Origin of the sequence: Actinoallomurus liliacearum, assembly GCF_039542035.1 — a bacterium.
GTDB classification, from domain to species: domain Bacteria; phylum Actinomycetota; class Actinomycetes; order Streptosporangiales; family Streptosporangiaceae; genus Actinoallomurus; species Actinoallomurus liliacearum.
Map to the genome: position 1 here is coordinate 57,148 of NZ_BAABHJ010000008.1, position 112,644 is coordinate 169,791.

Annotated in this window: 115 protein-coding genes (1 of these 115 only partly in view); 55 read left to right on the forward strand and 60 right to left on the reverse strand. The window is 71.6% G+C overall.

What is annotated here, in order from left to right; all coding sequences use genetic code 11:
• Positions 1–63: 63 nt before the first annotated feature.
• A complete protein-coding gene (locus ABD978_RS14955; RefSeq protein ID WP_345353955.1) occupies positions 64–1,065 on the reverse strand; it encodes a quinone oxidoreductase family protein in 1,002 nt (333 codons plus the stop codon).
• 190 nt (positions 1,066–1,255) lie between these two features.
• On the opposite strand from ABD978_RS14955, the gene ABD978_RS14960 reads away from it, so the two are divergent.
• Positions 1,256–1,768: a hypothetical protein gene (locus ABD978_RS14960; protein ID WP_345353956.1), complete on the forward strand. Its 513-nt coding sequence runs from the start codon at positions 1,256–1,258 to the stop codon at positions 1,766–1,768.
• A gap of 176 nt (positions 1,769–1,944) precedes the next feature.
• Here the strand turns inward: ABD978_RS14960 and ABD978_RS14965 are convergent, their stop codons facing one another.
• From ABD978_RS14965 to ABD978_RS14975, 3 genes are all read right to left on the reverse strand, one after another.
• Positions 1,945–3,216 carry a ricin-type beta-trefoil lectin domain protein gene (locus ABD978_RS14965; RefSeq protein ID WP_345353957.1) on the reverse strand — a complete coding sequence of 424 codons (1,272 nt, stop codon included), beginning with the start codon at positions 3,214–3,216 and terminating at the stop codon, positions 1,945–1,947.
• Positions 3,217–3,246: 30 nt separating this feature from the next.
• Complete coding sequence (locus ABD978_RS14970; RefSeq protein WP_345353958.1) at positions 3,247–5,133, reverse strand: RICIN domain-containing protein; 1,887 nt, start codon at positions 5,131–5,133, stop codon at positions 3,247–3,249.
• Between the two features lie 186 nt (positions 5,134–5,319).
• A complete protein-coding gene (locus ABD978_RS14975; RefSeq protein WP_345353959.1) occupies positions 5,320–6,672 on the reverse strand; it encodes a DUF2079 domain-containing protein in 1,353 nt (450 codons plus the stop codon).
• 94 nt (positions 6,673–6,766) lie between these two features.
• Here ABD978_RS14975 and ABD978_RS14980 point away from each other — a divergent pair, with 94 nt between their 5' ends.
• The 4 genes from ABD978_RS14980 (at position 6,767) to ABD978_RS14995 (ending at position 10,508) form a co-directional block, all read left to right on the forward strand.
• Entirely contained in the window at positions 6,767–7,438 is a 672-nt protein-coding gene (locus ABD978_RS14980; RefSeq protein WP_345353960.1) for a response regulator transcription factor, read from the forward strand.
• On the forward strand, positions 7,431–8,783 hold the full coding sequence (locus ABD978_RS14985) for a sensor histidine kinase (RefSeq protein WP_345353961.1): 1,353 nt from the start codon (positions 7,431–7,433) through the stop codon (positions 8,781–8,783). Before ABD978_RS14980 ends, ABD978_RS14985 begins: the two co-directional genes overlap by 8 nt.
• A 78-nt stretch (positions 8,784–8,861) precedes the next feature.
• On the forward strand, positions 8,862–9,623 hold the full coding sequence (locus ABD978_RS14990; protein WP_345355883.1) for a DeoR/GlpR family DNA-binding transcription regulator: 762 nt from the start codon (positions 8,862–8,864) through the stop codon (positions 9,621–9,623).
• Between the two features lie 174 nt (positions 9,624–9,797).
• On the forward strand, positions 9,798–10,508 hold the full coding sequence (locus tag ABD978_RS14995; RefSeq protein ID WP_345353962.1) for a hypothetical protein: 711 nt from the start codon (positions 9,798–9,800) through the stop codon (positions 10,506–10,508).
• Between the two features lie 151 nt (positions 10,509–10,659).
• Here the strand turns inward: ABD978_RS14995 and ABD978_RS15000 are convergent, their stop codons facing one another.
• From ABD978_RS15000 to pfkB, 11 genes are all read right to left on the reverse strand, one after another.
• Positions 10,660–12,024 (reverse strand): ATP-binding protein, encoded by a 1,365-nt coding sequence (locus ABD978_RS15000; protein ID WP_345353963.1) that lies wholly within the window; start codon positions 12,022–12,024, stop codon positions 10,660–10,662.
• A complete protein-coding gene (locus ABD978_RS15005; RefSeq protein ID WP_345353964.1) occupies positions 12,021–12,698 on the reverse strand; it encodes a response regulator transcription factor in 678 nt (225 codons plus the stop codon). The genes ABD978_RS15000 and ABD978_RS15005 overlap by 4 nt, the downstream gene beginning before the upstream one ends.
• 12 nt (positions 12,699–12,710) lie before the next feature.
• Complete coding sequence (locus ABD978_RS15010; RefSeq protein WP_345353965.1) at positions 12,711–12,899, reverse strand: hypothetical protein; 189 nt, start codon at positions 12,897–12,899, stop codon at positions 12,711–12,713.
• A gap of 61 nt (positions 12,900–12,960) precedes the next feature.
• A complete protein-coding gene (locus ABD978_RS15015) occupies positions 12,961–13,716 on the reverse strand; it encodes a hypothetical protein (RefSeq protein WP_345353966.1) in 756 nt (251 codons plus the stop codon).
• Positions 13,717–13,916: 200 nt separating this feature from the next.
• Positions 13,917–15,581 carry a phosphoenolpyruvate--protein phosphotransferase gene (ptsP, locus tag ABD978_RS15020; RefSeq protein WP_345353967.1) on the reverse strand — a complete coding sequence of 555 codons (1,665 nt, stop codon included), beginning with the start codon at positions 15,579–15,581 and terminating at the stop codon, positions 13,917–13,919.
• Complete coding sequence (locus ABD978_RS15025; protein ID WP_345353968.1) at positions 15,574–15,858, reverse strand: HPr family phosphocarrier protein; 285 nt, start codon at positions 15,856–15,858, stop codon at positions 15,574–15,576. Before ABD978_RS15025 ends, ptsP begins: the two co-directional genes overlap by 8 nt.
• Before the next feature lie 13 nt (positions 15,859–15,871).
• On the reverse strand, positions 15,872–16,906 hold the full coding sequence (locus tag ABD978_RS15030; RefSeq protein ID WP_345353969.1) for a zinc-dependent dehydrogenase: 1,035 nt from the start codon (positions 16,904–16,906) through the stop codon (positions 15,872–15,874).
• Positions 16,903–17,349: a PTS mannitol transporter subunit IIA gene (locus tag ABD978_RS15035; RefSeq protein WP_345353970.1), complete on the reverse strand. Its 447-nt coding sequence runs from the start codon at positions 17,347–17,349 to the stop codon at positions 16,903–16,905. Before ABD978_RS15035 ends, ABD978_RS15030 begins: the two co-directional genes overlap by 4 nt.
• Positions 17,342–17,650 carry a PTS sugar transporter subunit IIBC family protein gene (locus tag ABD978_RS15040; protein WP_345353971.1) on the reverse strand — a complete coding sequence of 103 codons (309 nt, stop codon included), beginning with the start codon at positions 17,648–17,650 and terminating at the stop codon, positions 17,342–17,344. Before ABD978_RS15040 ends, ABD978_RS15035 begins: the two co-directional genes overlap by 8 nt.
• Positions 17,647–18,822 carry a mannitol-specific PTS transporter subunit IIC gene (mtlA, locus tag ABD978_RS15045; RefSeq protein WP_345353972.1) on the reverse strand — a complete coding sequence of 392 codons (1,176 nt, stop codon included), beginning with the start codon at positions 18,820–18,822 and terminating at the stop codon, positions 17,647–17,649. Before mtlA ends, ABD978_RS15040 begins: the two co-directional genes overlap by 4 nt.
• Positions 18,823–18,853: 31 nt before the next feature.
• Positions 18,854–19,804, reverse strand: a complete 951-nt coding sequence (gene pfkB / locus ABD978_RS15050; protein ID WP_345353973.1) for a 1-phosphofructokinase — start codon at positions 19,802–19,804, stop codon at positions 18,854–18,856.
• A 186-nt stretch (positions 19,805–19,990) separates the two neighbouring features.
• On the opposite strand from pfkB, the gene ABD978_RS15055 reads away from it, so the two are divergent.
• Positions 19,991–20,260, forward strand: a complete 270-nt coding sequence (locus ABD978_RS15055; RefSeq protein WP_345353974.1) for a GYD domain-containing protein — start codon at positions 19,991–19,993, stop codon at positions 20,258–20,260.
• A 75-nt stretch (positions 20,261–20,335) separates the two neighbouring features.
• Here ABD978_RS15055 and ABD978_RS15060 read toward each other — a convergent pair whose 3' ends face one another.
• From ABD978_RS15060 to ABD978_RS15070, 3 genes are all read right to left on the reverse strand, one after another.
• A complete protein-coding gene (locus ABD978_RS15060) occupies positions 20,336–20,863 on the reverse strand; it encodes a barstar family protein (RefSeq protein ID WP_345353975.1) in 528 nt (175 codons plus the stop codon).
• Positions 20,864–20,949: 86 nt separating this feature from the next.
• Positions 20,950–21,792: an NAD(+) diphosphatase gene (gene nudC, locus ABD978_RS15065; protein ID WP_345355886.1), complete on the reverse strand. Its 843-nt coding sequence runs from the start codon at positions 21,790–21,792 to the stop codon at positions 20,950–20,952.
• Between the two features lie 72 nt (positions 21,793–21,864).
• Complete coding sequence (locus ABD978_RS15070; protein WP_345355889.1) at positions 21,865–23,244, reverse strand: dipeptidase; 1,380 nt, start codon at positions 23,242–23,244, stop codon at positions 21,865–21,867.
• 45 nt (positions 23,245–23,289) lie between these two features.
• Between ABD978_RS15070 and ABD978_RS15075 the strand changes: the two genes are divergently transcribed.
• Together ABD978_RS15075 and ABD978_RS15080 are read left to right on the forward strand one after the other, a co-directional pair.
• On the forward strand, positions 23,290–23,568 hold the full coding sequence (locus ABD978_RS15075; protein WP_345353976.1) for a DUF4031 domain-containing protein: 279 nt from the start codon (positions 23,290–23,292) through the stop codon (positions 23,566–23,568).
• Positions 23,569–23,667: 99 nt separating this feature from the next.
• On the forward strand, positions 23,668–23,895 hold the full coding sequence (locus ABD978_RS15080; protein WP_345355892.1) for a hypothetical protein: 228 nt from the start codon (positions 23,668–23,670) through the stop codon (positions 23,893–23,895).
• Positions 23,896–23,956: 61 nt separating this feature from the next.
• Here the strand turns inward: ABD978_RS15080 and ABD978_RS15085 are convergent, their stop codons facing one another.
• The 4 genes from ABD978_RS15085 to ABD978_RS15100 all read right to left on the reverse strand — a co-directional run bounded on the left by ABD978_RS15085 (position 23,957) and on the right by ABD978_RS15100 (position 26,607).
• Entirely contained in the window at positions 23,957–24,397 is a 441-nt protein-coding gene (locus ABD978_RS15085) for a PIN-like domain-containing protein (RefSeq protein WP_345353977.1), read from the reverse strand.
• Complete coding sequence (locus ABD978_RS15090) at positions 24,397–25,032, reverse strand: DUF433 domain-containing protein (protein WP_345353978.1); 636 nt, start codon at positions 25,030–25,032, stop codon at positions 24,397–24,399. Before ABD978_RS15090 ends, ABD978_RS15085 begins: the two co-directional genes overlap by 1 nt.
• 199 nt (positions 25,033–25,231) lie before the next feature.
• The gene (locus ABD978_RS15095; RefSeq protein ID WP_345353979.1) at positions 25,232–25,828 is read right to left on the reverse strand and encodes an HD domain-containing protein; all 597 of its coding nucleotides are present in this window, start codon (positions 25,826–25,828) and stop codon (positions 25,232–25,234) included.
• Positions 25,828–26,607, reverse strand: a complete 780-nt coding sequence (locus ABD978_RS15100) for an ABC transporter ATP-binding protein (RefSeq protein ID WP_345353980.1) — start codon at positions 26,605–26,607, stop codon at positions 25,828–25,830. The genes ABD978_RS15095 and ABD978_RS15100 overlap by 1 nt, the downstream gene beginning before the upstream one ends.
• Before the next feature lie 163 nt (positions 26,608–26,770).
• Here ABD978_RS15100 and ABD978_RS15105 point away from each other — a divergent pair, with 163 nt between their 5' ends.
• The 9 genes from ABD978_RS15105 to ABD978_RS15145 all read left to right on the forward strand — a co-directional run bounded on the left by ABD978_RS15105 (position 26,771) and on the right by ABD978_RS15145 (position 37,001).
• A complete protein-coding gene (locus tag ABD978_RS15105; protein ID WP_345353981.1) occupies positions 26,771–27,889 on the forward strand; it encodes a siderophore biosynthesis protein in 1,119 nt (372 codons plus the stop codon).
• Positions 27,886–29,421: an IucA/IucC family protein gene (locus ABD978_RS15110; RefSeq protein ID WP_345353982.1), complete on the forward strand. Its 1,536-nt coding sequence runs from the start codon at positions 27,886–27,888 to the stop codon at positions 29,419–29,421. Before ABD978_RS15105 ends, ABD978_RS15110 begins: the two co-directional genes overlap by 4 nt.
• Positions 29,418–31,028: an IucA/IucC family protein gene (locus ABD978_RS15115; protein WP_345353983.1), complete on the forward strand. Its 1,611-nt coding sequence runs from the start codon at positions 29,418–29,420 to the stop codon at positions 31,026–31,028. Before ABD978_RS15110 ends, ABD978_RS15115 begins: the two co-directional genes overlap by 4 nt.
• A 56-nt stretch (positions 31,029–31,084) precedes the next feature.
• Positions 31,085–32,221, forward strand: coding sequence for a type III PLP-dependent enzyme (locus ABD978_RS15120; protein ID WP_345353984.1), 1,137 nt, complete (start codon positions 31,085–31,087; stop codon positions 32,219–32,221).
• 143 nt (positions 32,222–32,364) lie between these two features.
• Positions 32,365–33,423 carry a tetratricopeptide repeat-containing glycosyltransferase gene (locus ABD978_RS15125; protein WP_345353985.1) on the forward strand — a complete coding sequence of 353 codons (1,059 nt, stop codon included), beginning with the start codon at positions 32,365–32,367 and terminating at the stop codon, positions 33,421–33,423.
• 46 nt (positions 33,424–33,469) lie between these two features.
• Complete coding sequence (locus ABD978_RS15130) at positions 33,470–33,838, forward strand: ArsR/SmtB family transcription factor (protein ID WP_345353986.1); 369 nt, start codon at positions 33,470–33,472, stop codon at positions 33,836–33,838.
• Positions 33,835–34,482, forward strand: a complete 648-nt coding sequence (locus tag ABD978_RS15135; protein WP_345353987.1) for an SRPBCC family protein — start codon at positions 33,835–33,837, stop codon at positions 34,480–34,482. Before ABD978_RS15130 ends, ABD978_RS15135 begins: the two co-directional genes overlap by 4 nt.
• A 125-nt stretch (positions 34,483–34,607) precedes the next feature.
• Positions 34,608–35,462, forward strand: coding sequence for a class I SAM-dependent methyltransferase (locus ABD978_RS15140; RefSeq protein ID WP_345353988.1), 855 nt, complete (start codon positions 34,608–34,610; stop codon positions 35,460–35,462).
• A gap of 192 nt (positions 35,463–35,654) precedes the next feature.
• Positions 35,655–37,001, forward strand: a complete 1,347-nt coding sequence (locus ABD978_RS15145) for a glycoside hydrolase family 6 protein (RefSeq protein ID WP_345353989.1) — start codon at positions 35,655–35,657, stop codon at positions 36,999–37,001.
• A gap of 251 nt (positions 37,002–37,252) precedes the next feature.
• On the opposite strand, the gene ABD978_RS15150 is transcribed toward ABD978_RS15145, so the two are convergent.
• From ABD978_RS15150 to ABD978_RS15160, 3 genes are all read right to left on the reverse strand, one after another.
• Complete coding sequence (locus tag ABD978_RS15150) at positions 37,253–37,711, reverse strand: hypothetical protein (protein WP_345353990.1); 459 nt, start codon at positions 37,709–37,711, stop codon at positions 37,253–37,255.
• Complete coding sequence (locus ABD978_RS15155) at positions 37,692–38,162, reverse strand: Panacea domain-containing protein (RefSeq protein WP_345353991.1); 471 nt, start codon at positions 38,160–38,162, stop codon at positions 37,692–37,694. The genes ABD978_RS15150 and ABD978_RS15155 overlap by 20 nt, the downstream gene beginning before the upstream one ends.
• A 310-nt stretch (positions 38,163–38,472) precedes the next feature.
• A complete protein-coding gene (locus ABD978_RS15160; protein ID WP_345353992.1) occupies positions 38,473–38,970 on the reverse strand; it encodes a MerR family transcriptional regulator in 498 nt (165 codons plus the stop codon).
• 24 nt (positions 38,971–38,994) lie between these two features.
• Between ABD978_RS15160 and ABD978_RS15165 the strand changes: the two genes are divergently transcribed.
• The gene (locus ABD978_RS15165; RefSeq protein WP_345353993.1) at positions 38,995–39,711 is read left to right on the forward strand and encodes an SDR family NAD(P)-dependent oxidoreductase; all 717 of its coding nucleotides are present in this window, start codon (positions 38,995–38,997) and stop codon (positions 39,709–39,711) included.
• A gap of 131 nt (positions 39,712–39,842) precedes the next feature.
• Here the strand turns inward: ABD978_RS15165 and ABD978_RS15170 are convergent, their stop codons facing one another.
• Both ABD978_RS15170 and ABD978_RS15175 read right to left on the reverse strand, forming a co-directional pair.
• Entirely contained in the window at positions 39,843–40,274 is a 432-nt protein-coding gene (locus ABD978_RS15170; protein WP_345353994.1) for an ATP-binding protein, read from the reverse strand.
• A 77-nt stretch (positions 40,275–40,351) separates the two neighbouring features.
• A complete protein-coding gene (locus ABD978_RS15175) occupies positions 40,352–40,618 on the reverse strand; it encodes a hypothetical protein (protein WP_345353995.1) in 267 nt (88 codons plus the stop codon).
• 276 nt (positions 40,619–40,894) lie between these two features.
• Between ABD978_RS15175 and ABD978_RS15180 the strand changes: the two genes are divergently transcribed.
• Both ABD978_RS15180 and ABD978_RS43900 read left to right on the forward strand, forming a co-directional pair.
• Positions 40,895–41,782: a helix-turn-helix domain-containing protein gene (locus tag ABD978_RS15180; RefSeq protein ID WP_345353996.1), complete on the forward strand. Its 888-nt coding sequence runs from the start codon at positions 40,895–40,897 to the stop codon at positions 41,780–41,782.
• Between the two features lie 27 nt (positions 41,783–41,809).
• Positions 41,810–41,962: a DUF397 domain-containing protein gene (locus tag ABD978_RS43900; protein WP_364431557.1), complete on the forward strand. Its 153-nt coding sequence runs from the start codon at positions 41,810–41,812 to the stop codon at positions 41,960–41,962.
• 212 nt (positions 41,963–42,174) lie between these two features.
• Here ABD978_RS43900 and ABD978_RS15185 read toward each other — a convergent pair whose 3' ends face one another.
• From ABD978_RS15185 to ABD978_RS15205, 5 genes are all read right to left on the reverse strand, one after another.
• Entirely contained in the window at positions 42,175–43,056 is an 882-nt protein-coding gene (locus ABD978_RS15185; RefSeq protein WP_345353997.1) for an SAM-dependent methyltransferase, read from the reverse strand.
• Positions 43,057–43,186: 130 nt separating this feature from the next.
• Complete coding sequence (locus tag ABD978_RS15190) at positions 43,187–43,702, reverse strand: EF-hand domain-containing protein (protein ID WP_345353998.1); 516 nt, start codon at positions 43,700–43,702, stop codon at positions 43,187–43,189.
• A 148-nt stretch (positions 43,703–43,850) separates the two neighbouring features.
• Complete coding sequence (locus ABD978_RS15195) at positions 43,851–44,420, reverse strand: ATP-binding protein (RefSeq protein ID WP_345353999.1); 570 nt, start codon at positions 44,418–44,420, stop codon at positions 43,851–43,853.
• A 173-nt stretch (positions 44,421–44,593) separates the two neighbouring features.
• The gene (locus ABD978_RS15200) at positions 44,594–45,010 is read right to left on the reverse strand and encodes a DUF3761 domain-containing protein (RefSeq protein WP_345354000.1); all 417 of its coding nucleotides are present in this window, start codon (positions 45,008–45,010) and stop codon (positions 44,594–44,596) included.
• A gap of 296 nt (positions 45,011–45,306) precedes the next feature.
• Complete coding sequence (locus ABD978_RS15205) at positions 45,307–45,669, reverse strand: MerR family transcriptional regulator (RefSeq protein WP_345354001.1); 363 nt, start codon at positions 45,667–45,669, stop codon at positions 45,307–45,309.
• A 128-nt stretch (positions 45,670–45,797) separates the two neighbouring features.
• Here ABD978_RS15205 and ABD978_RS15210 point away from each other — a divergent pair, with 128 nt between their 5' ends.
• Together ABD978_RS15210 and ABD978_RS15215 are read left to right on the forward strand one after the other, a co-directional pair.
• Positions 45,798–46,778: an aldo/keto reductase gene (locus ABD978_RS15210; RefSeq protein WP_345354002.1), complete on the forward strand. Its 981-nt coding sequence runs from the start codon at positions 45,798–45,800 to the stop codon at positions 46,776–46,778.
• Positions 46,779–46,899: 121 nt separating this feature from the next.
• Positions 46,900–47,694, forward strand: coding sequence for a hypothetical protein (locus ABD978_RS15215; protein ID WP_345354003.1), 795 nt, complete (start codon positions 46,900–46,902; stop codon positions 47,692–47,694).
• A 188-nt stretch (positions 47,695–47,882) separates the two neighbouring features.
• On the opposite strand, the gene ABD978_RS15220 is transcribed toward ABD978_RS15215, so the two are convergent.
• Positions 47,883–51,242, reverse strand: a complete 3,360-nt coding sequence (locus ABD978_RS15220) for an ATP-dependent helicase (RefSeq protein ID WP_345354004.1) — start codon at positions 51,240–51,242, stop codon at positions 47,883–47,885.
• Between the two features lie 25 nt (positions 51,243–51,267).
• On the reverse strand, positions 51,268–54,447 hold the full coding sequence (locus ABD978_RS15225) for an ATP-dependent helicase (RefSeq protein ID WP_345354005.1): 3,180 nt from the start codon (positions 54,445–54,447) through the stop codon (positions 51,268–51,270).
• Positions 54,448–54,592: 145 nt separating this feature from the next.
• Between ABD978_RS15225 and ABD978_RS15230 the strand changes: the two genes are divergently transcribed.
• Positions 54,593–55,339, forward strand: coding sequence for a rhomboid-like protein (locus tag ABD978_RS15230; protein WP_345354006.1), 747 nt, complete (start codon positions 54,593–54,595; stop codon positions 55,337–55,339).
• Here the strand turns inward: ABD978_RS15230 and ABD978_RS15235 are convergent.
• Positions 55,302–55,868 (reverse strand): hypothetical protein, encoded by a 567-nt coding sequence (locus ABD978_RS15235; protein WP_345354007.1) that lies wholly within the window; start codon positions 55,866–55,868, stop codon positions 55,302–55,304. The genes ABD978_RS15230 and ABD978_RS15235 overlap by 38 nt on opposite strands.
• Positions 55,869–56,072: 204 nt before the next feature.
• Here ABD978_RS15235 and ABD978_RS15240 point away from each other — a divergent pair, with 204 nt between their 5' ends.
• Entirely contained in the window at positions 56,073–57,020 is a 948-nt protein-coding gene (locus ABD978_RS15240; protein ID WP_345354008.1) for a type IV toxin-antitoxin system AbiEi family antitoxin domain-containing protein, read from the forward strand.
• Between the two features lie 7 nt (positions 57,021–57,027).
• Here the strand turns inward: ABD978_RS15240 and ABD978_RS15245 are convergent, their stop codons facing one another.
• Positions 57,028–57,765, reverse strand: a complete 738-nt coding sequence (locus ABD978_RS15245) for a class I SAM-dependent methyltransferase (RefSeq protein ID WP_345354009.1) — start codon at positions 57,763–57,765, stop codon at positions 57,028–57,030.
• Positions 57,766–58,067: 302 nt separating this feature from the next.
• On the opposite strand from ABD978_RS15245, the gene ABD978_RS15250 reads away from it, so the two are divergent.
• The 4 genes from ABD978_RS15250 to ABD978_RS15265 all read left to right on the forward strand — a co-directional run bounded on the left by ABD978_RS15250 (position 58,068) and on the right by ABD978_RS15265 (position 60,047).
• Entirely contained in the window at positions 58,068–59,042 is a 975-nt protein-coding gene (locus ABD978_RS15250) for an SPFH domain-containing protein (protein ID WP_345354010.1), read from the forward strand.
• A gap of 9 nt (positions 59,043–59,051) precedes the next feature.
• A complete protein-coding gene (locus tag ABD978_RS15255; RefSeq protein ID WP_345354011.1) occupies positions 59,052–59,345 on the forward strand; it encodes a hypothetical protein in 294 nt (97 codons plus the stop codon).
• Positions 59,346–59,452: 107 nt separating this feature from the next.
• Positions 59,453–59,620 (forward strand): hypothetical protein, encoded by a 168-nt coding sequence (locus tag ABD978_RS15260; protein ID WP_345354012.1) that lies wholly within the window; start codon positions 59,453–59,455, stop codon positions 59,618–59,620.
• 241 nt (positions 59,621–59,861) lie between these two features.
• On the forward strand, positions 59,862–60,047 hold the full coding sequence (locus tag ABD978_RS15265) for a hypothetical protein (protein ID WP_345354014.1): 186 nt from the start codon (positions 59,862–59,864) through the stop codon (positions 60,045–60,047).
• A gap of 125 nt (positions 60,048–60,172) precedes the next feature.
• Here the strand turns inward: ABD978_RS15265 and ABD978_RS15270 are convergent, their stop codons facing one another.
• From ABD978_RS15270 to ku, 7 genes are all read right to left on the reverse strand, one after another.
• Positions 60,173–60,487, reverse strand: coding sequence for an MGMT family protein (locus ABD978_RS15270; RefSeq protein ID WP_345354016.1), 315 nt, complete (start codon positions 60,485–60,487; stop codon positions 60,173–60,175).
• Positions 60,477–61,697, reverse strand: a complete 1,221-nt coding sequence (locus ABD978_RS15275) for a S8 family serine peptidase (protein WP_345354018.1) — start codon at positions 61,695–61,697, stop codon at positions 60,477–60,479. The genes ABD978_RS15270 and ABD978_RS15275 overlap by 11 nt, the downstream gene beginning before the upstream one ends.
• Positions 61,685–62,506 (reverse strand): hypothetical protein, encoded by an 822-nt coding sequence (locus ABD978_RS15280; RefSeq protein WP_345354020.1) that lies wholly within the window; start codon positions 62,504–62,506, stop codon positions 61,685–61,687. Before ABD978_RS15280 ends, ABD978_RS15275 begins: the two co-directional genes overlap by 13 nt.
• 131 nt (positions 62,507–62,637) lie before the next feature.
• Entirely contained in the window at positions 62,638–63,816 is a 1,179-nt protein-coding gene (moeZ, locus tag ABD978_RS15285; RefSeq protein ID WP_345354022.1) for an adenylyltransferase/sulfurtransferase MoeZ, read from the reverse strand.
• Positions 63,817–63,962: 146 nt separating this feature from the next.
• A complete protein-coding gene (locus ABD978_RS15290) occupies positions 63,963–64,877 on the reverse strand; it encodes an alpha/beta fold hydrolase (RefSeq protein WP_345354024.1) in 915 nt (304 codons plus the stop codon).
• Positions 64,878–65,079: 202 nt separating this feature from the next.
• Complete coding sequence (locus ABD978_RS15295; RefSeq protein ID WP_345354026.1) at positions 65,080–66,588, reverse strand: DEAD/DEAH box helicase; 1,509 nt, start codon at positions 66,586–66,588, stop codon at positions 65,080–65,082.
• Positions 66,589–66,772: 184 nt separating this feature from the next.
• Positions 66,773–67,735, reverse strand: coding sequence for a non-homologous end joining protein Ku (ku, locus tag ABD978_RS15300; protein ID WP_345354028.1), 963 nt, complete (start codon positions 67,733–67,735; stop codon positions 66,773–66,775).
• A gap of 239 nt (positions 67,736–67,974) precedes the next feature.
• Between ku and ligD (ABD978_RS15305) the strand changes: the two genes are divergently transcribed.
• The 7 genes from ligD (ABD978_RS15305) (at position 67,975) to ABD978_RS15335 (ending at position 73,246) form a co-directional block, all read left to right on the forward strand.
• Entirely contained in the window at positions 67,975–68,940 is a 966-nt protein-coding gene (ligD, locus tag ABD978_RS15305) for a non-homologous end-joining DNA ligase (protein WP_345354030.1), read from the forward strand.
• 119 nt (positions 68,941–69,059) lie between these two features.
• A complete protein-coding gene (ligD, locus tag ABD978_RS15310; protein ID WP_345354032.1) occupies positions 69,060–69,956 on the forward strand; it encodes a non-homologous end-joining DNA ligase in 897 nt (298 codons plus the stop codon).
• 151 nt (positions 69,957–70,107) lie between these two features.
• Positions 70,108–71,448, forward strand: a complete 1,341-nt coding sequence (locus ABD978_RS15315; RefSeq protein WP_345354034.1) for a dihydrolipoyl dehydrogenase family protein — start codon at positions 70,108–70,110, stop codon at positions 71,446–71,448.
• A 23-nt stretch (positions 71,449–71,471) separates the two neighbouring features.
• Positions 71,472–71,651, forward strand: coding sequence for a hypothetical protein (locus ABD978_RS15320; RefSeq protein WP_345354036.1), 180 nt, complete (start codon positions 71,472–71,474; stop codon positions 71,649–71,651).
• Between the two features lie 206 nt (positions 71,652–71,857).
• The gene (locus ABD978_RS15325) at positions 71,858–72,478 is read left to right on the forward strand and encodes a TetR/AcrR family transcriptional regulator (RefSeq protein WP_345354037.1); all 621 of its coding nucleotides are present in this window, start codon (positions 71,858–71,860) and stop codon (positions 72,476–72,478) included.
• Positions 72,479–72,635: 157 nt separating this feature from the next.
• Entirely contained in the window at positions 72,636–72,863 is a 228-nt protein-coding gene (locus tag ABD978_RS15330) for a DUF3107 domain-containing protein (protein WP_345354038.1), read from the forward strand.
• Between the two features lie 119 nt (positions 72,864–72,982).
• A complete protein-coding gene (locus ABD978_RS15335; protein WP_345354040.1) occupies positions 72,983–73,246 on the forward strand; it encodes a hypothetical protein in 264 nt (87 codons plus the stop codon).
• Positions 73,247–73,460: 214 nt separating this feature from the next.
• Here ABD978_RS15335 and ABD978_RS15340 read toward each other — a convergent pair whose 3' ends face one another.
• Both ABD978_RS15340 and ABD978_RS15345 read right to left on the reverse strand, forming a co-directional pair.
• On the reverse strand, positions 73,461–75,386 hold the full coding sequence (locus tag ABD978_RS15340) for a serine/threonine-protein kinase (RefSeq protein ID WP_345354042.1): 1,926 nt from the start codon (positions 75,384–75,386) through the stop codon (positions 73,461–73,463).
• Between the two features lie 84 nt (positions 75,387–75,470).
• The gene (locus ABD978_RS15345) at positions 75,471–76,115 is read right to left on the reverse strand and encodes a ferritin-like fold-containing protein (RefSeq protein ID WP_345354043.1); all 645 of its coding nucleotides are present in this window, start codon (positions 76,113–76,115) and stop codon (positions 75,471–75,473) included.
• Between the two features lie 348 nt (positions 76,116–76,463).
• Here ABD978_RS15345 and ABD978_RS15355 point away from each other — a divergent pair, with 348 nt between their 5' ends.
• Entirely contained in the window at positions 76,464–78,440 is a 1,977-nt protein-coding gene (locus ABD978_RS15355; protein ID WP_425550732.1) for a DEAD/DEAH box helicase, read from the forward strand.
• A 93-nt stretch (positions 78,441–78,533) separates the two neighbouring features.
• On the opposite strand, the gene ABD978_RS15360 is transcribed toward ABD978_RS15355, so the two are convergent.
• Together ABD978_RS15360 and ABD978_RS15365 are read right to left on the reverse strand one after the other, a co-directional pair.
• Complete coding sequence (locus tag ABD978_RS15360) at positions 78,534–80,348, reverse strand: serine/threonine-protein kinase (RefSeq protein WP_345354047.1); 1,815 nt, start codon at positions 80,346–80,348, stop codon at positions 78,534–78,536.
• Between the two features lie 92 nt (positions 80,349–80,440).
• Positions 80,441–81,169 carry a glycerophosphodiester phosphodiesterase gene (locus ABD978_RS15365; RefSeq protein WP_345354049.1) on the reverse strand — a complete coding sequence of 243 codons (729 nt, stop codon included), beginning with the start codon at positions 81,167–81,169 and terminating at the stop codon, positions 80,441–80,443.
• A 91-nt stretch (positions 81,170–81,260) separates the two neighbouring features.
• Here ABD978_RS15365 and ABD978_RS15370 point away from each other — a divergent pair, with 91 nt between their 5' ends.
• Both ABD978_RS15370 and ABD978_RS15375 read left to right on the forward strand, forming a co-directional pair.
• On the forward strand, positions 81,261–82,130 hold the full coding sequence (locus ABD978_RS15370; RefSeq protein WP_345354051.1) for an alpha/beta fold hydrolase: 870 nt from the start codon (positions 81,261–81,263) through the stop codon (positions 82,128–82,130).
• Between the two features lie 95 nt (positions 82,131–82,225).
• Entirely contained in the window at positions 82,226–83,122 is an 897-nt protein-coding gene (locus ABD978_RS15375) for an oxygenase MpaB family protein (RefSeq protein WP_345354053.1), read from the forward strand.
• An 87-nt stretch (positions 83,123–83,209) separates the two neighbouring features.
• Here the strand turns inward: ABD978_RS15375 and ABD978_RS15380 are convergent, their stop codons facing one another.
• A complete protein-coding gene (locus tag ABD978_RS15380; RefSeq protein WP_345354055.1) occupies positions 83,210–84,091 on the reverse strand; it encodes a RecB family exonuclease in 882 nt (293 codons plus the stop codon).
• A 4-nt stretch (positions 84,092–84,095) separates the two neighbouring features.
• Complete coding sequence (locus ABD978_RS15385; protein WP_345354057.1) at positions 84,096–84,791, reverse strand: MBL fold metallo-hydrolase; 696 nt, start codon at positions 84,789–84,791, stop codon at positions 84,096–84,098.
• A gap of 192 nt (positions 84,792–84,983) precedes the next feature.
• Between ABD978_RS15385 and ABD978_RS15390 the strand changes: the two genes are divergently transcribed.
• Entirely contained in the window at positions 84,984–85,598 is a 615-nt protein-coding gene (locus ABD978_RS15390; protein WP_345354059.1) for a LysE family translocator, read from the forward strand.
• A gap of 377 nt (positions 85,599–85,975) precedes the next feature.
• Here the strand turns inward: ABD978_RS15390 and ABD978_RS15395 are convergent, their stop codons facing one another.
• From ABD978_RS15395 to ABD978_RS15405, 3 genes are all read right to left on the reverse strand, one after another.
• On the reverse strand, positions 85,976–86,818 hold the full coding sequence (locus ABD978_RS15395; protein ID WP_345354061.1) for a PHP domain-containing protein: 843 nt from the start codon (positions 86,816–86,818) through the stop codon (positions 85,976–85,978).
• Between the two features lie 7 nt (positions 86,819–86,825).
• Complete coding sequence (locus ABD978_RS15400) at positions 86,826–87,446, reverse strand: DUF6758 family protein (protein WP_345354063.1); 621 nt, start codon at positions 87,444–87,446, stop codon at positions 86,826–86,828.
• A gap of 61 nt (positions 87,447–87,507) precedes the next feature.
• Positions 87,508–88,446: an HpcH/HpaI aldolase/citrate lyase family protein gene (locus ABD978_RS15405; protein WP_345355898.1), complete on the reverse strand. Its 939-nt coding sequence runs from the start codon at positions 88,444–88,446 to the stop codon at positions 87,508–87,510.
• Between the two features lie 42 nt (positions 88,447–88,488).
• Here ABD978_RS15405 and ABD978_RS15410 point away from each other — a divergent pair, with 42 nt between their 5' ends.
• The 5 genes from ABD978_RS15410 to ABD978_RS15430 all read left to right on the forward strand — a co-directional run bounded on the left by ABD978_RS15410 (position 88,489) and on the right by ABD978_RS15430 (position 93,189).
• Positions 88,489–89,001: a hypothetical protein gene (locus ABD978_RS15410; RefSeq protein ID WP_345354065.1), complete on the forward strand. Its 513-nt coding sequence runs from the start codon at positions 88,489–88,491 to the stop codon at positions 88,999–89,001.
• Between the two features lie 195 nt (positions 89,002–89,196).
• Positions 89,197–90,540, forward strand: a complete 1,344-nt coding sequence (locus tag ABD978_RS15415) for a magnesium transporter MgtE N-terminal domain-containing protein (RefSeq protein WP_345354067.1) — start codon at positions 89,197–89,199, stop codon at positions 90,538–90,540.
• Positions 90,537–91,106 (forward strand): DUF1003 domain-containing protein, encoded by a 570-nt coding sequence (locus ABD978_RS15420; RefSeq protein WP_345354069.1) that lies wholly within the window; start codon positions 90,537–90,539, stop codon positions 91,104–91,106. The genes ABD978_RS15415 and ABD978_RS15420 overlap by 4 nt, the downstream gene beginning before the upstream one ends.
• A gap of 12 nt (positions 91,107–91,118) precedes the next feature.
• Positions 91,119–92,264 (forward strand): Mrp/NBP35 family ATP-binding protein, encoded by a 1,146-nt coding sequence (locus tag ABD978_RS15425; RefSeq protein WP_345354071.1) that lies wholly within the window; start codon positions 91,119–91,121, stop codon positions 92,262–92,264.
• 58 nt (positions 92,265–92,322) lie between these two features.
• On the forward strand, positions 92,323–93,189 hold the full coding sequence (locus tag ABD978_RS15430) for a glycoside hydrolase family 16 protein (RefSeq protein WP_345354073.1): 867 nt from the start codon (positions 92,323–92,325) through the stop codon (positions 93,187–93,189).
• Between the two features lie 3 nt (positions 93,190–93,192).
• On the opposite strand, the gene ABD978_RS15435 is transcribed toward ABD978_RS15430, so the two are convergent.
• The 5 genes from ABD978_RS15435 to sigE all read right to left on the reverse strand — a co-directional run bounded on the left by ABD978_RS15435 (position 93,193) and on the right by sigE (position 97,784).
• A complete protein-coding gene (locus tag ABD978_RS15435) occupies positions 93,193–93,519 on the reverse strand; it encodes a sec-independent translocase (protein WP_345354075.1) in 327 nt (108 codons plus the stop codon).
• A gap of 92 nt (positions 93,520–93,611) precedes the next feature.
• Complete coding sequence (locus ABD978_RS15440) at positions 93,612–95,390, reverse strand: trypsin-like peptidase domain-containing protein (RefSeq protein ID WP_345354077.1); 1,779 nt, start codon at positions 95,388–95,390, stop codon at positions 93,612–93,614.
• Positions 95,391–95,560: 170 nt separating this feature from the next.
• Positions 95,561–96,634 carry a sigma-E factor regulatory protein RseB domain-containing protein gene (locus ABD978_RS15445; RefSeq protein ID WP_345354079.1) on the reverse strand — a complete coding sequence of 358 codons (1,074 nt, stop codon included), beginning with the start codon at positions 96,632–96,634 and terminating at the stop codon, positions 95,561–95,563.
• A complete protein-coding gene (locus ABD978_RS15450) occupies positions 96,631–97,197 on the reverse strand; it encodes a zf-HC2 domain-containing protein (RefSeq protein WP_345354081.1) in 567 nt (188 codons plus the stop codon). Before ABD978_RS15450 ends, ABD978_RS15445 begins: the two co-directional genes overlap by 4 nt.
• Positions 97,194–97,784: an RNA polymerase sigma factor SigE gene (gene sigE, locus ABD978_RS15455; protein WP_345354083.1), complete on the reverse strand. Its 591-nt coding sequence runs from the start codon at positions 97,782–97,784 to the stop codon at positions 97,194–97,196. Before sigE ends, ABD978_RS15450 begins: the two co-directional genes overlap by 4 nt.
• A 106-nt stretch (positions 97,785–97,890) precedes the next feature.
• On the opposite strand from sigE, the gene ABD978_RS15460 reads away from it, so the two are divergent.
• The 8 genes from ABD978_RS15460 (at position 97,891) to ABD978_RS15495 (ending at position 106,826) form a co-directional block, all read left to right on the forward strand.
• Entirely contained in the window at positions 97,891–98,544 is a 654-nt protein-coding gene (locus tag ABD978_RS15460) for an O-methyltransferase (protein ID WP_345354085.1), read from the forward strand.
• A gap of 60 nt (positions 98,545–98,604) precedes the next feature.
• Entirely contained in the window at positions 98,605–99,183 is a 579-nt protein-coding gene (locus ABD978_RS15465) for a hypothetical protein (protein WP_345354087.1), read from the forward strand.
• A 337-nt stretch (positions 99,184–99,520) separates the two neighbouring features.
• Complete coding sequence (locus ABD978_RS15470; RefSeq protein WP_345354089.1) at positions 99,521–100,822, forward strand: nucleotide sugar dehydrogenase; 1,302 nt, start codon at positions 99,521–99,523, stop codon at positions 100,820–100,822.
• Between the two features lie 105 nt (positions 100,823–100,927).
• The gene (locus ABD978_RS15475) at positions 100,928–102,274 is read left to right on the forward strand and encodes a glycosyltransferase family 2 protein (RefSeq protein WP_345354091.1); all 1,347 of its coding nucleotides are present in this window, start codon (positions 100,928–100,930) and stop codon (positions 102,272–102,274) included.
• Entirely contained in the window at positions 102,267–103,784 is a 1,518-nt protein-coding gene (locus tag ABD978_RS15480) for a polysaccharide deacetylase family protein (protein ID WP_345354093.1), read from the forward strand. Before ABD978_RS15475 ends, ABD978_RS15480 begins: the two co-directional genes overlap by 8 nt.
• 11 nt (positions 103,785–103,795) lie before the next feature.
• Positions 103,796–105,136, forward strand: coding sequence for a polysaccharide deacetylase family protein (locus tag ABD978_RS15485; protein WP_345354095.1), 1,341 nt, complete (start codon positions 103,796–103,798; stop codon positions 105,134–105,136).
• A gap of 65 nt (positions 105,137–105,201) precedes the next feature.
• Positions 105,202–105,933, forward strand: coding sequence for a polysaccharide deacetylase family protein (locus tag ABD978_RS15490; RefSeq protein ID WP_345354097.1), 732 nt, complete (start codon positions 105,202–105,204; stop codon positions 105,931–105,933).
• 17 nt (positions 105,934–105,950) lie between these two features.
• Entirely contained in the window at positions 105,951–106,826 is an 876-nt protein-coding gene (locus ABD978_RS15495; RefSeq protein WP_345354099.1) for a hypothetical protein, read from the forward strand.
• A 60-nt stretch (positions 106,827–106,886) separates the two neighbouring features.
• Here ABD978_RS15495 and ABD978_RS15500 read toward each other — a convergent pair whose 3' ends face one another.
• A complete protein-coding gene (locus ABD978_RS15500) occupies positions 106,887–108,371 on the reverse strand; it encodes a leucyl aminopeptidase (RefSeq protein ID WP_345354101.1) in 1,485 nt (494 codons plus the stop codon).
• 114 nt (positions 108,372–108,485) lie between these two features.
• A complete protein-coding gene (locus ABD978_RS15505; RefSeq protein WP_345354103.1) occupies positions 108,486–108,653 on the reverse strand; it encodes a DUF3117 domain-containing protein in 168 nt (55 codons plus the stop codon).
• Positions 108,654–108,983: 330 nt separating this feature from the next.
• Between ABD978_RS15505 and ABD978_RS15510 the strand changes: the two genes are divergently transcribed.
• The 3 genes from ABD978_RS15510 to ABD978_RS15520 all read left to right on the forward strand — a co-directional run bounded on the left by ABD978_RS15510 (position 108,984) and on the right by ABD978_RS15520 (position 111,682).
• On the forward strand, positions 108,984–109,769 hold the full coding sequence (locus tag ABD978_RS15510) for an enoyl-CoA hydratase-related protein (RefSeq protein ID WP_425550718.1): 786 nt from the start codon (positions 108,984–108,986) through the stop codon (positions 109,767–109,769).
• A gap of 53 nt (positions 109,770–109,822) precedes the next feature.
• Positions 109,823–110,329 (forward strand): NUDIX domain-containing protein, encoded by a 507-nt coding sequence (locus tag ABD978_RS15515; protein ID WP_345354105.1) that lies wholly within the window; start codon positions 109,823–109,825, stop codon positions 110,327–110,329.
• Positions 110,330–110,422: 93 nt separating this feature from the next.
• Complete coding sequence (locus tag ABD978_RS15520; protein ID WP_425550719.1) at positions 110,423–111,682, forward strand: cytochrome P450; 1,260 nt, start codon at positions 110,423–110,425, stop codon at positions 111,680–111,682.
• On the opposite strand, the gene ABD978_RS15525 is transcribed toward ABD978_RS15520, so the two are convergent.
• On the reverse strand, positions 111,683–112,644 hold the 3' portion of the coding sequence (locus tag ABD978_RS15525; RefSeq protein ID WP_345354107.1) for a cytochrome P450. It continues 304 nt past the right edge of the window; the window shows 962 of its 1,266 coding nt (coding positions 305–1,266); the start codon falls outside the window, past its right edge; it ends in the stop codon at positions 111,683–111,685.

Here is a 112,644-nt window from a genome sequence, read left to right on the forward strand (position 1 = left end):
CCTCCGGCGCCGGAGTGGTCGGCCCGATCGGTGATCGCGCCGATCGCTCGGCGCGTCGGCCGGTCAGCGGGTGGAGGACAGGCCGGTGATGACGACCTTTCCGATCGGGCGGTCCTCGACCAGGTGGCGCAGCGCCTCGCCCACCGCCTCCAGCGGGTAGATCGAGTCGATGACCGGGCTGATCCGTCCCGCCGTCAGCAGGCCGGTGATCTGGGCCCAGGCCGCCGTCGACTCGGCGGTCGACGCGGCGTGCAGGGAGAAGCCGTGCAGAGTGGTCCGGCGTTCGATGACCTCGTGCAGCGGAAGCCGGGTGCTGTGGCCCGCCGAGCAGCCGACCAGGACGAGGCGCCCGGCCACCGCCATGGCGGCCACGATCTGCGCGGTCACCGGTCCGCCGACGCCGTCGACGGCCAGGTCGATGCCGGCCGGGAAGCCGTCGCCGAGCGCGTCCGGCAGCCGGTCGCGTTCGAAGTCGACGACCTCGATGCCCCGCGCCCAGGGGGCGGCCCGGATGGCCTCCGCCTTGGCCGTGGTCCCGACCCCGCCCGCGACGGCGGCCGCGCCGAGGGCGCGCGCCAACTGGACGGTGGCGTTGCCCACACTGCCCCCGATGCCCGGCGCGAACACGCACCGACCCGGCCGGAAGGCGCCCATGCGCAGGGCGAGCAGCCCGGTGAGATAGGCGATGGGGACGGCGGCCGCGACCTCGTCGGAGACGCTGACCGGGATCTCGGCGAGGTTCCGGGCGGGTACGACGGCGAACTCGGCCATCGCGCCGTCCGCGGTGACGCCGCCGGGGCCGGCGAAGAACATGACCCGCGTGCCGACCCGCCAGTGCGCGGCGGGGTCGGCGACGACCACGCCGGCGCCCTCACCGCCCAGCGTGAGCGGGAGCAGCCCCACCCGGGACGGCCCGCTCGTCGCCAGGGAGTGGTCCAGCGGCGTCACGCCCGCCGCCGTGATCTGGACGAGCACCTCGCCGGGAACGGGGACCGGGACCTCCACCTGCTCGATCCGCACATCCGTCGTGTGCGCGGTGATCGGATATGCGCGCGCCGCCTTCACGTCTGTCGTCCCCCCCGGAGATCCCCCATACCCGCCCCGGGCGGACGGCACGCCCCATGTCGGCGCCGAGCACCCCTGATCCACAAGCCCCGCCAGAAAAGCAGGAGGCGAACAGGCGAGCGGTCTGGACGGTCTTGTTCGTGCCGTATGCGGCACGAGCAGACACCGGAACCAAATCAAGGAGTGCACCATGGAGCGTCACCTCAGCTCAGACCTCGACGGCATCGGCCTGTTCATGGTCCTGGGCAGGAACATCGACGTGATCGTCCACGCCGAAGAGGGCCGCACCAAGCTCGACGCCCACATCGAGGCCACCGGCGACGTCTTCGAGACCGAGGCCGCCAAGGCCGAACTGGTGCCCGTGGTCGACGAACTCGAACTGGCGCTGTTCCCGGTGGTGACCCGCTCCAGGGGGCTCTCGGGAGGCGTTCACGTGGGAGGGAACCTCATCGTCCAGGCCGACCGAAGCAGCATCGCCGCCCCGGTCATCAACGGACCGGTTCGCCTCGGCGGTGGTCGAGTCACCATCGGCGACCCGACCCCGGCTCCGGCCACGGACAAGGGTCACCTGACGGTCACCTTCAGGATCCCCTCCGACTTCAAGATCCGTGTCAGCCTCGAAAGCGGCGACATCACCACGCATGGTGTGCCGGAGGACAACGCACGACTGCGCACCAACGCCGGAACGGTGACCCCGCACTGAGCGGAGGTTCACCGGAACGGCTCACCTGAGGAGCCCTGCCGGGTTCGGCCGGGTCCCTTCGTCGAACCCACCTGGTCCCGCGGCTCGCCGCGGGACCAGACTCGTCTAGGGACGATGGCACGCCCCGTGCCGGTGCCCGGCGCGCAGTCGCGGGCACCGGCGCGGGAGACCGGGGGTCAGCTCGGCAGCGTCCACTTCTGGTTGGCGCTGCCGGCGCAGTCCCAGATCTGCAGGCGCGTGCCGTTGGCCGAGCTCGGGCCGGTGGCGTCGAGGCAGCGCCCGGAGTTCGGGTTGACCAGCGACCCGTTCGCGCCGGCCTGCCACTTCTGCGCGCCCGTGCCGTTGCAGTCGTACAACTGCACCTGGGTGCCGTTGGCCGTGCCGGCCGCGGTGACGTCCATGCACTTGCCGAGGGCGCGCAGGGTCCCGTCCGACCCGACCGTCCACTGCTGCGCCGACGTGCCGTTGCAGTCGTAGAGCTGGATCGCCGTACCGTTCGCGCTGTTGGCGGCGTTGACGTCCACGCACTTGCCGCCGTAGCCGGTGATCTGGCCGGTACGCCCGCCGGGCGAGCCGGAGGTGGTGACGTGCACGTAGTCGACGACGAGCTGCTGCGGGAAGGTCGTGCTGCCGTCCGGGTCGCCGGGCCAGTAGCCGCCGACCGCGAGGTTGACGATGATGTAGAAGGGGTGGTCGAAGACCCAGCGGTTGCCGTTCAGGTCGGCCGGCGTGCGGGTCTCGTAGACGTTCCCGTCGACGGACCACTGGATCGAGTTCGGCGACCAGTCCACCGCGAAGGTGTGGAAGTCGTCGTAGAAGTGCGCTCCGCCCGGCAGGGTGTAGCCCGCGCCGATGCCGGCGGAGCCGGAGTAGCCCGGTCCGTGGATCGTGCCGTGCACGGTGCCCGGTTCGAAGCCGACGTTCTCCATGATGTCGATCTCGCCGCTGTTCGGCCAGCCGACGCTGCCGATGTCGTTGCCGAGCATCCAGAAGGCGGGCCACATGCCCTGGCCTCGCGGAATCTTCATCCGGCTCTCGAAGTGCCCGTACGCCTGGGTGAAGGTGGCCGCGGTGGACAGCCGGGCGGAGGTGTACTGGCAGGTCCCGTACCAGCAGTTGTAGTTGCCGGGGTTGTCCTTGCGGGCGGTGATCACCAGGTGGCCCTGGCCGTCGAGCGCGGCGTTGTGCGTGCCGCTGGTGTAGTACTCGCGCTCGTGGTTGTTGACGTTGTCGCCGGTCTCCGGGCGCCACTTGCTCGCGTCGACGGCCGCGCCGGCGGGTCCGTCGAAGTCGTCGGTGAAGGTGGCGGTGGCGGCCGCCGCGGCCGGCAGGATCGTGGCGTGGGTGCCGTTGCCGGCGACGACGGTCGCGGCGCCGCTCAGTCCGGCGAGCGCCAGGGCCGCCAGGAACAACCGGCCGGTCCTACGCCGGCGGGGTGACGTGGACATGGCTCTCCTCTCGAGTTGCGGGCAGGGGTGTCAGCTGGGAAGGGTCCACTGCTGGTTGGCGGCGCCGGTGCAGTCCCAGATCTGCAGCCGGGTGCCGTTGGCCGAGCTCGGGCCGGTGGCGTCCAGGCAGCGGCCCGACGCCGGGTTGACGAGGGACGAGCCCGTTCCCCGGGTCCACTGCTGGGCGCCGGTCCCGTTGCAGTCGTACAGCTGGACCTGGGTGCCGTTCGCGGTGCCCGCGGAGGTGAGGTCCATGCACTTGCCGAGGGCCCGGACCGTGCCGTCCGTTCCGACCGTCCACTGCTGCGCGGTGGTGCCGTTGCAGTCGTAGAGCTGGACGGCGGTGCCGTTGGCGCTGCTCGCCCCGGCGACGTCGACGCACTTGCCGCCGTACCCGGTGATCTGGCCGGTGGCGGTGCCGCCGCCGCTCTGGGTGCCGCTCCAGGTGAAGGTCGCGGTGGTGTGGGCGGGCAGCGAGTAGACGAACGACTGACCGCCCCAGACGACCTTGACGGACTGGGTGCTGCCGCTGTCGTTGTAGGCGATCAGCGCCTTGGAACCGTCGGGGTTCTGCCAGGCGACGTTCGGGACGGCGGTGTTCGCGGTGGAGGCGATGCGGTAGGCGCCGGGCCGTACGAACTTGGTCAGGTGGCCCATGTCGTAGTACTCGATGGTGTAGTCGACCTGGCCGCTGCGGGAGTCGCCGTTGTGCACGGTGACGAGGCCGGTGCAGGTGCCGCAGCCGCCGTTGTGCGGGCCCATGTTCTGGTCGACGGCGAGGGACCACTTGACGACGCTCTTCCCCCAGTTGCGGGTGTAGTCGACGATGTTGTGCATGTCCTCCTTCTGCTGGTCGCCGATCCACGTGCCGCCGGAGTGCTCGGTGTCGTAGGCGTCCACAGTGGGGTACTTGCCGTGCACGGTGGTCTGCTCGGTCACGTCGCCGCCGTAGCCGTGCCAGGCGATCCCGCCGAAGAGCGAGTCGTTCCGGATGGTGGCGTCGTCGACGACGGGGGCGCCGTAGCCGTCGTAGGTGTCCCAGTTCCAGTCGAGGGCGAGCACCTTGGTGGTGAGGCCCGCCGCGTGCAGCGCGGGCAGCAGGTTCGTCTTGGTGAAGTAGTCCAGGCCGGAGCCGTTCCAGCTCATCGACGGGTAGCCGTTGCAGCAGGTGGGCTCGTTCTGCGCGGTGACGAGGTCGACGTGCGCGCCCTGCGCCTCGTACGCCTGGAGGTACTTCACGAAGTACTGGGCGTACGCGCCGTAGTACTGGGACTGCAGCCAGCCGGGGTTGTTGAAGTCGCCGTTGTCCTTCATCCAGGCGGGCGCGCTCCACGGGGTGCCCATGACCGTGAGCGCCGGGTTGAGCTGCTTCGCCTGTTTGGTGAGGGGCACGACGTCGGCGAGGTCGTGCGCGATGGAGAAGTGCGCGAGACTCGGGTCGGTCTGGCCGGCGGGCATGTCGTCGTACGAGTAGCTGTATCGAGCGAGGTCGGACGCGCCCATGGGGTTGCGCAGGAAGCTCAGCCCGATCCCGGCGGACGGGTCGAAGAGCTTCTGCATGACCTGGGTGCGGGTGGTGGAGCTGAGCGCGCCGCTGCTGTTCAGGAGCCAGGCGGCCGTGTCGGTGAACGACGCGCCGGCGCCGGTGAAGCGCTGGTACTTGGTGTTCTCGTCGACGGTGATGGTCTGGCCGGCGCTGCCGCCGGTGCCGAAGGCGATCGGCGTCTGCTGTTGCAGGCCGCGGGTGACGTGGCGGCCGGCGGAGTCGTCCGTGGTGGTGAGCCAGACGTTCACGGACTCCCCGGCGGCCCGGGCGGGGACGGGGCCGGCCACGAGGGCGGCGGCGAGGGCGATGAGCGCGCAGAGGGATGTGGTGAGGGACCGGTGCAGGCGCGCGGGGTCGACGCGGTGGAGCACGGTGCTTCCCTTCGGTCCGGAGCGGGTACGGCGGCCTCCCCCGAAGGCAGCTGACAGGAAAGCTTCCTTTCAGTCAAGCCGGACACTATCCCCCTTAAAACAAGGTGTCAATGAAGTCGTTTCGCCTGGACAGCCGGGCGAAGAGGGCGACAGGTCCGTTATAGCGGCCGCTCCGGCCTCCGATCCTTATGCGCGCCTTAACGGCCTCCTAAGACCGCCCGGCGGCAGGCGGACGGCGACGGTCCGGCGGTAGACGGTGATGCCGGTGGCCCGGGCCGCGACCCTGTAGCCCAGTGAGGGCAGGTCCGCGATCATCGACTGCTCGTACGGTGCGCCGGTGGTCACGACCCATTCGGGGCGGAACCGCGGGGTGGGCTCGCTGAGGAAGCGGAACACCCGGCAGCGGCCGGTGAGCTGCGGCGCGACGCGGTTGGCGGCCGCCACGTCCGTTCCGTCGGGGATCGTCCGCAACAGCGCTTCAGCGGTCCTGACCTGTTCGGGTACCCGCCAGGAGGCGGGATCGAGCACACTCCGAAGTGGCTGCGGAACGGACATCGCGCCGAGGAGGGCCAGGATCGGTGCGACACGGGCGGCACGCAGCAGGACGACGCGGTCGCTCGCGCGCATCCGGGCCAGGCCGTCGGCGAAGGCGATGAACACTATGGGCATCAGCACGGCGTTGTAATGGAACCGGGTTCCCCACAGGTTCGGACTGGATGTCCAGAATCGCGCGAGCAAGGATGGAGCCGCGATCAGCACCAGCGGCGAGCGCAGGGCGAAGAACAGAGTAGGCGCGAGCAATGCCAGCACGGTCTCCTCCTTGGTCACCGGTACCGGCAAAGAGGAAATTGATCCTGCGGTCTTGCCGTACGGATAGGAATGGTGTGGGTTGAACGCCGGGATGATGATGACGACGGCGAGCGCGCCGACCTCGACCGCGACCGCGGCGACGAGCGCGCCGAGGCCGCGGCGGCCCCGCCAGAAGATGTACGCGCCGATCGCCGCGACGATGAACGCCTGGTCCTCCTTGACGAGCAGGAGCGGCAGCGCCCAGCCTGCGGCGGCGCGCCAACTGCGCCGGGCGAGCAGTTCCACGCTGCGCGCGAGCAGCGGCACCGCGAAGGCGACCTCGTGAAAGTCGAACACGACGGCCTGCTGAATCCCCCACGACAGGCCGTACGCCAGGCCGAGGCAGACACCCGCGCGGTGACCGCAGAACTCGATCGCGAGGCGCGTCACCGGCACCGCCGACAGCGCGAGCAGCGCCGCCTGGAGGACCAGCAATGTGATCGGGCTCGGAAATATCCGATAGAACGGCGCGGCGAGGATGATGACCGGATGGAAATGGTCGCCCAGCAGATTGAAACCGGGCCCTTTCAGATCGGCGATCGGCGGACGCAGATGGGCGTACGAGCGGACCGCCTGCTCGAAGATTCCGAGGTCATATCCGGTGCTCCGCATCTGACGATGACGGTTCACCGAAAGTGCGGAGTAAGCGGCGAAGAGCAGGCCGGCGAGCAGCCGTGGAGAGGATGACACGGCGGGCAGACTGGCCGACAACCGCTGAATGCCCGCTGAAGCAACCTGAAGCCGATTTCAGGAATGCCCGCCGCCATGTCGCCATAATGGCCTGATGCGGTTGTTGCTGGTGGAAGACGACGAACGACTTTCGACCACGCTGACCCATGGCCTGCGGGCCGAAGGGTATGCGGTCGACGTCGCCCATGACGGCCGGGAGGGGCTGAGCCTCGCGCTCACCCAGCCCTACACCGCGGTCGTCCTGGACATCATGCTGCCCGGACTCAACGGCTTCGCCGTCTGCGAGCGGCTGCGCCGGAGCGGGAGCTCGGTGCCGATCCTCATGCTGACCGCGAAGAACGGCGAGTACGACGAGGCGGAGGCGCTCGACACCGGCGCCGATGACTACATCTGCAAGCCGTTCTCCTACGTCGTCCTCGTCGCCCGGCTCCGCGCGCTGCTGCGCCGGGGCGGCGCGACCCGCCCATCGGTCCTGACCGCCGGCGACCTGCGACTCGACCTCGCCGCCCGCCGATGCCGTCACGGCGCGGCGGAGATACGGCTCACCGCGAAGGAGTTCGCGGTGCTGGAGTGCCTGGCGCGCCGGCCGGACGAAGTGGTCGCCAAGATCGACATCATCGATGAAGTCTGGGACCAGGCGTTCGACGGCGACGTGAACATCGTCGAGGTCTACATCCGCACCCTGCGCCGCAAGCTCCCGTCCGGGCCGGCGACGATCCAGACCGTGCGCGGCGCCGGCTATCGGCTGGTGAGCACCCATGGTTAGGCGGCTCACGTCGGTACGGGCACGCGCCGCGCTGAGCGCGGCGCTCGCCGCCGCCGTCGTCTTCGGCGCCGGCGGCTGGGGGGTTCGCGACGTCGTCCGCGATCAGTGGATGACCGCGGCGCGGGAGAAGGCGACACGAGACGCCTTCTCGATGACCTCCACCTTCGAAGCGGGGGCCAGGCCGCGCGGCACCGACTTCTCCTTCGCCGTCGTCCTCACCGATGGGCGGCGCGCCATGGTGTCCGGTCCCGTCTTCAGTGCCGACCTGGACAGGCCCCTGGCCGGGTTCCCGCCGAGGGTCGGGTGGGGCATCCACAGGGTCCGCGGGAAGGGCCGGTTCGTCGTCGGCACCACCGACGTGCTGCCCGCCGGCCAGATCAAGAGCCTGACCGGCAGCGGCGGCCGGCCGGCACAGCGCCTGACGGTGTACGTGCTCGTTTCGCCGGCCGACGCCAAGACGGCCGTCGCCACGATCGATCGCCTGCTCGGCTGGGGTCTGCCGGTCGCCGTGCCGTTCGTCGGCCTGATCGCCTGGTTCGTCACCGGCCGGGCCCTGCGGCCGGTGGAGGCCATCCGGGCGAAGATGGCCGACATCAGCGCCCACGCGCTCGATCAGCGAGTCCCCGTACCGGCCATCGACGACGAGATCACCCGCCTGGCCCGGACCACCAACGAGACCCTCGACCGGCTCGAACACGCCCATCACCGGCAGCGGCACTTCGTCGCCGACGCCTCTCACGAGCTGCGGACCCCGCTGGCGGGCCTCCGCAACTCGCTGGAGATCGCGCTGGCCTACCCGGAGCGAACGGATTGGCCCATCACGGTCGCCTCGGCGCTGGCCGACGTCGACCGTCTGCAGTGCCTGGCCGAGGATCTCCTCTTGCTCGCCTCACCCGCGCCGGCCGCGTCGACGGCGTCGGACCTCGCCGACATCGTCGAGGAGCAGGTGGCCGAACGCGCCCACACCGGGGACGGGCCCGCGTTCACCGCGCACACGACCCGCCCCGCCCTCGTACGCGAGAGCGAGACCCGGCTTGCCCGGATCGTGCGCAACCTGCTCGACAACGCCGCCCGGCACGCGCGTACGAAGGTGACGGCGACCGTCGCCCGCGTCGACGGCAGCGTCACGCTGACCGTCACCGACGACGGTCCGGGCGTCCTGCCCGAGGATCGCGAGCGGATCTTCGAGCGCTTCGTCCGCCTCGACGACGCCCGTACCCGCGCGGACGGCGGTGCCGGACTCGGGCTCACCATCGTCCGCGATCTCGTCACCGGCTTGGGGGGCACCGTCCGCGTCACGGGCCGCTCCACCTTCGTCGTCACACTCCCCGGCGCCGACACGTGATCGCCGCCGCGCGGCGGCACGGGTCCACTACTCCTCGCCGCCTTGACGCTTTCCCTCGATGGCGGTACCACCGACCTCATGTACGCCGAGGAACGACAGCAGGAGATCCTCCGTCGCACCCGGGAGGCCGGCCGGGTCGACGTCATGACGCTCGCGGAGGACTTCGGCGTCACGATGGAGACGATCCGCCGGGACCTGACCGTCCTGGAGCGGGCCGGCGCGTTGCGCCGTGTGCACGGCGGGGCGATCCCCGTCGAGCGCCTCGGCTTCGAGCCCGCGCTCGCCGCCCGGGACGCGGTGCTGACCGCCGAGAAGGAGCGCATCGCCAAGGCCGCCCTCGCCGAGCTGCCGGCCGACGGATCGATCATCATCGACGCGGGATCGACGACCGGGCGTCTCGTGCAGGTCCTGCCGAGCGACCGGGAGCTGACCGTCATCGTCAACTCCCCGCCCCTGGCGACCGTCCTCGCCACGCGGTCGAACCTCAGCGTGATCATGTTGGGCGGCCGGGTGCGCGGGCGCACCCTCGCCACGGTCGACGACTGGGCGATGCGGCCGCTCGACCGGTTGCGCGTCGACGTGGCGTTCATGGGGACGAACGGCTGTTCGGTGGAGGCCGGGCTGACCACCCCCGACCCGGCCGAGGCGGCGATGAAGGAGTCGATGATGAAGGCCGCGCGGCGCACCGTGGTCCTCGTCGACCACACGAAGGTCGGAAACGACTATCTCGCGCGGTTCGCAGCGCTGTCCGAGGTCAGCGTGCTGATCACGGACACGGGCCTGAACGCCGGGCTGGCCGCGGACCTCGCCGCGGAAGGTCCCGAGGTCGTACGCGTCTGACGCGGGTGCCGTCGCGTCGAACCTTTCGGCCGCCGGGCGCGTACTAATCACTGCCTTGCGTCGGACGGCACCACCATTGACACCCCACACAAGAGCGAGTAAACAAAAGTAAGAGAAACTGGAAAGCCATCCAAACGGACTTCCAGGAGCGCCGACGCGGAAGCGGAGGCATCCATGACCCGCGCTCGCCACCCCGGTCGCAGACGGCGCGCCCGGCCGCTCGGGGGGAAGCGGAAGTACGCCGCGATCTGGCTTCTCGTCACGACCGGCGCCGTCTTAGTCTCCTACTGCGGCATCCACGAGATCTACGCGGCGGGAGGCGAGAGCCACGAGGCGACCCCGGTCGTCTCCGTACCGTCGGCGCTCCCGGCGCCGTCCGAGACGAACACGGACCCGGTCGCGGTCCAGGGCGGTTCGACGCCGGACCCACCCCGAGAGTCGATGCGGGCCCGCCCCGCTCCACCGCCGAGTCCCCGGCCGGATCCCACCCCGACGCCGACGACGGCGGTCGAGATCACGTCTCCCGCGGATCAGGCCAAGGTCAATGGCAGGGCCGGGCTCCTGGTCCGTGGGCACAGCGGGGACCTGCGAGGGGACGTGCTGCGCATCTTCGTCTACGCCCCGGACGGGCGGTTCTATCTCACCGACGACGGGCCGGTCCCGACCCGGAACGGAGCCTGGAGCTCGTCGATCCAGCAGATCGGCGACGGCACCCGCGACATCGGCCGCTTCTTCAAGATCACCGCGGTCCGCGCGGACGCGACCTGCCAGGACACGATCCACGGACGGAGCCAGGACGTCAACGGCAACATCGCCTTCCTGGCGGTGCCCCCCGGCTGCACGATCGCCGACACCGTCGACGTGCTCAAAACGGCGTGGAACTGACCGGCCGGAACGTACGGGCCCGCGGCTCACGGCGGCGGAGGCTCGGCCGACGGCGGGTGCGCGGCCGACGGCGGGTGCGCGGCGGACGGTGAAAGCCCGGTCTACGACGACCCGGCCGGCGGCGGATGCCCGGCGGATGGTGAACGCCCGCCTACGGCGACCCGGTCGGCGGCGTGCGTTCCGCCGGGCGGCGCCGGGGCGCTCTGCCCCGCCTGTGCCGTCTCGGCTGCGCGCCCGTCGTGCGCAGCCAAACGCCGACCCGCGCGCCGCCGAAGGCGGAGCGGTCGATGCGCAGTTCGCCGCCGGTGGACTCCGCGAGCCGGCGCACGATGTCCAGGCCGAGCCCCGTGGAGCCGCCCCCGGAGCGGCCTCGTTGCAGCATGAGCCCAGGATCGGCGATCCCCGGTCCCGCGTCGGACACCAGGACGCCGACCTGGTCGGGAGCGGTCCGCATCGTCACCGCGAACTCCGTGCCCTCGGGCGTGTGGTGGAACAGGTTGCCCAGTACGGCGTCGAGGGCCGCCGCCAGCTCTCCCCGGCCGACCGGCACCGCCGCCGGGTGGTCGAGGGCGTCCAGCCGCCAGCGGCGCCGCTGGTCCTCGGCCAGCACCGACCAGAACGCGACGCGGTCGCGTACCACCTCGGTGGCGTCGCACATCGTGGTGGCGCGCTCCCCGCCGGGGCGCTGCGCGGTCTTGATCACGATGTCGATCTCCTGCTCCATACGGGTCATCGCCAGGCGCGCCTTGCGCATCTCCGGCCCCTGCCCGAGCCGGTCGATGTGGAGCCGGAGCGCGGTCAGCGGCGTGCGCAGCCGGTGCGACAGGTCGGCCGCGAACTGGCGTTCGGCGGTGAGCCGCTGGGCGATCTGATCCGCCATGGCGTTGAAGGCGTACGCCGCCTCCACCAGCTCGGGTGGTCCTTCGGGAACGAGACGGACGGTCAGGTCGCCGGAGCCGAGCCGCGCCGCGGCGCGCGCGAGCCGCCGCGCGGAGCCGACCACCCTCCGGCCCAGCCGATCGGCCGCGAGGATCGAACACGCCACCAGGAACACCGCGACCAGGAACATGACGAGCCAGGCCGGTACGACCCCCGGCGGCAGCAGGCCGGCGTCGGCGTCCACCTCGACCACGGCCATGCCCGCGTCGCCGGCGGGTACCGGCTGCAGGACGACCGGTCCGCCCCCGGTGCTGGTCTCCAGCGCCCGCCCGCCGTCACGGACGCGCGCGATGACCGCCGGGGCCACCGCCGACGGATCCCCGATCCGGGCTCCCCCGGGCATCGTCACCCCGACGCGGTCCCGGCCCCCGACGGACGCGCTCGCGATCGCCCGGTCCACCGCCGCCGGATCGCCGGAGGCCGCCACGGCCGGGATCACCGCGCCGACGCGGTGCTGGGCGCGGATGACCGCGCGGTCGGCGGCCGCGTCCCGTACGACCAGGGCGGACGGGATCAGGAAGGCCAGCGCGACCATCGAGGTCACCGCCAGCGCGACGAGCGCGAGGGATCGCCTCACGTCGGGTCCATGAGTTTGAAACCGACCCCCCGGACCGTGTGGAGGTACCGCGGCGCGGCCGCGGTCTCGCCCAGCTTCCGCCGCAGCCAGGACAGGTGCACGTCGATGGTCTGGTCGTCGCCGTACGGCTGCTGCCAGACCTCGGATCGCAGGGCGGCGCGCGGGACGACCTCCCCGGCGCGGGAGGCGAGGAAGGCCAGCAGGTCGAACTCCCGCCGGGTCAGCTCGACGGTCCGCGCGTCGAGCCGGACCTCGCGGCGCACCATGTCGATGCGCAGCCCGCCGACCTCGATGACCGTGGAGTCGCCACCGCCCCGAGCGCGCCGCAGCACGGCGCCGAGACGCGCCTGGAGCTGGTCGATGGTGAACGGTTTGACCACGTAGTCGTCCGCCCCGGCGTTGAGCAGGCGCACGACCTCCTGGTCGTCGTCCCGGGCCGTCACCACGATGACCGGGACCTCGGATACCGCCCGCAGCATCTTGAGCAATTCGAAACCGTCGAGATCGGGCAGTCCGAGGTCCAGGAGAACGGCATCGGGGGGCCGGTCGGAGATGTCCCGCAGCGCCTCCCACGCGGCCCCGACGCTGCGCACCGAGTGACGGCGTTCTGTCAGATCGTGTACGAGCGCGGTACGGACGTCCGCGTCGTCTTCCACCACTAAGATCTTCGCCATATCGAGACTGTACTACCGGCCCTCTCGCAGGTTTATGGCCGACGAATAATCGGGGACGGTCCGCGAGATCTCACACGCCTTGTTCCCGTGCGCCGCGGTCGTCGGCAAAGCGACGGCGGCGGCGGTGAGCGTGGCGACGTTCGCGGCGGCGATGACGAACACCGCGACCAATCGCGACTTTCCGGCCGTTCGGCTGCCCATTTCCCTCTCCAATCACGAGCGGGGCCGGGCGGCCGTCTCCGGCCGCCCGGCTCCTCACGGGTCACCGGGGCACGTTGCCCGCCGCGTCCTGCGTGACCACCAGCTGCGCGAGGGCCTTGAGCTGCGGACCGCCCTCACCCGGGCCCTGGCCGTTGTTGCCGCAGACGCGACTCTTCTCCTCGTCGGTCATGGGGCGCTCGCGGAACGCCACGTTGTGGCTGCCCGCGTCCTTGTCGTCGGTGACCGAGCCGCCGACGTACCACTCATAGTGGGCCTCGCCGTTGTCAGAGGTCTTCACCCGGTCGCCGTAGTTGATCTGCCAGTGGCCGTTGACCTTCAGCATCTCGGTGGAGAGCTCCAGCCAGCCGACGTTGCCGGGCTGGATGTGGTGGGTGTCGCCGTTCCAGATCCACTGGCCCTTGTTCCAGACGTGGCCGTAGCTGGCCTCGACCCCGACCTCGAGGACGTCTTTGATCAGCGTGAGCTTGGGGCCGCCGCTGATCCCGAAGCTGTTGGACTCCTCGACGGTGTCGGTGATCTGGTACTGGTGGTCCTGCGCGGCGGTGGTGCAGTTCCAGGCGTACTCGTCGTTCGTCGGGACGTGGAAGTCCGACTGGAACGACTCCTGGCTCTCGGGGACGAAGACGCACCGGTCGGCCGTGTAGGGAACGGTCACGCCGGAGTTGGGGCAGGTGTCGAGCAGATCCCCCGTCACCGTGACCACCTTCGCGCTCGCCGGCCCGGCGGGGAGCAGCAGTCCGGCCCCGACCATCGCGGCTCCCGCGATCGCGGCCATTCCTGCGCGCACTCGGTTCATCGAATTCCTCCTCGATGATTTTCGCTGACACATCCTTTATAACCAGCGCGCGAGGAGATCGCTTTAGCTGCACCTTAAGATGCGCATAACGCTATTTGAGGGACGCACTTCCGAACCGGAAATTTAAGCCGCCCTAATAAATGTCGACCGGACACAAAAAGAATGCCCCCGCCAGCGGCGGGGGCATTCTTCCGGTCGGATCAGGAGGACAGCACGGCGGCCCTGGCCGCGGCGGCGTCGTCGGCGTCGAGCACGCGACGGGCCAGTTCCTCGCACCGGGCGTGCTCGTACGCGGCGAGGCGGGCGCGCACGGCGGGCACGCTGCGCGCGCTCATCGACAGCTTCGTCACGCCCAGGCCCACCAGAACCGGCGCCAGGGCCGGATCGGCGGCGGCCTCGCCGCACACCCCGACGGGTCTGCCGCTGCGCCGGCCCGCGTCCGCGCAGGCCGCGATGAGCCGCAGCAGCGCGGGTTGCCACGGGTCGAGCAGGTCGGCCATGGCGCCCGACTGCCGGTCGGCGGCGAGGGTGTACTGGCTGAGGTCGTTCGTCCCGATGCTGAGGAAGTCGGCGACCTGGAGGAGGCGCTCCGCCCGCAGCGCCGCGGCCGGCACCTCGACCATCACGCCCGCCGTGCGCAGGCCGTACGCACGGGCCCGCTCGACGAACTCGGCCGCCTCCACGGGCGTCGAGACCATGGGCGCCATGACCCATACGTCCGCGGTCGTCCGCTCGGCGGCCCGCGCGATGGCCTCGAGCTGGGTGTCGAGGATCTCGGGTTGGTCCCGGGCGACCCGCAGGCCGCGCACGCCGAGCGCCGGGTTCGGCTCCTCCGGGAGGCCGAGGAACGGCAGCGGCTTGTCGGCGCCGGCGTCGAGCGTCCGTACGACGACGGTGCCCTCGGGGAAGTGGCCGAACGCCTCGGCGTACGCGACGACCTGCTCGTCCAGGCCGGGCGCGTCCTTGCGGTCCAGGAAGAGGAACTCGGTGCGGAACAGTCCCACTCCGGCGACCCCGTCGAGGTCCACTCCCCGCAGGTCTGCCGCGGACCCGATGTTGACCATGAGGTCGACGGGGTGGCCGTCCGCGGTCCGTCCGGGACCGCGCCCGGCGGCGAGCCGGGTGCGGTCCTCGGCCGCCCGCGCGCGCACGTCGGCGGCCTCGTCCGCGCCGACGCCCGCGCGGACCTGACCGCTCGTGCCGTCCACGGCCACCTCCGTGCCGTCCGGGACGTCGAGGATCCCGGCGCAGCCCACCACGGCGGGCAGGCCCAGCGCACGCGCGAGGATCGCGGTGTGGCTGGTCGGTCCGCCGCGCTCAGTGACCAGGGCGAGGACGGTGCCCGTGTCGAGGCCGACCGTGTCGGCGGGCGCCAGGTCGTCGGCGACCAGGACGAACGGATGCCCCGGGGACGGCAAGCCCGGCATCGGCCGGCCGAGCGCCGCGGCGATCGCCCGGTTCGCGATGTCGTCCAGGTCGGCCGCGCGTTCGCCGAGGTACCCGCCGAGGGCGGCGAGCAGCTCGCGATGCCGGTCGAACGTGGACCGCAGGGCGTGCGCGGCGTCCTCCCCGCTCCGTATCCGCTCCGCGACCCCCTCGCGCAGCGTGGGGTCGGCGGCGATCATCGCCTGGGCGGACAGGATGTCCCGCGCCTCACCGTGAGCCGCGTCGGCGCGGGCCTGCAGGTCGGCCTCGGTGGCCTCCAGGGCCCGTACGGCCTCGGCGAGCTCACGCTCCGGATCGGCGACGGGGCGCGGTTCCGGCAGCGCGGGCGGGGGTGCCATCCGCGCCGCCGGCCCGGCGGCCAGGCCGGGACCGACCCCGATGCCGCTGAGGGTGCGCGGCGGGGCGTCGAGGTCAGGCATCGGCCGCTTCCTCGGCGTCCAGGTCGCGGGCGAGCAGGGCGGCCAGGGCGTCGAGGGCGGCCTCGGCTCCCGGCCCGTCGGCCTCGAGGGTGACCTCGGTGCCGTGCCCGGCGCCGAGGGACAGCACCGCGAGCATGCTCGCGGCGGGCACGGCCCGGCCGTCCCCGACGCGGATGCGCACGGGCACCTCCTGGTCGGCGGCGGCCTTGACGAACAGGGCCGCGGGCCTCGCGTGCAGGCCGGAGCGTGCGGCGACGGCCACGGTACGTGTCGGCATGTCCACTCCCTCGTCAGGGCTCGATGGTGACCTTGATCGCGATGCCGCGGGACACGATGTCGATGCCTTCGAGGACGTCGGCCAGCGGCAGGTGATGGGTGATCAGATCGGCGACGGGCACCGCGCCCGAGGCGATGAGATCCAGGGCGCGGGCGTTGTGGGCCGGGCTGGACCCGTTGGCGCCCACGATCGTCAGCTCCCGGTAGTGCACGAGGTTCGAGTCGCAGGAGATGACCGGGTTGTCCTTGGGCAGCCCGCCGAAGAAGCTGATCCGCCCCTGGCGCGCGGCCATCTGCAGCGCCGCCTCCTGCGCGGCGCCGGACGCGGCGGCGGTGATGATGACGTCGGCGCCCCGGCCGTTCGTCAGCTTCAGCACCTGGTCCACGACGTCCGTGCCGGTGAGCGCGGCGTCGGGGTGCACGCGCTCGGCCGACATGGCCAGCCGTTCGGCGTTGAGATCGACCAGGAAGACCCGCGCGGCCCCACGGGACCGGGCCAGCCGTACGTGCAGGCAGCCGATCGGCCCCGCGCCGATGACGACCACGTCGTCGCCCTCGCCGACGCGGGCGAGCTCCTGGCCGTTGAGCACGCAGGCGAGCGGCTCGGCGACCGACGCCTCGGCGAAGCCGACGCCGTCGGGGATGCGGTTCAGGCCGTCGACGGCGAGCACCTTGGCGGGCACGATCGTGTACTCGGCGAACCCGCCGTCGTAGTGGTAGCCCATCGACTCCTGGTTCGGGCACACGGTGCGGCGACCCCGGCGGCACTCCTCGCACTGCCCGCACGGGATCGCGGCGATCACCTGCACCCGGTCGCCCGGCGCCCAGTCGGTCACGCCGTCGCCGACCTCGACGACCTCACCGGCGATCTCGTGCCCCATGACGCGGGGCGGCCGGATGTGGTGGTGGCCGTGCTTGTAGATCTTGACGTCGGTGCCGCAGGTCGAGCAGTTGCGCACCCGGATCTTGACATCTCCAGGGCCCGGCGTCGGCTCGGGCGCCTCTTCCAGGCGGATGTCCCCGGGCGCGTGGAAACGGGCGACCTTCACTGCGTAACCTCCTCTGCGTCCGGCTGCAGCAGCCGGAGCACCTCATCGACATCGGTGGTCTCCCGGAGGGCTCGTGCCTTGTCCGGGTCGAGCAGGATCTGGGCGAGCTCGGACAGCAGCCGGACGTGCCCGTCGCCCTTCGCGGCGATGCCGACGCACAGGACGACGTGGTTGCCGTCCCAGTCGACCCCGCCGGGGAAGCGCAGGACGCACAGCGCGTCGTGGCGTACGGCGTCCTTGCCGGCGAGCGTGCCGTGCGGGATGGCCACGCCCTCGCCGACGTACGTCGAGATCGAACGCTCGCGTTCGACCATGGCCTCGACGTACGTGGCGTCGACGGCGCCCACGTCGAGCAGCGTCCGCCCGCACTGGCGGATCGCGTCGTCGCGGTCGGCCGCCACCGCGTCGAGGCGTACGGCCGCGCGGTCGAGCAGGTCAGGCACTGATCTCGCTCCCGTCCTTGATCGCCTTTACCAGGCGGGTCACCGCGGGGTCGCCGATGAACACCTGGAACGTGACGATCGGCTTGTCCGGGGCGCCGGCCTTCGCCCGCGCGCCGAGGCCGGCGTGACAGACCACGACGTCGGCGTCGGCGGGGATGGAGTTGACCGGGGTGTGCTCCACCTCGACCGAGTGCTTCTTCAGCTCGCGGCGGAGCTGGCTCGCGAGCATGACGCTGCTGCCCATGCCCGCGTCGCAGGCCACGACCAGCTTCTTGACGTCCTTGCCGTTCATCTCGGTCATGCTCCCTGGGGTTCGGGGTGGGTGGTGGGCCGCGCCGTCTCCTGCGGCACGTCTTCCGTGGCCGCGGCCGCGGCCCCGGATCCGGCCTCGGCTTCCGCTTCGGCCTCGGCCTCCGCCTCGGCGAAGCGGCCGAAGCCCAGGAGCGCCGAGCCGACGGCGAACGACACTCCCGCGGCGACCAGCACGCCCCCGAAGACGCCGAACCAGGAGCCGGCGCCCTTCGGGGTCTCGGCCGCGTACGCGAAGATGCTGCCCGGCGACGGCGTGGCGACGAGGCCCGCGCCGGTGACCATGAACGTCCCGATGCCCGCGGCGCCGCCGGCGATCGAGGCGAGGATCATCCGCGGCTTCATCAGGATGTACGGGAAGTAGATCTCGTGGATCCCGCCGAGGAACTGGATGATGATCGCGGCGGGCACGCTGGGCCGCAGCGTCTTCGGGCCGAACAGCAGGTAGGCGACGAGCACGCCCAGGCCGGGTCCGGGGTTGGACTCCAGCATGAACAGGATCGACTTGCCGTGTTCGGTCGCCTCCGCGACTCCGAGCGGGCCGAGCACGCCGTGGTTGACGGCGTTGTTGAGGAACAGCACCTTCGCGGGCTCGATCAGCACGGACGCCAAGGGCAGCAGGTGGTGGTGGATCAGCCACTCCACACCGTGGCCGGCCACGGTGGTGACGTTGCGCACCACGGGGGCGACGCCCCAGACCCCGAACAGGGCCGCGGCGCCGCCGACGATCCCGGCGGTGAAGTTGTCCACCAGCATCTCGAAGCCGGCCCTGGTCCGCTCGGCGGTGAACTCGTCGACCTTCTTCAGGACGTACGCCGCGAGCGGGCCGAGGATCATCGCGCCGAGGAACATCGGGATCTTGGCGCCGACGACGACGCCGACGGTCGCGACCGCGCCCACCACGGCGCCGCGCTGGCCGTGCACCATCCGCCCGCCGGTGTAGCCGATGAGCACCGGGAGCAGCAGCGTGATGATCGGGTCTACCAGGGCCGCGAACTGCTTGTCGGGCAGCCAGCCGGTCGGAATGAACAGCGCGGTGATCAGGCCCCAGGCGATGAAGGCCCCGATGTTCGGCATCACCATGCCGGCCAGGTGCCCGCCCAGGCGCTGAATCTGGGCCTTGACGCCGCTTCCGGTGACGGTGGGGGTGTACGCAGTGGCCATCAGGGCCTCCTAGTTATCTGCGTGACGTGGTCTAGGCGATGAGCGACCGGCCGAGGTCCGGTCGCGTGTGGATGCGGACGATGTCGCGCCGGATGTCCTCCGGCCGTGGCATCCGGCTGGCGGGCAGGCCGACCGCGGCGGCCCCCCATGCCAGCCCTTCGGCAAGTGCCGGAGCCCCCCGTGCTCCGCCCGCCAGGAATCCGGCGAGCAGCGCGTCGCCCGCGCCCACGGTGCTCCGCGGCTCGGCGACCGGCGCCTCGCCGATCGTGACTCCCTCCTCTTCGACCAGCACGGCGCCGTCCGCGCCGAGGCTCGCGAGCACGGTCCGGGCGCCGCGGTCCCGCAGTTCCTCCGCCGCCTCGATGACGTCGCCGACGCTGTCGACCGGACGTCCGACGGCCTCGGCCAGCTCCTCGCGGTTGGGTTTCACGAGGTCCGGACCGGCCTCGACGGCGGCCGGGAGCGCCGGACCGCTCGTGTCCACGGCGACCCGGATGCCGGCGGCGGTGAAGAACTCACACAACCGGGCGTAGATGTCGGTCGGCACGCCCGGCGGCAGGCTGCCGCAGGTCACGACCCAGCTCGCGCCCTCGACCTCGGCGAGAACCCGGTCGGCGACCGCGTCGAGTTCCTTACGAGACAGGGGTTCGCCCGGCTCGTTGAACTTCGTGACCAGGCCGTCGGGTTCGACGACCGTGATGTTGGAGCGAGTGCGGCCCGCGACCCGCACGGCACCCAGGCGTATCCCGTCGGCCTCCAACAGGTGGACGAGCTGGTCGCCGTCCGCCCCGCCGACCGTCACCACCGCGGCCGTCGGCACGTCGTTGGCCAGCAGCGCGCGGGAGACGTTCACCCCCTTGCCGCCCGGGTCGAGCCGCGCGGAGGTCGCACGGATCACCGTGCCCTGGGCGAGGCGGTCCACCTCGATCGTGCGGTCCAGGCTCGGGTTGAGCGTCAGCGTGACGATCACGTGTTGGTTCACCGCCGTTTCGTCTGCGTTTCCATTTGTTTACGCCCACATGGGTGGCCGCGTCAAGGGGTCAAACGGGCTTCTCCGGATCGCCGAAAAGACGGCCCCGGAGGGGGGCCGGACGCTGAATTGATGGCGTGAGCTGCGGGAATGTGACCCTAAGAGGGCATCGATCGGGGGATCGTCATGGCCACGTACATGTTGCTTTCGAAGTGGACGGACCTCGGGCGGCGGGAGGCGGCGACGCTGCCGGACCGGGTCACCGAGGTCACCAAGCACCTCGAGGAGATGGGCGGCAGGGTCCTGGGCTTCTACCTCACGATGGGGGAGTACGACCAGGTCGGGCTCATCGAAACACCCGACGAGGAGGTCGCCGCCAGGTTCGCCGTGTTCATCGCCGGCCGGGGCTACGTCGTTTCCGAGACGCTGCGCTGCTTCTCCATGGACGAGATGCGCAGCCTGACCTGAGAGCCGGCCCGGTGGTCGGAGTGCCGTGGCACTCCGACCACCGGGCGGGTGTGGGACGGCATCCATGCCGTTCGGCTACCACATGTCCAAGGTGAACAGCAGATAAGGATCCGCTACTTCCACCTCTTGCTCGGGGCCCTCGAGTCCGTCCAGGAAGTCACGAGCCCGCGTCGAGGTGAGAGAGAAGACGAAATGCTGGGCGATCGGGGAAATTCCGGTGGGTTCGCCGTCCGCGCCCAATTGCAGGTTGGCGCGCTCCGCCGCCTGCCCTAGAACGGATACCAGCGTGGGCAGATGACTCGCGTCCAGCAGCACGTCGGCGTCGTCGACCATCACCGCGACGGCGGTACGCCCATGTGATGGGCCGTGGAGATCGGCCAGGCAGTCGACGAGGGCGTCCCAGTTGTGGCCGTGGTAACTCGGGAAGCCGAGCCTGTGCGCGAACGCTCGGAACAGCCTTTCCGGCTCCATCAATTCCCGCGCGGGCAGATGGACGACAAGCCCGTCCCGCTCCCGCAGGACGGCCAGTTGATCAGTCAGGAACCGGTCGTCCCGCGGGGCGAATATGACCCAGGGCGCCACCCGCTCGGTGAGCGTGAACAAGGGGCTCGTCACAAGAAGGTCCTACGTGGAAAGCGGCGAATCATCTGCCGACGCACACGCGGCACCGACGCCGGGGGCGGCGGGCGTCACCAGTCGCCGGGGAGGCTGCCGCCGTACCAGCGTTCGATGAGCTGACGGGCGATCGAGACCCGGCCCGGGAGGAAGATCTCCTCCGCCTCTGTGGCGGCCTTCAGCTCCTCGCGGGTGTACCAGCGGGCGCCGCGGATCTCCTCACCGTCCACGCGGGGCTCCTGCCCGGGGTCGGCCGTCGCGAAGAAGCCGAGCATGAGGCTGCGCGGCAGCGGCCAGGGCTGGCTGCCGAGGTAATGGCAGTCGCGCACCGTGACGCCGACCTCCTCCCACACCTCACGGGCGACCGCCTGCTCCAGGGACTCCCCCGGCTCGACGAAACCGGCGAGGATCGACACGCGGTTCTCCGGCCACCGGAACCCACTGGCCAGCAGGATCCGCTCGCCGTCCTGCACCAGCATGATCACGGCCGGGTCCGTACGCGGGAAGTGCTCCGAACCGTCCACCGTGCAGATCCGGGTGTGGCCCGCGGACGCGAGGGTCGTCAGGGCCCCGCAGCGCGGGCAGTGGGTGTGCGTCCCGTGCCAGTTCTGCAGGCCGACGGCCTGGGTGAGCAGCCCGGCGTCCCGGTCGCTCAGCGCGGCGCCCACCTTTCGCAGGTCGGCCGGCTCCGTGCCCTCGACGGCGGGCAGCGGAGCCGACACCGCGAAGTAGGCGACGCCGTCCTCATCCGCGCCGAGCAGGTAGCGCTCGCCCTCGGGAGTCTCCTCGCGGCCCAGCAGGACGAGGGCGGGGCCGGGCCGCACCAGCGCCTTGCCCTGCTCCACCACCAGGACACGGGTGCGCGGGTCGTCCCAGGCCGCGGCCAGCCATGCCTCGTCGCGACGGCGCTCCCCCATCCGGTCGAGCGTGCCGCGGGAGAGCGCCAGCCAGTCCAGCGCCTCGTAGGTCTCCGTCAAAACAAGCCCTCTCTACAGACCGGCGGCGAACTCGTCCCAGAGGTACGCGGCCGCCTCCGCGCCCTTGAGCAGCAGCGGCATCTCGACCTTCTCGTTCGGCGCGTGGATCTGGTCCTCGTCCAGTCCGACCGCCACGAACACGAGCGGCGCCGCCAGGATGTCGGCGAGGTCCGCCTCCGGGCCGCTGCCGCCCTCCCGAGTGAACAGGATCTCGGTGCCGAACGCCTTCTCCATCGCCCGCTTGGCCGCCAGCACGCCCGGCGAGTCGATCGGCGAGAAGCACGGCCGGACGCCGGGGCCGGGGATGCGGACCTCCGCGCGGACGCCCGGCGGCGTGTGCGCGGCGACGTACGAGCGGAACGCCTCCTGCACCTGGACCGGGTCCTGCCCGGCGACGAGCCGGAACGACAGCTTCGCGTGCGCCTCGCGCGGCACGATGGTCTTGCCGCCGGGACCGGTGTGGCCGCCCCACATCCCATTGATCTCCGCGGTCGGACGGGCCCACACCCGCTCCAGGGTGGTGAAGCCCTCCTCGCCGTACGCGGCGCCGCTCTCGCCCGCCGTCTCGAGCCACTTCCCCTCGTCGAACGGCAGCTTGGCGAACAGCGCCCGCTCCTCCTCGGTCAGCTCGACGATCCCGTCGTAGAAGCCGTCGAGGGTGACGCGGCCCCGCTCGTCGTGCAGACCGGCGAGCAGCGCGGACATGGCGTGCAACGGGTTGGGCACCGCGCCGCCGAACGAGCCGGAGTGCAGGTCGAGCGCCGGGCCGTACAGCGAGACCTCCGCCTCGGTGAGGCCCCGCATGCCGGTGCACATCGACGGCACGTCGGCGGCCCACATCGTCGTGTCGCTGATGACGATCGCGTCGCAGGCCAGGCGGTCTTTGTTGGCGCGCAGCAGGTCGGCGAAGTGCGGCGAGCCGGACTCCTCCTCGCCCTCGATCAGCATCTTGACCGTGACCGGCGGGGCGGTGCGGCCGCTCGCCGCGAGGTTCGCCTTCAGCCCGAGGGTGTGGAAGAACACCTGGCCCTTGTCGTCGGACGCGCCGCGGCCGATGAGCCGCTCGCCCTTCTCGAACGGGACGAACGGCGCCGTCTCCCACTCCTCGAGCGGCTCGACCGGCTGGACGTCATGGTGCCCGTACACGACCACCTTCGGCGCGGCCGGGTCCTCGGCCGGCCACTCGGCGAACACCGCGGGGAGGCCGTCGGTCTCCCAGATCTCCACGGTCGGGAACCCGGTGTCGCGCAGGTGCGCGGCGAGCCATTCGGCGGAGCGCCGTACGTCGTCGCGCCGCTCCGGATCGCCGGAGATCGACGGGATCGTCAGCCACTCCTTCAGCGCGTCGAAGAACCCGCTCGCGTTGGCATCGATGTAGTCGCGTACGTCCATGAGCAGCCTTCTCACCGGGAAATGGTCCTCTGGCACTCTAGTCCGGTGACCATCCTCATCGATCGCCCCCTGTGGCCCGCCCGTGGTCGGCTCTGGTCGCATCTGGTCAGTGACGCCTCGTACGAGGAGCTGCACGCGTTCGCCGAATCGCTGGGCGCGCCGCGGCGGGCGTTCGACCGCGACCACTACGACGTGCCGGAGGAGTTCTACGACGCGGCGATCGCCCACGGCGCGACGCCCGTCGGCTCCCAGGAACTGGTCGCCCGCCTCACCGCCGCGGGCCTGCGCCGCCGCAAGCGATCCCGTTCCGACCAGGCGGTCTGAACCGTGCGCTCCCGTGGGGTCGGAGGCCGGGCGTAGCCGGGAGATCACGCACTACGGCCTGAGCCGCAGGCAGGTGCGGGCCGCCCGAACGCGGTCGTCCTGCTCATCCCGCGCCGGGCCCTGCTCAAGGAATGGGCGTACGCCGGCGCCTTCTTCGTCTATACCGGGGCCGCCGTGTCCCACCTGACCACCGGCCATGACCTCGGCGAACTGGCACCGCTCACCGTCTTCACCGTGCTGATCGTCCTGTCATGGGCACTCCGACCCCCCGGCCGCCGCACCCACACCGCGCCCCGCTCCGGGGTCAACGGCAGAGCCGGCGCTTAGGCCCGACCGAGGAGCCGCACCCGTGCGCCGACCGACTGCGCGCCCCGCGACGGCGTGCCGCTCATCGGGGCCAGTACCGCGGCGGGGACTCGGAGGGGTTGACCAGGTCGTATCGGTGCTTGCTCCCCGGATTAAGGCCCTTGATGTGGACCAGTCGCTGGTTGTCCGTCTCGTCGAGTTCACCGACTATCAGCGGCATGGCGGCGATCACCGCGCCCATCGACAGGCCCAGCCCTGCCATGCCTCTCTGTCCTTGACCGAACCGGATGTGGTGCATCCCGGACTTCTTGATGGCATCCGTCTCTGACGGATCCTCCAGTTGACGCGCGTCCCTGGTAAGGAAGGCGTCGAAGCCCTTCCTCGCCGCATCAGGAAGGAGCGCAAGATCCTTCTTGCCCGCCCACTTGATCTCACTGACGTGCCGAACAGTGTGCTCGGGCAGTAACCACCTGAGCGTTTCCAGCATCTGTACAGGGACGTTCTCGTCGACGAGTATCCGCATCACGCAGAGCGCGTTCCGGTGCCGTAGCTGTCAACGTAGAGCGCGAAGGAGGCGGCGTCACGAGCGGCATCCGCGGTGACGCCGGGGTAGTAGTCGGCGATCTTCTCCGGAGGGATGCCGTCCTCCATGAGCTCAGCGACAGCGTCGAAAGGGACCCGGGTACCGGTGATGACCGGCTGTCCGCCCTGGGTCTCGGGGTCGACGCTGACGTGCTGCTTGGGATGCAGAAGGTGCGGGACCACCACACCGGCCCGGGGAGCGAATTCCTGGAGGATGTCGGCCATAGTGGCGATCACTCGCTGTCCGGGACGCTTGACGAGATCGGTGGCGTGGTCGTCGTCGCCCACGAGGACGATCGAGTCGTCGTCGGCGACCAGGGAGTAGCCGGACAGGTGGTCGACCTCACCGATCTTTTTCAGATTGGCCAGAGCCTTGCGGATCTTTTGGAGTGACACGTCCTGACGCAGATGCGCGAACGCACGCAGCGCCAGCACATCACGGAATGAGTACAGGGCCGGCTTCGCTGCCAGCTCGGGACGCAGGATGGGCCCGTTGCCGCGGTCCTGCCGCCATGTACGCAGTTGCCCGACGGTCGCCCCGGAGAGAGCAGCAGCCATACGAGTCGAGTACGCCATGGTCCACTCCCTCCCGCACCGGTTGCGCCTAGCTCCATGCCAGCATCCCAGTTCTGTGCCTGCGAACGCTATAAGACGGCGAGTTGGAAGGGTTGGAACCGCCCTTTAGACGACGCTGAGAACACAAGACGTGCATTGGTATCCGGTTTGTCGACGACGGCCGATGCCGGGTGTCACGTGCCGGCCGGTTCGTCGACGTTCAAGGGTGGCGCAGGAGCATGAGTTCGGTTTCGAGGTTGTGGCGGGCGGCGGTCTCCCATCGCTCGCGACCCGGGGCCGTGCGGAACAGGGCCGGGGCGTCGAGCAGGGCCCGCAGCACGTCGGCGCGGCCGTGCCGGAACGCCTCGTCCGGGACCGCGGCGTACTCCTCGCGGACGGCGGCGGCGTACGCGGCGTAGCGCTCCGGGTCGGCGGCGAGGATCGCCAGGTCGGCGTCGTTCAGGACGGCGGCGTCGCGGTCCCCCGGGGCCGGGTCGTGCGCCGCGGTCATCCGGACCAGCCGGGCGACCTCCGCGACCGTCTCGGGCGGCAGGTCGGTGTCGGCGAGCATCCGCTCGGCGAGGACGGCGCTGCGCTCCTCGTTGTCGGTGCGCAGCGGCTGGTACACCGCGTCGTGGAACCACGCCGCCAGGCGCACCGCGGCCACGTCGTCGGCCTCGCCGGCCAGCTCGTCGATCCGGTCGAGGACGTCGGCGAGGTGCCCGGCGTCGTGGTAGCGGCGGTGCGGCTCCTCGTAGCGGCGGATCAGCTCGGCGCCGAGGACCTCCGGGCCGGGCCACCGGGACAGCAGATCCATCACACCGCCCTCGCGGTCCAGCGCCCGCCGGTCTTCTCAATGGTGATGGGGTGGTCGAAGCACCCGCTGATCAGGTCGGTGGTCAGCACGTCGTCCGCGGCGCCGGAGGCCAGGACCTTGCCCTGGCGGAGCAGGATCGCGTGGGTGGTGCTGGCGGGCAGCTCCTCCAGGTGGTGCGTGACGAGCACGCTGGTCAGCGACGGCTGCGCGCGGCGGAGCTGGTCGATGGCGCTCAGCAGTTGCTCGCGGGCCGCGACGTCCAGGCCGGTGGCCGGCTCGTCGAGCAGGAGCAGACGCGGCCGGGGCATCAGGGCGCGGGCGATCAGCGTGCGCCCGCGCTCGCCGTGGGAGAGGGTGGGCCACCGGCTGTCGCGGCGGTGGTTCAGCCCGAGCAGGTCGATCAGCTCCTCGGCGTGGTCGAGCTCCTCCGGCGTGGGCTTCCAGTGCGGGACCAGCTCGATGGAGCCGGTCGCGCCGGTGAGCACGACCTCGTGCACCGTGCGGCCGGACCGCAGCGGGTGGTGCGGGTTGACATGGCCGATCCAGGCGCGCAGCTCGCGGACGTCCACCCGGCCGAGCCGGTGACCGAGGATCTCCACCTGTCCGCTCGTCGGGTGCTGGTACGCGCCGACGAGGCTGAGCAGCGTGGACTTCCCGGCGCCGTTCGCGCCGAGCAGCGCCCAGTGCTCGCCCTCGTGGACGGTGAGCGACACGTCGTCGAGCAACGCCCGGCGATCCCGGACGAAGCGCACGTCTTCTACACGCAGCACAGGAGTCATCGACAGCCGAGCGTACGACACGCGTCCACCGAGGGTGGGCGGGACCGCCGCTGACCACGAAGCCGACACACGTCGACACGAGTGGTTGCGTCCGGCGGCCGTCCACGCCACTATGGTCACCCCGGCAACTTAGGTAAGCCTAACCTAGCCCTCTGGGAGACTCGTGCGGCTCTACATCGTCGCGGGCAAGCGGACCGACTCCGTGGCCCACGGCTTCCTGCCCGCGGCCGCCTCGCTCGGCCTCGACGTGACCCTGCTCACCGACCGGGCGTGGCCGGAGGAGACGGTCCAGTGCGACGTCACCGACTTCCGGGCGATCATCGACGAGGTCTCCCGGCGTGCGGCGCCCGCGGCGATCTTCTCCAACAGTGACCACCTGCAGGCGCCCACCGCCCTGGCCGCGGAGTACTTCGGGCTGCCGGGCAAGGACTGGCGGGCCGCGCTGCGGGCCAAGAACAAGGCGCTGATGCGCCGCGCGCTGGGCGGGGTCTTCGCGGTCGAGCTCCGGCCCGGCCAGGAGTCGCCCGCGCTCGCGGACGCCCCGTACCCGCTGGTCGTCAAGCCGCGCGAGGGCGTCGCCAGCGAGGACGTCTTCCTCGTACGGGACGCGGCCGAACTCACCGCGCGCTGCCGCGAGATCTGGCTCCGGCGCCCGGGCGCCCTCGTCGTGGAGGAGTACCTCCCCGGCGACCTGCACACCCTCGAGACGCTGAACGGCCACGTCGTCGGCTCGTTCCGCACGACGCTCTCGCCGCCGCCGCACTTCATCGAGGAACGCCTCGACTGGGCGCCACCGCCCTGCGCCGACCAGATCCTGGACGCGCTGCGGCGGCTCGGGGTCGGGTTCGGCGCCTGCCACACCGAGTACGTCGTGCACGAGGGCCGGGCACGGATCGTCGAGGTGAACTACCGGATGATCGGCGACCACTGCGACTTCCTGCTCGCCGAACTGCTCGGCGTCCCGCTCTTCGCGTGGGTGCTCCGCGCCCATCTGGGCGAGCCGGTGCCCGAGCCGCCGCCCGTCACGGGACACGCGGCGGTCGACTCGGTGATCGCGGATCGGTCCGGCACGCTGACCGCCGCGCCGGAGCGCCGGGAGGAGACGGACGACGGCGTCCGGGTCGCCTACTGGCCGGTGCGCTCTTGCGGGGACGTGATCGCGCTGAGCCGGACGAACCGCGACTACCTCGGCACGATCCGCGCGGTCGGGCCGGACGCGGCCCGCGTCGACGCCGCCATCCGGCGGTTCCGCGCGCGGCACCGCTGGGAGATCGCACCGTGACCGGCGCGCCGGCGCTCGCCGTCCCGCGGCTGGAGGAGGGGTATCTCGCCCTGCGGGTGCTGGACGCCCTGCTGCGCGAGGACTACGGCGGGCTGTCCCGCCGGGTCGACGGCGACCGGCTGACCCTGCCCGGCGGCCGGGTCGTCGCGCTCGCCGCGCACGACGGCGGTTGGGGGCGCTATCCCGGGTTTCTCGCCGAGCGCGTCGTGGCCGACGCCGTCGGGCTGGACGAGGTGCTGGGCGTCGTACGGGCGCTGGCCGACCCGCGCGACGACGTCGCGGCGTTCGACCGCGAGTGCCGGGAGACGCTACGGGCGCTGCGCCTGTTCGAGGCGGTGCGCCCGCGGCCGGCCGGAACGACCCGGTACGACGCCCTCGCCGCCGCCGTGGACCACCCGGTGTACCCGACCGCGCGGTGCCGCCTCGGCCTGGACGAACGCGACCTGCTGGCGTACGCGCCGGAGTTCGGGCCGTCCTTCCGGCTGGCGTGGACCGCCGTTCCCGGCTCCCACCGCCACGGTGATCGTCCCGGCTGGTGGCCCGAGCCCCGCGACCTCGGGCTGCCCGCGGGACACGACGTGTTCCCGGTGCATCCACTGACCGCCCGGCTGGTCCCCACCGTGCCGGGCCCGGCCGTGACCGTACGGCCGACGCTGTCGATGCGCACGGTCGCGATCGACGCCCGCGAGCACCTGAAGCTCCCACTGCCGACCAGCACGCTCGGCCTGCGCAACCGCAGGGTGATCACGCCCGGCACGCTCTCCGACGGCGCGCTCGTCGAACGCGTGCTGCGCGCGGTCGTCGAGCGGGAGCGTGCACCGGTGCTGCTCGCCGACGAGCAGACGTACGGCCACGCGGACGACCCGCTGCGCGGATACCTCGTGCGGCGGCTGCCCGCCGAGGGCGTCCCGGTCGCGGCGCTCCTCGCCCGGACGCCGGACGGGCCGTACGTCATCGAGGAGCTGACCGACGATGTCGCGGAGTTCTTCGGGGCGTACCTCGCCGTGCTGTTCGACTGGAACGTCCTGCTCGCGGCGCGGTACGGCATCGCGCTGGAGGCCCACCAGCAGAACGTCTCGATCGTGCCCTGCGACCCGCCGCACCTGATGATCAAGGACAACGACGGGGCGCTCATCGACCTCGGCCGGCTCGCCCGTGCGCTGGGCCGGGCGCCGGACCCGGCGGAGTTCGCCGACCAGCGACTCCTCACGACCGACCCGGAGGCGCTCGCCCGCGTGTTCATCACGATCACGGTGCACCTGTGCGCGGGAGCGCTCGCCTTCGGACTCGCCGAGCGTGGGCTCCTCGCCCTGGACACGGGGCTGGGCCTCGTCCGTGACCGGCTCGCCGCCGCGCTCGACGCGTACGACGACGGGTTCCTGCGGGCGCGCACCCTCGACGCGGACCGGCTGCCCGTGAAGGCCATGGTCACCGCCGGGACACTCGTCGGCAAGGACCGTACCGGCGCCCAGGACATCAACAAGCACTACGGCCCGCCCGGGCCCAACTACCTCAAGAGGTCGACCACGTGACATCCCTCGCCCCGGCCGCGCCCTCCGTCGGAGGGCGGGTCGACCCGGACGCGGCCACGGCCCTCGCCCTGCTGAACTGCGCGGTGCGCGAGCTGTGCGCCCCGGAGCACCAGGTGCGAGTCGGCGACGGACACCTCATGGTCCGGTTGCCGCGGGTCGGCGTCACGCTGCGCGCCGTCCTGCGCCGCCCGCCGCTGATGAGCCCCCGGCTGGCCGGGCCGATCGAGGAACGCCGCGACGGCTGGGTGGCCGTCGACTGGCGGCGGATCACCGACCTGATCGCCGGCGAGCTGGAGCTGACGACGGGAACACCGAACCCGGAGTTCACCGCGCAGGTGACGGCCAGCCGCGACGCCATGGAGCTGTTCGGCCGGCGACGCACGCCGCGCGACGCCGACCCGTTCCTGTCGTCCGAGCAGTCGCTGCTCGCCGGGCACCGGTTCCACCCCTCCCCCAAGGCCCGGCAGGGCGCCGACTGGCCCGCGTACGCCCCGGAGCTCGGGGCCCGCTTCCCGCTGCGCTGGCTGGCCGTCCGCACGGACGCGGTCGTCGAGGAGGGCGACGCATCCCTCCTGGACCGGCTCGGCCCGCCGGTCCGCGCCGGGTACCGTGTCCTGCCCGCGCATCCGTGGCAGCTCGCCCTGCTCCGGCCGGAGTCCGACGCGATCGTCGACCTGGGACCGTACGGCCCGGAGGCGGTGCCGACCTCCTCGGTCCGCACCGTGTACGTGCCGGACGCCTTCCTGAAGTTCAGCCTCGACGTCCGCATCACCAACTGCGTGCGCAAGAACGCCTGGTACGAACTGTCCGGCGCGGTGGCGCTGACGCGGGCGCTGCGACCCGTGTTCGACGGCCTGGCCTGCGAGCTGCTCACCGAGCCCGGCTACCGGACGGTGTCCGTCGGCGGCACGCGGCTGCGGGAGGGGCTCGGTGTGATCGTCCGGGACGGCGTCCGGGGCCTGCCGGGCACTCCCCTGCTGGCCGCGGCCATCGCCGATCCGGACGGCGACAGCCCGGCGGCCGTGTCCCGGCTCCTCGGCGACGATCCCGCGCCGGACCGGGTGCTGGCCTGGTGGGACGCCTACGTGGGGCACGTGGTGCCGCCGGTCCTGCACGCCTACCTGCGGCACGGCGTCGTCCTCGAACCGCACCTGCAGAACGTCCTCGTCGCGGTCGACGGCGACGGCACGCCGGTCCGCGCGGTGTTCCGCGACCTGGAGGGCACCAAGCTGCTGCCCGGGCCGTGGAAATCGTTCCTGGCGGAGCTGCCCGAGCCGGTCGCGCGGGCCCTCACCTACGAGCCCGAGCACGGGTGGAACCGCGTCGTCTACTGCCTGTTCGTCAACCACCTCGCCGAGGTCGCCGCCGCCCTCGCCGACCGGCAGCCGTCACTGGAACCCGCGCTGTGGCGGGTCGTCCGGCGGCACGTGACCCGCTGCGCCGACGACACACCGGCGGACACGGACGGCGCCGCGCGGCTGCGCGCGCTGCTGGCCGGGGTACCGCTGCCGGCGAAGGCGAACCTGCGCACCCGGTGGGCCCGTGACGCCGACCGGCAGGCGACCTACGTCCCGGTGCCGAACCCGCTCGCCGAGAGCCTCGCGTGACCGGCCGGCCTCCCGAGGGGGAACGGAAGCCCGCCCTGCCGACACCGCCACCCGAGATGGAGCGGGAACCCGCCGTGTCGGCGCCGTTGCCCGAGACGGTGCGGGAACGCGCGCTGTCGACGCGGCTGCCCGCCTACGTCTACGACCTGAACGGACTCCGCGCCCACGCCGCGGCGGTCCGGGCCGCGACCCCCGTAGAGGTCTTCTACGCGGCGAAGGCCAACCCCGACCCGCGCCTGCTCGCCGCGCTGGGCCCGTACGTCGACGGCGTCGAGGTGTCCTCCGGCGGCGAGCTCGCCCACGTGCGCACGGCCCTGCCCGGGGCCCGGCTGGCGTTCGGCGGGCCGGGCAAGACGGACGAGGAACTCGCGTCGGCCACCGGTGGCCGCCCGCCGGTCGACCGGCTGCACGTGGAGAGCCCGCACGAGCTTCGCCGCCTCGCCGCGCTGCGCCGCGAGACGGACGTGCTGCTGCGCGTCAACCTGCCGGTCGCGATCAGCGGGGCCGCCCTGCGGATGAGCGGCCCGTTCGGCATGGACCCCGAGGCCCTGGGCGTCTGCCTGGACCTCCTCGAGCGGACGCCCTGGCTGCGGCTGCGCGGCCTGCACGCCCACCTGGCCTCCGGGCTGGCGGCCGAGCCGCTGCTGCAGGTCGCCGCCCAGGTCCTCGGCTGGGCGCGGACCTGGATGGACGGGCCGAAGGAGATCAACCTCGGCGGCGGCATGGCCGTCGACTACCGCGACCCGGGCGCCCGCTTCGACTGGGCGGCGTACGGCGCGGGACTGGAGTCCCTGCGGTACCCGGATGAGACGCTGCGGATCGAACCCGGCCGCGCGCTGACCGCCTACTGCGGGTGGTATGTCACGGACGTGCTCGACCTGAAGCGGTCGCACGGCGAGTGGTACGCCGTGCTGCGCGGCGGCACCCATCACCTGCGCACCCCGGTGACGAAGGGCCATGACCAGCCGTTCACGGTCCTGCCGGCGGGCGGCGGTCCGGTGGCGAGCGGTCCGGTGACGCTGGTCGGGCAGTTGTGCACGCCGAAGGACGTGTTCGCCCGGCAGGTGCCGGTCGACCGCCTCGCCATCGGCGACGTCGTGGCATTCTCCCTCGCCGGAGCGTACGCCTGGAACATCTCCCACCACGACTTTCTCATGCACCCGAAACCTGGCTTCGGCTACATCGACTGTTGATCGCGACGGGAGATATCCTCGGAGCATAGTAAGCCCCCCGACATTCGACGGAGATTGTCGCGTTAGGGGGCAGAATGCACCAGGCCACGGCGTCGAACGGCCAAAGGACGACAAGCCATAAGAAGCAGTCGATATGCCTGTGCATGATCGTGAAAGACGAGGCGAAGGTCATCGAGCGCTGCCTTCGCTCCGTACACGACCTCGTCGACTACTGGGTCATCTCCGACACCGGGTCGACCGACGGGACGCAGGAGCTCATCCGGAAGACGCTCGAAGGGGTCCCCGGCGAGCTACTCCAGGAGGACTGGGTCGACTTCGGACACAATCGCACGCTGAACATCCAGCACGCGTTCGGCAAGGCCGACTACATCCTCCTCATCGACGCCGACATGGTCGTAGAGCGAGACGGCGACCTTCCGGAACTGACCGCCGATTCCTACATGTTGCGCCATTCCGGCGACCTGGAGTACCGCATCAAGCGACTCGTCAAGGGCGACATCAAGTGGCGCTATGTGGGCTCTACCCATGAATACCTGACCACCGACGATCGGGACCGCGCCGTCAACCTCGACGCCCTCATCATCGACCATTTCGCCGACGGCGGTTCGCGCGGCGACAAGTTCGAGCGCGACGCGCGCCTGCTCCGCGCGGAGCTCGACCGCGATCCCGGCAATTCCCGCGCGGTCTTCTATCTCGCGCAGACCATGCGCGACATGGGCGACGCGCGGGAGGCGCTCGAGCTCTACGACCGGCGGGCGGGGATGGGCGACTGGCCGGAGGAGGTCTACTACTCCCTGCTCCAGGCCGGGATCCTCCGGGCCGAGAGCGGCGACTGGCCCGGAGCCATGGACACCCTGACGCGGGCGTGGGAGTACCGGCCGCAACGGCTGGAGGCGTGTTACGAGCTGGCGTCGCGCCTCCGGGAGATGGGCCGCAACCAGGCCGCGTACGCGTTCGCCCGCGCCGGCCTGAACCGGCGCGAGCCGGACGACTGGCTGTTCGTCCAGCCGTGGGTCTACACCTGGGGACTGCTGTTCGAGTACTCCATCGCCGCGTACTGGGCCGGCGACCTCCGGGGCTCGCTGGAGGCCTGCGACCGGCTGCTGGCCATGCCCGACCTTCCCGACCCCTTCCGGAAGCAGACACGAGCCAATCGCGAGTTCGCCGTCCGCGCCGTCGCGGAGGCGCGCAGCCGAGCCTAGCTATCGATCTGGACTTATATAAGCCGATGCTGATATCTTCGCCGGCGTGCACGCGTTCGATGTGCTCGGGGATCCCGTTCGCCGCAGGATCCTCGAGCTGCTCGCCGAAGGGGAGATGACGTCCGGCGCGGTCTGCTCCGTGGTCCGCGAGGAGTTCGGCATCTCCCAGCCGGCGGTCTCCCAGCACCTCAAGGTGCTGCGCGACTCCGGCTTCGCCACGGTGCGCCCGGACGGCGCCCGGCGCCTCTACGCGGTCAACTCCGACCCCCTCCAGGAGGTCGACGCCTGGCTCGACCGGTTCCGGCGCTTCTGGACACCGCCCCTCGACGCACTGGCGACGGAACTCGCCCGCGGCAGGCGCGAGCGCCGCCGCCGGACCGAGGCCGAGCCCGACCTGGAAGAAGGGAACCCATGATCGACGTCACTCACCAGATCAACTCGGTCCGCCGGAAGGTCGGCAGCCGGATGATGGAGGCGGGCGAGGCGCGCACCGTTACCATCAGCCAGACCTACGCCGCCCCGATCGAGGACGTGTGGGACGCCTGTACCGACCCCGAGCGCATCCCCCGGTGGTTCCTCCCCGTCTCGGGCGATCTTCGCCTCGGCGGCCGGTACCAGCTCGAAGGAAACGCCGGCGGCACGATCGAGCACTGCGACCCGCCGAAGGCGTTCGCGGCGACGTGGGAGTTCGCGGGGCAGGTCAGCTGGATCGAGGTGCGGCTGACCGCCGAGTCCGAGGACAGCACCCGCTTCGAACTCGAGCACATCGCGCACGTCGACGACCACTGGGACCAGTTCGGACCGGGGGCGGTGGGAGTCGGCTGGGACGGAGCCCTGCTGGGCCTGGCCGGACATCTCGCCGCCGATCCCGAGGCCATCGCTCCGGAGCAGGCCATGGCCTGGGCCGGGTCCGAGGAGGGCCGACGGTTCATGACGCTCAGCAGCGAGAGCTGGTACGAGGCGAACATCGCCACCGGCGCCGACGAGACCTGGGCCCGCGCCGCGGCCGACCGGACGACGGCCGCCTACACCGTCCCACCGCAGCCCGCCGATTCCTGAGCGCCCGTCCCGGCCGCCGACGCCGTCACCGCGTCGGCGGCAACGGAGCCGCCGTCGGTCGCAGCGATCGGCCCTGCTCGTGAAGTGCGGGAGAGGCCTGGACAACAGAGCGACGGAAAAATCGCATGCGGACGGCCACCGAGAGCCCGCACAATCCGACGATGAAGGGACACCAGGTCGGATCAGAGATCATCGACTTCTACTCGTCGACCTTCGACGAAGCCGCGCGGCTGTCCTCCACGGGCTACGGCGAGCTGGAGTTGCTCCGAACGCAGGAACTCCTCCGGAGGCGGTTGCCTCCGCCCCCCGCGTCGGTGCTCGACGTCGGCGGCGGCCCGGGAACGCACGCACGCTGGCTGGCCGCCGACGGCTACGAGGTTCACCTCGTGGACCCGGTGGAGCGGCATCTGTGCGAGGCCCGGACCGCGTGCGACTGCACGACCGAACTCGGCGACGCCCGCGCCCTCAGCGCCGAAGACGAGTCCTACGACGCCGTTCTCCTGCTCGGCCCGCTCTATCACCTGCAGGAGCGTGCGGACCGGGTCCAGGCTCTTCGTGAGGCGCGGCGGGTCCTGCGCCCCGGCGCGCCCTTGGCGGTGGCGGCGATCAGCAGGCACGCGGAGCTCATCGACCTGGCGGCGGCCGGCCGCCTCACACCGGCCACGACCCCGGTCATACAGGAAGTCCTCGCCTCCGGCCGGCACAGCAGGGAGCACGGATTCACCACCGCCTACTTCCACAGCGTGCCCGAGTTGCAGACGGAGGTGGCCGAGGCCGGTTTCACGGACGTTCGGGTCTACGGAGTCGAGGGGCCGACCTGGACCGTGCTCAAGGGGATCGCGGTGCACACGGGGACCTCGCTGACCGGCTCACCACTCGTGGCGTCCGCCCTCGTGGCGGCGCGGATCGCCGAGTCCGACCCGGCTCTCATCCCCGCCAGCTCACACCTCATGGCCTTCGCCCGAGCACCAGGTGCCTGAGGTTCGTCGGTTGTGAAAGCTTCACGAACCTCGTACGCGCTGACCTGCGCGGACTCCGGCCCGTCAGCCGACTCGATTGACCCTCACGGCCGCCGTCAACACGATGACCGGGACATGCACCTCGGGGATCCTCCGCCCCTCCGGTTCATCGACGCGGTAGCACACCGAAGTCCGCTGCGGAAAGGACGGGTCATGCGCGTTCACCCTTGGCGTGGCGGCCGCTGGAGAGCGGCCATCGCCACGACGGCCGTCGCCTGCGCGGCCGTGACGGCCGGTCTGGTCACCGGCGACGCCCGGGCCGGCACGCTGTCCGGCACCCTCTATCGCGACCCGAGCACGCAGGTCGTCCGCTGGGTCGCGGCCAACCCCAACGACGCGCGCACCCCCGTCATCCGCGACAGGATCGCCAGCCAGCCGCAAGCCCACTGGCTGTCGGCGTTCAATCCGGGCACGGTGACCTCCGAGGTCTCCGGCGTGGTCGACGCCGCGAACTCCGCGAACCAGATCCCCGTGCTCTCGGTGTACGAGATCCCCAACCGCGACTGCGGCGGCGCGAGCGCCGGTGGCGCCCCCGACTACACCCAGTACCAGCAGTGGATCTCGAACTTCGCTCAGGGAGTGGGCGGCCGGACGGTCATCGTGATCCTGGAGACCGACGCGCTCGCCCTGCAGAGCTGCCTGAGCGGCTCCGACATCACGGCCCGCGACCAGGCGATCGCCCAGGCGGTACAGACGATCAAAAGGGCCGACCCGAACGCCAAGGTGTATCTCGACGGCGGTCATTCGGCCTGGAACTCCGCCACCGAGCAGGGCGGCCGCCTCAAGGCCGCAGGCGTCCAGTACGCCGATGGCTTCTTCACCAACGTGTCGAATTTCCAGCCGCTGTCGAACGAGGCGGCGTACGGCCGGTCGATCATCTCCTACCTGCAGTCCCAAGGAATATCCGGCAAACGCCAGATCATCGACACCAGCCGTAACGGCGGTGCCGTCGGCGGGCAAGGCGACTGGTGCGGCGATGACAACACCGACCACCGCATCGGCGCCTACCCGACCCTCGACACCGGCGACCAGAACGTCGACGGCTACCTGTGGGTGAAACCGCCGGGCGAAGCCGACGGCTGCCAGTACACGGCCGGAAGCTTCGTCCCCGACCTCGCCTACAACCTCGCCAGTACGGCCCCCAACCCGCCCGGGCCGACGCCGACGCCCACCCCCACGCCGACCCCCACCCCGCCACCGGGTGGCCGCACCTGCACGGCGACCTACCAGACCATGAGCTCCTGGCAGGGCGGCTTCCAAGGTCAGATCTCCGTCACCGCCGGAACCTCGGCGATCAACGGCTGGAAACTGACCTTCTCGCTGCCGGGCGGCGTCTCGATCGGCCAGCTCTGGAACGGCACGCTCACCACCAGCGGATCCACCGCCACCGTCACCAACCTGTCCTGGAACGGCACGCTCGCACCGGGAGCCTCCGCCCAGGTCGGCTTCACCGCCACCGGCGCCGCCTCCTCCCTCACCCCCACCTGCACCGCATCCTGAACGATTCGCGGGCCCGACCCTCCCGTACCGCAGGTCGGTGACGGTCGGGCCCGCATCGCGCGCTCAAGAACCCAGGACCACGTCCAGCCGGGTCGGAACGGGTCCGCCTCTGATGCTCTCCCCGCGGGTCCGGCCCGCCGGGAGAAGGCGCTGGTCAGCGGCATGCGGTTAGGGTCGGTAGAAAGAAGGCACGGATCCAGCCGCTGACCGGGCGCCCGGGGTGGCGGCCGTCGGTATCGGCCTCGCCCTGGCTAGGTGTGCTTGAGCTTGCTCGGCCACACCTCATGATTCGGATCCCACCAGACGACATGGAACACGTGGTCGATGAGGAAGCCGTACAGGCGCGCTGTGCCGGTGAACCGTAACCGATGGATCTTCGTCATGTCCGACAGGCCGATCTCCTCCAGACGGCCGAGCGCCACGGCGTTCGGAATACTCGCAACGTCATAGTCGGCACCGGGGTAGCCGCCGGAGTGGAAAAGTTGGTTGATCGTCATCGACTCCACCGACGAGAGTCGTTCCATCAACCAACGCAGCGTCTGCGGGTCGACCTTCTCGAACCCCCAGGGCCCGTCATGGTCGACATGACAGAACCTCCAGCAGATCCGGCTGTCCGAGGTCTCCGCCCCAGGAAGCACCGATCGCGTCGGGACTTCCTTCGTCTTGATGTCCGGAGCGAAGACCTGCTTCTTAGGCTTCCGCTTGGCCATCGTCGCCGGCCGCGGTCAGCGCGTCGAAGAACTCGAGGATCTCGTCGTCGCGCAGTTCCTCGGTGCTGCGCTGCAGCGGCTGCACGTCGGCGCGGGCACGCGCCTCCACCCAGGGCGCCTCGCGGTGCGTCATCGTCGACAACTGGTGCGCGGTGTAGTCGCCGAGACCTTGCAGGACCAGGTCGATCGACTCGCGCTCTCCATCGTCGAGAGCGTCCGGATCGCCGGCGATGTCGCCGTCGTCAAGTTGGAACCGGCCGCGATGACACTTGTACAGGTCCGGGGAGACGGGCCCGTTCGCCCATGCCTGGAACCGCTCGGGGAACAAAGGGCGTTCTTCCCACGCCAGGTGGTAGCCGTACGCGTAATAGCAGAGCTTCTGCAGCTTCATCGCGGTCATGGGGCCACGCTTCTGCAGGATGTACGCCGCTACGTCCCGGACTGTCGCCACGGGGCCGCCACCTCCGATCTTCGCCCTTACGGTACCTACCCGTCTTGAGAGGGGGAGAGGCATGGCGATACGTCCTTGCTGAGTGATGGCCGAGCTTTCTCCGCTGGGATGCTGCTCATCAACGCTTAGTTACTATATGTGATTGACTGGTCACGTAAAGACCTTGGCCGACATCGGCCCAGCGGTGAACCGCCTGCCGACCTACGGGTTCTCATCCGCCACCCGCACATACCGGGAGCACTCGCCCACGGTCCTCCGGACTCCGGCCTCTACGACCCGATCGGTGCCAGGCGGGGCTGCCCCTACGCCGTTATTTCGGGGGTGTCGGCGAGGCTTCCGAGGTGGCCGTGCCGACAGGCGCCCAGAGGCGATCGGCATCACCGGCGGCGAGGCTTCCCCGATAGGTGTCGATCTTGTGGTCGATGAGCTTCAGGTTCTCCTGGATCTCCACGAGCTTGGCGAGCACGTCGGCGCGATGGGCCTCCAGGAGGGCCAGCCGTTCCGCCTCGTTGCCCGGACCGGCCGCGACCAGTTCGGCGTACCGGCGGATGCCCCTGATCGGCATGCCGGTGGCACGCAGCTTCGTGCAGATCACGATCCACTTCAGGTCGAGCTCCCGGTACCGGCGACGGCCGCCGCTCGTGCGGTCGACGGGACTGACGACCAGGCCGGCGCGCTCGTAATACCGGAGGGTGTGCACGCTGACCCCGGTGCGACGGGCGGCCTCGGCGATGGTCACGCCGCCGGCGGGCACGGCACCGAGACCCCGGCCTGGCGCGGACGCCGGCTTCCTCTTGACTTCGAGCACGCTCTAAATCCTAACGTCGCGGCCATGTCTACTCCTGATTCGTCCCGAGCCGCCCCCACGATCTTGATCGTGGGGGCCGGACGCGGGCTGGGGCACGCCATGGCGGAGGAATTCCTCAAGAGGGGCTGGAACGTCATCGGCACGGTCCGGCCCGGTACGCGAACCAAGCTCCATGATCTGGCCGAGACCGCCACCGGCCGGGTGGAGATCGAAACCCTGGATGTCAACGAGCCTGCGCAGATCGCGGCCCTGCGCGACCGCCTGGCGGGCAGGGCGCTCGACATCCTGTTCGTCAACGCCGGAATCACCACGGCCGACGAGCACATCAGGATCGGGGACGTGACGACCGAAGAGTTCATGAGCGTCATGCTCACGAACGCGCTCAGCCCGATGCGCGTCATCGAGTCACTCCAGGACCTGGTCCCGGCCACCGGCGTCATCGGTGCGATGTCGTCCGGGCAGGGCAGCATCAGCAACAACGAGACCGGAATGCGGGAGGTCTACCGCGGCAGCAAGGCGGCGCTGAACATGTTCATGCGAAGCTTCGCGGCCCGGCAGCCCGAGCCATCGCGCACGATGCTGGTCATGGCGCCCGGATGGGTCCGCACGGACCTCGGCGGACCCGACGCCCCCTTCACCATCGAGGAGACCATCCCCGCCCTGGTCGACGTCATGCTCTCCCAGAAAGGAACTCCCGGCCTGCGGTACCTCGACCGCTTCGGCCGAACCGTCCCCTGGTGATCCCGGCCGCCGATCCGGCCGCATGAGCGCCGATCCGCTGCGCGGCGACCTATCTGAGCTGTGCGCGTTCGCCGCCCGCGCGGGCTGGGTTACAACAGGCTCAAGCTTCAGCGTCCACGTACGAGACGGCGTTACTGAAGGGAAGACGGGCGGAGACTCGTGTCGAGGACGTCGAAGGTGGCGCGTACGGTCTTGCCGGGTGGGGCGGGGTGGACGGTGACGCGAGCGAGTTCTTCGGCGATCCACAGGCCGAAGTGGCCGACTTCTCCAGGCAGGTCCTGTACGGGCAGGTCCGCCGATGCGTCGGTGACTTCGACGACGATGGCCGGCTCCTCCCCCTTCCGTACGGTGAGGGCGTAGACCACGGGGGCGGCACCATGGGCGATGGCGTTGGTGACCAGTTCGCTGGTGACCAGGACGACGTCCTCGACCAGGTCGGCATCCCAGCCGAGCAGGACGGCGGTTGCCAGGGAGCGGGCGGTGACAACGGCGTAGGGGTCGCCGTCGAGGCGGCAGGACCATTGCTGTTCGCGCGATGGGCCGGCGGTGCATTCGGGGGACATTTCTAGGGCCTCCAGGAGTGTCGGTGACCGCGGCGGCCGGGCAACGGGGGAAAGTCCGGCCGCGGTCGGTGGCTTGATCAGGGTTCGGGGCAGCCGAGGACCTGGGTGATGCGGGCGGCGGCGATGTCGAGGTTGTCGATGTGGGCGATCCGGTCACCGAACGACCAGCAGAACCACCACAGCCCCGCCTGATCCTGCCGCAGCGAAAGGTCATCGTTCAGCGGCGGCGCGAGGGGATTCACGACCCGCAGTAAAGCCGCCTGCTCCTCGGAGGCGATGACCCGCGCGTACCACCCCTCCGCCCGCAGCAAATCCGCGAGCGCTTCCAGTGCATTGCCGCCCATGTTGGGCGTCTCCCTACCACTAAGTGGGGCCGATGCCATGAATATCCTTTCTGTCGATTCCGTGCAGAGTATTAAGGGCTCCGGTAACCGGCCGAGCCATGCGGGGGCGGTGCACCTCCCCCACAGCGATGTCGATCACGGAGCGCATCGATGCGATGACTGCTAGACAGCATGACCTGGACAGGGGGCACTCTGTCAAGCTGCCTCAGACAAGTTGCCTAGCCGTGTTTCGGTTGCTCCTGTACGGCCGTCACCACCAGACTGTTCAGCCTGACCGTGAAGGAGGCGCTCGTGGGCAACCCAAGTGCGTACGTTCAGCGACTCATATTGGGCGTTGAGCTGGCGAAACTTCGGGAGCAGACGGGGCTCAGCCTGAAGGACATCGAGAGAGAACTCGAGTTCGATCAGTCGTGGATGTCAAGGGTCGAGCACGGCGAACGCGGAATGAAGGCTAGGGACGTTCGAAGCCTTCTTGATCTTTTCGGCCAACACACCTCGATTGAAGAAGGGCAGCGGGAGGAGCTTCTGTCGCTCGCGCGCGCCGGTTTCTCCGGCAAGCCCGACTGGTGGAGGAAACTCTCCGGCAAGGGACTGAAGCCGAAGTTCGACCTGCTGATCGCGGCGGAGGCCGGGGCTCGTACGATCAGCCACTGGCGCAGCCAAATCCTCCCCGGCATTCTCCAGACCGATGCGTATGCGCAGGCGGTGATCGAAGCAACCGACGTCGAGGGCGTTGTGGATGTCGGCGGAAGGATCGACATCCGACGGGCACGACAAGAGATCATCACTCGGAAAGAAAATCCCGTCACGCTTCAAGTGATCCTCGACGAAGCCGTCCTCCACCGCCAGGTCGGCGGACCAGAGGTGATGAAGGAACAGCTTCAACGGCTCGCCGAGCTGAGCAGCCTCCCCAACGTCAAGATCCAAGTACTTCCGTTCGCAGCAGGTGCGCATCCAGCCGTCAACGGCGACTTCGTGCTGCTGGTCTTCAAGGCGAACGACGACCTCGGAATGGTCTACCTGGAGACGGCGACGAGTGGGCTCGTACTCCAGAGCCAACACGAGGTCCGCCGGTACAGTCGGACATATGGGATGTTGCAGGCGACGGCGCTGAGCCCAGCCAAATCCGCATCCCTGATCGCTTCTACGGCCAAGGAGCTATAGGTGCAGCTCGAAAGAGTAGGACGCAACATGGGCCTGCGAGTGGAGCCCCACATCTGGCGGAAGAGCTCCTACAGCGATGCAAATGGTGAATGCGTCGAGCTGTGTGTCGATCGGCCCAGCGACACCAATGGTGACCTGTTCGCAGCGACGAGAACGCCAGGCAAGCCTATGACGCGGTGAGCGTCCACTCGACCTGTGAGAGACCCGCGGAGATCTGCCTGCGGATCACCAGGTGGTGGCGGCCTGACGTGAGTCCGGGGAGCAGACCCCAGTAGCCGCGGTCGGTGATGTCTTCTCTATCGGTCGCTCCTGCGAGGGCGCTGCCGTGCGCGAATTGCAGCGTGTAGGGCTGATCGTTCGGCCTGGTGCGGGGGTCTGGCGAAGGTGAGCGATCAAGGCCTGGTCGCGAAGACCCAGCGGTTGGCGGCCAGTGCGTCGGGGCGCCCAGGCTCAGGGAGGGGGCCGCGCCCATAGCGGTGGGTGAAGTCGAACGCGGTGTGGACCGACGTACGCCAGCCCCGGGTTGCCAGGTCTGTGGCGGAGTCGGGCCGCGGCTCCCGGTCGAACAGGGCGATGAGGTCGATGCCGGTCCGTTTGGCCACCGAGTAGATCGGGCTCTCGCGGACGGCCGTCGACTCGGGGCTGAGTTTGATCTCGTAGGCCAGCGCGCTCCCGGCCGCGCTCAGCGCGTCCACCGCCGCGATGAGGGCACGCTCGGCGGCAGGGGGCAGGTAGAGCAGCAGCCCCTCGGCGAACCAGACGGTCGGAGCGGCCGGGTCGAAGCCCGCGTCGGTCAGCGCCCTGGTCCAATCGTGGCGTAGGTCGGCCGCGATCGTCGTGCGCTGGGTCTTCGGCACGGCGCCCAGCCCGTCGAGCACGCGGTCCTTGAACGCGAGAACGCCCTTCTGGTCGATCTCGAAGATCCTGCAGCCGGGCGGCCAGTCGAGCCGGTACGCCCGCGTGTCGAGGCCGGCCCCGAGCAGCACCACCTGCCGGGCTCCCTCGCCCGTCCGCCGCAGGACGAAGTCGTCGAAGACCCGCGTCCGCAGGCCGAAGTAGCGCCCCAGCCGGCCCCACAACGGATCGACCTCGCCGTCCGGAACCTGCTGCGGACGCACGGGCCAGCCCGCGGACGCCCCGGCCGCGCGCACGAAGTGCTCGGCGTAGACGTCCTGCGCCAGCGTGTCATGACGGTGGGTCTCGATCGCCCGCGCCGCGGCGACCATGAGGGCGGTCAGCCCGACGCCTTCTTCGACACCGGTGATGTCGGCCATGGGTTTCTCCTCTCGGGCCCGTCATACGGTCGGCGAACTCGCCATCTAGCCGCGAGGCGGCGGTCGGTGCGGGCGTCGAGCCGATGCCCGGTGCGGGCATCGGCTCGGCATCGGCCGCACGCGACGCGCGTCAGACCAACGTGTCACCGACGGCGTGGCCGCCTCTGGCGAGGAAGAACTCCTCGATGGCGGTCCGCCACTCGCTCGTGGCGACCCGACCGGTCCCGTGGGGGTCGAACGCCTGGAAGAGCGCCTCGATGTTCTCCGTCGGGAATCCGACGGCCTGCATTCCCCGCACGAAGTCGGGGTGCTGGACGAAGCCGTCATCGTCCCGATCGCAGATCGCGGTCAGGGCGTCGGCGTACGGCCGGACGTTCGCCTCGTAGTCGGCGGGTTCGTGGAACTCGGCGTACTCCTCGTAGCTCAGCTTTCCGTCGTTGTTCTGGTCGAGGGTGCCGACCAGGCCCTGCCAGTAGCGCCGGCAGCCCGTGTGGAGCGCCTGCGCCTTGGCCGAGTTCTCCGGCACGTCCAAGGCCCTGGTGATCCGGTGTGCGAGCCTGTCGAAGTCGTCCGCCTCCAGGTAGCCGTTGGCGTCCGTGTCGAGCGCGTTGAACGCGGCCTTGATCCGATCGAGACGTGCATCCATCGGGAACCTCCCAGGAGGGTGTGATGCCTTGACGCGGACAGTGAGACTGTAGCTACATAATGTGATCAATCACACGTCTTCCGATTTGGTCGGCCGACATCGGCCACGCGAGGCCGTGCGGCCTAAAAATGGGTAACGTGCACGGCCCTCAGCCGACGGCCGCCCGGCCGTCGACGGCGGATTCACCACCGATCCAGCCGGTCGCAGCCACGACCTCACGTGCGATGTCCATCACCGACCGGTCGTCGGTCGCGACCCGCACGGTGTCCGCGGGCGCTTCGGCGTCGAGCAGCCGCGCCTTGCGGGAGCTCGCCGTCAGCTCGTCCCGCAACTCGGAGCCGAGTTCCCGGCCTGTCAGGCGCCGGCCGGCCGTGGCATCGGAGGCGGTGAGCAGGACGCGGATCATGCGCGCGTCCGCGCCCATGGCGCGCCGGAACATGCCCGCCGCCTCCGGCAGCACGCAGAGGGTGTTGACGTAGACGAGGCGGCGATGGCCGAGAGCGGCGAAATTGCCCCAGACCGCGGTCAGATTGCGCTCCGTTATCCGCGACCGGTCGGGGTCGTCCTCGGGTGCCGGATGCACCTGCCCCATGAAGTCGCCGTCGATGACCGCATGGGCGGCCCCCGCGGCACGCAGCCGCGCCGAGACCTCCCAGCCCACCGTGGTCTTGCCGACGCCCGCGCGTCCTCCGATGAGCAGTACCTCCGCGTGATCCATGCCCGCAGGATGATGGTCGCCGATGGCGTCGGCCAACGGGTTTTCGAGCTGTGTGTACGTGAGTCTCCGGGGAAGCCGGGCCGTAGCTTGAACCACGCGCGGAATGCCCGGTCGGACCACTCGTTCGCCGAGCCTTCCGGCCATCCGCCGCTCTCGCCTCATGCCGGTCGCGGTCAGCGGAAGAAGACCGCGACTCCGCCGTGGTGTGAACACGCGCCCTGGTGGTGGGCGGCGTACGAGTAGGTGCCGTCGTTGCAGCGAGCCGTCGCGCCGGCCGGATGGTCCGGCGCCTTCGGCGCCGAATGGGTGCGCTTCGGACGGCTCGTCGCACGGTGGGTCTTCGGCACGCGTGGTTCGGGCACGTGCGGCTTGGGGGTACGCGTTCCGCCCAGATGGGCCCCGTCCGTCGGCTCCGGCGACCCCATTGGAGGCGACGACTCAGGGGTCGCAGTGGGCGAGTCGGCCGTCGTCGTGCGACCGCCGGGCCAGGTGGACGGCGTGGCCGCCTCCCCTGCGCCGGTCGCGGTCGCCTTACATCCGCCCAGCAGCAGTGCGGCGGCGAGGATCAAGGCCGATGTCCGATGACGCATCTTCGTCTCCCGTCCGTAGGGGGTGCGTGTAGGACGGACGGACACAAGCCGTGGTTTGCCAGTTACCGCCCATCTGGCGGCAAACGGCCAATCAGGCGAAATGCGTAACGTGTGCGGTCCTTAACCGATGGCGACGGCGCGCGAGACGCTCGGTGAAGCGGGTTCGCGCCTGGGATCTCGCGCCGAATGTCGGATGTGGCCGTTCGATCACCGAGCACTTCGTACGCTCACCCAGACCCCGGCCACCGCTGGGGCGTGAACGGCGGCCGGCCGCCTTCGGCGGGGGCGCGGAGCGGTCAGCGGGAGGCTTCGCGGTAGTAGCGGATCTTGTCTCGGAGGTGCTCCCGCTGGGCGAGGAGCGTCTCGATCTGACGGTCGATGCGCTCGTCATGGGCCTCGAGGATGGCGATGCGCTCCTCGAACGTCTCCTCGCCGCACCTGCTCACCTCGGCGTAGCGCCGCATCTCCGCGATCGGCATCCCGGTGTCGCGAAGGCAGCGCAGGATGCCGAGAAAGCCCAGGTCGTCGGCGCTGAAGCGGCGCCGGCCGGCAGCCGTGCGGTCGATCCGGTCGAGCAGACCGATCTTCTCGTAGTAGCGGAGCGTGTCGATGCTGAAGCCGGTCTTCTCCGCCGTCTGGGCCGGTGAATAGAACGTCACACCACTGATGATCACACCTGGAGCGCACTCCAGGTCAAGCTCCAGGATGCGCCTCCGGCTTGACCTGGAGCGCGCTCCAGATCGCAGAGTGTGGCGCGTTCCCGATCACTTCTCGAGAGGACGCGATGATGCGGCAACGAACTCTGGCCGACGGAACGACCGTCAGCGCGCTGTGCCTCGGCGCCATGTGGTTCGGCACCCGGACCGACGAGGCGACGGCGTTCGCCATCCTCGACCGCTTCGTCGAGGCAGGCGGTTCCGTCATCGACACCGCCGACAACTACGCCTTCTGGACGGAGAACGGCGCGGGTGGGGAGAGCGAGGCGGTGCTCGGCCGCTGGCTGGCCGACCGTGGCGCTCGCGACCAGGTGGTGATCAGCAGCAAGGTCGGGGCGCAGCCGACCGTCCCCGGCACGAGCTGGCGGGAGAGCGGTGAAGGGCTGTCCGCCGGGGCGATCCGGTCGGCGGTGGAGGGCAGTCTGCGCCGGCTGGGCACCGACCGCATCGACGTGTACTGGGCGCACGTCGAGGACCGGACCGTACCGATCGAGGAGACCGTGGACGCCTTCGCGTCGCTCGTCGAGCAGGGCACGGTCGGGGTCGTCGGCGCCAGCAACTACGCCCTGTGGAAGGTCGAGCGGGCCCGGGCCACCGCCCGGGGCCAGGGGCGTCCCGGTTACACCTGCCTTCAGCTCCGCCACTCCTACCTGCGGCCTCGCCTGGACGTCACCGCTCCGGACGACCACGTGTTCGGGAACGTGGACGCCGAGACCCTGGACTACGTCCGGAGCGAGCCGGACATGAGCCTGTGGGCCTACAGCCCGTTGCTGAGCGGCGCCTACGCGCGGCCGGACCGGCCGCTGCTCCCTGCGTACGACCATCCGGGCACGCCGGCGCGGCTGGCCGCGCTGCGCGAGGTGGCGGACAAGATCGGCGCCACGGTCAACCAGGTGGTGCTGGCCTGGCTGATGGGCGGCGACCCGCCGGTCATCCCGGTCGTCGGCGTCAGCTCCGTCGAGCAGCTCGACGAGGCCCTGGCTGCGGCCGACCTCGAACTCGACGAGGAACTTCGCCGCCACCTCGACATCGCGGGCGACCTCGACGGGTGACCCCGATGGCGACGCGATCTTGACCGCGAGAAGCCTCCCTGTTACAAACTCTGTTAATTAATCAGTCGAGAGCGTTATATGTCTCTCGTTGATATCAGAGGTAGGCGACGGCAGGAGGAGCATGCGACCCGAACCACCCATCACCCGACGGAGGTTGCTCGCGTACGCCGGAGGCGCCGGCCTGGTCGGCGCCACGGCGCTCGTCGCCGGAGCGGCCCCGGCGTCCGCCCGCGCGTACAAGTTCGACCTCGTCTTCAACGTGCCCGACACCGACAACATGCAGGGGCTCGCCTACCGGCGCGGCCGCTTCTACGTCGGGTTCGACGTCGGCAACGGCATGGGGGTGATCCGGGAGTACGACCGCTCCGGGACCAAGCTGAAGGAGAGCCGGCCGCTGGCCGTCGGCCACGCGGCCGAGCTCAGCTTCCGCGACGCCGACGGGATGCTGTACGTCGCCACCGGCGGCGGCACCAACCCCACGAAGGTCCACGTCGTCGACATCGCGGCGGACGACCCGTCGATCGTCCGGACGATCGACTTCGCGTCGCTGGGCAACTCCGGACTCGTCGCCGTCGACAACCGGCGCGACGGTCTTCTCGTCCACGCGGGACCGGGCGACCAGGGACCCTTCGTCTTCGGCTTCGCCGACCTGAACGGTCAGGTCCGGTCGACCTTCCCCCTGCCGTACCAGGGCGTGCCGCAGGGCCTGGAGATGGCCGGTGACAAGATCCTCTACTACACCAACAACAGGATCACCGTGCTGAACCGGCAGGGCCGGATCCTCGACGCGATCGACATTGCGCTGACCGGCGAGAGCGAGGGACTCGCCGTCGCGCCCGCCGGCCGGGGCACCCGGGTCTTCTTCGGCTACAACAAGCCGAACCGGGTCTACGCCATGAAGCCCGTCTTCCACTGACCGGTCGACGCGCTCCGGCCGGCGCGGCGACGCGATCGCCGCGCCGGCCGGAGCGCCCGCCCGAACCGCCGAAGCATCCGCCCCAACCGCCGGAACGTCCACCCGAACCGCCGAGACGTCCGCACGAAGCGCCGAAGCGTCGGGCCGGGCCGGCCGTGGCCGGATGGTCCAGGCGCTCGGCCCGCCGCTCAGCCGGTGGGGATCCGATCGAGGAGGGCGGCGAGGCCGTCGGCGTCGAGGAGATCGGCGGGGCGGATCGTCGCGTTGGCCGCGACGTAGTGGAAGGCGGCGCTGACCTTCTCGACCGGGACGTCGGCGAGTTGCGCCCAGGCGATCCGGTAGGCGGCCAGCTGCACCGACACCACCCGTGCCTCCTCGCCGGTCGGCGGGCGGCCGGTCTTCCAGTCGACGACCTCGTAGCCGCCGTCGCCGGTACGGAAGACCGCGTCCATCCGGCCCCGGACCAGCCGGTCGCCGATCATGGTCTCGAAGGGCACCTCGACCTCGTGGGGTTCGCGGTCGGCCCAGGCGCTGCGCTCGAACGCGGCCCGCAGCGTCTCCAGCTCGTCGTCGCCCCCGGCCCCCTCGTCGGAGGCGCCGGGCAGGTCGTCGAGGTCGAGCAGCCGCTGCTGGCCCCAGCGGGACTCCAGCCAGCGGTGGAAGGCGGTGCCGCGCCGGGCGTACGGGGCCGGGGGCCGGGGCAGCGGCCGGCGGATCTGCCGGGCCAGCGCCGCCGGGTCACGGGCCAGGGCGACCAGCGACGACACCGACAGGTGGGCGGGCAGGTCGACCGCCAGGCCGTCGGCGCCTCGGGACCGGTCGCGTTCGGCCAGCAGCAGTTCCACGTCGCGGGCCCAGGCGGAGGCCCGGCGGCGGTCGCGCGGCGACAGCGGAACGTATCCGAGGCGGAGCCTGCCCTGCATGGCGTCGTGCACCATCCGGGCGCCCTCGGCGACCGCGTCGTAGCGTTCGCCCTCCGGGAGCGCGGGCCAGGACGCGGTCTCCTGCTCGGCGAGCAGGGGGTTCTCCTCGTCCAGCGGCTCCTCGGCCCAGTAGCCGACCTGGCCGGCCCCGGCCTCGCACGCCTCCCGGATCTCCGCCAGGAACGGCGACGGCTCCAGTGGACGGCTCGCGGTGCCCCAGCGGTACCCCGTCGCGATGAGCAGGTGCCGCGCACGCGTCACGGCGACGTACGCCAGGCGGCGCTCCTCGCGCAGGTCGCGGTCGGCGGTCGCGGCGTTGAACCCCTCGACGTCGTCCTTCTGCAGGCCGGTCAGCGGCGGCAGGTCGGCGTGGTCGCCCCGCAGCGGATACGGCAGGATGCGGGCGTTCTCCGTCCAGCGGGAGGAGCTCTGCGGCTTGGCGGGGAAGACCGAGCCGGCGCCGGGCGTCTCGGCCCTCGTCGGGTTCCAGACCAGGCCGGGAACGGCGACGACGTCCCACTCCAGGCCCTTGGCGGCGTGCACGGTGAGGAGCTTGACGCTGTTGGTCTCGCCGACCCGGCCCGCCTCCAGGCCGAACTCCTCCGTCTCGGCGGCCTTGAGGTAGGCGAGGAACGCGCCCAGCGTCGGGTCCTCCGCGTCGCCCGCGAAGGACGCCGCCGCGTCGACGAACGCGTCCAGGTCGGCGCGGGCGGTCACCGGGTCCAGGCCGGACCGGGACGCGACCTCGATGTCCAGGCCGAGGGTGCGCTCCACCTCCGTCACCAGGTCGGGCAGCGGCAGGCCGACGTGGCGACGCAGGACGCGCAGCTCGTCGCGGAGGCGTTCGAGCCGGGCGTACCCCTCCGGACTGAAGTGCTCCGCCGGGCCCAGGTCGTCGAGGGCATCGACGAGGCTGCCGTTCTCGTCGTTCAGCTCCTGCACGACCTGCCGGAGCGGGTCGGCGGCGCCCAACGCGCCGTCCTCCCTCGTCGCTTCGCTCCCCGCGCTCCCCGGTCCGGACGACGCGCGCCCGCTCACGGACGGCTCCGGGTCCGTTCGGGGCCCGGCCCCGGGGTCGAGGTCGCGGGCCGCCTCGCGGGCGAGTTCGCGTGCGCGGCGGCCGAGGGCGACCAGGTCGCGGGGGCCCAGGCGCCAGCGCGGCCCGGTGAGCAGCCGGGCCAGTGAGGCGCCCGCCGTCGGGTCGTGCACGACCCGGAGGGTCGCGACGACGTCCTGCACCTCCGGCACGGTGAGCAGCCCGCCGAGGCCGACCACCTCGACCGGGACGCCGCGCGCCTCCAGCGCCGCCCGGATCAGCGGGAACTGCGCCCGCTTCCGGGCCAGGACGGCGATGTCGGACGGCTGCAGCCCCGGGCCGTGGCGGCTCGTCTTCTCCCAGGGCTCGCCGTCGGGCGCGAGGTCCTTCGGCTGCCGCAGCAGACGGACGATGCGGTCGGCGAGCCGCTCGGCCTCGTCCTCGACGGTCTCCAGCAGCGCGCACTCGACCCGCCCCCGGCCCTGCTGCGCGGCGCCGGGCCACAGCCGTGGGACGTCCTTGGCCTCCTCGCGCAGCTCGACCTGGATGCGGGCGGCCACGTCGAGGACGCGTTCGCCGTTGCGGAAGCTGGTCGACAGCTGCCGCATCGGCGCGGGCCGCTCGCCGTTCGGGAAGTCGCGGACGAAGCCGAGGAGGTTCCCGGCGCTCGCGCCCCGCCAGCCGTAGATCGACTGGCACGGGTCGCCGACGGCCGTGACCGCGTGGCCGCCGCCGAACAGCGACTTGAGCAGCACGAGCTGGGCGTGGCTGGTGTCCTGGTACTCGTCCAGGAGCACGGCGGCGTAGCGCGAGCGCTCGATCTGGCCGACCTCCGGGTGCTCGGCGGCGATCCGCGCGGCGAGGGCCATCTGGTCGCCGTGGTCGAGGACCTCCCGCCTGGCCTTGGCCCGCTGGTACGCCTCGACCAGCGGCATGAGCTGCTCGCGGGTCGCCTGGGCGTCGGTGATCCGGCCCTGGTGCTTCTTGGTGGGCTTCTTGACCTCGGCGACCCGCTGGTTCAGCCAGGCGCCGATCCTCCGCACGTCCTCGGGGGTGCGCAGGTGCTCCGACAGCTCCCCCGACAGCCCGATCACCGCCTTCGTGACGGTGTCGGGCCCCCACTCGACGGCGCCCATCGGCCCGTCGTACGCGTCGACGACGCGCGCCGCGATCTGCCAGGCCACGGCCGGGGTGACGAGCCGCATCGTCGGCTCCAGGGCGGCCCGCAGCGCATGGTCGCCGAACAGCCGCGCGGCGTACGCGTGGTACGTCGACACCGTCGGCTCACCGTCGAGGATCTCCGGGTCGATCAGGTCGTCGTGCTCGCGGAGCTGGTCGAGCCGCCGGCGTACGCGGTCGGCCAGCTCGGTCGCCGCCTTGCGGGTGAACGTCAGGCCGAGCACCCGCTCGGGCCGGATGAGCCCGTTGGCGACCAGCCACACGACGCGGGCCGCCATCGTCTCGCTCTTGCCGGAGCCCGCGCCGGCGATGACCGCCATCGGGGCGAGCGGCGCCTCGATGACGGCGGCCTGGTCCGGCGTCGGCTCGGGCACCCCGAGCCGCTGCGCGAGCTCCTGCGGACTGATCACGGCGTTCCCCGGTCGTACGGGACGGTCACGGCGCCACCTGGCCGCCGGCGTCGTGCGCCGGGCAGGACCCGCGGACGGGGCAGGTGCGGCAGTGGTCGTCGCGGCGGGCCTCGAAGACCGGGCTGGCCATGCCCTCCGCGACGCGGTCGACGAGTTTACGCGGCCACTGCGGGTCCTCGTCGGCCGACGGCGGCTGCTGCGTCTGGACACGCACCCGGGCGGCGTAGGAGCCCTTGCCGACCTGGACCAGCTCGGCCCCGCCCGGTTCGATCAGACCCTTGTCGGCGAACGCGCCCAGCATCACGGCGAGCTGGTAGACGCCGAGCTGCGGGTGGCGGGCGAGGTCGTCCTCGCGTACGGGCGAGTTGGAGGTCTTGATGTCGACGATCCAGGCCCGGCCGTCGCCGTCCCGCTCGGCGCGGTCGATCCGGCCGCGGATCACGACGCGGCCCAGGTCGATGCTGAACGGCTCCTCGATCGAGACGACCTCGCGGGCGTCGGCGCGGTCGTGCCAGGCCAGGAACTTGTCGATCATCTTCTCGGCCTGTTCGCGCTGTTTCTCGGAGTACCAGGCGCTGCGGAAGTCCAGGTCGTCCCAGATCTCGTCGAGCCGCTTGGCGATGTCGGTGTCGTTCACCGCCTCGTCGGTGGCGACGAGCTCGGCGACCGCGTGGATGACCCGCCCCATCGTCGCGAACTCCCCCGCGCCGCCGTCCTCCGCGCCCACGCAGGAGGCGAGCAGCCAGCGCAGGCCGCACTTCTCGAACGTCTCGACCTGCGACGGCGACAGCACCAGCGTCTCGTCCTCGCGGAACGCCGGCCCGGGATCGGACAGCTCCGTCAGGGGATACCAGTCGCGCGGGTCGGCGCCCTGGACGCCGGCGCGGGCGAGCCGGGCAAGGTGCCCGGCCGCGGCCTGGCGCAGCGGCGCGGGTGTCTTCGGGTCGGCGATCGCGGCGCGCAGGTCCGCGACGAGGGCGCGCAGGGAGAGCCACCGGGTGCGCTCGTCGAGCTGGGCGTGTTCGGCGGGGTCGGGGACCAGCTCACGGAGGAACCGCGACGGCCGGTCCTCGGCGTCCTCCCCGCCGACGGCGGTCACGACGAGCCGCCGTTTGGCCCGCGTCACCGCGACGTAGAACAGCCGCCGTTCCTCCTCCAGCATCTTCGCCGCAAGGGAGGCCCCCGTACTGTCGGGGTCGGCCACGCCGGTCGCGGCCTCGATCAGCTCCTCGCTGCCCAGCAGCGAGCCGCGCAGCCGCAGGTCGGGCCACAGGCCCTCCTGCACGCCCGCGACGACGACCAGGTCCCATTCGAGGCCCTTGGACCGGTGCGCCGTGAGGATCCGCACCGCCTCGCCCTGCGGGGCCTGCTCGGCCAGGGTGTCGCCGGGGATCTCCTGCGAGGCCAGGTCGTCGAGGAACACCTCCGGGCCGGCCTGCGGCAGTCGGTCGGTGAACCGCGCCGCCATGTCGAACATCGCGACCACCGCGTCGAGGTCCCGGTCGGCCGCCGCGCCGCGGGCCCCGCCGCGCATGCTCTGCTCCAGGAGCCGGTCGGCCAGGCCGCTCTCCTGCCACACCGCCCACAGGACGTCCTCGGCCCCGCCACCGCCACGTACGGTCTCCCGGGCGAGAGCGATGAGCCCGGCGACGCGCTCGGCCGGTTCGCGGACCTTCGGGTGGATGAGCAGGAGCTCACGCGGGTCGTTCAGCGCGCGGACGAGCAGCGCGTCGGCCTTCTCGTCCCCGGACAGCATGCTCAGGTCGCGCAGGGCGCGGCGGAGCCGCCGCAGGCCGAGGGCGTCCGCACCGCCCAGCGGGCCCAGCACGAGCTCCTCGGCGGCCTCCTCGTCGAGCAGCGCGGGCCGCAGCGCCGCACGCAGCAGCACGATGAACGGCCGGGCGCCGGGCTCGTTGACCAGCGGCACCTCGTCACCGGCCACGACCACGGGCACGCCCGCGGCGGCCAGCGCGCGGCGCAGCGGTGGTACCTGCCGCACGGCGGACCGGACGAGCACGGCCATCCGCGACCAGGGGACGTTCTCCAGCAGGTGGGCGCGGCGCAGCTCGTCGGCGACCAGCGCGGCCTCCTGGTTGGCGCTGTCCGCCTCGACGACCCGCACCGCCCGCGCGTCCGCGCCGTCGTCGTCGGCCGCCTCCACCGGCAGCAGCTCGCGATGCTCCCCCGCCAGCGCGCCGAGCGGCAGCCGCGCGGCGACCCGGCGGGAGGCCTCCAGGATCACCGGGCCCATGCGGCGGCAGGTCCGCAGGGAGACGATGGGCGCCTCCTCGCCCGTCACCGTACGGAACCGGTGGGGGAACTCCAGGATCCCGCGCACGTCCGCGCCCCGGAACCCGTAGATCGACTGGTCGGGGTCGCCCACGACGATGAGGTCCCGCCCGCCCCCGGCGAGCTGCTGGAGGAGGTACTCCTGCGCCGGGTCGGTGTCCTGGTACTCGTCGACCAGGACGACGTCGTACGCCGCGCGCTCCCGCCGTCGTACGTCCTCGTCGGTGAGCAGCCCGGCGGCGGCCCGGACCAGCTCCGCGTAGTCGTACGCGATGATCGGGTCGACGTCGAAGCGCTGCTCGTACCGGTCCAGGAACCGACCGGCGGCGTACCAGTCGTCGCGGTGATGGCCGCGGCCCAGCGTCACCAGATCGGCGGGTCCGAGGCCGCGCTCGGCGGCCCGCAGGATGAAGTCCCGCAGTTCCTCGGCGAACCCCCGTGTCTTCAGCGTCTCGTGCAGCCGCGCCGGCCAGTCCCGTGCGCCGTCGGCGACCTCGCCGTGGACCAGCCGGCGGACCTCGAGGAGGTGCTCCGGGCCGGACAGCAGCCGGGGCGGCTCCTCCCCGTCCAGGACCGCCTCCCGGCGCAGCAGCGCGTACGCGTACGAGTGGAACGTCAGGGCCAGCGGCGTGCGCGTGGTGCGTCGCAGCCGGCCGGTGATGCGCTCCCGCAGCTCACCGGCGGCCTTCCGGCCGAACGTCAGGACCAGCACCCGCTCGGGGTCGACGCCGCGGTTCTCGATCCGGTCGACGACCGTCTCGACGATCGTGGTGGTCTTGCCGGTGCCCGGCCCGGCCAGGACGAGCAGCGGCCCGCCCGCGTGCGCGACGACCCGCCGCTGGTGCTCGTCGAGCACCGGCGGCGGCGACTGCGCGGGCCCGGCGCGGCGGACGAGGCGGTAGGACGCTGCTGACACATATGTGATTGCAGCAGATCATCGGGGGTGATCGTGACAGGGTTGCGGTGATGTCGTCGATGTGGCCGCGGTGGACGCGCTCCGCAGGACCGGGACCGGCGGCCGCGGGCCCCGGTGGGGCCACCGATGTCCGGGGGAGGCGCCGATGATCCTGTTGGCCGTGTCGATCCTCGCGCTGGCCTGGTACTTCCTGTGCTGGCTCAGCCTGCTGTGGCCCGGCGCGCGGCGGGCCGTGGACGGGCTGTCCCCGTACACACGGTGGCTGCACGCCTGGATCCTGTCGGCGCCGGCGACGTTCGCCTATGTCGCGGTCTTCACCGCCTTCACGCTCGTCCAGCGGACGACGCCGCCGCACCTCGTCGACGTGCTCACCCGCATGAACAGCACCAACCTGGTCCGGCTGCACCACGCCCCGATCGCGGTGCTGGCCGACAGCGCCCTGTGGGTCGCGGACCGCGGCGCGGGCCTGACCTTGTACATCCTCGCGTTCGTCACCGTGGTCGCCTGGGCGGAGCGGCGATACGGCCCGCCCCGCATGATCCTCATCTGTCTCTCCGGCCACGTCCTTGGCACCCTGCTCACCGCGCTGGTGGAACTCCACGCGATCGAGACCGGCCGGGCGTCGCACCGCCTGGCGCACACGACCGACGTCGGCGTGAGCTACATCATGGTGGCCGGCTGCGTCGCGGCCGTCCTGCTGATGCGCGGCTGGTGGCTCATGGCCGGCATCGCGGCGCTGGCCGTCGGAGTGGTCTGGCCGGTGATCTCCAACCACACCGTCTGGGCCCTCGGCCACCTGCTCGCCGCCCTGTGCGGGCTGCTCGTCGCCGCGCTCTCGCGGTACCTCGGCGGGATCAGACCGCCGCGGGACCTGCGCCCATGCCTGGAGTGAGCCCGAGCCCGGCCCGGTCGGGAACCACCTTGGGCAGGCCGCGCAGCCAGCCGGGGAGGTCCGCCGGCCACCAGCGGCCCGCGGCCAGGTGCGCCAGGGCGTCGCTGACCGCGGCGACGGACGCGTCCGCCGGAACCACCCGGCTCGGCGCGGCGCCCGCCAGCACGCCCAGCCACCAGTGCCGCCGGGTCGGCGACATCCCCTCGGGGGCGAGGACGACGTAGTAGTCCGGCAGCAGCAGCCGCTCGGCGGCCAGCCCGCCCAGCGCCGACTCGATGGCCACCTCCAGACCGCCGTGCGGCGCGGCCTGGTCGAAGAAGCCCACCCACGCGTCGCGGACCTCGCCGAGTGGATCGGCGTCGTGCACGACGTACGTCGTGCCGGCCCCGGCGATCGCCCTGGATACCTCGGCGGGCGTACGGTCCCCGCTGACGAGCGCCCGTACGTTGTGCAGGCCGGCGAGCCCGGACACGACCTTGTCCGCCCCCTCCCCCGCAACCACCACCACAGTGCTACTGGTCCGCCGCATAGGCCGGATTCTAAGCAGCCACCCCCCCTGTGCCGCCGCCGTGGCCTCCTTGCCGCCGCCGTGGCCTCCTTGCCGCCGGTGGTGACGGGGAATTATCCGATTCGCCGCTTATGACAGGTCACTGCCGACGGCAATCTCTAGTGGTCATCCACAGTCGGCGTCCGGGGCCCCACGGCTCTCGTCTATGGGGGCGATGCTACGGATATGCGAGCGGAACTCATGGCGCTGGCCACGGCGCAGGGTGGGGTGTTCAGCCGGCGGCAGGCGCTCGCCGCCGGGTACGGGACGCGGGCGATCCGCGACCGGCTGGCGGCGGGCAGCTGGCTCGCCCGGCGACGGGGCGTTTACGTGACCAGGGCACTCTGGGATGCCTCCGACGTCATCGACCGGCACGCCATCGACGTCGCGGCCGCGATCCTGTCGTTCCGCCGACCGGATGCCGTCGCAAGCCACCGGTCCGCCGCGAGGATCCACGGCATCGAGACGCTGAAACCGCCACCCGACGTCGTCACTTTGACCCGGCCGGCCGAGGCGCCGGGCCGTGGGAAGCACAGGGGGATACGCGTCGAACGAGCCACTCTCCCGCGCGATCACCTGCGGTCGGAGCGCGGGATTCCGCTGACCACACCGGCGCGTACGGTGGTGGATCTCGCGCGTACGCTGCCGTTTCGAGAAGGCGTCGTGGTGGCGGACTCGGCGCTGTTCCTCCGCCGCACCGGCCGCGAGGCACTGATCCGCGTCGTCGAGGACTGCGCACGATGGCCGGGGATCGAACGGGCCCGAGCCGTCGTCGACTTCGCGCACCCTCGCGCCCGGAGCCCGTTGGAATCGATCACCAGAGTCATGTTCGCCGAGCAGGGCCTGCCGCCGCCCGAGGTCGGCGTCCTGGTCGGCGAGGACGACGAGATCTTCACCGAGGTCGACTTCCTCTGGCCCGACCGGCGCACCATCGCCGAGACCGACGGTCTGGTGAAGTACACCTCTCCGGAGCGGCTGCGAACGGAGAAGCTCAAGCAGGAGCGGCTCGAGGAGCTGGGCTTCACCGTCGTCCGCCTCACCTGGCGGCAGATCACCGAACGCCCGGAGGAGTCGGCGGCCCGCGTCCGCCGCGCCTTCGCCCGCGGCGCCGCGCGCGTCGACCGCGCGGCGTAGGGAGCCGTCAGGTCTGCGCGACGACGATCATTCGTCGGCTGTCCGGAGTCAGTGGACCGCCCTCGTCGCCATGACCGGTCACCGTGCGGAAGCCGGCGGCGAGGAGCCAGTCGCGCAGTTCGGTGAAGGTGAACATGCGCACGTAGAAGGGAATTCGGCGGACCCGGCCCTGACGGACCACCGTGCGTTCGGTGACCGCGCGGCCGGTCAACGGGTCCAGGGTGCGCTGGTCGATCAGCAGGTCGTCCTCTCGCTCGATGATCGAGGCGGGCTGGAAGTTGCGGATGATCCAGTCCCGGTTGTTGAGCTCGACGGCGAACCTGCCGCCCGGCGCTAGGACGCGCGCCGCCTCGGCGAGGACCCGGCGGTTGTCCTCGTCGTCGAAGTAGCCGAACGCGGTGAACCAGCTGATCACCAGGCCGAACCGCCGCTCCCAGGGCAGCGAGCGCATGTCACCCTCGACGTACGTGACCGGCGCCTGACGGGCTTCGGCGTCCTGCCGCGCGCGTTCGAGGAAGGCCGGGGTGGCGTCCAGGCCGGTCACCCGGCAGCCGCGCTCGGCCAGGCGATTGGCGATCCGGCCGTGCCCGCAGGCGAGGTCGAGCACCTCCATGCCCGGCTCCAGGTCGAGCAGCCGCCAGATCAGGTCGGTCTCCGCGTCCGCCCGGTCGTCCAGCGGCTCGGCGAAGAAGTGCAGATAGTCGTCGTCGAACAACCCATCCGCGTCGAAGTCCTGCTCGGTCATGCGGGCCCTCCTCCCCATCGGCTGACATCAAGAATTAGTTCTCGGGGTCGCGGTGTCACCGGGTTTTCGCCCTGTCGTGGCGGAGGCCCGAGGAAATGCGGCCACCCCGCCGTCGGTGTGGACGCTCTGCCGTCGTCGGTGACGGCAGAGCGCCCTTCATGCCCGCGTTGTGAGGGCGACAGCGACGGCAGCGTCGGGGCGGAACCGGGTTCTGTGGTCTGGCGTCTGACGTAGGGATTGATCCCGCTTCATCAGCCTTTTCGGGAGTTTCGGTGGCCGGTTCGAAGAAGATTCCTCGTCCCTTGGGGCGTATCAGTCGTGGCAAGGCGATCGTCGCGGCGGTGGTGCTCCTGGTCGTCGCGGTGCCGACGCTGAACGGCTTCTTCGGGTCGTTCGAGCGCACCTCCGGAGGCGAGGTGGCGGTCGTCCGCAACGGCGGGATGTTCGACAACAACAGGATCCGCCAGATCATCGACCCCGGGTCGGGGCTGACCTGGATCGGGTGGTGGTCGCACACCCACAAGTACCCCGCGCAGCAGCGGTTCTACACGATCACCTCAGACTCCGGGCGCGGCGAGCGTACGGGCGTGGACGTCGTGACGGTGCCGAGCAGCGACGGCGTCAACATGGGCATCGAGGGCACGCTCTACTTCACCCTGAACCTCGACCACGCGACGCTGCGGAAGTTCGACGACAAGTTCGGCACGCGCAAGTTCACCGGCGCGGACGGCAAGACGCGGTACGCCTACGACGGTGACGAGGGCTGGTCCGGGTTCCTGGACCAGATCGTCCGGCCCGTCATCGAGAACGACCTCCGCACCCAGGTGAACAGCTTCCGCTGCGCGGAACTGGTCTCCTCCTGCGCGCTCGTGCAGAACAACTCCGGCGGCAAGCAGCAGCAGACGTCGCTGAAGGTGCAGAGCAACAACGCCAACATCGCCAAGGTGCAGAACGCGATCAACACGAGCCTCGAACAGGACCTGGAGCAGACCCTCGGGCTGCCCTTCCTGACGAACCTGCACTTCAACCTGGCCCGCATCACGCTGCCGGAGCAGGTGCAGCAGGCCGTGGACAGCGCACAGGCGGCCTTCGCGAAGGTCACGGAGTCGCAGGCCCAGGTCGCGCAGGCCCGCGCCGAGGCGGAGGCCAACCGGGCCCGCCAGGAGGGCTACAACAAGTGCCCGACCTGCGCCGACATCGAGAAGCTCAAGGCGCTGCCGAAGGGCATCACGGTGTACGCGCCGGGCAACGACCACGTTTCGCTCCCGAGCCGGTAGGAGGTCCCGATGCGCGTCCTCGCACTTCCGGCGGTCCTGCTGGTCGCGGTCCTGCTGGTCGCGCTGCTCCTCGCCGCCTTCCGCCGGCCGGCTCCGGATCGGCTGCCGGATTGGGAGGCCGCGACGGAGCTGCGGGACGGCGTCACCGTCGTGTTCGTCCGGCAGGTCGCCGATGGGCGGGAGCTGGGGCGGCACGTCGTCGCCGAGATCCCGGCGGACGCCTCGGACTGGGAGACGCGCTACCACGAGGCCATGGCGGCCGCCCGCTCCCGCGCCGCCGCCCTCCACAGCGAGACGGGCTGAATCGATCATTTTTCGTGATCGCAGTTGCCGATCCGATCAACGGCCGGACGCTCTCTTGCAGAGAGTGTCTCTGTTCCAGGGGCACCACTACAACGAGAGGGGCCATCATGGCCAAGCCCAACCTGGGCAAGTCGGGCGTCCAGCGGCCGACAGCGCTCGACAGTGCACAGCAGCAGGCGCGGCAGGCGACGCGGTCGACCGAGCGGGGTCTCGCCACCCATCGGGCCGACATCCAGGACGGCGCCAAGAAGCTCGGCGACCACCTTCGGAGCTGACCACGGCTGAACCGCGGCCGGAACTGCGGTTCGATGAGCGCCGTGCATGACCCGTCAGCCGACGGGCCCGGCACGGCGTGACACCAGAGCGGCCCCCTCCTCAGGAGGGGGCCGCTTCGTTCGTTCTCCAAGGCGGCCGCGAAATTCTGCGTTCGCGGTTGCGGATCCGGCCGACTGCAGGACGGTGATCCCCAGAGCGTGCCTCTGTCCGAGGCACCACGACAACTGAGAGGGACCCGAAATGGTTGACACGAACAAGAACCGTGGGCAGTCGTCGATGCGCTCCGCCGCCCGGAACGTGCGCCAGAGCAACCGGCGTGCCGCCGAGCCGCCCTCCACGACGCGGCGTGAGATCGCGGACGCGACCGCGGCGACCCGCGCCGACGTCTCGGACCAGTCGGAGATCCGGGGCTGGTTCAAGAGGTGACACGGCTGGACCGCGGCCAGAACTGCGGTTCGGTGAGCGCCGTTCCTGACCCGTCAGTCGACGGGCCCTGAACGGCGTGACACCAGAGCGGCCCCCTCCTCGGGAGGGGGCCGCTTCGTCTGTGTTCAGCCCGTTTCGGCGGTGTCGCCGGTCCAGCGGGCCAGGCGCATGTCGACGCGGTCGCCGCGGAGCGGGGTGCCCTCGGCGCGGTAGTGCTTCAGGGCGCGCTGTTCGTGGCCGGGCGGGGGTGAGCCGTCGGCCCGGAGGACGCGCCACCAGGGCACGCCGCCGCCCCACAGCGCCATCACGCGGCCGACCTGCCGTGGTCCGCCCTCGCCCAGGAACTCGGCGATGTCGCCGTACGCCATGACGCGGCCCGGCGGGATCCGCTCGACGACGTCGAGGACGCGTTCGGCGTACTCCGTCGGGTCACCCCGCACCGTCGTCCTCCGATCCGTGGCGGACGCGTACGCGCCGGATGTACAGCACGGTCGTCGTCAGGGCGCCGGCGAACCCGAAGATCGCGGCGACGCCGATCCAGCCGCCCAGGAAGACGAGCCCCGGTGGGTGCCGCTCGACCTGCACCGGCCGCATCGGCCCGTCGTCGAACCGGCCGGTCTTGCCGTTCGCGCTGAGCTGATAGCCCTGCAGCCGGTCGGCGGCGGCCAGCGCGGCGGGGGCGTTGACCTCGCCGAAGCCGACGTTCTCGTCGTACCCGGCGGCCGGGCGGCCCTTGGTGCTCGCGGTGATCGCCTGGGCGACCAGCGCGGGCGGCATGTCGTGGTGGCGGGCCCGGATCAACGCGACGACGCCCGAGACGAGCGCGCCGGCCTGGCTCGTGCCCTCGCCGATCCAGTAGTGGTCGCCCGGCCCGGCGCCGACGACGTCCGCGCCGGGCGCGGCGACCTGGACGCTCGCGTTGCGGTCGGAGAACTTCGCCGCGACGCCCCGGCGCGTCACCGCCGCGACCGCGATGACGCCGGGGAACGCGGCGGGGTAGGACAGCCGCGTCAGGCCGTCCTTGTCGACCTTTTTGGGGCTCTTGGAATCGCCGTCGTTGCCGGCCGAGGCGACCACGACCACGCCTTTGGAGATCGCATAGGCGATGGCGGCGCGCTCGTCGGTGCCGGCGCTCGGACCGCCGAGGGACATGTTGATCACGTCGGCGCCGTGGTCCACCGCGTAGCGGACCGCCTTCGGCAGCGCCGTACGGTACTCCGGCGCGTTGCGGAAAGACTTGTAGCCCTTCTCGGCCGGGTCGGCGATCATCCGCACCGAGAGCAGACGCGCCTCGGGCGCCACGCCGATCACCCCGTCGCCCGCCCCGTGCCCGTGCCCGGCGATCAGCGAGCCCATCCAGGTGCCGTGGAGCCGGCCGGGAGTGGGCGCGACGTCCCGGATGAAGTCGGGACCCGTGGTCACCGTGCCGGTGAGGTCCTGGTGCGAGCCGTCGATCCCGGTGTCGAGGACGGCGACGGTGACGCCCTGGCCCTTGGTCGTACGCCACGCCTGTGGGGCGCCGAGGGCGTCGAGCACCCACTGCTCCCGGGCGCGTACGTCGTCGGCCCCCGCGGTGGCGGCCGGCAGTGCCGGCGACAGGGCGACCGTCAGCGCCAGGCCCGCCGTCAGCGCGCGCCTCAGCACTTCCACTCCTGCTTCTCGGCGCAGTCGGGCTGGACGGGTTGTGCGAGGGCGCCGGCGATGTTCCGGCCGACCTCGGGTGCGAGCTGGAACCAGCCGCCGTGCGGCTTGCGCACGGCCGAGGCGGGCCGGCCGTCGGCCGGTCCGGCGACGGTCAGAACGACGTACGGGCCGACGCGGTCGGCCGTGGCGAACTGCCGCGCGGTGTCGGCGAACCGGGCGGCGATGGTCTGCGGGAACGCCAGGGCGTGCAGGAACGGCCCCGGCACACTGGGATCCGTGGGCGCCACGGACTCCCCCGCCAGCCGCGCGGAACGGTCGTCGGGCAGCGCGACGATGCCCACCGTGAGGACGATGCCCTGCATCTGGTCGATGTACGTCGCGCGGAGCAGCGCCCGGCAGCCGTACCTCACCAGGACCGCCGCGGTAATGGAGTCGATGCCGGTGTCACAGCCCCGCTCGGGGGCGATGCCGACCCGGCCGGCGTGCTCGATCCCGCCCTGCTCGGAGGTGTACGGGACGGAGTCGGGAAAGATCTTCTCGGCGGGCCAGGTGCGCCAGCGGTTCCGGACCTCCTCGCCCGCCGCGCGGTAGAGCTCCCACGCGTTCGGCTTGCGGTGGAACTCCCAGTAGACCCGGGCGGTGGCCAGGACGCCCACCGCGACGTAGCCCACCGTCGTCAGGACCGCCACCACCAGCCAGAGGCGGCGGCGGGCGTACCAGGGAACGGGTTCGGGGGGTGGCTCCTCCGGTCCGCGCCACGCCTCCCATCCGCCGGGCCCGGTCGTCGGCCAGCTCGGATCGGAGGTTCGCGCCATATCTGACAAGGTTACTGGGCGATCCCTCACAGCCGGTCAGAACTGAGACGTGAGTGGACCAGTGGGACGCAGGAGGCCCCAGGGCGTGGCGCCCCAGGGCCTCTCGTCGTCGGTTCCGGCGTCGCGGCCGATCAGTAGGACGGCTTGTCCGGCTCGATCTGGTTCACCCAGGCCAGCACGCCGCCGCCGAGGTGCACGGCGTCGGAGAACCCGGCGTTCTTGACGATCGCGAGGCACTCGGCGCTGCGGGCTCCGGACTTGCAGTGCAGGACGACCCGCTTGTCCTGGGGCAGCCGCTCGAGGGCCGCGCCGGACAGGAACTCGCCCTTCGGGATCAGCGTCGCGCCGGGGATGTTCACGATCTCGTACTCGTTGGGCTCCCGGACGTCGACCAGGAAGATGTCCCCGGTGTCGAGCAGGTCCTTGAGCTCGGGCGCGGTGATCGTGGAGTCCTTGGTCGCGTCCGCGGCCTCCTCGGAGATCGCGCCGCAGAACGCCTCGTAGTCCTCGAGGAGCTCGGTGATCGTGGGGTTCTTGCCGCACAGCGGGCACTCGGGGTCCTTGCGGACCTTGACGCTGCGGTAGGTCATCTCGAGGGCGTCGTAGATCATCAGGCGACCGACGAGCGGCTCGCCGATCCCAGCGATCAGCTTGATCGCCTCGTTGACCTGGATGGAGCCGATCGACGCGCAGAGCACGCCGAGGACACCGCCCTCGGCGCACGACGGCACCATGCCGGGCGGCGGCGGCTCGGGGTACAGGCAGCGGTAGCAGGGGCCGTGCTCGGCCCAGAACACCGAGGCCTGGCCGTCGAAGCGGTAGATCGAGCCCCAGACGTACGGCTTGCCCAGCAGCACGGCCGCATCGTTGACCATGTAGCGCGTGGCGAAGTTGTCGGTGCCGTCGACGATCAGGTCGTAGGCGCTGAAGATGTCCATGACGTTGTCGTTGGACAGCGCCTCGTTGTGGACGACCACGTCGATCAGCGGGTTGATCTCACGGACCGAGGCGGCCGCCGACTCGGCCTTCGGCCGGCCCACGTCGGACTGCCCGTGGATGATCTGGCGCTGCAGGTTGGACTCGTCGACGACGTCGAAGTCGATGATGCCGAGGGTGCCCACGCCGGCGGCGGCGAGGTACAGCAGGGCCGGTGAGCCGAGCCCGCCCGCGCCCACGCACAGCACCTTGGCGTTCTTCAGCCGCTTCTGCCCGGCCATCCCGACGTCCGGGATGATCAGATGACGCGAATAGCGCCGGACCTCGTCGACGGAGAGCTCGCTGGCGGGCTCTACCAGTGGTGGCAACGACACGGTTGTCTCCTGCGCGTGCGGGAACGGTGATGCGGACGCCGTCGTCCTGGACCATCACAACTCTGTCATGTGTCTCCGCATTCCCGCTCCCCGCCTCTGGCCGACGGGTGCCGGTCGGCCGCATGCGGGCGTCCGTTCCCGCCCCGTCAGCCGGCGGTGGTGTCGGGCAGGCGCAGGTGGGCGTCCTCGAGCATCGCGCGGAACTCCCGTGCCACCGTCTCGGGCCGCTCCATCTGCGCGAGGTGGCCGACGTCGGGCAGCACGACGACGCGGGAGCGCTTGAACACCCGGCCCGCGCGGGCGGCCATCCGCGGGTCGACGAGCCGGTCGTGCCGTCCGTAGATCACCAGGGTCGGCGCGATGACGCGCGCGGCGTAGCGCCAGAGCGAGCGCCGCATGTAGGCGGTGACGATGCCGCGCGACGACGCGATCAGCGCCTCGGAGTTGTGGGTCAGCTCGTCCCTGCGGCGTACGTCCTCGACGAGTTCCATGAGCCGGTCGGGGTGCAGGCCGGTCGGGTCCGCGAAGCACATCTCCAACGTGCCCTGCACCCGTTGTTCGGCGGGCAGCGTCGCCAGCCGCCGGACGGCCCAGGGACCCACGCCGGGCATGGTGGCCGCGAGGATCCGCGCGGGACCGGATCTCGGCCGCAGGTCGGGCAGGGCCGGTGAGATCAGGGTGAGGGAGCGCACCAGATCGGGACGGGTGCCCGCGAGCCGGGTGGCGATGGCCCCGCCGAGGGAGTTGCCGAAGAGGTGGACCGGGCCCCGGCCGCGTTTCTCGATGAGCCGCGCGACGACGATCGTGTGGGCGTCGACGGAGTAGTCGCGGTCGGGCGGCGGCGGAGAGTGGCCGAATCCGGGCAGGTCGACCGCCTCGCCGGCGAGCTCGCCGGACAGCAGTCCCATGAGGTCGGTCCAGTTGGCCGAGGAGCCCGCGAGCCCGTGCACGAACAATGCGGGTTCGGCGTCCGCGCGCGGGGATGACGCCGTTCGCACGAACACTTCACGGTCGCCCAGCCGGACCAGCTCTCCCGGCCATTGCGGAATCGGTGTGCTCATCCTGCTCGCGGTGGGGACTCCGGCCGTCCGGTCGGAGAGGAGCCGCCGCTGCCTCCTCTCTTCAGCTACCGAATGCGGTTCCACGATAACCGCGTGGACTCGTGACCGGACCGCCGGGCATGATCCGGGGCGCCCGCCTTGACCTGATCTTGAGTCGAGCGGGCCCCGCACCTCTTGGTGCGGGGCCCCGCGTTGCCGTCGGCTAGCGCGCCGCTTCGGAGCGCGGGCGGCGGTCGTCGTGCCGACCGGCGGCCCGGCCGCCGTCGTGCCGTGCGGCGCCGCCACGGCCGCCGGGACGGCCACCGCCCGGCATGCCGCCGGAACGGGGCTCCCGCCGCTGCCGGTGGCCCTCGCGGCGTTCGCCGTCGCGCTGCTCCGCCGGACGCCCCTCGCGGTACTCGCCGTCGAAGCGGCCGCCCTGCGGCTCCCCACGGCCCTCGAACCGCCCGCCGGGACGCCGGTCACGGCGGCCGCCCGGACGCGGCCCGCGACGCTGCGGACGCGGCTCGGGGTCGGGCGGGACCGGGATGCCGCTCGGCGGCTGCGCCCCGGTGATGCGGATGAGGGTGTCGTCGCCGGTGGTGACCTTGGACCGCAGCGCGCGCACGCCCGCGCGGCGCATCATCCGCTCGGTGTTGCGCACCTCGTTGTGGGCGACCAGCGTGGCCACGGTGCCGCGCTCGCCCGCCCGGGCGGTGCGGCCCGCGCGGTGCAGGTAGTCCTTGTGGTCGGCGGCCGGGTCGACGTGCACGACCAGGCTGACGTCGTCGACGTGGATGCCGCGGGCGGCCACGTCGGTGGCGATCAGCACCCCGACCTTGCCCTCGCGGAACTCCGCGAGCGTACGGGTGCGGGCGGACTGGGTCTTGCCGCCGTGCAGCGCGCCGGCGCGGACGCCGACGCGGGCGAGCTTCTTGGCCAGTGCGTCCACGCCGTGCTTGGTGCGGACGAACATGATCGTGCGGCCTTCACGGCCGGCGACCTCCGCGATGACGTTCTGCTTGTCGGCGCGGTCGACGATGAACAGGTGGTGGTCCATGGTCTCCACCGGCGCGGCGGCCGGGGCGATCGAGTGGGTCACCGGGTCGTGCAGGTAGCGGCGGACGAGCTTGTCGACGTCACCGTCCAGAGTGGCCGAGAACAGCAGCCGCTGGCCGTCGGAGGGGATCTGGTCGAGCAGCTTGGAGACCGCGGGCAGGAAGCCCAGGTCGCACATGTGGTCGGCCTCGTCGAGGACCGTGATCCGCACGTCCGCGAGCGAGCACTCGCGGCGCTCGATCAGGTCGGTCAGCCGCCCCGGGGTGGCGACAAGCACGTCGACGCCGCGGCGCAGCCCCTGGATCTGCTTGACCATCGACATGCCGCCGACGACGGTCTTGGTGTGCAGCCCGAGGCTGCGGCCCAGCGGGGCGAGGGCGTCCTGGACCTGCATGGCCAGTTCGCGGGTGGGAACGAGGATGAGCGCCCGGGGCCGCGTCGGGGCGGCCTGCTCGCCGGCGATCGCGGCCAGCAGCGGCAGGCCGAACGCGAGCGTCTTGCCCGATCCGGTCTGGCCGCGGCCGAGTACGTCACGCCCGGCGATCGCGTCGGGCAGACAGGCGGCCTGGATGGGGAACGGCGCGTTGATGCCGCGGCGTTCGAGCGCCGACACGAGGGGGGCCGGCAGGCCGAGCTCGGCGAAAGTGGGCAGGGTCGAAGGACCGTCAGTCAAGTAAGAACCTCTCGGAAATGGCCCGCCTCGAGAGGTGCCGCGAGGTTGGGGGACTCGCGGGCTCTTAGCCGGCCGTCGGCGCGAGATGCGCGCCTGAACATGAATCACTGAGCTTACAGGGGTCACCAACGCATCCGGCGGGATCTTCATTCCCGGTCCGGCGGCCCGGTTCTGACGGAACCGGTCAGGCCGTCCTGCGGGTCCCGCTCTTGGCCTTGGCCTTGGTGTCGGCGGTCTTCTTCGCCCCGGCCTTGGTTCCGGCCTTGGCGCCGCCCGTGCCGCGGCCGCTCTTCGCCGCGCCGTCCTTTCCGGCGCGCGACCCGGCCTTCGCGGACCCGGCCGCCTTGCGCTCCGCGCCGTCGCCCTTGTCCGTACGGCCCTTCTTCGCCGCCTCGACGCTGGCCCGCAGCGCGCTGAGCAGGTCGGCGCCCGCCGGCGCCTCCTCGGGTGCCTCCGGCGAGACGACCTCCCGGCCCTCGACCTTCGCCTGGATGACCGACTCCAGGGCCTCGCGGTAGGCGTCCTTGTACTCGCCCGGGTCGAAGTCGCTCGTCATCGTGTCGATGAGCGAGGACGCCATCTGCAGCTCCTGGGGGCGGACGTCGACGTCCTCCTCCATGAACGGGAAGTCCGTCTCGCGCACCTCGTCCGGCCATAGCATCGTCTCGAGGACGAAGACGCCGTCCCGTACCCGCAGCGTGCCGAGCGACTCGCGCTGCCGGAGCGCGACTTTGACCACCGCGACCTTGTCGGAGTCCTCGAGGGCGTCGCGCAGCAGGACGTACGGCTTGACCCCCTGGGCGTCCGGCTCGAGGTAGTAGGTCTTGTTGAAGTAGATCGGGTCGACCTGCTCCAGCGGGGTGAACTGCAGGACGTCGATGCGGCGGCTCGTCGACAGCGGCAGGTCGGCGAAGTCCTCGTCGGTGAGGACGACCATCTCCCCACTCGGCAGCTCGTACCCCTTGGCGATGTCGGAGTACGGCACCTCGTCGCCGTCGACGGTGCAGACGCGCTTGTACTTGATCCGGCCGCCGTCCTCGCGGTGGACCTGATGGAAGGCCACGTCACGCTGCTCGGTGGCGGAGTAGAGCTTCACCGGGATCGTGACGAGCCCGAACGAGATCGCGCCCTTCCAGATGCTGCGCATGGGGTGTCCCTACCCTCCGGCCTGCCGATCTACCTGGCAGGGCCGTCCGAAATGCGATACCCCGAATGTATGCGCAGGTCGGGGGCCACACGAAGTGTCCCCGGGGTGAGCGGGCCGTTCGCGCCGTGCCATGGACGGACCTGGGCGCGCCCACGAGACCGTGTCCGGCCGGTTAAACCACCGGACGGCATGGCGTCAGGTTCGAGCGACATGGGGAAAATGATCGTATGGGTGACCCCATGCCCTCCAATGTCCAGCCGATGCTCGCGACCCCGGGCGAGCTACCGGACGACGCCGACCGCTGGGGCCTGGAGCTCAAGTGGGACGGCGTCCGCGCGATGGTCTACGTCTCCGGCGGACGGGTCCGCGCGGTCGGCCGCCGCGGTCTGGACGCGACCCGCCGTTACCCCGAGCTGCAGGCCCTCGCCGACCTCCTGCCCGGCCAGACGGCGGTCGTCGACGGCGAGGTCGTGGCCTTCGATGAGCGCGGCCTGCCCAGCTTCCAGCGCCTGCAGCACCGCATGCACGTCGAGCACCCGGACACCCTGCTGACCCGCCAAGTACCGGTGCACTTCATCGCCTTCGACCTGCTGTACCTGGACGGCCACCTGCTGTACGACCTGCCCTACCGCGACCGGCGGACCCTGCTCGACGAGCTGGAGCTGGCGGCCGGCCCCATCGAGGCCCCGCCGTACCTGCCCGGTTCGGCCGGGGACCAGCTCGAAGAGCTGCTCGCCTACACAAGGGAGCAGGGCCTGGAAGGGTTGATCGCCAAACGGCTGGACTCCCCGTACCGGCCCGGCCGGCGGGTCGACGACTGGCGGAAGATCAAGAACTTCCGTACGCAGGACGTCGTCATCGGCGGCTGGAAGGCCGGGCAGGGCCGCCGGGAGGGTGGCGTCGGATCCCTGTTGCTCGGCGTCTACGAGGACGGCGGCCTCCGGTTCGTCGGGCACGTCGGCACCGGGTTCACGGACGCGACGCTGGACGACCTGCACAAGATCCTCACCCCGTTGGAGCGATCCACCAGCCCGTACGCCATGGAGGTCCCCCGCGAGTACGCCCGCCGGGCGCGCTGGGTCGAGCCCTGGCTCGTCGGCGAGGTCGAGTTCTCCCGCTGGACCCTGGACGGGATGCTGCTGCACGCGTCCTGGCGTGGGCTCCGCCCCGACCTCAACCCCGAAGAGGTCTACGCGGAGCCCTAGACCGGACGAGGCCTCGGGCGGACGCGGCCTTTGACCGTACGCGGACGACGGGTCGGTGGTTGAAGGCGGCGATGCCGGGGAGATGGCCCCTGAGCAGGCCGAGCCCCCGAGGAGAGCCGGTGAGCGACACCAAGACGAGCGTCCAGGTCGACGGCGTCCGGCTGACGCTGTCCAACCTCGACAAGGTCATGTACCCCCGGCACGGCTTCACCAAGGGAGAGGTCATCGACTACTACGCGCGGATCGCGCCGGTCCTGCTCCCCCATCTGAAGGACCGTCCGGCGACGCGCCTGCGCTACCCCGACGGCGTGGAGGGCCAGACGTTCTTCGAGAAGAACGCGCCGTCGCACACTCCGGACTGGGTGCGCACGGTCTGCCTGCCGACGCCCGGCGGGAGCCGGGACGCGGTGAACTTCGTGGTCGTCGACGATCTGCCCGCCCTGGTCTGGTGCGCGAACCTGGCCGCGCTCGAGCTGCACGTGCCGCAGTGGCGGGTCGGCCCCCGGGGCGGCGCGCGCGAGCCGGACCTGCTGGTGTTCGACCTCGACCCCGGCCCGCCCGCCATGGTCGAGGAGGCGCGCGAGGTCGCCTGCCTGCTGCGCGATCTGCTCGAGACCGACGGGCTGCGGTCGTTCCCGAAGACGAGCGGCAAGAAGGGCCTGCACCTGTACGTCCCGATCAAGGAGACCTCCGACCAGCGCACCTCGGCGTACGCGAAGGAGGCGGCGCGCAGGCTCGAGAAGGAGCACCCGCGCCTGGTGGTCAGCCGGATGGAGAAGAAGCTGCGGTCCGGAAAGGTCTTCGTCGACTGGAGTCAGAACAACCGGCACAAGACCACGGTCGCGCCGTACTCTTTGCGAGCCGCCGAAGAACCCTCCGTCTCCACGCCGGTGACGTGGGACGAGGTGAACTCCGGCGCGGAGCTGTGGTTCGGACCCGACGAGGTGCGCGAGCGCGTCGAGCGGCACGGCGACCTCTTGGAACCGCTGCTGACCTTGCGTCAGAAGCTGCCGTGAAGGCCCGCAGTGCGTACGGGAGGCTGCTCGGTGCGTCACCATTGATCGGAGGGTCCACAATCGTGGGCGGTGGTCATGGCGCCGAATCGTCGCCGTGGCCGCCGGTGGAGGTGACACGCGCATGGCGCGTGAAATGGGGAAGGATGATCAGGTGACGGACGACGCGCAGGACAGGCGCTATGACGTCGTTGTGCTGGGCGGAGGCTCCGGCAAGAACATCGCCGCCGAACTGGCGCGGGCGGGCCGTTCGGTCGCGCTGGTGGAGGGCCGCCTGGTCGGCGGGGAGTGCCCGTATTTCGCGTGCATGCCATCGAAGACGCTGCTGCACTCGGCCCGGCTCGGGGAGACGTGGGAGCACGCGGTCGCGCGGCGCGACGAGGTGACCCGTCACCTCGAGGACGCGCCCACCGCGGCTCAGATGGCCGAGGCCGGGGTGACCGTCGTGCGCGGTCGCGGCCGGGTCGTACGGCCCGGGGTCGTCGAGGTCGAGGGGACCGAGTACGGCTACACCGACCTCGTGGTGGCGACCGGCAGCGAGCCGGTACGCCCCCCGGTCGAGGGCATCGACGAGGTGCCCACCTGGACGAGTGACGAGGCCCTGACGCGGCCCGACCTGCCGCGTCGGCTGATCGTGCTGGGCGGCGGCGCGGTCGGCTGCGAGCTGAGCCAGATCTACGCGGCGTTCGGCTCCCAGGTCACCCTGGTCGAACCGGCCGAACGCCTGCTCGCGGCCGAGGCGCCGTTCCTGGGCGAGACGCTCGCCGACGCGCTCCGCAGGATGGGGGCCGACCTGCGGCTCGGCGTGGCGGCCACGAGTGCCGAACGCACCGAGACCGGGCTGCGGCTGCGGCTGTCCGACGGCAACCACATCGACGCGGACCGCATCCTCATCGCGGCCGGCCGGCGGCCGCGCGTCGCGGACCTGGGCCTGGAGACGATCGGCGTCCGCTTCGACCCGGAGCGCGGCATCGCCGTCGACTCCACCTGCCATGCCGCCCCGACCGCGGAGGGCACCGACGGCACGAACGTCTGGGCCGCCGGTGACGTGACCGGGGTCGCGCCCTACACCCACGCCGCGAACTACCAAGCCGCGGTGGTGGTCTCCAACGTCCTGGGCAAGCGCCGGGAGGCGGACTACCGGGCGATCCCCCGCGCCGTCTACACGACGCCCTCGGTGTACGCGGTGGGCGTCTCGCCGCTGGCCGCGAGCGGGCTGGAACTGGTCGCGGCGGGGTACGACCTCGCGGAGACCGCCCGCGCCGCCGTGGAGGACGACGACCGCGGCCGGGTGGAGTTGTACGCCGACCGAGCCCGGGGCGTTCTCGTGGGCGCCGCCGCGGTGGGGCTCTACGCTGAGGAGTGGATGAGTGAGATCACGTTGGCCATCCGGGCCGAGACGCCGCTGAGCATCCTCACCGACGTGGTCCACGCCTTCCCGACGTACGGTGAGGCCTTCGAACCGGTCCTGCGCGAACTGGCCGAGCAGCTCTGAAGTTCTCTTGGGGGAGAGACGCCATGCCCGATGACGAGATCGAACTGAGCCTCGAGGCTCCCGAGGCCGACGCCGCCGAGCAGCACGTGGCGGTGCGCGACGCCGAGAGTCCGTGGCCGACCACGTTCCCGGTCGAGGTGAACGAGGCCGACGCCGCGGAGCAGAGGTACGAGATCGACCTCGACGAGGACGACTACCGGTGACCACGAGGACCGGGTGGTGGCGTCGCCCCGAGGGCCCACGGCGCCGCTCGGACGGCACACGGGGGCGCCGCTTTCACGCACGGGGGCGCCGCTTTCGCGGCGGCGTCGTCGGGTTCGGCCGGTCGGACGTTACCCGGTCGTAGGATGGTAGCCCGCAGCGCGAGCGGCGCCACAGCGTCGCCCGGACAGGTGATCGGAGAACTCACGTGACCGCAACCCCGGACGCCCGCCCCCGGGGCACGAGGCTCCCGCGGCTGGCCCGCCGCCGCCAACTGCTGGGCGCCGCCCAGGAGGTGTTCGTCGCGCAGGGCTACCACGCCGCCGCGATGGACGAGATCGCCGAGCGCGCAGGCGTCAGCAAGCCCGTGCTGTACCAGCACTTCCCGGGCAAGCTCGAGCTGTACCTCGCGCTGCTGGACGAGCACGCCGAGGGGCTCGTCCAGCACCTGCGCGACGCGCTGGCCTCGACCCCGGACAACAAGCTGCGCGTGCAGCGGACCATCGAGGCGTTCTACGACTTCGTGGCCGGGGAGGGCGAGGCGTACCGCCTGGTGTTCGAGTCCGACCTGCGCAACGTCGCCGCCGTACGCGCCCGGGTGGACCGCACCAACCAGCAGTGCGCCGAGATGATCGCACAGGTGATCCAGGAGGACACCGGCGTCTCCAGCGACGAGGCGCACCTCCTCGGCATGGGGCTGGTCGGCATGGCCGAGGTCAGCGCGCGCTACTGGCTGTCGCAGCGCGGCAAGATCTCCAAGGATCAGGCCGAGCACCTCATCGCGCGGCTGCAGTGGCGCGGCATCGGCGGCTTCCCCCGCACCACCTGACGCACCGGGCACTCCCGCCACCACTCTTTCGCACCGGGCACTCCCGCCGCCCCTCTTTCGCACCGGTCCGTGCCATAGTGCCGGTAAGTCGGATGAGACCGGCCCGGAGGTACGCCAGGGGACGGTCCTGAGATCGCCCCGCTACGGAGGGAAGAACGTGCAGGTACGGATCGGTGTCCAGTCGGTGCCCAAGGAACTGGTCGTCGAGACCTCGCTGTCCGCCGACGAGGTGGAGCGCGCGGTGCAGGACGCGGTGGCCGAGGAGGACGGAGTGTTCACGCTCCGCAGCCGGGACGGCGCCCGCCTCGTCGTGCCGGCGGCCAAGCTCGCCTACGTGGAGATCGCCGAGTCGGAGCAGAGGAGCGTCGGCTTCGGCTCCTACTGACCGCTCCGAAGATTCGTTCCGACTTTTTCAAGAGATTGGAATGAGTCTCTCGGAGAGGGGCATACAGACCGCGCGAATCCGAAGCGCCGGACTCGGTCCGGCAGGAGGTGGTCTGAGAAATGCTGATGACAATAATCTGGTTCATCATTATCGGCGCCATCATCGGGGCTCTCGCGCGTCTTGTCGTGCCCGGCCCGAACCCGATGGGCATCGCCCTGACGATCCTGATCGGGGTCGTCGGCGCGGTGATCGGCGGCGTCATCGCCAACGCACTCGGTGCGGGCAGCATCATCGCCTTCATCATCTCGGTCCTGGTGGCCGCCGCGGGCGTCGCGCTGATCAGCGGTCGCGGCCGGTGGGGCTCGCGCCGCGGCGTGTACTGATCGAGCCGGCTCCGGCCCATCCACACGGAATCTGACCTGACCCCCAGCGAGGCCCCCGCCCACCGGCGGGGGCCTCGCCACGTCCACGACCCGTGGACGCGCTCCCGCCCCCCGCTCGGCCACGGAAGGAATCCGGCCGCGCGTCGGGAGTCCGTGGGCGTGGGACGCCGCCCCGTACGAGACCCGGCCCCGGGGGCGGTGGCCGCGACGCGCGTCAGGAGTGCGTGGGCGTGGGGGCGGCCGTCTTCGTCGCCGTCCCGGGTTGGGACGCCTTGGCCGTCGCCGCGATCTCCGGGCGGACGTACGCGCCCAACTTCTCGTACGGAACATCGAACGCGCGGCCGAGATCGGCGTGCGGGCAGCCCAGGTCGATCCAGCCGCGGATCGTGAACGTGATGCCGGTGACGGTGGGGGCGATCTCGAGCCCTCGGCCGAGGTCGTGTCCGGTCAGCGGCTGGCCCTGAGCGCAGACGCCGCCGTTCACCTGCGGATCCATGATCCGCGCGAGAGCGCGCGCGCCGGCCGCGGTGCGCGCGGCCGGAAGCAGCAGGTCCGCGACGCCCAGCGCCCTGCCCGTCGCCAGGTCCAGCACGACGGTGTCCTGGGAACTGGCGGGGATCTGCCGGTTCGAGTCGCTGCTGTCGGCGAACGTGTAGGTGACCGACAGGAGCTTCGGACCGCCCAGCCCCACCGTCGGGGCCGACTCCAGCGTGCCGGTCGGCAGGCTCATCGCCTGGCCCGCCGACATGACGAAGGCGGGCTTCAACTGGGCGAGGGTCCGGTCGACCGGGGCCCGCAGCGCCTTGTTGACCTTCGCCTGTACGGCGGCGTCCTTCAGGCCGCTCACCTGGATGTACCGCGTGATCATGGTGCGCCCCTTGTGGAGCGTCGTGCTGGTGGACGCCACGTTCACGCGGAGCGGCTGTACGGCGGCCGTCGGCCGCGTCGGTCCGGCCGAGGGGTGGTGGTCCCCTCCCCGGGAGGCGACGACGGCGGCGGTCCCGGCCGCTCCGACGACGATGACACCCGCGATGGCGACGGACGCCTTCGCCCCGATGCCCGACAGCAGGGACTTGCCCGCACCCTGCGCGACGGTTCCGGCGTGCGCAGCGCCGCCCGCCGCCTGCGCTCCGCCGCTCCCGGCGCCGGAGGCTCCGCCACCGGCCGCGGTACCCGTACCGCCCGCACCGACGCCGCCCGCCGCGCCTCCACCGGCGGCGCCTCCGCCCACGGCGCCGCCGACCGGGGCGCCCGAGCCGCTCGCGAGGAGCGCGGCGAGGGGGAACAGGGCCGCCAGCCCGGCGGCCGCCTCGGCCAGCCGTCGCCACCCGTTGGACTCCCAGTCCGGCCCGTACTCGGCCGTGGCCACGCGCTCCAGCTCGGCCACGAACGCCCCGGCGGCGACCGGCCGTTCCGCGGGATGCTTGGCCATGCCCCGGACGACCAGGCCCCGGAGCGCCTCCGGGAGCTCGCGCAGAGGGACCTGCGCGTTGGTGTGCTGGGCCCGGTACGCCTGCTCGGTCTCGCCCTGGAACGGGGTGTGGCCGGTGACACACTCGAAGAAGACGCAGGTCGCCGCGTACACGTCGGTGGCCGGGGTGGCGGGCGCGCCCTGCCACTGCTCCGGCGCCATGTAGGGCGGCGTGCCCAGGGCCAGGCCGCTCTGCCCGGAACGCAGCGCGATGCCGAAGTCGATGAGCGTGCTCTGGCCGTCGGCGCGCACCAGGACGTTCGGGGGCTTGTAGTCGCGGTGCACGACGCCGCGCTCATGCGCGGTGCCCAGGCCGAGGAGCGACCCCTTGAGCACCGCCAGAGCCGCCTGCGGCTCGAGCGGGGCGTCCTCGTCCAGGAGCGCGCGCAGCGAGATCCCGTCGACCGCCTCCATCACGATCGCCGCGCCGTGCTCCGTCTCGACGAAGTCGTACAGGCGCGCGATGTGCGGGCTGTCGAGCTGCCGGAGTATCCGCGCCTCGGCCCGGAAGCCGCCCAGAAACCGCTGGTCGGCGAGGAGATTCGCGGTCAGGTACTTGACCGCGACCTGCGCGCCGGACGCGTCGTGCCGGGCGAGCACCACCCGCCCGAAGCCGCCCCTGCCCAGCTCTCGCACTTCCGAGTAGCCGGGAAGCGCCCAATCGCCCAAATTCGTCCTCCTCTACCAAGAGGGGGAAGTTACTGGATACGCATGGTCACGGGAAGCAACGCCACGCACCATCCGGGACGAAGATCAATCGCGCAGGTCGACGGCCCGCATCCGGGCCTGGTGCCGGTCGACGATCCGGCCGAACATCGTCGCGACGTCCTCGTCCCCGAACAGCGCTCCCACCTCGGGGCCCCGCTCCGTGATCGCATGGGCCTGGCTGAGCGCCTCGCCCACCAGGCGCCGGGCCCACAGCCCCAGCCGGGACGCCAGCCGGGCGTCGGTCTCCGCCGCCGCGCGCAGCCGCTCGGTCAGGATCTCCGCGTGACCGGAATCGGCCAGCGACTCATGCACCACCGAACGCGTTTCGGGATCGGTCCTCTCCACCGCCTCGCGGTAGAGGTCGGCCAGGATGGAGTCGGCGACGTACACCTTGACCAGCGCCTCCATCGCGTCGGCGGGCCGAGTACGCCCATGGAACGCGGTGATCGCGTCCTGGTACGGCCGCATCGCCTCGTACGGGTCCACGCCGGCCTCGATCAGCCGGTCGCGTAGCCGCTCGAACTGAGCGAACGCCCCGGTCGCCAGGCCGGCGAGCACGACCTTGTCCTCGTAGGACGCCGTACGGCCCGCGTCCGCCGCCCGCTCCTCGAACGCGGTCAACCGCACGCACGCCAGCAGTCCGTAGAGGGCACGCGGCCGGGAGGGAGAGGGGGGTGCGGCCGGAGACATGAAATGAAATCGTACGCTGAGGCGTTGACAAGAACAGCGGGGGCTTTTGAAATCCGCCCCCGCCAGCTACACTGCGTGTCGAACTGTGACCGATCGCGGCAGAGCGCGACCCCATACCCGGTCACACCCTAGGAAGAATTTGTCGGCTGGTCCCTCCCGCGCGAAGGCGCGACCGAACGCGACGACCGGTGGGCGCCACAGAGCCCTGCCGGAGACGGCGCATGAGGCGCATCCGCGAGACGGCTCGCCGCGTCACCGGACACGGTGCGCACGCGGCGTTGAGCGGACCCCGCACACTGGAGGCTGAAGGCCCTGACGACGTTCCATGAACTCGGAGTTGTCCCCGAAATAGCAGACGCCCTCGAAACCGAGGGCATCGTCGAACCGTTCCCGATCCAGCTGCTCGCGATACCCATCGGTCTCGGCGGGCACGACATCATCGGCCAGGCCCGCACGGGCACCGGCAAGACCCTGGCCTTCGGCATCCCGCTGCTGCAGCGCATCGAACACGGCGGGAAGAAGCCGCAGGCCCTGGTCATCGTGCCGACGCGTGAGCTGGCCGTCCAGGTCACCGACGACCTGACCACCGCCGGCGGCAAGCTCGGCAGCCGCGTCCTGTCGGTGTACGGCGGCCGCGCGTACGAACCGCAGATCGACGCCCTCAAGAACGGCGTCGAGGTGGTCGTCGGCACGCCCGGCCGGCTGCTCGACCTGGTCAAGCAGAAGTACCTCGACCTTTCCCAGGTGTCGGTGCTCGTCCTGGACGAGGCCGACCGCATGCTCGACCTCGGCTTCCTGCCCGACATCGAGCGTCTCGTCGCCAAGGTGCCCGAGCGGCGCCAGACGATGCTGTTCTCGGCCACCATGCCCGGCGAGATCGTCGCGCTGTCGCGCAAGTACCTCACCCGGCCGACCAACGTACGGGCCGAGTCGCACGAGGAGTCGGAGACCACTCCGCAGGTCGCGCAGCACGTGTTCCAGGCGCACCAGATGGACAAGCCCGAGCTGCTCGCTCGCGTCCTGCAGGCGCGGGGCCGCGGACTGACCATGGTGTTCTGTCAGACCAAGCGCGCCTGTGACCGGGTCGCCGAGGACCTCACCCGGCGTGGCTTCGCCGCCGCCGCCGTGCACGGCGACCTCGGCCAGGGGCAGCGCGAGCGGGCCCTGCGCGCCTTCCGCGCCGGCAAGATCGACGTGCTCGTCGCCACGGACGTGGCGGCGCGCGGCCTCGACGTCGACGACGTCACCCACGTCGTCAACTACGAGTGCCCGGACGCCGCCGACACCTACGTGCACCGCATCGGCCGTACCGGCCGTGCGGGCAAGGAGGGCATCGCGGTCACGCTCGTCGACTGGTCGGATCTGCAGCGCTGGAAGCTGATCAACAGCGCGCTCGGTCTGGACTTCGCCGAGCCGGTCGAGACCTACTCCACCTCCGAGCACCTGTACGAGGAACTGGACATCCCGTCCGACATCACCGGCATCCTGCCCAAGGCGCAGCGGGACCGGGCCGGTCTGGAGGCCGAAGAGGTCGAGGACATCGGCGAGACCGGCCGTAACCGGTCGCACGGGCGGCAGCACGAGGAGCCACCCCGCCCGGCACGGCAGCGCAACAGCCGCTCGCGGCAGCGCACGCGCGGCGGCCGCCCGCTGGAGCATGACGGCGACGCGGCGGTCGCGGCGGAGGAGACGGCCCGGCGGCACACGCGTCGGCCGGTGGAGGCCGCGGCGCATCCGGCCGAGCCGGTGCCGGCCGCGGTGACGGCTTCGGCAGCGACCGTGGAGGCGCAGGAGGCTCCCGCGGAGGCACCGGAGGCCGCCACGACCGTACGCCGCACCCGGCGGCGAGCCGTGGAGGCGCAGGAGGCTCCCGCGGAGGCACCGGAGGCCGCCACGACCGTACGCCGCACCCGGCGGCGAGCCGTGGAGGCACAGGAGGCTCCCGCGGAGGCAGCGGAGGCAGCGGAGGCCGCCACGACCGTACGCCGTACGCGTCGGCGAGCCGTGGAGGCGCAGGACACGGTGCCGGTGATCGACACCAGCGCCGACGTGGTCGAGACCGCCGAGGCGGACGAGGTTCCGACCCCGTTCGTCGCGGACGACGCGGTGCCCGCGGCACGGCCCGAGCCCGTCACGGCTCCCGTGGCACGGCCCGAGCCGGCCACGGCTCCCGTGATGATCAGCCCGGCGGGCATCCCGATGGTGCAGTTCCTGCCGCCACCCATCGACGTGACCGACGAGATGCCGGAGTACGTCGAGCCGGTACGCCCTGCGGCAAGGAAGAAGCGCCGCACGCGGACCGGTGGGGCGCGCGAATCCGTCTGACCGACGGCCGAAGGAGGGGCGTGATCACGATCACGCCCCTTATTCATGCCCCGGCGAGGGTGCGTCAGGCAGGAACCGGTGGCGTCGGGGCCCTTAGCTCCCGCTCTTGATCCGCGATATGGAGTAGTCGTCGAAGTCGACGACCGTTCGGCCACCGTGCGCCCCGCTGCCGCGCATCACCACGAGGCCGGTCTGCCCGTCCGCCAAAGGGTCGTCGCCGTCCGTCGCCGCGATGGTGAGCCTGCCGTTCACCCACAGCCGGAGACGGACCTTCGCCCCCTCGGGTTCGCAGTCGACCGTGAAGTGATTCTTGCGGCTCCCCGCGGCGCCGGCCGGCTCATAGCCCGGCGCGTTCGGTACCTGCGCGAGTGTCCGGGAGCCGCCCGCAGTGATCTTGCGGATGTACGCGCCCTGTCCGTCATGCCTGACCAGGAACACGTAGCCGTCGAGAATCCGGTCGTCCGCTCCGCGGCACCACAGGCCCATCGTGCCGTCGCCCGCGCCGGAGACCACGGCCACGTCGACGCTCACCTCCATGGCTGCGGGGAGGTACCGCGCGGGGTACTGCGCGGGCTTCGAATCGTTGGCGGCGGCCCGGCCCTCAGCCGTCATGCGATACCGGCCATCGACGTACGAGGTGTACTTGTCGCGGTCCCAGGTCGGCGTGTCAGGCGAGAAGCCGTTGGAGTAGACGGGGACGGTCCGCGTCGTCCGGCCGCCGGACGGCATCAGTGCGACGGTCGCCCCGATCCCGGCGGCTACCGCAGCGGTGGCGGCCGCGACGGTCCAGGCGATACGCCGGGTCCTGGCGCGGTGCCGTACCCCGGCCTCTCCACGCGCCGCCGGCTCCGGGCTTCCGGGATCCATCGTCGCGACGAGGGTGGCACCGGGGTCCGACGCGGCGCCGGACGACGCGTGTCCGGCGTCCGGCTCCGGTCCGAGCGCGCCGGCCGCTGCCGAACCGGTGTCCAGGGCGACCGGTGAGGGCCCGGTAAGCCCCGCCCGCCTGCCCTCGGCTCCTGCGTCGTCCGGTATCCGTGCCGCGTCGCTCGACGACCTCGTCCGGTCGTCCGACGGCGCGGCCCGCGCGTGCCCTGTCAGGCCGGTCAGCAGCTCCTGAGCGGACGGCCGCCGCGCCGGGTCCTTGTCCAGCGCTCGCTCCACCAGCGGCCGTACGGACTCGTCGAGACCGTTGAGCGACGGCGCCTCGTGCATGATCCGGTACAGCACGGCCGGCAGCCCCTCGCCGGGGAACGGCGTGCCGCCCGTACCGGCGAAGGCCACGACGGCGCCCCAGGCGAAGACGTCGGACGCCGTGGTGGCGCGCCGCCCTTGGATGACCTCCGGGGCCATGTAGGCGGGAGTACCGACGATCTGGCCGGGTCGAGTCGCCTCGGTCACGCTGTCGAGGGCCCGCGCGATGCCGAAGTCGATCACCCGGGGACCCATCGGGGACAGCAGAACGTTCTCGGGTTTCAGGTCGCGGTGCACGATGCCCGCCCCGTGGATCGCGCCCAGGGCCGTCGCCACTCCCACCGCGAGGTGGTCGAGACTCGAACCCCGCATCGGGCCGGACGCCCGTACGAACTCCTTCAGGTTCGGCCCGGCCACATACTCGGTGACGATGTACAGCGGCTCCTCGTCGACCCGGGCGTCGAGCACCGGAGCGGTGCAGAACCGGCGGACCCGGCGGGCGGCCGCCACCTCGCGGCGGAACCGATCGCGGAAGGCGGGGTCCTGCGCGAAGTCCACGTTGATCACTTTGACGGCCACACGTTCGCCCGAGGCGGACGCGGCGAGATAGACCGTGCCCATCCCCCCTTGGCCGACCACCCCGAGCAGGCGGTACGGGCCCAGCTCCGCCGGGTCCGTGGCGCGCAGCGGGCGGATCCGGTCGTCGGCCGCCATCCTTTCGGACCCCCCATATCACCGCATGACAGAATGATCACGCAGACTAACGGAGATGGCGGTCCGCAGCCGGGGAAACGGAATCCAGTGCCTTATCCGGCGGTGGACAGGCCCCCCTGGCGCAACCGCAGGGCGTGGCGCGGCCGGTCGGTGATCAGGACGGTCACCCGCTCGTCGCCGAGGAACCGCCGCATCCTCGGCTCGTCGTTGACCGTCCAGACCATGGCCGGAATGCCCAGCCGGCCGCACATGTGCAGCACGGTGGCGCGCGCCAGCCGGCGATGGACGGCGAGCCAGTCGGCGCCGCACTCGCGCATGCGGCGCAGCGGGTACAGCTCCTGGATCCGGGTCGGCGCCTTCATCAGCCACGAGACCTCGCGGAGGCTGCGCCCGAGGGACAGAGCCGCGGTCACCTGGGGGAACTCCCGTTTGATCCGAGCGATCGAGGAGTCCTCCAGCGTGGTCGCGACGAAGCCGTCCGGGCCGAGCGTGTCGAGGGCGAGGGTGATGATCTCGCTCTCGTCGCCGATCTCCTTGAGGTCGAGATGGCCCTTCATGCGGCCCGCGATCAGGATCATGACATCGCGGACGCGTGGCACGCGGAAACCCGCGACGGCGCACAGCTCGTCGTAGGTCAGCGCCGCCACGGGACGGTTCGCGATACGTTGATCGTGGAAGACGACGAACTCTCCGTCGCGCGTGCGGCGGATGTCGAACTCGACGTACTCCGCGCCCGTCGTCAGAGCGCTCTCGTACGCCTCCCAGGTGGCGGCCCGGGCGACCTCGGATCCGCCCTTGTGGGCGGAGACGGCAGCCGTCATGTCTCGAGGGTACCTTCGCGTTCCCCAGCGGATGACCAGCCAAATCGCTACGATGGTGTCGATATTGGCATGTGCAAGTAAGCTCCTGCCAGTGAGTACGCCCCGGTTCCTCAGTCTGCCTCCCGGCGTCCGCCGCACGGAGATCAACACCTCGCGCGGCACGTTCGCCGTGCTCGAGGCGCTTCCGGGCTCCGGCGTCTGCGAGCGCGGCCCGGCACTGCTGGTGCCCGGCTTCACCGGGAGCAAAGAGGACTTCATCGCGGTGCTGCAGACGCTCGCGGGCGGCGGGCGCCGCGTCGTCGCGCTCGACATGCGCGGCCAGCACGAGACTCCCGGTCCGGACGACCCGGCGGCCTACAGCTGCGCCGCGCTCGGCGCGGACATCGCCGCCGTCCTGGAGTACTTCGACGACCAGGTGCACCTGGTCGGGCACTCCTTCGGTGGGCTCGTGACACGCGAGACGGTGCTGTGCGATCCCGAGCTGCTGGCGTCGTACACGCTGATGAGCTCGGGTCCGGCCGCGATCGGCGGGTCGCGCGAGGTCGAGGGCCAGGTCCTGCTCGCGGCACTGCCCAAGGTCGGCCTGGAGCACCTGTGGACGACCCGGATCGAGCCCGGGGTGATCACCAAGGGGGTGCCTCCGGAGATCGTGGCGTTCCTGCGCCGGCGGATGTTCTCGAACTCCCCCACCGGCCTGATGGCCATGGCCCGGGAGGTCCTGTCCTCCCCGGACCGGGTCGACGACCTCGCGAAGGTCACCGAGGACGCCGGCCTGCCCGTCCTCGTGCTGTACGGCGAGAACGACGACGGGTGGGAGCCCCGCGAGCAGGCCGCCATGGCCGAGCGCCTGGGCGCCCGCAAGGTCGTCATCCCCGGCGCGGCCCACTCCCCCGCCGTGGAGGCTCCCGAGACCACCGCGAGCGCGCTGACCTCCTTCTGGAACGACGCCGAGCGCGCCTGACCGAGATTCATCGCGGCCGGCCGACGCCGGGACCGGACGGCTTTGAGACAAGATACGACTAGCGTCTCATGTAACTGAGGACTTACGATGGCGCCATGGAAGCGACCGTCCAGCCCCCGCAGAGTGTGACCTGGCAGGTGCACATCGACCGGTCGATGTGGATCGGCGGGGTGCGCAGTCTCATGTTGCAGGCCCTGCACCCGCTCGCCATGCGCGGGGTCTGGCAGAACTCCAACTTCCAGGAGGACCCCATCGGCCGGCTGCAGCGCACGGCCGACTTCGTCGGCGTGGTGACGTGGGGCACGCCCGAAGAGGCCGATCGCCTCGGCCGCAAGGTGAGGGACATCCATCGCGCGTTGCGGATCAAGGACCCGGACACGGGGCGCGTGCACCGCGTCGACGATCCCGAACTGCTCCTGTGGGTTCACTGCGCGGAGGTCTTCTCCTACCTCGAGGCCGCGCGCCGCTCCGGACTGCGGCTCACCGACCGGCAGGCCGACCGCTACCTCGCCGAGCAGCGCCGCAGCGCCACCTACGTCGGCCTGCACGAGGAGGACGTCCCGGGCAGCGTGGCGGAGATGACGGCCTTCTTCGCGGAGATGCGCCCACGGCTGAAGGTCACGCCGGAGGCCCGCTCGACCGTACGGTTCCTGCTGTGGCCGAGGCTGCCGGAGGAGATGCGGTGGATGTCGGCGGGCAAGCCGATGTACGTCCCGTTCGGCGCGCTGTGCTACTACTCGCTGCCCGGCTGGGCCCGGCGGATGTACGGGATCCTGCCCGAGATACCGGGTCCGGTCGTCACGGCGGCGCTCCGGTCCTTCCGCCTGGCGGCGAACGCCCTCCCGGAGAAGGTCCACGACCTGACGTTCCAGCAGACGACCAAGGACATGCTCGAGGGCGCCCGGCAGCGGCTCACCGCCGAGGGCTACGACCTCGGCAAGGGCCTGCAGGGCCTGCGCGACCCCCGCCGCTGGCCCAAGGCCGCCGCCTGAGCACCGTCCCGGCGGTCGCTGACCGACCCGGCCGTCGATCCGCTCGCGCAGAAGGTCCGGCGTGGCCCTTGCGGCGCCCGCCGTGGATCACTCCGCGAGGGCGGACCAGGGGTCGCGGGCGGGGGCGGCGGCGCGGCCCTCCGGGCAGTGGCGCACGTAGTCGCACCAGGCGCATAGCGCGCCGGGGCTAGGCGGGAACCGCTCGTCGAAGGGCGCGTGGCGGCGTTCCGGCGGCAGGACCTGGGCGTCCACCGGCCGGGCGTGGGCGCGGTACCACTCGTCCGCCTCGCCGCACTCCTCGGCGATCTGCTCCGCGCGGCGGACGTGCCGGTCCAGGGAGTCGTCGGTGTGCTCCCAGACCGCGACCTCACCGGTCGGCAGGTGGTGGAGTTCGACGAGGCGGCACCGGGTCCGCATCATCCGGTTGGCCGAGGCGGCGTACAGCGCGAGGGCCAGGGACGCGCGGGCGTCGTCGGAGGTGAGCGGCCGGCGGCCGGTCTTGTAGTCGACGACCACGAGCTCGTCGCCGCGCCGGTCCAGCCGGTCGACCCGCCCCTGGACGGTGATCAGGTGGGTCTTCATCGAGACCGTGCGCTCGACGCCGACCGGCTCGTCCGCCGGGTCGAGTCCGGCGGTGTAGCGCAGGACCATCTCCCGGGCCCGGTGGCGCCACTCGATGGACTGCGCGTCATCCCGGAAGCCGTCGGTCAGCCAGCCCCGGTCGAGCAGCCGGCCGGCGGCCTCGGTGGTGCGCTCCTCGATGGGCAGCCGCCACCAGCCGGCCAGGGCGTTGTGGACGCTGGCCCCGACGCTGTTGTGCGCCCACGGCGGACCCTTCTCGGGCTTCGGCCGGTCCAGGTAGGTCATCCGATAGCGGCGCGGACAGTCCAGCCAGGTGTTCAGCCGGGAGGGCGTGCAGGGGTAGAGCCGCCTCGGCATCCCCTCGAATCCGAGCTGCTCGGCCGCCATCGCGTCAGTCCTCGGAGCTCGGCTCCTGCGCGAGCGCGAACCAGCTCTCCCACTGGGCGTCCTCGTCGCCGACGGTGGTCTCCTCGCCCTGGCCGGGCAGCACCCGCGTGTCCTTGGGCAGCGGCCCGAGCAGCGACCCGATGGAGTTCAGCTGGTCCTGAAGGTCGTGGTACTCCTCCCCAACCAGGCCCGGCCGCCCCTTGTGCAGGGTGTCGCCGGAGAACAGCACGCCGAGCTGATCGCTGTAGAGGCAGATGCTGCCGGGCGTGTGCCCGGGCGTGTGCATGACCTCCAGCTGCGCGCCACCGATCTCGAAGATGCCGCCATCCTCGATGTCGATGTCCGGGGTGAGGTCCTTCATGAACTCCGAGTCCTCGTCCTTCTTGGCGAGGGCGCGGAAGTACTGACGCCACAGGAGGCGGTCCCGGGAGTGCAGCCCGATCGGCGCCGGGTCCTCCTCGTCGGCCTCGGCGATCTCGAGGACCGCGCCGAGGTGATGATCGCGACCGTCGGTGCAGATGACGGCCATCACCTCGCGCTCGCCGATCTCCTTGAGGATCGCCTCGGCGTCGTTGGCGGGGTCGATGACGATCACCGCGTCGTCGTCCCCGACGATGTACGTGTTGCTCTCGATGTCGTACTCGGTGTCGTCGACCGTGACCTTGCCTGACGTCACCACTTTGTCGATACGCGCGTCCACACCGGAACCTTACCGACTTCCCACGCCGGACGCGCAGCACGCGGACCGATCCGGCCGCCGAGGCCGCCGCCGGACCACGGCGGATGCGATCAACATCGACGAAACACGCGTGAAACAGGGCCGCCTTACCCTCCACATCGGGCATCTGCCGCAAAGGGGTTCATTCGTGCACGATTCAGCCGAGGGTCGTCGATGGGCGAGGTGATCTGGCTCGGTGTGCTGCTGGGCGTCGGCGCGGCCCTGTCCGTGGGGCCCATCTTCGTCACCATCCTGAACGAGGCGGCCACCCGCGGGTTCGGCGCCGCGTTCCGCGTCATCCTCGGCTCCGCCACCGCCGACGTCGCCCTCCTGCTGCCCGCGCTGGCGTTCGCCTGGGTCATCGCGGCCGTCGCCCAGGCCGCGTTCTGGGTCGGGCTGGTCGGCGCGGCGTTCTTCCTCTGGCTGGCCGTCGGCGCCATACGGGACGCCGTACGCCTCTGGCGCGCGAAGTCGGTCCCGAACGCGGAGGGCTGGGCGTTCTGGAAGGGCGTCATCGGAAACCTCGCCAACCCGCTGACGTGGACGTTCTGGCTGGCCACCGGCACGCCCGCGATGCTCCGCGCCGAGCACCTCGCCGGCCCGGCCGGCCTGGCGGTGTTCACCGTGACGTGGTTCGTGGTCGCCTCCGGCCTGGAGGCCGTCATCGCCCTGGCCGTGGCCCGCTCGGGCCACCGCATCGGCCACCGCGCCCAGGGCGCCTTCATAGCTGTGTCCGGCGTCGTCTTCGCGACCCTCGCCGGCCTGATGCTGACCCGCTCCACAGGCTGATCATCGGCATCCGCCGTGCGGGGGGACGGTGGCTTCGCCGCCGGCGTGGTCACGTTGCCGCCGGCGTTGACGGGTCGATGACCGATTCGCCAGGCCTGGCACGTCAACGCCGACGTCAATGTGCTGATCGGTCCGACGGGATCGCCCTGTGATCAGGCAGACCGCGCTCGAGGCCGAGACCAAGGTTCGGGGAAGGCCAGCGGTCCCGGAGAATTGTCCTGGTTAAGGACTTGCTTCGGGTGGGTTCACCGAGCATTACGCCGTTCAGAAACTGATCCCTGGTGTCCGCTGCGTTCCAGGCGCAGTATCCGCCAGTGATCGAGGCTCACGAGTCGGGGCCGGCGCTGGGCGGGCCCCTGCCGTGTTCCGGGTGGCCGTCAGGGTTCCGGGGTCGCGCCGGTGGCCTCGGACAACAGCGCCTCGTACGCCTCCGGAGTCGTGGTCTCGGCGCCTAGGCGGTGGGCGGTGAGGGTGCCGTGGTCGTCGCTCGCGCCCGTCGTGAACAGGCGCAGGTCGGCCGCGAGTCCGCGCAGGTGGGCGCGGTCGGCCTCCGTGTGGTCCGGGTGGTCGGCCTCGACGCCGGCGAGGCCGACTCCGGCCAGCCGCGCGATCTCGTCGTCGGTGAACACGTAGCCGCGCCGGGACGCGCGGGGGTGCGCCAGCACGGGGACGCCGCCGGCCTCACGGACGAGCCCTACGGCCGTGACGGCGTCCAGGGCGTACCGGTCGACGTACGCGCGGCCGCCCGCGCCGATCCACTCCCGGGTGAACGCCTCCTCCACGTTCGGCACCACTCCGGCCTCGACCAGGGCGCGGGCGATGTGGGGCCGCCCAGGGACGGAGTCACCGGTGATCCGCTGGACCATCTCCCAGGTGACCGGCGTGCCGAGTCGGCCGAGGCGCTCGACCATGCCGCGGGCCCGGTGGGCGCGGTCGTCGCGGATGCGCCGGCGTTCGGCGGCCAGTGCGGGCTCGTCCGGGTCGAACAGGTACGCCAGCAGGTGGAGGCTGCGGCCGCCGAGGCGGCAGGACAGCTCCATGCCGCGGACGAGGGTCATGCCGGGCGGGAGCGCGCGTACGGCCTCGGGGTGACCGGCGACGGTGTCGTGGTCGGTCAGCGCGAGGACGTCGGCGCCTGCGGCGTGGGCGCGGCGGACGACGTCGGCGGGCGGCTCGGTGCCGTCCGAGACGGAGCTGTGGGAGTGCAGGTCGATGCGCACGGTCCGATCATGCACCCAGCCGGGGGGACGCCGCGCCGTACGGCAGGTCGAGGTCGATCTCGCGCAGGTCGCTCAGGCGAAGATCCTCCAGCATCAGCGCGCCGGCCTCGGCGGGCCAGAGCACGGCCCACAGCCAGTTGCCGAGCGCCTCGCCGGCGAACGCCGCCGTGTCGGCACCGGGCACGGCCCACAACGGCAGCGGGTGCCCGTCGATGTGCACCTTGGCGTCGGGCGCCGAGGTCCCGAAACCGTGCCCTGGATCGGGGCCGGGCAGCCCGGCGTACGACGCGCCGAGGCCGATGCCGGGCTCCTCGGCGACGAGGATGAGGTCGGCGGGACCGCCGACCGGCGACGGGCCGGACAGCGCGACCGCGACGGCCCGGCCACCGCTGCGCTCGTCTCCGACATCGGCGAAACCGGTGACGAGCCAGCCGAGCGGCAGGGGCCAGGGGACCCAGACAGGGACCCGCGCCTCGGCGCGGACGACCTGGAGCCCCTCCGCGCAGGGTCGCCGGGGCGGGCGCAGCGGGCAGACCTCGCCGTGCACCGCGCAGGTCCAGGCGCTCGACCAGGCGTTCGGCGGGGTCACCGGCCCGCGGCACCGCGGACAGATCGGAGGAGCTTTCATGCTCTTCCACGCTGCTGCCCTCGGCGGGGTCACGTCAAGGTTTCCGGATGCCCTAAAAAGACTATTCAGGTGCTGTGAACTGCTTCGTTCGCCGCAGGCCCGCGGCGCGGCCCTTCGCGGCGATCACCAGGGCCATCTTCCGGGACGCCTCGTCGATCATCTCGTCGCCGAGCATCGCCGCGCCCCGGCCCTGTACCCGGGTCGCGTGATCGTACGCGTCGAGGATCAGCTCGGCGTGGTCGTAGTCGTCCTGGGCCGGGGAGAACACCTCGTTGCAGGCGTCGACCTGAGCCGGGTGCAGCACCCACTTGCCGTCGAAGCCGAGCGCGGCGCTGCGCCGCGCGGCCCGCGTGAACGCCTCGGCGTCGCGGACGTTGAAGTACGGCCCGTCGATGGCCTGCAGGTCCCGGGCGCGGGCGGCGATGAGGATGCGCATCAGGATGTGGTGGTAGGCGTCGCCCTCGGTGTAGCCGGGCGGCTGCTCGCCCACGACGAGCGTCTTCATGTTGATCGAGGCCATCAGGTCGCCCGGACCGAAGATGAGGGCCTCCAGGCGGGGCGACGCGGCGGCGATCTCGTCGATGCGGGTGAGCCCTCGCGCGTCCTCGATCTGCGCCTCGATCCCGATCCGCCCCACGGGCAGGCCGGTGGCCCGCTCGATCTGGGTCAGCAGCACGTCCAGCCAGACCACGTCGCCGGGCGTGGTGACCTTCGGCAGCATCAGGCAGTCCAGGTCCGCCCCCGCCCCCTCCACCACCTCGATCACGTCCCGGTAGGCGAACCCGGTCGTCGCGTCGTTGATCCGGACGACGCGGACCCGGTCGCCCCAGCCGCCGTCGCGCAGCGCGGCCACGGCGTTCGCCCGGGCGTCCGCCTTGGCCGACGGGGCGACGGCGTCCTCCAGATCGAGGAAGAACTCATCGACCGGCAGTCCCCGCGCCTTCTCGATGAACCGCGGATTGCTGGCGGGTACGGCGAGGGTGCTCCGGCGGGCGCGCATCGGCATGCAGCGGATGGTAGCCGCCGTGAGATGCTGCGGCGTATGAGCGATCCCACCACCGCGCTCGTCGAAGAGGCCACCCGGCGGTCGGGGCTGATCTGGCTGACGCTGCCCGACCTCGCCCAGCCGCGCGCCGCCTGGCACTTCTGGCACGAGGGGGCAGCGTACGTCGTGACCGGCGGCATCGAGCAGCCGCTGCCGGGCCTGCCGGAGGCCGAGCGCGTCACCGTCACCGTCCGCAGCAAGGACAAGGGCGGCCGCGTCGTCTCCTGGGTGGCGGCGGTGAGCGAGGTGAAGCCGGGCTCGGAGGATTGGGACGCGGTGGTCCCGCTGCTGGCCAAGGAGCGCCTGAACGCCCCCGACGGCGAGGCGCAGACCGAGCGCTGGGCGCAGGAGGCGTACGTCATGCGGCTCACGCCGACCGGCGAGGTCACCGAGGCGCCCGGGCAGATGCCCGCCGACTACGCCGCCGTACGCCCGGTTCCCAGCCCCGCGACCTCCGTCGGCAAGCCGCCGTTCATGGTCGGCGGCCGGCGCCGCCGCCCCGACCGCTGACACCGCACGGCCCACGCCCTCGTTCGCGGCTCCGGAGGCCTGGCTCGGGGCGTGTCCGATTTATCTCGATCCGGAGGGCCGTGGCGCACCGCGCCCCCGGCCCACCGGCGCGATGGGCCCGCGTCATCTCCTGGCTCCCAGGGAATAGATCGCCCTTTACCTGGAGACAGGACGCGTATCGATAGCCTTCGACCTATGACCGGAACGCCGTCGCGCGTGTTCATCGCGCGCCTGGCGGGAATCGCGGTGTTCGACCCCGCCGGGGACCAGATCGGCCGGGCGCGCGACGTCGTCGTCGCGCTCCGCCCGCCGCCGCGGCCGCCGCGCGTGCTCGGCCTCGTGGTCGAGGTTCCGCCGCACCGTCTCGTCTTCCTGCCGATCACCCGGGTGACCAACATCGACGCCGGCGCGGTGATCTTCGATGGCCGCATCAACATGCGCCGGTTCGAGAAACGCGAGTCCGAGACCCTGGCGATCGGCGAGCTGCTCGACCGGACCGTCGCGCTCGAGGAGACCGGCGAGAAGGCGATCGTCCTGGATCTGGGCATGGAACAGACCCGGACCCGGGACTGGCTGGTCATGAAGGTGGCCGTTCGCCGCGTCGATCAGCCGACCGGCCGGGGCTCGCGGCTGGGCCTGCGCCGACGGCGCGGTGAGACGTTCGTCACCGACTGGGACAAGGTCAGTGGCCTGACGATGGTCGATGAGAAGCAGGGGGCCGCGAACCTCATCGCCGCGTTCGAGCAGATGCGCGCCCCCGACCTGGCGAACCTCGTGCACGAGCTGTCGGCGAAGCGGCGCGCCGAGGTCGCCGCCGCGCTCGACGACCGGCGGCTCGCCGACGTCCTGGAGGAGCTGCCCGAGGACGACCAGGTGGAGATCCTCGGCGAGCTGGGCGTCGACCGCGCCGCCGACGTGCTCGAGGAGATGGGCCCGGACGACGCCGCCGACCTGCTCGGCGAGCTGCCCGCGGAGCAGCGCGAGCAACTGCTCGCGCTGATGCAGCCGGAGGAGGCCGCGCCGGTACGCCGGCTGCTGACCTACGCCGACAACAGCGCGGGCGGCATGATGACCACCGAACCGGTGATCGTGTCCCCGGACGCGACCGTCGCGGAGGCCCTCGCGCTGATCCGCAACGCGGACCTGAACCCGGCGCTGGCCGCCCAGGTGTACGTCTGCCGCCCGCCGACCGCGACGCCGACCGGCCGCTACCTGGGCACCGTCCACTTCCAGCGATTGCTCCGCGAGCCCCCGCCGACCCTGGTCAGCGCGATCTGCGACACCGAGCTGGACCCCCTGCGGCCGTCGCGCTCGCTCGAGGCGGTCGCGAGCTATCTTGCGACGTACAACCTCGTGTCCGTGCCGATCGTCGACGAGGGCGGGCACCTGCTGGGCACGGTCACCGTCGACGACGTCCTCGACCACCTGCTGCCGGACGACTGGCGGGAGAGCGTCATGGACGCGCCGGCGGAGGAGGCCGACGAAGAGGAAGAGTCCCTGCGCGGCGCGGACGTATCCGGTGACGGGAGCCGACCATGAGCACCGCCCTCGGCAGGAGCCGTGACGAGCGCCGGTTCGGGCGCCTCGACCAGCCGCGGGAGTACCGCCGTACGATCCGGCCGCAGCTGTACTACGACCCGGAGGCGTTCGGCCAGTTCTCCGAGCGGATCGCGCGGTTCCTCGGGACGGCGCGGTTCCTCGTCTACATGACGGCGTTCATCACGATCTGGCTCGGCTGGAACGTCTTCGCCCCCACGTTCCTGCGCTGGGACCCTTACCCCTTCATCTTCCTGACCCTGATCCTGTCGCTGCAGGCGTCGTACGCCGCGCCGCTGATCCTGCTGGCCCAGAACCGGCAGGACGACCGCGACCGCGTCCAGTACGAGCAGGACCGCGCCCGCAACGAGCGGAGCGTCTCCGACACCGAGTACCTCACCCGGGAGATCGCCGCCCTGCGCATGGCGATGAACGAGGTCGCCACCCGTGACTGGATCCGCGACGAGCTGGCGCACCTGCTCAAGGAACTGGACGGGCACCGCCCCGCGCCCGAGTGGCGCGATCACCGATCGTCCGGTCCCGGCGAGCTGGGTTCGCCCGTGGATTGACCTGTCAATACGATGGGGTGCATGGCCTCCCCCACGATCGAGCAGGTGACCGCGGCGCTCGCGACGGTGAACGATCCGGAGATCCGCCGTCCCATCACCGAGCTCGACATGATCAAGGGCGTCGACGTGGCCGCCGACGGCTCCGTGACGGTCGGCGTGTACCTCACGGTCGCCGGCTGCCCGCTCCGTGACACGATCACGCGCGACGTCACCGCCGCCGTCTCCAAGATCCCCGGCGTCACCGGCGTACGGGTCGACCTCGACGTGATGAGCGAGCAGCAACGCGCCGACCTTCAGACGAAGCTACGCGGCGGGCAGGCGCCGAAGGAGATCCCCTTCGCCAAGCCCAACTCCCTGACCCGCGTGTACGCCGTCGCGAGCGGCAAGGGCGGCGTCGGCAAGTCCTCCGTGACGGTGAACCTCGCGGCCGCCATGGCCGCGCAGGGCCGCAAGGTGGGCGTCGTCGACGCCGACATCTACGGTCACTCGGTCCCCCGCATGCTGGGCGTGACCGGGCGGCCGACCCAGGTCGAGCAGATGATCATGCCGCCGAACTCCCACGGCGTGAAGGTGATCTCGATCGGGATGTTCACCGAGGGCAACGCGCCGGTGGTCTGGCGCGGCCCGATGCTGCACCGCGCGCTGCAGCAGTTCCTCGCCGACGTCTACTGGGGCGACCTGGACGTCCTGCTGATGGACCTGCCGCCCGGCACCGGCGACATCGCCATCTCGGTGGCCCAGCTGCTGCCCTCGGCGGAGATCCTCGTCGTGACCACGCCGCAGCAGGCCGCCGCCGAGGTCGCCGAGCGGGCGGGCGCGATCTCCGCGCAGACGCACCAGACCGTCGCGGGCGTGATCGAGAACATGTCCTACCTGCCCTGCCCGCACTGCGGCGAGCCGGTGGACGTGTTCGGCTCCGGCGGCGGCCAGACGGTCGCGGACGCGCTGACCCGGACCCTCGGCACGTCCGTGCCGCTGCTCGGTCAGGTCCCGATCGACGTGCGCCTGCGCGAGGGCGGCGACGCCGGTCTGCCGATCGTGCTGGACGACCCGGACGCGCCGGCGGCCAAGGAGCTGCGGGCCATCGCCGACAAGCTCTCGGGCCGGGCGAAGAGCCTGCGCGGGCGACAGCTTGGACTGAGCCCGAACCGCGCATGACCGATTCTTAGTCCGCGTCTTCGCGGCACCGGCCGTGCGGGCGTGATTTCGTGTGCCCATGGCACTACGTTTCGCCCGCACGGCCGTCCTGGCCTTAGCGATCGCGGCCGCCGGATGCTCGTCCGGCGGGCGCGGGCCGATCGCCGCACCGCCCACGATGGCGCCGTCCGGCCCGGCGGCCGACGACGGTACGGCCGCTCCGACTCCGGCGCCCAGCGTGTCCGACGAGCTGCGGACCACGCGGCCGTCCGGCGCCCCTTCCGCCCGCGCGTACGGCCGATGGGGGCGCCCCGTCCTGTACGACGACTTCGGCAGCGACCGGCTGGACCCGCGCAAGTGGCAGGTCTACGACGCGCCCAACGCCCTGTCCCATCCGGGATCGCCCGCCGGGGTGCACGTGGCGAACGGGCGCCTGCGGCTCGTCGGCGGGCTCTACGACGGTAAGGACCAGTCCGCGGGCGTCGTCTCGCGTCTGGCCCAGACGTACGGCCGCTGGGAGGCGCGCATCCGGGCCGACCGCGGCAGCGGGTACTCCGCGACCGCCTTCCTGTGGCCGACCCGGCTCGGCGCGCCGGAGTTCGCGGAGATCGACTTCGCCGAGATCATCGACGGCACCCGGCGTACCGGCGGGCTGTTCATCCACCACGGCGCGGACGACCGGCAGCTCGCCAAGATCGCCCGTGTCGACTTCACGCGGTGGCACACCGTGGCCGTGGACTGGCTGCCGCAGAAGCTGACGTTCTGGGTGGACGGCAAGGCCGTGTGGACCTACGAGGGGCCGTACGTCCCGAAACAGGCGGACATGCACCTCAACCTGCGCAACGAGACGGCGGACGGGTTCCACCGGATGGCGGACACGCCGCAGCGGGTGACCATGGAGGTCGACTGGATCCGGGTGTTCCGCGCGCCCGGGATCAACCGCTGACGGTCAGGTGGCCTCCGGGTCGTACGGCGGGCGCTCGCCGTATGGCAGGAGCGGCTCGTCGCGCACCGGCTCCTGGACGTCGAGCTCGTCGAGGTCCTCCAGCAGGTGCTTGGTCACGAACCGGCGGGGATTCAGATCGGCGATGTCGAAGTCGGCGAACTCCGGCCCCAGCCCGTCCTGGAGGTCCTGCTTCGCGCTGTTGGCCATCGTGCGCAACTGCCGCAGGGCACGCCCCGCCTGGGCCGCGACCTTGGGGAGCTGGTCCGGACCGAAGATGATGACGGCCAGCACCACGAGGACCGCGCCCTCACCGAACCCTATGCCGAACACCCGTCCTCCATGTGGTGGCCGCGGCTCCTGCGAGGAGCCGCTCATCCCAGCTTAACCGGGCCGGGATGCGCGGTCTCCCCCAGCGGGCTCCCCTAGTTTCCGGCCGCCAGGGTCAGCTGGACGGTCCTGCTCTGCCCGGCACGGGTGTAGACGACCGGCACCGTGTCGCCGGGCGACTTGCTGCGGATGGCGACGATCAGTTCGTCGGCGCCGCCGATCGGCTTGCCGCCGAAGGACGTGATGACGTCGCCGGCCTTCAGCCCGGCCTTCTCCGCCGGGCCGCCCGGCGTGATCGTGCCGCCCTTGCACTGCGTCGCCGAGCCGCTGGTCGCGATCCGCGCGCCGCTGCCCTGGTAGGACATGTCCATGCAGGCGCCGATGATCGGGTGGGTGACCTTACCGCCCTTGATCAACTGCTCGGCGACCCGCTTGACCTGGTTGCTCGGGATGGCGAAGCCGAGGCCGATGCTGCCGCTCTGCTGCTTGTCGCCGCCGAGGGACTGGCCGCCCAGCGTGGCGATCGCGGAGTTCACCCCGATGACCCGGCCCTGGGAGTCGACCAGCGGGCCGCCGGAGTTCCCGGGGTTGATGGCCGCGTCGGTCTGCACGGCGCTGATGTAGGCGGACTCGCCGCTCTCACCGCTCGTGGTGACCGGACGGTTCAGCGCGCTGACGATGCCGGTCGTGACCGTGCCGGCCAGGCCGAGCGGCGAGCCGATCGCGATGACCGGGTCACCGACGGCGATCCCGTCGGAGTCGCCGAGGAGGAGCGCCGGACGGCCGTCGAGCGAGCCGGGCTTGATCACGGCGATGTCGGAGTTGGGGTCGCGGCCGATGATGCTCGCCGAGGTGGTCTTGCCGTCGTTGAAGACGACCTGCATCGTGCCGCCCTGGGCGGCGGGGGCGACCACGTGGTTGTTGGTGACGATGTAGCCGCCGTTGACGATGAAGCCGGTGCCCGCGCCGCCCTCGGTGGCGTTCGCCACCTTGATCATCACGACGCTCGGCACGACGCGCTTGGCGATCCCGGCGACGGATCCCGGATCGCGGTTCTTGGCGCCGGTGGTCGACCCGCCACCCAGGTCGACGGACCGCGGACCGCTGTTACGCGTGGCGACCACGCCGATGCCCGCGCCCAGGGCGCCGGCGATGAGCGCGACCGCCACCGCGACGGCGACGAACACCCCCATGACGGGTCCGGACCGCTCGCTCGGCCGGACGGACGGCACGGGCGCCCAGTTCGGGCCGGTGCCGCCGGGTCCGCCCGGCGGTGTGCCCCAGGCGTACGGGACCGGGGACGGCTGCGGCTGGTTGTGCGGCGTGAAGATCGGCCGCGGCGGACCCTGCTGCTCCCCCGGCCGGCCGCCCTGCCCGTACGCCGGCGCCCCCTGCCCGGTGTACGCCGGCCGGCCCTCGTCGAGGCCCGGCCAGCCGTTCTGGCCGACGTAGCCCGGACGGCCGTCGTCCAGGCCCGGCTGACCGCCCTGGGGCGCGTAGCCCGGACCGCCCTGCTCGAGACCCGGCCGGCCGTTCTGGCCGACGTAGCCCGGACGGCCGTCGTCGAGACCCGGCTGACCGCCCTGGGGCGCGTAGCCCGGACCGCCCTGCTCGAGGCCCGGCAGGCCGTCCTGGTCCGGCATGGTCGTCGGGCCGCCCTGACTCGGAACGCCGACCGATCCGTACGGCCGCCCCTCCTCGCCGTACGACGACGCCCCCGGGTCCGGCGGCGCCATGCCCTCGTACCTCGGCGGACCGGACACCAGAAGCTGGTCCGTCAGGCTCGGGGCGGCGTCCTCGTCCCCGGCGTTCGGCCCGTGCACACGCCCGTCATCCGGCGTGGCTCCCCCGGGCGCGCGGCTGTCATCCGTCATCAACAAGCTCCTTGCGTACCGCGCATGGACTTTGCTTCAGCGCTCCACACTGCCGGGCATGGCATGTGGCGAGCATAAGCGACCCCGGCCACCAAACCATTCGGGTCACGGCTTTACCCCACCCGAGACCACATCCACCCGAACGCCCTACAAAACGCGATCTTCACCGATCAGTCAAACGGGTTGGCCCAGGATGTCAGCCGATCGAGGCCCCGGCCGATGCGGCCCCAGAACCCCGTGTCCCCGTGCGGCAGCGCCGCCACAGCCTGGTCGACGACCGGCGGCGGCGCGTCTGCCACGATCGTGTAGACGTAACCCCGGCTCGCCCACACGGCCCGCTGCTGGACGGTGTCACGGAGGTAGACGGTCCGGCCGCCGCGGGTGGTCTTGTGCCAGTGCTGCACGCTGCTCGGATCGAGCACGCCGCGCTGCACGAACACCGAGACGACCGAGAGCCCGTCGGAGTAGCTGAGGTGCACGACGGGACCACCGGTGTCGTGCTGCCGCGCGTCGTACAGGCTGAGGTGCCCCGGCAGGGCGGACGCCACCGGCCAGCCGCGGTACCGCAGCGCGCCCAGGTCGGCGCCGACGAGCTGGTGCGTCCAGGGCGCCTCGATCGTCTGTGGCGTGGAGGCCGCCACGAACATCGTCTTCGGCACCGACGGCCGCATCTCGGTGAAGAACGTGAGGTTCACCGCGCGCCCCAGCTGGTCGAGCAGCTCGCGGCGGAGCATGAGGCCGGTGGCGCGGTCGATGTGGAACCGGCCGGCGGCCGTACCGTCGGCGCGACGCGCCTCGATGATGGTGGTGGGCCGCCCGCAGACCTGCCCCTCACCGGCCTGGACGACGGCGTAGTTGCGGGCGAGCAGGTCGAGCATCCTCGACGTGTACCCGGTGAGACCGCCCTGGGCCTGCTGGGGGCCGTCCGCCTCGAACATCTGCCCGCCCTGCTCGGCGGTGGTGCTCTGCACCCGCATCCGGGTGCCCTGGCCGGGCACGTGGGCGACGTTGACCAGCGACGTGGTCGACATGCCGCTGCGGCTCCAGGACGTGATGTACTGCACGCCCTCGTACGAGGTGTCGCGCGCGGCCCCCTCGGCGCCGCGCAGGAGCCGCAGGGCCTCCGGGTCGGAGCGCAGCCGGGCGCCGCTGGCGGTGTCACCGGTGGTCACGAACCACAGCAGCAACAGCGCGGTGGCGAGGCCACCCGCCAGCCACGCGTTGTGCGAGGTCCGGCCGCTCACGGCTGATCGCCGGCCGTGACCTCGGGCCGCGGGTCGGTCAGCGGGACGTCTCCGGAGGTCAGGGCGTGCTCGACGGCGAACTGCTCGACGGACGGGGTGACGCGGGGCAGGGAGCCCGGGTCGGCGCCCGCGGCGAACGCCGCCGAGCCGACGCCGAGGACCGCGAGCGCCGCCGCGCCCGCGACGAGATAGCGCCCGCGCGGCAGCCTGCGCCGCATGGCGGCCGCGCGACCGGGCCGGTTGTCCGATGGCCGGGTCCGGACGGGACGCACGTCACCGGGGCGCGCGACGGCCGGGGAGCGGGCCTGGCCGGGCAGCCGGGGAACGGGCGGCGGAAGGGGATCCCCCGGCTCGCCCATGGCCTCCAGACGGCGCAGGAGGGCCTCGGAGGGCATCGTGTCGTTGAGCGCCCGCAGACGCTTCTTGAGGGAGCGCAGCGCCTCGGCCTCGGCGCGGCACTCCGCGCAGGCGGCGAGGTGGCGATGCGCCTTCTCGCGCTCGTGGTGTCCGAGCTCACCGTCGATCAGCGCGGTGAGCCGCTCCCCCAAATGATGCCCACTCATGGGGCCTCCTGCGGGGCGCGGCGGGGGCCGCGGTGCTCCAGCGCGGCGCGCAACTGCGCCCGGCCACGGTGGATGCGGCTGCGAACGGTGCCGATCTTCACGCTGAGGGTCGCGGCGATCTCCTCGTAGGACAGGCCCTCGATGTCGCACAGGACGACGGCGGCGCGGTAGTCCGGCGCCAGCGCGTCGAGCGCCGCCTGGACGTCGGCGTCGAGCTTCTTGTCGTCGTAGGCCTGGGCGGGCGTGGGCTCCGGTCCGTGCAGGCGCTCGGCCGCGTCATCGGCGAGCCCCTCGAACCGGATGCGCTGCCGTCGGCGCGCCTGGTCGAGGAAGAGGTTGGTGGTGATCCGGTGCAGCCAGCCCTCGAACGTGCCGGGCTGGTAGTTGGCGAGGGAACGGAAGACCCGGACGAAGACCTCCTGGGTGAGGTCCTCGGCGTCGTGGGGGTTGCCGGTGAGCCGGAAGGCCAGTCGGTAGACGCGCGCGGAGTGCTCCCGCACGATCTCGTCCCACGTCGGAGGAGTCCAGGCGATGCCGGGGTCGTGCACCGACACTCCCCTTTCACGTACGAGTTCTGCCACCGACATACTGCCCCGATTCTTCCTCTCCGCCTAGCGGTAGCCACGCCCTCTGAAGAACGTGACGGTACGCGGCGGAGTTCCCCCTCCGTACTAGTGTTTGCCCTGCAGGCTCATGCATCCCAAGGAGGAAGTCATCGACGCGGTGAAGGCCACCCTGGCCTACGTGGACCAATACCTCCCGGAGGACGAGCCGCTGCGCGAGGCCCGGCAGCGCGGCATCGACGTCGGGGCCACCCCGATCGGCGCGGCGGGCGGCGCGGTCCTGCGCTTCCTCGCCGCCGCGATCAGCGCGCGCACGGTCGTGGAGATCGGGTCGGGGTGCGGCGTGTCCGGCATCTGGCTGCTGCGCGGGATGCGTCCCGACGGCGTGCTCACGAGCGTGGACGTCGAGCCGGAGAACCAGCGGCTGGCCCGTGAGGCGTACGCCGCGGCCGGCTTCCCGACCTCCCGGGCCCGCATGATCGCCGGCCGCGCCCTGGACGTGCTGCCCCGGCTCACCGACGGCGCGTACGACATGGTCTTCTGTGACGCGGTGAAGCAGGAGTACCCCGAGTACCTCGGCGAGGCGCTGCGGCTGCTGCGGCCCGGCGGCGTCGTCGCGTTCGACAACGCCCTGTGGCACGACCGCGTCGCCGACCCGGCGAACCGGGACCCGGACACGGTGGCGATCCGCAGCCTCGGCCGCATGGTCCGCGAGGACGACCGCCTCTTCCCGCTGCTGCTGCCGGTCGGGGACGGGCTCCTCGCCGCCGTCAAGAGCCGGTGAGCCCACACCACGGGGCATGACCTCGGTCACCGGAACGCGCGCCCTGGCCGCGGTGGCGTCGTGATCGCCGTACGGGCGCGGACTTCGCCGCAGGGCGTCGCCTCGGTCGCCGGGACGCTCGTGCTGACCGGGGTGGCCGTGGCGTTCGCGGTGAGCGGGGCGCTGAGCGTGCCGGCCGTCGGCGGCCTGGTGGCCCTCGTCATCGGCGTGCTGGGGCTCGCGCTGTTCGGCGCCCGCCTCGTCGTGGCGGCCGGGCGGGCGGTGAGCGGCCGGCCGGTGCTGGAGGTCGACGAGCACGGGGTGTGCCTGCCGGCGGCGTGGCCGTGGTCGCGCGCCCGGGACCGGAGGCTGTCCTGGCCGGACGTGGCCTCGGTGGTGGTGTGGAACGAGACGCTCCCGCGCGGGCGGATGCGTTCGGTGCGATACGTCGCCTTCCTGCCCACCGAGGAGCGCGCGGCAGAGGCAGGGGCCGTGCCCGGTGTGGAACTGCTGGCGCTGCACCTGGAGGACGTGCCCGGTACGGCGACACCGCACTGGTCCACGGCGTTGCCGCCGCGCGCGACGGTGCCGCCGGAGGCGGTCCTGGAGGAGGTGCGCCGCCTCGGCGGCGTGCGGATCGTGGACGCCGGGTCGCGCTGACACTTCAACGTCGTTTTCCCGTTTTCTCCTTAATTAACGTGGGTTCGCTGAATAAACCCTGACTTAGGACCTCACGCGCCCGACGTAGGCCGCTCACCCCTTTGCGGGGTTCGTACGGGGATAGAGCACGACAACATGCTTTCTGCCGCCCTTTCGGCAATCCCCCCGAAGTGAGGCCCCAAGATGTACATCAGAAGAACGTGGCATTTCGCGGCTGTTCTCCCGAGGCCGTTAATCAAGGTCACCGAGGAGCCCGCGGAGGTCGTCGCATGACCGAGCGACGCGAGGGAATCGACGAGCACAGCACCTTGGTCATGAGGCCGACGAAGGAGGCCTCATGACCACCGCCGCACCGGACCTCGACGCCCACGCCCCGGCCTCCGGCGCGTACGACGTCGCCATCGTCGGGCTCGGGTACGTCGGGCTGCCGACCGCGCTGGCGTTCCACGCCGCCGGCGCCCGCGTGCTCGCCATCGACGCGAGTGCCGAGCGCCTCGCCAGGATCCGGTCGCGCCGGGTCGACCTCCTCCCCTCCGACCACACCCGACTGGAGACGGCGCTGGGCGACGAGGCCTTCGCCCTGGTCACCGACCCGTCGTACGCGTCCTGGGCCCGTGCCGTGGTGATCTGCGTGCCGACCCCGGTCACCGCGCACCTGACGCCGGATCTGTCCGCCCTGGACCGGGCCTGCGCGTCGGCGGTCCTGCACGCGGTACCCGGGCAGGTCGTCATCCTCACCTCGACCAGCTACGTCGGCTGCACGGAGGACCTGCTCGCCGGACCGCTGCGGCGGCGCGGGCTCCAGGTGGGCCGGGACGTCTTCGTCGCCTTCAGCCCGGAGCGGATCGACCCGGGCAACGACCGGTACGCCCATGAGGTCGTCCCCCGGGTCGTCGGCGGGGCCACCCCGCAGTGCACGGCCGAGGCGGTCAAGGTCCTCGCCCACTGCACCGGCAACCTGCACGAGGTGTCCTCCGCCGGCGCCGCCGAGATGACCAAGCTGTTCGAGAACACGTTCCGGGCCGTCAACATCGCGCTGGCCAACGAGGTCGCGGAGATCAGCCGGACCCTCGGCCTGGACGTCATGGAGGTCATCAACGCTGCGGCGACCAAGCCGTACGGGTTCATGCCGTTCTTCCCGGGGCCGGGGGCCGGCGGGCACTGCATCCCCTGCGACCCCCACTACCTGCTCTGGCAACTGCGCAAGACGCGGCTCCCGACCCCCGTCGTCACCCAGGCCATGTCCGCGATCGCGGGGCGTCCCCGGCGGGTCGTCGACCGTGTCCGCGAGGTGCTGTCCGAGGCCGGGATCGGCCTGGCGGGCGCGCGCGTCCTGGTGCTGGGCGTGAGCTACAAGCCGGACGTCGAGGACGTCCGGGAGTCCCCCGCCCTGGAGATCATCGAGGGGCTGCTGGCGGCCGGCGCCCAGGTCGCCTACCACGATCCCCTCGTCCCGGAGATCCGGCTGCCGGAGGGCGGCGTGCTCGGCAGCGTCGATCCGCCGCGGGCCGGTGAGACCGACCTCGTCATCGCGCACACGACGCACCGGTCCCTGGACCTGTCCTGGTTGCCCGAGGACCAGCTCGTCCTGGACGCGACGTACCGCCTCACCGGCGCCGGTCGCCGCGTTCCCCTCTGAGCCCGTTCCCCTCTGCCCCCGCCGTGTCGAAGGACGGAGGCGGCGCCGAGCGGTACCCGGCGCCGTCCCGTCCCGTCATGCCCATCGAGCACGAGGAGAGTCTTCGTGAGCACGCCACCCCTCCCGGGGGACCGAGCCCGGCCCGGGCGGCTCGCGTCCTTCGGGGCGTTCGCCGGCGTCACGGTCATCTGTCTGGTCATCGCCTGGCACGTCGGGATCAAGGTCGCGTTCCTGCGCGGCGACCCGTTCACCCCCACCTACACGATCGCGGTCAGCGGCTACGTGCTGAGCCGGTTCCTGCTGGCGGCCTTCTACCGGCCGCCGCGCGACGTGGGCCTCACGCCCACGGTCGCGATCATCGTCCCCTCCTTCAACGAGGGCGAGGCGGTGGTCCGCACCATCGACTCCTGCATGGCGCTGGACTATCCCCGCGACCGGCTGGAGCTGGTCGTCGTCAACGACGGGTCCAACGACGACACCTGGGAGCACATGCTGCGGGCGGCCGCCGCCCATCCCCCGGGAGCGGTGCGGTGCGTCGACCTCGGGAGCAACCAGGGCAAGCGCGCGGCCATGGCGGCCGGCATCCGCGCGACGTCGGCGGAGATCCTCGTCTTCGTCGACTCGGACTCCATGCCGGCGCCCGAGGCCGTCCGCAAGCTCGTCCAGGGCTTCGCCGACCCGAAGGTCGGCGCGATCTCCGGCCTCACCTACGCGCGCAACGCCGGGACCAACACGCTCACCCGCATGCAGGCGGCGCGGTACTACGTCTCGTTCCAGCTCCTCAAGAGCGCCGAGTCCGTGCTGGGCGCGGTCACCTGCTGCTCCGGCTGCTTCGCCGCCTACCGCCGCGCGGCGGTCGAGCCGCTGCTGGACGCCTGGGAGAACCAGCGGTTCCTCGGCGTGCAGTGCACGTACGGCGACGACCGGGCGCTGACCAACCGGGTGATCAAGACCGGCTGGATCACCCGGTACGACTCCCGCGCCGAGGCGTGGACCGACGTCCCGGACGCCTACCGGAAGTTCTTCCGGCAGCAGCTGCGCTGGAAGAAGTCCTGGAGCCGGGAGGGGCCGCTCCTGCTGTCGCACATCTGGCGGAGCCGCACCCGTGCGCTGCCGTCGGTCGCCGTGCAGACCTGCGCCGGGCTGCTCAGCCCGATCGTCATCTTCCTCACCGTCGTCCGGGCCGTCGTGGAGGGGCACTCGCCGCTGATCTATTTCCTCGGCCTGTACCTCGTGTCGATGGCGTACGCGTTCGTCTACCGAATGCTGCGCAAAGACGGCCTGTGGCTCTACGCCTTCATCGGAACGTTCTTCTACATCACCTTTTCGCCGCAGTTGTTGTGGGCCATCGCCCGCATTCGCGACGGGAAATGGGGCACCCGCTCGGTGGACCGGCGGCGGCCCCCGGCATACCGGATCACCCCCTCCCCGCAGGTGGCGCAGGATGGCTGAGCCGACCCGCCTCAAGCGGCTGGGCGAGGCCGTCAACAGCACGGTGTTCATCGCCGCCCTGGCCCTCGTGCTCGTCGTGTGGGTCGCGATGAGCCGTCCGTTCGATCCGCCGCGGCAGGCCCCGGCGCCGGCGCGGCTCGACACGGCGACCGCGCGGACCGCCGCCGGCCTGCCCGGCTACCCCGGCTCGGTGGTCGTGCTGACCTACCACGCGGTGTCCGACGGCGACCACGCCGGCAGCACGCTGACCCGGCGGCTGTTCGGCGAGCACCTGGCCGCCCTGGCCGCCGCGGGCTACCGCACGGTCCGGCTCGCCGACGTCGAACGGCTGATCGCGCACCAGCCCGTACGGCTGCCGCCGAAGGCGCTGCTGCTGACGTTCGACGACGGGACGCTGACCGACTGGACGACGGTCGACCCGATGCTCGAGCGCTACCACTTCACCGCGGTCGCGTTCCTCACGACGTCGAAGGTGGTGGCCGCCGGGACGCCGTCGTACTACCTGTCGACCCGGCAGCTGCGGGCGCTGCGCGCGACGGGCCGCTGGGAGTTCGGCTCGCACTCGCACGCGATGCACGAGCAGGTGCCGGTGCCGGGCGACCTCGCGCCGCCGCTCGGCAACCGGATCCTCGTCCACGGACGGCTGGAGTCCCCGGCGGCGTGGCGGTCCCGGGTGCGCGCCGACCTGGCCCGCAGCCAGGCGTTCTTCCGGCACGTCCTCGGGCGGCCCGCGAGCGCGTTCTCGTACCCGTTCGGCGACACCGGCAGCATGGGCGACTCCCCGGCGCTGGCGAAGGAGCTGCCCGGCCTGCTGCGCGACGCCGGGTTCGGCGTCGCCTTCATCGGCGAGAACGTCCCGACCGAGCACGTCAACGCGGTCAGCGCCCAGTCGCCCCGCTGGACGCTGGACCGCATCGGCGTCCGCGCGACGACGTCGGTGTCGGACCTGCTGGAGATGGTCCGCGGGGCGGTGCCGGTCGCGCCGCCGCACGACCTGGCGGCCCTGCGGTGGATGGGCGACCTGGCCGACTGCGCCCACCGGTCCGGCGGTCTGGCCGTGCGCAGCGACGGCTACGGCACCTGCCTGCTCGATGGCGGCGTCAACACCAGCCAGTGGGTGGACTACACGGTGCGCGCCCGCGTGACCGGCGTGAACCGCCACGCCGCCGCCGTCATCGCCGTACGGGACGGCGCGGGCGCGGGCCACCGCGGCCGGCTCGAGGTCGTCCTCGGGGAGAGCTCGATCGTCGTCCGCCAGCAGATCGGCGACGCGGCACGGGTCGTGCTCGCCAAGGCGGTCCTCCCCGCGAGCCGCACCGGGCGGGCCGTACTGATCCGGGTCCACCGCGACACCGCGGACGTCACCGTCGACGGCCGCCGGCTACGGGCGACCTTCGACCGGCGCCTGCACGAAGGCGGGATCAAGTTCGGCATCGCCGCGGACGGCGGCCGCCGGATCGTCGTGTACGAGCGCCCGACCCTGACCCCGGACACCCGGCAGAACCGATGAGAGAAGGACCGATGGCCCACAGACCTCCCCCGGCGGCCGCCCGCCTCGCGGCGCTGTTCGCCCTGCTGTGCGCGGCGCTCGCCGTGCCCGGCGTGAGCGGTACCGCGCACGCCCTCACGAACACCGTCGTCACCCTCGGCTTCGACGACGGCGTGAAGGACCAGTTCACCAACGCCCGCCCGATCCTGCAGTCCCACCACATGCGCGGGACCTTCTACATCAACAGCGGGCAGACCAACCTCACCAACTACATGACGCAGGCCGACATCGCGGCCCTCGCCTCGGACGGGGACGAGATCGCCGGCCACACCGTCGACCACGCCGACCTGACGACCCTGTCCTCCGACGACGCCAAGCGGGAGGTCTGCAACGACCGGGTGACCCTGCTCGGCTGGGGCTTCGCGGTCAAGAACTTCGCCTACCCGTACGGTTCTGAGAACGCCGCCACCGAGCAGATCGTGCGCGACTGCGGCTACAACAGCGCCCGCGCGGTCGGCGGCGTCGTGTCGCCCGGCTCCTGCGACGGCTGCGGCTACGCCGAGACCATCCCGCCGGCCGACGTGTACAACATGCAGACGCCCGACTCGATCAAGTCCGACACGAGCCTGGCCACGCTCAAGAGCCTGGTCACCAACGCCGAACGGCACGGCGGCGGCTGGGTGCAACTCGTCTTCCACCACGTCTGCGACGGCTGCACGGACACCTACTCGGTCAGCCCCAGCACGCTGTCGGACTTCCTCGACTGGCTCTCCCTCCGTGCCCTGCTCGGCACGACGGTCAAGACGGTCGACCAGGTGATCGGCGGCGCGCAGCAGCCGCCCGTGAACGGCCCGCCGCTGAACCCGCCGACCCACGGCAACCTCGTCCAGAACCCCTCGCTCGAGTCGGCCTCAGGCGGGCTGCCGGCCTGTTTCCAGTACGGCGGGTACGGGACGAACACCTACACCTGGACCCGGTCCACCGACGCGCACACCGGCTCGTACTCCCAACAGCTCGACGTCACCGCGCTGACCAGCGGGGACCGCAAACTCGTCACCAAACAGGACGCCAACACCTGCGCCCCGGTCGCCACGCCGGGCCACGTCTACGACGCGTCGGCCTGGTACAAGGGCAGCTGGGGAGCGGACGTGCAGGTCAAGCTGACGCTGTACTACCGGACCAGCGCCGGCACGTGGGTGTACTGGACGAGCGGCCCCGCGCTGCCCGCGACGAGCACCTGGACGAAGACCCCGGCCTTTACGAGCCCGGCCGCTCCCGCCGACGCCACCGGCCTGTCCATGGGCATCTCCCTCGCGGGCACCGGCACCATCTACACCGACGACTACGACATCACGGACCCGGCCAACCCATGACCGAGCGAAGCGAGGGAATCGGCGAACACAGCGCCTCTGGCCACTCCTCCGACGAAGGAGGACGCATGAGCAGCAGGAGAGTCCTCGCGGAGCTCGGCCTGGGAGTCGGACTGCTGGCCCTCACCGCCGGGCTCACGATCGACGTGCTGTCCCCACCGGGCAAGGCCGACACCGAGAAGGCCCGTACGGTCGTGACCACCGCCATGCTGCAGGCCGCGCGGACGGACAACCGCTGCACGCGCGGCCGGGTCGCGCTGACCTTCGACGACGGCCCGGACATCTACACGCCGCAGGTGCTGAAGGTCCTGCGCGCGTACGGGGTCCGGGCGACCTTCTTCGTCATGGGCCAGAAGGCGGCCGTGCGGCCCGCCCTGATCAGGGCGGAGGTGGCGGGAGGCCATCTGGTCGAGAACCACAGCTGGAGCCATCCGCACATGGCCGACCTCGACCAGGCGCAGATCGACTGGCAGCTGACCGCGACGCAACGGGCGATCACGGCGGCGGGGGCGCCGGCGCCGACGCTGTTCCGGCCGCCGTTCGGCAACACCAACACCACGGTCGACGGGGAGGCGAAGCTGACCGGGATGCGGGTGATCCGCTGGTCGATCGACACCGCCGACTGGCGCGGCCGCGAGCCGGGCGACATCGCCGCCTCCGTCCTCGACCAGGTGGTTCCGGGCGCCGTGGTGCTCATGCACGACGGCGTCCGCCAGTCCGCCGCCACGGTGCAGGCGCTGCCCACGGTGATCCGCGGGCTGCGCGCCCGCGGGTTCTGCACCGCCCTCGCCACCGACTGACCGGGAAGGACGCGTCGATGCATCGGCACAACGGGCGTACGCGCGACGTCCTCCACACGGCGGGCGAGCCGCGTTCCGGCGCCGTCCCGCCCGCCTCGGCGGCCCCGGGCCGCCCCCGGCGGCGGCCCGGCGTCCGGACCGCGTTGCTGCTCACCGCGGTCGCGGTGGTCGGGACGGGCGGCTGGGCGGTGTGGTCCCGGCCACACCCGGTGGCGTTCGCGCCGCGGCTGACGGGGCCGGACCGGCTCGTCACCAACGAGTTCGCGCACTGGAACCCGCAGACGCCGGGCACCCACGTCTCCCGGGACTGGGACGTCAGCAGCGGGTCGCTGTTCGTCCACCGGGGCGTCGCCTGGTCCGGTGTGCCGGACGCGTCGGTCCCGGACGCGGGATCGTCCCGGGGCACGGGGTCGAGCGTGTTCCGGATGACCACGCGGCGCCGGGACTTCGAGGACGTCACGGTGTCCCTGCGGGTGCGGAACCTGGGGCTGACGGCCACCGGGCGCGCGGCCGCGTCGGAGATCGACGGGGTGCACCTCTTCCTGCGCTGGCAGAGTCCGGAGAAGCTCTACGTCGTCTCGCTGAACCGCCGGGACGGCCTCATGGTGGTCAAGAAGAAGCTGCCCGGCGGCGACGCCAACGGCGGCACGTACTACACCCTGGGCCAGGCCCGCTACGCCGTCCCGTACGGCCGCTGGCAGGCGTTCCGGGTCCGGATCAGGACGTCCGGCGGCGGCCTGGTGACGATCACGGCCGCCCAGGACGGCCGTGAGGTGCTGTCGGCGACCGACGACGGCAGCGAGGGGGCGGCGATCCTGTCCCCGGGCGCGGTCGGGCTGCGCGGTGACAACTGCGACTTCGAGTTCGCCGGCTTCCGCGTCACGCGGACCTAGGGCGTGTCTGACAGCGGATCTGTCAGACACGCCCTGGACGCTCCGGCCGCGGAGCCGGCCTCAGGTGCTGCGCCCGCTGAGCCAGCGCAGCAGGAGACGGACGCCGTAGCCGGTCGCGCCGCGGGTGACCTCGGCGTCGTCGGAGCCGGCCCGGGCCGGCCCGGCGACGTCGAGGTGCGCCCAGGCGCGCCGGCCGGTGAACTCCCGCAGGAACAGCGCCGCGACGATGGAGCCCGCGCGGAAGCCGCCGCGCCCCATGTTCGCGAGGTCGGCGACGGTGGAGTCGATCGCCGCGCGGTAGTCGTCGGTCAACGGCATCCGCCACAGCGGCTCGCCGCTGTCCGCGCCCGCGCCGAGCAGCTCGGCGGCGAGGGCGTCCTCGGTCGCGTACAGCGCGCCGTGCCGCTGGCCCAGCGCCACCTTGGCCGCCCCGGTGAGCGTGGCGATGTCCACCAGTACGTCGGGGTCGAGCTCGGCGTCGGCGTAGGCGAGGGCGTCGGCCAGGACCAGGCGGCCCTCCGCGTCGGTGTTCAGCACCTCCGTCGTGGTGCCGCCGTAGTGCCGGATGACGTCGCCGGGGCGCATCGCGGAGCCGGACGGGAGGTTCTCGGCCGCCGCGACCAGCCCGGTGACCCGAACCGGCACGCGGAGCGCCCGCAGCGCGGTCATCGCGCCGATGACCGCCGCGCCGCCCGCCATGTCGGTCTTCATGGTCTTCATGCTCTCGTTCTTCTTCAGCGACAGGCCGCCGGAGTCGAACGTGATCCCCTTGCCGACGAGGACGACGTGCCGGTCGGCGGGACCGGTCTCCGGCTCGTACGTCAGCTCGATCAGGCGCGGCGGGCGGGCCGACCCGGCACCGACCGCGACGATCCCGCCGAAGCCCGCGGCACGCAGCTCCCGCTCGTCGCGGACGCGCACGGCGAGCCCGGACTCGGCGGCGAGGCGCTCGGCCTGCTCGGCCAGCCACCGCGGGGTCTTCTCCAGCGACGGGGTGTTCGCCAGATCGCGGGCGGCCGCCACGGCACGGGCGACGACGGTGCCGCGCTCGACCGCGTCGCCGACCGCCCGCTCCACCTCGGTCAGCAGGGTGATCTTCTCCGCGGCCGGTCTCTTCGGCGGGCCGCCGACGCGGAAGTCGTACGACGCCAGCAGCAGGCCCTCGGCGAACGCCGCGAGCGCGGCGTCATCGGCGCCGGACGGCACGGCGACCGCGAGGTTCGCACCGCCCCGCCCGCGCCGCGCGACGGCCGCGCCGGCCCGGCGCAGGGCCGCCGGGGAGCCGTCGCCCACGCCGTACAGCAGCAGGTCGGTGATGCCGTCGCCCAGCCGGCACGGGGCGCCGACGAGCTCTCCCGGACCGCCCTTGGCCTCCTCGTGGGCGAGCAGGTCGGCCGCGCCCAGCGGGAACACGCCGGTCACCTCGTCGGCGTACGCGGGGTCGATCTCGGGGCCGGCCTGCACGGGCACCGCGACGACCTCGGCGGTCGTGGCGATGTCCCGGATCCTGCCGTGGACGATGTGCAGCTCGGTGGAAACCGGCAAGACCTCTCCTTCGGGGACGGTCCCGTACGGGTCCGGAAAGGGTCTACGGACAGCGAGACCCCGGCGCGGAACGCCGGGGCCTTCGCGGAACCTCAATGAACGGGTGACGTCGTCTCAGCCCACGACGTCCTTCAGCGCGTCCCCGAGCTCGCCTGCCTCATCCGCCGACAGTTCGACAACGAGCCGCCCGCCGCCTTCGAGCGGGACACGCATGACGATTCCGCGCCCCTCCTTGGTAACTTCGAGCGGACCATCGCCTGTCCGCGGCTTCATCGCCGCCATGCGTGCATCCCCTTCCTGCCTAGGGCCGCGTGGGGCCGCCGGGCTTCTTTGGCCGCTGACCCGTCTGCCGCATCAAGTCAACTGGTGGTGGTCCATTATCCCGTTTTCCGGGCGCTAAGTGGTAACGATCAGCTTCGAGATCATGCTGAGACCTGGCAACCGGCCGTCCAGGAGGCGGGCGGCGGCTCGGGATTCCGGGCCTGCGGGCCCGTCTCCCCCACTCCATTTTCTCCCACCGGCCACGGCGCGGCTCTTGCCCCCGGCCTCCGGCTTCACCGATCGTTGGCCTGGAGCATCGGACGGACCGAACCAGGGCAAAGGAGCCTGAACGTGTCGGAGAGCGTGCTGTACGACCTGGCGGCCGGGGTCGCGACGATCGGCCTGAACCGCCCGGACGCGATGAACTCGCTGACCACGGAGACCAAGGGCGCGCTGCGCGCGGCGGTGGAGCGGGCACGCGACGACTCGGCCGTACGCGCGGTGCTCCTGACCGGTAGCGGCCGCGCGTTCTGCGCCGGGCAGGACCTGCGCGAACACGCCGCCAACCTCGAGGCGGGCCGCGGCTTGGGCGGCACCATCCAGGATCACTACAACCCCATCGTGCTCGCACTCGCCACCATGCCCAAGCCGGTGGTCGCCGCGGTGAACGGCGTCGCGGCGGGCGCGGGTCTCTCGTTCGCCCTGGCGTGCGACTTCCGGATCGCGTCGGAGAAGGCGTCGTTCGCGACGGCGTTCACGCGGATCGGGCTGGTCCCCGACAGCGGCCTGTCGTGGACGCTGCAGCGCCTCGTCGGCCGGGCGAAGGCCACCGAACTGCTGCTGCTCGCCGAGCCGTTCCGCGCACCGGAGGCCCTCGAACTCGGTCTCGTGAACCGCGTGGTGCCCGCCGACCGGCTCGACGCGGAGGCGCGGGAGCTCGCGCGGCGGCTCGCCGCCGGGCCCACGTACGCGTACGGCGCGGTGAAGGCCGCCCTCGACCACGCGGCCACCGCCGACCTGGCCGGTGCGCTGGCCAAGGAGGCGGAGCTGCAGGACGCCTGCGCCGCGACCGCCGACCACGTCGCCGCCACCAAGTCCTTCCTCAAGAAGGAGGAACCCGTCTTCGAAGGCCGCTGACCCGATGGGCGTGGCCGCCCCTCGACCGGCCCGCAACCCTTAGCCTCGGCATCGTGACCGAACGCGAATGGCTGTCGACCGAGGACTGGTACGCCTCCCTGCCCACCGTCTACCTCGCGGCGGGCGGCCTGATCACCGACACGTCCGGGCGGATCCTGCTCGTCAAGCCGAGTTACCGCCCGTACTGGCTCTTCCCCGGTGGCGTCGTCGAGGCGGACGAGGCCCCGCACCGGGGCTGTGAACGCGAGGTCCTGGAGGAGGTCGGGCTGAGCGTGCGCGCGGGACGCCTGCTCGTCTCCGACTGGGTGCCGGCCGACGCCGAGCGCCCGCGCCCGAACATGTACTTCCTGTTCGACTGCGGCACGTACCACGGGGACGCGCCGATCCGGTTGCAGGAGGAAGAGCTCGTGGATCACGCGTTCGTGACGGTCGAGGAGGGCGTGGGCCTGCTCTCCGCCGCCTCCGCCGCCCGCCTCCCCGCCGCCCTCGAGGCCCGCGCGACCGGCGAGACGCGCTACCTCGCCGCGTCACGGCCCACCGACGCGGACGTCCCGCGCTAACGGGCCAATGGGCGCGATGGGCCCGACGCTATGGACCTGACAGAAAGCTGTACATAACCTTGACCGGCACGCTTGCCGATCAAGGGAGTGTTCATGGCCATGTCGTCGGTGCCGCCGGATGTCCTGTCCCCCGAATTCGCCGCGGATCCCTATCCGTTCTACCGAACGATGCTGGAAGAATTCCCGCTGATCAGGCAGGAGTCGAGCGGCGGTTACGTCATCTCGCGCTACGAGGACGTGCAGCGCGCCTTCCGGGACCCGGTCTTCACCACCGACAACTACGAGTGGCAACTCGAGCCCGTGCACGGGCGGACCATTCTGCAGATGAGCGGTCGGGAGCACGCCGTGCACCGCGCGCTGGTGGCACCGGCGTTTCGCGGGAATGAGCTGCAGGAGAAATTCCTGCCGGTCATCGAGCGCAACTCCCGCGAACTCATTGAGCGTTTCGCGGGCCGTGGAACCGTCGATCTGGTCGCGGAATTCTCGACCCGGTTCCCGATCAACGTCATCGCCGACATGCTGGGCCTGGACAAGGCGGATCACGACCGGTTCCACCGGTGGTACACCTCGATCATCGCAGTCTTCGGCAACCTGGCCGGCGACCCGGAGGTGGCGGCGGACGGCGAGCGGACCCGCCGCGAGCTGGGCGAGTACCTCATTCCGATCATCCAGGAGCGCCGGGCGAACCCTGGGGAGGACCTGCTGTCGACGCTCTGCGCCGCCGAGATCGACGGCACCAGGATGACCGACGACGACATCCGGGCCTTCTGCAGCCTGCTGCTCGCCGCGGGCGGCGAGACCACCGACCGGGCCGTCTCCGGCCTCTTCCGGAACCTCCTCGCGCACCCCGACCAGCTCGCCGCCGTCCGCCGCGACCGCACGCTCATCCCGAAGGCGTTCGCCGAGACGCTGCGGTACACCCCGCCGGTGCACATGGTCATCCGTCAGGTGGCCGAGGACGTCACGCTCAGCGGCGGCACCGTACCCGCCGGCGGCACCGTCGTGTGCGCGGTCGGCGCCGCCAATCGCGACCCCCGGCGCTTCTCCCGCCCGGAGGTGTTCGACGTCTTCCGCGACGACCTCGCCGCCTCGACCGCGTTCTCCGCGGCCGCCGACCACCTGGCCTTCGCCCTCGGGCGTCACTTCTGCGTCGGCGCGCTGCTGGCCAAGACGGAGGTCGAGGTGGCGACCAACCAGTTGCTGGACGCCATGGACGACATCGCGTTCCGGGACGGCGCCGCGCCGCCCGAACAGGGGGTGTTCACCCGCGGCCTCGTGACGCTGCCGCTGGAGTTCCGGCCGGCGGCCGTCGGCTCCTCCTCTGCGGCGGCGGCCCCGGCAGTCTCCGGCTGATCAGCCGGAGACGTACGACGGGGCGAACCTCACCGGCAGGTCGACCAGGCCGCGCATCCACACGGACGGCGACCACTCCAGATCCCCGGGGTCCACCGCCAGCAGCACGTCCGGCAGCCGGTCGAGGAGCACCTCGACGGCGGCCTCGCAGATCACCTCGGCGAGCTCCGGTGCCGGGAACGGGCACCGGTGCTCGCCGTAACTGAACGACATCATGGCCTGGTTGCCGACCGCCGGGGCATCGGCGGCGGGCCGTACGCGCGGGTCGCTGTTGGCCGCCGCCAGGCCCAGGACGAGCAGGTCGCCGGTGTTGATCTGCTGCCCGCCGAGGTGGACCGGCCGGGCGGCCCACCGGCCCAGGTAGTTCTGCGTGGGGGTGTCCTCCCACAGCACCTCGTTGAGCGCCTGGCCGACGCTGCGGCGGCCGCCCGCGAGGTTCAGGGAGAACCGGTCGTCGGTCAGCATCAGCCGGACGGTGTTGCCGATCCAGTACGCCATCGGCTGCTGGGCCGCGGTCATCACGAGGACCAGGTCCGCGATGAGCTCCTCTTCCGTCAGGTCGGCGGAATCGTTCATCATGCGCGTGACGAAGTCCGCGCCGGGCTGCTCGGCCTTGTGCGCCACCAGCCGCTCCATGGTCGCGCAGATGCCCTGGTACGCGTCGAGCGCGCCCTCGTCGCCGTTGACCGTGGTCATCATGTCCCGTAGCAGGCCCGGCGTCTCCGCCTCGGGCAGGCCGAACATCCTGGCGAGGACGAGCAGCGGCAGCGGGTGCGCGTACTCGGCCATCAGTTCGGCCTCTCCCCGCATGGCGAACGCGTCGATCAGTTCATCGGCGATCTTCTCGGACTTGTTCCGCAGGTCGAACTGGTCGACGACGAACAGGCTGTTGCTGATCGCGCCCGCGCGGCGCCGGTGCTCGTCGCCTTCGGCGAACAGTGTGGAGGGCTGGTAGCCGACGA

Coding starts and splice junctions, on each gene's coding strand:
- ABD978_RS14960 (WP_345353956.1), top strand. CDS start 1,256: ATGGAGCGTCACCTCAGCTCAGACCTCGACGGCATCGGCCTGTTCATG.
- ABD978_RS14965 (WP_345353957.1), bottom strand. CDS start 3,216: ATGTCCACGTCACCCCGCCGGCGTAGGACCGGCCGGTTGTTCCTGGCG.
- ABD978_RS14980 (WP_345353960.1), top strand. CDS start 6,767: ATGCGGTTGTTGCTGGTGGAAGACGACGAACGACTTTCGACCACGCTG.
- ABD978_RS14985 (WP_345353961.1), top strand. CDS start 7,431: ATGGTTAGGCGGCTCACGTCGGTACGGGCACGCGCCGCGCTGAGCGCG.
- ABD978_RS14990 (WP_345355883.1), top strand. CDS start 8,862: ATGTACGCCGAGGAACGACAGCAGGAGATCCTCCGTCGCACCCGGGAG.
- ABD978_RS14995 (WP_345353962.1), top strand. CDS start 9,798: ATGACCCGCGCTCGCCACCCCGGTCGCAGACGGCGCGCCCGGCCGCTC.
- ABD978_RS15005 (WP_345353964.1), bottom strand. CDS start 12,698: ATGGCGAAGATCTTAGTGGTGGAAGACGACGCGGACGTCCGTACCGCG.
- ABD978_RS15010 (WP_345353965.1), bottom strand. CDS start 12,899: ATGGGCAGCCGAACGGCCGGAAAGTCGCGATTGGTCGCGGTGTTCGTC.
- ABD978_RS15015 (WP_345353966.1), bottom strand. CDS start 13,716: ATGAACCGAGTGCGCGCAGGAATGGCCGCGATCGCGGGAGCCGCGATG.
- ptsP (WP_345353967.1), bottom strand. CDS start 15,581: ATGCCTGACCTCGACGCCCCGCCGCGCACCCTCAGCGGCATCGGGGTC.
- ABD978_RS15025 (WP_345353968.1), bottom strand. CDS start 15,858: ATGCCGACACGTACCGTGGCCGTCGCCGCACGCTCCGGCCTGCACGCG.
- ABD978_RS15040 (WP_345353971.1), bottom strand. CDS start 17,650: ATGACCGAGATGAACGGCAAGGACGTCAAGAAGCTGGTCGTGGCCTGC.
- mtlA (WP_345353972.1), bottom strand. CDS start 18,822: ATGGCCACTGCGTACACCCCCACCGTCACCGGAAGCGGCGTCAAGGCC.
- ABD978_RS15055 (WP_345353974.1), top strand. CDS start 19,991: ATGTTGCTTTCGAAGTGGACGGACCTCGGGCGGCGGGAGGCGGCGACG.
- nudC (WP_345355886.1), bottom strand. CDS start 21,792: ATGGGGGAGCGCCGTCGCGACGAGGCATGGCTGGCCGCGGCCTGGGAC.
- ABD978_RS15070 (WP_345355889.1), bottom strand. CDS start 23,244: ATGGACGTACGCGACTACATCGATGCCAACGCGAGCGGGTTCTTCGAC.
- ABD978_RS15085 (WP_345353977.1), bottom strand. CDS start 24,397: ATGCGGATACTCGTCGACGAGAACGTCCCTGTACAGATGCTGGAAACG.
- ABD978_RS15090 (WP_345353978.1), bottom strand. CDS start 25,032: ATGGCGTACTCGACTCGTATGGCTGCTGCTCTCTCCGGGGCGACCGTC.
- ABD978_RS15095 (WP_345353979.1), bottom strand. CDS start 25,828: ATGGATCTGCTGTCCCGGTGGCCCGGCCCGGAGGTCCTCGGCGCCGAG.
- ABD978_RS15100 (WP_345353980.1), bottom strand. CDS start 26,607: ATGACTCCTGTGCTGCGTGTAGAAGACGTGCGCTTCGTCCGGGATCGC.
- ABD978_RS15120 (WP_345353984.1), top strand. CDS start 31,085: ATGGAGCGGGAACCCGCCGTGTCGGCGCCGTTGCCCGAGACGGTGCGG.
- ABD978_RS15125 (WP_345353985.1), top strand. CDS start 32,365: ATGATCGTGAAAGACGAGGCGAAGGTCATCGAGCGCTGCCTTCGCTCC.
- ABD978_RS15135 (WP_345353987.1), top strand. CDS start 33,835: ATGATCGACGTCACTCACCAGATCAACTCGGTCCGCCGGAAGGTCGGC.
- ABD978_RS15140 (WP_345353988.1), top strand. CDS start 34,608: ATGCGGACGGCCACCGAGAGCCCGCACAATCCGACGATGAAGGGACAC.
- ABD978_RS15145 (WP_345353989.1), top strand. CDS start 35,655: ATGCGCGTTCACCCTTGGCGTGGCGGCCGCTGGAGAGCGGCCATCGCC.
- ABD978_RS15150 (WP_345353990.1), bottom strand. CDS start 37,711: ATGGCCAAGCGGAAGCCTAAGAAGCAGGTCTTCGCTCCGGACATCAAG.
- ABD978_RS15165 (WP_345353993.1), top strand. CDS start 38,995: ATGTCTACTCCTGATTCGTCCCGAGCCGCCCCCACGATCTTGATCGTG.
- ABD978_RS15170 (WP_345353994.1), bottom strand. CDS start 40,274: ATGTCCCCCGAATGCACCGCCGGCCCATCGCGCGAACAGCAATGGTCC.
- ABD978_RS15175 (WP_345353995.1), bottom strand. CDS start 40,618: ATGGGCGGCAATGCACTGGAAGCGCTCGCGGATTTGCTGCGGGCGGAG.
- ABD978_RS43900 (WP_364431557.1), top strand. CDS start 41,810: ATGGGCCTGCGAGTGGAGCCCCACATCTGGCGGAAGAGCTCCTACAGC.
- ABD978_RS15185 (WP_345353997.1), bottom strand. CDS start 43,056: ATGGCCGACATCACCGGTGTCGAAGAAGGCGTCGGGCTGACCGCCCTC.
- ABD978_RS15190 (WP_345353998.1), bottom strand. CDS start 43,702: ATGGATGCACGTCTCGATCGGATCAAGGCCGCGTTCAACGCGCTCGAC.
- ABD978_RS15195 (WP_345353999.1), bottom strand. CDS start 44,420: ATGGATCACGCGGAGGTACTGCTCATCGGAGGACGCGCGGGCGTCGGC.
- ABD978_RS15200 (WP_345354000.1), bottom strand. CDS start 45,010: ATGCGTCATCGGACATCGGCCTTGATCCTCGCCGCCGCACTGCTGCTG.
- ABD978_RS15210 (WP_345354002.1), top strand. CDS start 45,798: ATGCGGCAACGAACTCTGGCCGACGGAACGACCGTCAGCGCGCTGTGC.
- ABD978_RS15215 (WP_345354003.1), top strand. CDS start 46,900: ATGCGACCCGAACCACCCATCACCCGACGGAGGTTGCTCGCGTACGCC.
- ABD978_RS15230 (WP_345354006.1), top strand. CDS start 54,593: ATGATCCTGTTGGCCGTGTCGATCCTCGCGCTGGCCTGGTACTTCCTG.
- ABD978_RS15235 (WP_345354007.1), bottom strand. CDS start 55,868: ATGCGGCGGACCAGTAGCACTGTGGTGGTGGTTGCGGGGGAGGGGGCG.
- ABD978_RS15240 (WP_345354008.1), top strand. CDS start 56,073: ATGCGAGCGGAACTCATGGCGCTGGCCACGGCGCAGGGTGGGGTGTTC.
- ABD978_RS15245 (WP_345354009.1), bottom strand. CDS start 57,765: ATGACCGAGCAGGACTTCGACGCGGATGGGTTGTTCGACGACGACTAT.
- ABD978_RS15255 (WP_345354011.1), top strand. CDS start 59,052: ATGCGCGTCCTCGCACTTCCGGCGGTCCTGCTGGTCGCGGTCCTGCTG.
- ABD978_RS15260 (WP_345354012.1), top strand. CDS start 59,453: ATGGCCAAGCCCAACCTGGGCAAGTCGGGCGTCCAGCGGCCGACAGCG.
- ABD978_RS15265 (WP_345354014.1), top strand. CDS start 59,862: ATGGTTGACACGAACAAGAACCGTGGGCAGTCGTCGATGCGCTCCGCC.
- ABD978_RS15280 (WP_345354020.1), bottom strand. CDS start 62,506: ATGGCGCGAACCTCCGATCCGAGCTGGCCGACGACCGGGCCCGGCGGA.
- ABD978_RS15290 (WP_345354024.1), bottom strand. CDS start 64,877: ATGAGCACACCGATTCCGCAATGGCCGGGAGAGCTGGTCCGGCTGGGC.
- ku (WP_345354028.1), bottom strand. CDS start 67,735: ATGCGCAGCATCTGGAAGGGCGCGATCTCGTTCGGGCTCGTCACGATC.
- ligD (WP_345354030.1), top strand. CDS start 67,975: ATGCCCTCCAATGTCCAGCCGATGCTCGCGACCCCGGGCGAGCTACCG.
- ABD978_RS15320 (WP_345354036.1), top strand. CDS start 71,472: ATGCCCGATGACGAGATCGAACTGAGCCTCGAGGCTCCCGAGGCCGAC.
- ABD978_RS15335 (WP_345354040.1), top strand. CDS start 72,983: ATGCTGATGACAATAATCTGGTTCATCATTATCGGCGCCATCATCGGG.
- ABD978_RS15345 (WP_345354043.1), bottom strand. CDS start 76,115: ATGTCTCCGGCCGCACCCCCCTCTCCCTCCCGGCCGCGTGCCCTCTAC.
- ABD978_RS15360 (WP_345354047.1), bottom strand. CDS start 80,348: ATGGCGGCCGACGACCGGATCCGCCCGCTGCGCGCCACGGACCCGGCG.
- ABD978_RS15365 (WP_345354049.1), bottom strand. CDS start 81,169: ATGACGGCTGCCGTCTCCGCCCACAAGGGCGGATCCGAGGTCGCCCGG.
- ABD978_RS15375 (WP_345354053.1), top strand. CDS start 82,226: ATGGAAGCGACCGTCCAGCCCCCGCAGAGTGTGACCTGGCAGGTGCAC.
- ABD978_RS15380 (WP_345354055.1), bottom strand. CDS start 84,091: ATGGCGGCCGAGCAGCTCGGATTCGAGGGGATGCCGAGGCGGCTCTAC.
- ABD978_RS15390 (WP_345354059.1), top strand. CDS start 84,984: ATGGGCGAGGTGATCTGGCTCGGTGTGCTGCTGGGCGTCGGCGCGGCC.
- ABD978_RS15400 (WP_345354063.1), bottom strand. CDS start 87,446: ATGAAAGCTCCTCCGATCTGTCCGCGGTGCCGCGGGCCGGTGACCCCG.
- ABD978_RS15405 (WP_345355898.1), bottom strand. CDS start 88,446: ATGCGCGCCCGCCGGAGCACCCTCGCCGTACCCGCCAGCAATCCGCGG.
- ABD978_RS15410 (WP_345354065.1), top strand. CDS start 88,489: ATGAGCGATCCCACCACCGCGCTCGTCGAAGAGGCCACCCGGCGGTCG.
- ABD978_RS15415 (WP_345354067.1), top strand. CDS start 89,197: ATGACCGGAACGCCGTCGCGCGTGTTCATCGCGCGCCTGGCGGGAATC.
- ABD978_RS15420 (WP_345354069.1), top strand. CDS start 90,537: ATGAGCACCGCCCTCGGCAGGAGCCGTGACGAGCGCCGGTTCGGGCGC.
- ABD978_RS15425 (WP_345354071.1), top strand. CDS start 91,119: ATGGGGTGCATGGCCTCCCCCACGATCGAGCAGGTGACCGCGGCGCTC.
- ABD978_RS15430 (WP_345354073.1), top strand. CDS start 92,323: ATGGCACTACGTTTCGCCCGCACGGCCGTCCTGGCCTTAGCGATCGCG.
- ABD978_RS15440 (WP_345354077.1), bottom strand. CDS start 95,390: ATGACGGATGACAGCCGCGCGCCCGGGGGAGCCACGCCGGATGACGGG.
- ABD978_RS15450 (WP_345354081.1), bottom strand. CDS start 97,197: ATGAGTGGGCATCATTTGGGGGAGCGGCTCACCGCGCTGATCGACGGT.
- sigE (WP_345354083.1), bottom strand. CDS start 97,784: ATGTCGGTGGCAGAACTCGTACGTGAAAGGGGAGTGTCGGTGCACGAC.
- ABD978_RS15460 (WP_345354085.1), top strand. CDS start 97,891: ATGCATCCCAAGGAGGAAGTCATCGACGCGGTGAAGGCCACCCTGGCC.
- ABD978_RS15470 (WP_345354089.1), top strand. CDS start 99,521: ATGACCACCGCCGCACCGGACCTCGACGCCCACGCCCCGGCCTCCGGC.
- ABD978_RS15480 (WP_345354093.1), top strand. CDS start 102,267: ATGGCTGAGCCGACCCGCCTCAAGCGGCTGGGCGAGGCCGTCAACAGC.
- ABD978_RS15485 (WP_345354095.1), top strand. CDS start 103,796: ATGGCCCACAGACCTCCCCCGGCGGCCGCCCGCCTCGCGGCGCTGTTC.
- ABD978_RS15490 (WP_345354097.1), top strand. CDS start 105,202: ATGAGCAGCAGGAGAGTCCTCGCGGAGCTCGGCCTGGGAGTCGGACTG.
- ABD978_RS15495 (WP_345354099.1), top strand. CDS start 105,951: ATGCATCGGCACAACGGGCGTACGCGCGACGTCCTCCACACGGCGGGC.
- ABD978_RS15505 (WP_345354103.1), bottom strand. CDS start 108,653: ATGGCGGCGATGAAGCCGCGGACAGGCGATGGTCCGCTCGAAGTTACC.
- ABD978_RS15520 (WP_425550719.1), top strand. CDS start 110,423: ATGGCCATGTCGTCGGTGCCGCCGGATGTCCTGTCCCCCGAATTCGCC.